Raw genomic sequence first — 115,343 nt, 5'->3', positions numbered from 1 at the left:
TGCTCAGCGACCAGACGCCCGCAATCGTCGTAGGCCTTGAGATATTCGCCACCGTTGGCCTCGACCTTGCGCACCAGTCGTGCACGGTCGTCGTGGACGTAAACCTCTTCGGTGCCGTCGACGTAATGCACTGTGACGCTGCCATCGTCATCCCAGACGTACCGCGTATTCATCTGCGAAAACGATGCCCAGTGGCGCACGCAACGGGCGGCCTTGCCGGCGCGTTCCCATTCCCAGAAGAAACTCGCGCCGCCGCTCAGTTGCCGCTGCAGGATCACGTGGGCGTCGTCGTAGTCGTAGCGCTCGCTGTCACCGACGGCGTTGGTCGCGGCTAACAGGCGTTGGCGGGCGTCGTAGCAGTAGCGGGCGAGGGTTTGTTCAGTGGCCCATTCAGACGCGTGGAAAACCTGGTAATCGACCGCGATCAATTGCGCCCGGTCATAGCGCAATCGCAGCGCCCGGCCAGCGCCATTGTCGAGACGATCAATACGATCCTGACGGTCCCGACTGATGCACAGTCGATTGCCATACGCATCACTGATCGCCGTCAGTCGCCCCGCGCGGAAGTGGTAAAAGCGCGGCACATCCCCGGCCAGTGCAAGGATCAGTTCCTGCGGTTCATCGCCAAGAAAGATCGCCGCCCGCGACAGACTGTTGTGAATCGCCTGCCGCTCGACGTCTGGTAACGGGAACCGAGTTCGGCGGTTCTCGTGGTCGATCCAGACCACACAATCGCCTTCGAACAGCAGGCGGTGCGCCAGCGAATGACTCCAGCCAAATCCCAGGCCGACATCGACCTCGACAGCGCTGGTGCGATACACCCGGGTGAACTCGAACGGCAGTCGCCCATCGAGCACACCATCGGTCAGGGTCAACAGTTCTTCGCCGGTGACCATCGACACCGGGCAGCCATTGGTGCAGGTCAGCGGTACGCAATCGGCGTTGTCGCCGTTAGGGTTTTTCGCCTGATCCGGTACATCGTCGTGTGGCTCATGGCGTTGCAGGGCCGCCATGTTGCGAGTCTTGTCGCGTGTAATGGGCGCCGGATTTGGCACCGTCAACACCAAAGAATCGGCTTGACGAATGTTCAGAGGAATGGCGGGCGTCGGATTCAGCACAACGTCGCGTGCATTGATCATCAGCGGTTTCAGCACGCTGGCATGTTTGTCCAGCGGCGGTGCAGTGCTCAGTTCCGCCAGTCGCAACGCTGAAGCCGCCAGCCACTCCCGTGCTCGCGGCGACTTGATCTTCGCCAGTACTTTGCTGCTCAGGCGTATTTGCACGCCGACACCGCCAGACAGCCGCATCAGCAGAAAAGCGATCAGCAGTTCGACGCGAACTTCAGCCACCACTTCAGCCACATACTGCGGCGGCAGCATTTTCAGCCAGCTGGTGAATGCCGCGAGATGAATGAACAGCAGCGGCTCATCGCTGAGGATCAACAAGCCGTCGGCAATGGACGCGCTGGACGCTTGCAGCAACGCTTCAAGCTCGGCTTCGCTGAGGTAATCGAGGAGCTTTTCGCTGTTGGCCTGCAAGCCGGCGAGGAGGGCGAACACCTGCTTGATGTCATCCCAGACGCCGTGCAGGGCACTCTCGAATCCGCGCCAGTCGGCCCGCTGTAATTGGCCGTAACGGTCAGCGAATCCGGCGCTGGAAAACTCTTTCCACAGGGGTTGGAACCCGCTCCACTCAGTCCGCAGCCAGCCTTCGAGACCGGCGAGGATGGCCTCATAGGAGGCGAACAGAGCACTGACGTGAGCGGCTGAAACATCGGGAAAGAAGGTGATGCGATAACGCTGGCCCCGATCGCAGTCGGTCACTTGCAGAATGCCGCTCGGGCCAATGGTGTGATGCAGCGGTGCGCCAAAGGTGAGAACCCCGTTGACGTCACTCAGCAGCGGTTCAAGTGTTAGCGGGGTATCGCCGATCGGCACAAACCGTGCGGCTTCGAACATGTGCACCAGCGTCAACGGCCCGCTGGCCGGGCACATCACCACCGATGAACTGATCGGCTTGGAGGATTTCAGCGGTGCACTGAGCTGGACGTCGTTGCCGACCTTGAACACCTGCTCGATATCCAGCGCCGTCCCGGTCCAGAACGCTTCGGCCCAGGCCTCGTAATCGTTCAGGCACAGACGGAACTCCTCGATCAGGGTCTCGAAATCCGGGTGTTCGGGATTCAGTGCGGCAACTACCAGCAGGCCAATGCTGTTGTTGAGGGCCAGTAGCCGATCGGTTTCGAGCATTCGCAGTTCTCGCGCACATCAAAAAGGTGCGAGGACTTTGCGGGGGATCAACGCGGAAAGAAGTCGGCCAAGTAGGTGATGCCTGTAGGACGTTTCGCTAAATGTTCGCGAGTAGTTCATCGCCGCCAGAGACATTGACCGTTGCTCTATGTCGGTCACGCTCGTTATGCTGCTGAACCCTTTAATCAGATCCGAGCAGCGACCTGCTTCAGGCGCCTGGGATGTTTTTGATAACGGATCCGATGATGAATGCACCGCTGAAGGCGTTCGGCCCGATCAAGGCCGTGATTTTCGATATGGACGGTTTGCTGCTGGACACCGAGGGCATTTACACCGAAGTCACCTCGCTGATTGCCGGGCGCTATGGGCGCACCTTCGACTGGAGCATCAAGCAGAACATCATTGGCCGTGGGGCAAACGATCTGGCGAATTATGTGGTGCAGGCCCTCGATCTGCCGATTACCGCCGAAGAGTTTCTGCTGATCCGCGAGCCGCTGATGCGTGAGCGTTTTCCCACCGCACAAGCGATGCCCGGCGCCGAGGAGCTGATCCGTCACCTCAAGGCGCACAACATCCCGATTGCCGTAGGCACCAGTTCATCGCGCCAATCGTTCGGCCAGAAAACCACGTTGCACCGCGACTGGTTTGCGTTGTTCGATTTCATTGTCACGGCTGACGATCCGGAAGTCGGCGCAGCCAAGCCGGCACCGGACATTTTCCTCACCGCTGCCCGGCGTCTGGGCGTGGCGCCTGAGGATTGCCTGGTGTTCGAAGATTCGCCGTTTGGCGTGACTGCTGCGAAAGCCGCCGGTATGACCGCCATCGCCATTCCCGACGCCGCCATGGCCGATGAAAAATACGCACACGCCGACGGGATTCTTCGTACGCTGAAAGCGTTCACCCCGAGTGCCTGTGGTTTGCCGGCGCTGGATTGGGCTTAAACCAGCGAGACAAAAAAACGCCGCCCCTCTGTCAAGGAGGGGCGGCGTTTTTCGTTCAGGCAATCTGGAACAATCAGGCGCCGAAACCACCGTCGATGGTCAGGCTGGCACCGGTGATGTATCCGGCTTCCGGGCCTGCCAGGTAGGCGACGAAACTGGCAATTTCTTCGGCTTTACCGTAACGGCCGACGGCCATCAGCGGGATCAGGCTTTCGGCGAAGTCACCGTGTGCCGGGTTCATGTCGGTATCAACCGGCCCCGGCTGCACGTTGTTGACGGTGATGCCGCGAGGGCCGAGGTCGCGGGCCAGGCCTTTGGTCAGGCCGACCAGCGCCGATTTGCTCATTGCATACACTCCGCCGCCGGCAAAGGGCATGCGGTCGGCGTTGGTGCTGCCGATGTTGATGATGCGTGCGCCTTCGCCCATGTGTTTAGCGGCTTCCTGGGAAGCGATGAATACGCTGCGAATGTTGATCGCCACGGTCTGGTCGAATTCTTCGAGTTTGAAGTCTTCCAGTGGGGCAACGGCCAGTACACCAGCGTTGTTGACCAGAATGTCGACGCGGCCAAAAGCTTCGACGGTAGCGTTGACGGCGTGGCGGATAGCAGCGGCATCGGCGCTGTCGGCCTTGATCGCCAGGGCTTGGCCGCCGTTGGCGGTGATGCTGTTCTGCAACTCTTCGGCTTTAGCGGTGGAGCTGACGTAGGTGAAGGCTACGGCAGCGCCTTCAGCGGCCAGGCGTTTGACGATGGCAGCGCCGATACCGCGGGAACCGCCTTGAATCAGAGCGACTTTACCGCTGAGGTGTTGAGTGGTCATGTTCGATCTCCAGAGTGTTCAAGGCGGGAATGCCTTGGTATTGGTGGCGAGTATCGGCGTGGTATCGACAACTGTGTAGACCATGATTGCTATAGTCTGTGTAAACCAGAAGTTTATAGTGGCGATCATGGAAACTTTCAGCAGCATCGAATGCTTCGTGCGCAGTGCCGAAGTCGGCAGCTTTGCCGAGGCCGCGCGACGTTTGAGTCTGACCCCGGCGGCCGTCGGCAAGAGTGTGGCGAAACTTGAGGTGCGGCTCGGCGTACGGCTGTTCCAGCGTAGTACACGCAGCTTGACGCTGACCGAGGCCGGGCAGCTTTTCCTCGATCAGGTCAGTGGCAGTTTGACGACGATTCAAAATGCCGTGGCCAATCTGTCCAGTGTCGAAGGGCTGCCGGCCGGGACGCTGAAAGTCAGCATGGGCGCCGCGTTTGGTTGCCTGCACATCGTGCCGATGCTCGGTGAGTTTCTGCGGCGATACCCTGCAATCAACCCGGACTGGCATTTCGATAATCGCCAGGTCGATCTGATCGGGCAGGGCTTCGACGCGGCCATCGGTGGCGGCTTCGAACTGCCGCAAGGGGTGATTGCACGCAAGCTGAGCCCGGCGCATCGGATATTGGTGACGTCTGCGGATTACTTGCAGGCCAACCCTCGGATCCTCGAACCGGACGACCTCAGCCATCACGACGGAATTTTGATCCGCTCGCCGCAAACCGGGCGTGTGCGTTCCTGGCAGTTGACCGGGCGCAATCCGCAGAATTGCCGGCCATTGGTGCTCAAGACGCGAATGACCATGAGCGATTCCGAAGCCGCGTGCAGGACGGCGGCGCAGGGCTTGGGGATTGCCTTGGTGAGCATGCCGTTTGCGGTGGGGTACCTGGAGGCGGGGACGTTACAGCGGGTGTTGCCGGATTGGTTCGTCGATGATGGCAATATTTCGATTTACTACGCCGAGCATAAATTGTTGCCGGGCAAGACGCGGGCGTTTGTGGATTTTCTGATTGAGCAGTTTGCGGAGCGGGGGTTGGCGCGGCGGTTCAGTGCGATTTGAGCAAGGCATCAGACCGAGGTGTGGCCATCGCGAGCAGGCTCACTCCTACATTGGAATGCGTCCCCTTTGTAGGAGTGAGCCTGCTCGCGATCAACGATAACGCGGTCTACCGGGCAAACCGCCCCGGCCAGCCAATAATGTTCTTCGGCCGCGGCGTCGCATAAGTCCGCACCTTGGACGTCGACAAGCGCAAGCGCACCAGCGATTCGGCAATCGTCACCGCCGCCGTCACGCCATCCACCACTGGCACACCCGTGCGTCGACGAATTTGCTCATCCAGCCCGGCCATGCCGCCGCAACCCAGGCAAATCACCTCGGCTTTATCCTGCGTCACCGCCAGTTCAGCCTGATGAACGATCGCTTCCAGCGCACGCTGCGGCTCGTGTTCCAATTCCAGCACCGCCAAGCCACTGGCCCGCACCGATGCGCAACGATCCCACAGGCCAGACAATTTCAACCGATCCTCAATCAGCGGCACGGTGCGATCCAGCGTGGTCACCACCGAATAGGCGTGGCCCAGAAACATCGCGGTACTCGCCGCCGCATCAGTGATGTCCACCACCGGCACGTTGAGCAATTCCTGCAAGCCTTCCCGGCCATGCTCGCCATAACCGGCCTGAATCACTGCGTCGAACGGCTGATCGTAGGACATCACCCGATCCATCACGGCGATGGCGGCCAAATAGCTTTCGAAGTTACCTTCAATCGAATCGGCACCGAAATACGGCGTCAGGCCAATGATTTCGGTACCGGGTGACGCAACAGCCTGCGCCGAGCGCGCGATGGCCTCGGTGATGGATTCGGTGGTGTTGACGTTGACCACGAGAATACGCATGGGGAAATCCTTATAGCGGGCAGTTCTGCGGCCCGAGGTCCGGGCCGCGAGGGAGTTAATGGCAGACGTTGTCGACCGCAATCGATTCGCCACTGATGTCGGCGTAGTGCGGCTGACGCTTGGCGATGATCAGGTAGAGCATTCCGGCGATCCCGGCGCCGATCAGCCAGGAGAACGGCGAAACGCTGTGGAAACCGGGAACGAGCGCGAGGACGATGGCGATCAACGCCGCAGGAATAAACGCCGCGACAGCGCGGAAATTGACCCCGTGGCTGTAGTAATAAGCGCCGTTGGGATCTTCACTGTAGAGCTGCGGGACGTTGACCCGGCCTTTGCGGATCAGCCAGTAGTCGACCATGATCACCCCGTACAACGGGCCGAGCAGGGCGCCGAGGCCGGACAGGAAATAGACGATCACCAGCGGGCTGTTGTAGAGATTCCACGGCAGGATCAACACCGCGATGGTGGCGCTGATCAATCCGGCGCGGCGGAAGGTCAGGTACTTCGGCGCGAGGTTGCTGAGGACGAAGGCCGGGGCGACGAAGTTGGCCATGATGTTCACCGCAACGGTGACGATCAGGAATGCCAGGCAACCAAGGACCAGGAAGAAGGTGTTGGGAATCGACGCAATGATCTCGGTCGGGCTTTCGATGATCCGGCCATTGATCTGAAATTGCGCACCGCAGAGCAGCACGGTAATCGCGGCAAACACCAGAATATTCACCGGCAAACCCCAGAAGTTTCCTACCTTGATGGTCTTGCGGCACGGCGAAGAGCGGGCGAAGTCGCAGAAGTTGAGGATCAATGTGCCGTAGATCGCCAGCCACAACGCACCGCCGGCAAAGATGTTGCGCCACATCTCGCCACCGGTCAGTGGATCGCGGGTCGACCAGGCGATGGTCGCGTTGGCCTGGAAGTACATCCACGCGGCGAGGGCGGCGACGGTCAGCAGAATCACCGGGCCGGCAAAGGCTTCGTAACGGCGGACCATTTCCATGCCGTAGGCGAGAATCGCCAGTTGCACGAACCAGATCGCCACGAAGCACACCCAGCCCAAGGTCGACAGGCCAAGAATCGAGTTGTGATCGTATTCAGCGAAGCCGGGATGCACCGCCGTCAGCAGCACGCGGAACACCACCGAGGCCAGATACGTCTGAATGCCGAACCAGGCGATGGCGATAACCGCCCTGATCAGTGCAGGAATTTGCGCGCCGTGAATGCCGAAACTGATCCGGCTGATCACCGGAAACGGCACACCGGTTTTCTGCCCCATGTAACCGGACAGGTTCATGAAGAAATACACCAGCGCCGCGCCGATCCCCAGCGACAGCAGAATCTGCCAGCCACCCAGCCCCAATGCGTACAAGCCAATGGCGAAGGAGTAGTTGGCGATGTTGTGCACGTCGTTGGTCCAAAGCGCGAAGATGCTGTATTTGCCCCAGCGTCGGCCTTCAGCCTTGGTGGGCGCCAGGTCGCTGTTGTGCAAACGGGGGCTGAGTTGTAACGGCTCGCTCAGACCGTCGTAGGGCAACGGTTGATCAAGGGCAGAGGCGGGCAGATTCAGCGCGATGTTATTCGAGAGACTTGTACGCATTCCGGCAGGCTCCTGATGTTCAGGGCCGCGATGACTGTGCATAAGCCGTCAGGCTCGACAAATCTTCGTCGCGGCAGTGAAAGCATCACTGGTTACGGGGCATCTGCAGCCTGTACGGTATAGGGCGCTTCAGGCTTGCGGATCGAAAGTGTTTATGTTTTGCAGTTTTGTATACAAAACATGTATGCACTTAAGCCAGTTTTGTGCCAGTTGGCGATCTATGCACAGCCGTGCTCATTTCGAAAAGTTATCGAAGCACGCCAAGTATCTGAAAATAAATGGTTATAAATTGACCGATTGAACAGGTATTTATTTTTTGTGGAGGATTTTTACGGCGGGCGGAAGCGGGGGTTTTTCAGGCGGGATGTAACTTTTCAGGGCGCGGAAACAAAAAAGTGCACACATAAATGGCACCGATGGTGACATTTATGTGTACACATTTTTTGAGGTCAAAAGATCGCAGCCTGCGGCAGCTCCTACATGGCAATGCGGTCACCTGTAGGAGCTGCCGCAGGCTGCGATCTTTTAGCTGTTGGATTTGCTGATGATGTTACCGGCATGCAGCCCGCACTCTTTCTGCGTGGCTTCTTCCCACCACCAACGGCCTTCGCGCTCGTGCTGGTTCGGCAGGACAGGGCGGGTGCACGGTTCGCAGCCGATGCTGATGAAACCGCGCTCATGCAGGCTGTTGTAAGGCAGTTCGAGCATGCGGATGTAACCCCAGATCTCTTCACTGGTCATCTGCGCCAACGGATTGAACTTGTACAACGTGCGCTCTGGGGTGGAGAACGCTGTATCGATTTCCATCACCGCCACGGCACTGCGAGTGCCCGGGCTCTGGTCGCGGCGCTGGCCGGTGGCCCAGGCTTTGACGCCTGACAATTTGCGCCGCAGCGGCTCGATCTTGCGGATGCCGCAGCATTCGCCGTGGCCGTCCTTGTAGAAACTGAACAGGCCTTTTTCCTTCACGAACGGTTCCAGTTTCGTGTAGTCCGGCGACACCAGTTCGATGTCGATCTTGTAGTGCTCGCGCACCTGATCGATGAAGCGATAGGTTTCCGGGTGCAGGCGGCCGGTGTCGAGGCTGAACACCTTGACGTTCTTGTTGAGCTTCCAGGCCATGTCCACCAGCACCACATCCTCGGCGCCGCTGAAAGATATCCACAAGTCATCGCCGAACTCGGCAAAGGCGAGTTTGAGAATGTCTTGCGCGGATTTGTTGGCATAGGTCGTGGCGAGTTCCACGACGTCGAACGTTGCACTCATCAGGGCGGCTTCCTACAGGTCGGTGGCGCTGGGCGCTCTATATGGGGCCGATGGTAACAAAAAGCTGCGTGGCTCGGGGCGTGCTGTGCGTTGCGCGAGTGGATTTGAGCCGCTAGAGTTCGGCCTCGCTCGACTCAAATAATCAATACAAACGGGAGTGTCTTGTGGAAATTGCTTGCCTGGATCTTGAAGGGGTGTTGGTGCCGGAAATCTGGATCGCCTTCGCCGAAAAAACCGGAATCGACTCCCTCAAGGCCACCACCCGGGACATTCCCGATTACGACGTGCTGATGAAGCAGCGTCTGCGCATCCTCGACGAGCACGGCCTGAAGCTCGCCGACATTCAGGAAGTGATCGCCACGCTGAAGCCGCTGGACGGCGCGGTGGAGTTCGTCAACTGGCTGCGCGAGCGCTTTCAGGTGGTGATTCTGTCGGATACGTTCTACGAGTTCTCACAGCCGCTGATGCGTCAGTTGGGCTTCCCGACGTTGCTGTGCCATCGTCTGATCACTGACGACACCGGGCGGGTGACCAGCTATCAGTTGCGCCAGAAAGATCCGAAGCGCCAGTCGGTGCTGGCGTTCAAAAGCCTGTATTACCGGGTGATTGCGGCGGGGGATTCGTATAACGACACGACGATGCTGGGCGAGGCCGATGCGGGGATTCTGTTCCATGCGCCGGAGAATGTGATTCGCGAGTTTCCGCAATTTCCGGCGGTGCACACCTTTGCCGACCTTAAGCAGGAATTCCTCAAAGCCTCCAACCGGGATTTGAGTTTGTAATGAATACCCCTGTAGGAGCTGCCGAAGGCTGCGATCTTTTGATCTGGTTTTCTTGGAGCAAGATCAAAAGATCGCAGCCTTCGGCAGCTCCTACAGGGTTGATGATCGTTCCCACGCGGAGCGTGGGAACGATCATTACTCAGAGGTTTTGCAGGGTTTCGAGGAGGATTCTGACTTTGGTAATCGACTCCTGATACTCAGCCTGCCAGTCCGAATCCGCAACAATCCCGCCACCACCCCAGCAGCACACCTGCCCATCCTTGACCAACAGACTGCGAATCGCGATGGAGCTGTCCATCTCGCCGCGCACGTCCAGGTACAGCAACGAGCCGCAATACAATCCGCGCCGGGTCGGCTCCAGTTCATCAATAATCTGCATCGCACGAATCTTCGGGGCGCCGGTGATCGAGCCGCCGGGGAAGCTGCCGGCAATCAAATCCAGTGCATCGCGGTCGTCCGCCAATTCGCCGGTCACGCTGCTGACCAGGTGATGCACGTTCGGATAGCTCTCCAGGCTAAACAACTCCGGCACCCGCACCGAACCAATGCGGCAGGTGCGGCCGAGGTCGTTGCGCAGCAGATCAACGATCATCAGGTTTTCCGCGCGATCCTTGGGGCTGGCCAGCAGTTCGGCGGCGTTGGCAGCGTCTTCGGCCGGCGTGAGACCTCGCGGGCGAGTGCCTTTGATGGGGCGGGTTTCGACCTGACGCTGGCTGACTTTGACAAAGCGCTCCGGCGACAGGCTCAACACCGCGCCGCCGTCGGGCAAGCTCTGGAAACCGGAGAACGGGGTCGGGCAGGCTTCGCGCAATTTGCAGTAGGCCAGCCACGGATCGCCCTGGCACGACGCGCGAAAGCGCTGGGCGAAGTTGACCTGATAGCAATCGCCGGCCTGAATGTAATGCTGAATGCGTTCGAAGGCCTGACGGTAATCGTCGGCCGAAAGGTCCGCGGCCATCGGGTTGTTGAGCTTGAACGGGGTTAAAGCACGAACGACTGGCTGCGTGAACAACAAAATCAGCCGCTGTTTCTCGCTGTCGATCACGGACGGGTGAAAGACCAATTGACTGGTCGCCGTCTGGTGATCGCTGATCAGCGCCCAGTCGTACAACCCGAAACGCGCGTCCGGCAATTGCAGGTCATCGCCGGCGTGACTCGGCAGGTGTTCCAGATGCCGACCGAAGTCGTAGCTCAGGTAGCCAATCAAACCGCCAGCAAACGGCAGCTCGAAACCCGCAGGCAAATCTGCCTCACCGAGGCGACTTAAGTTGTCGCGCAATCGTTGCAGGAAACGGCTGCCGCTCTCGTCCGGCAGCACCGACAGTTGTTCCAGCGGCCAGGCGCTGAGCAAGTCATAACGGCCACGGTCGGCACTTGGCCGGCCGCTGTCGAGCAGCACGGCGCCGGGGGCGTTGCGGATGGCCGCGAAGTAGTCGGCGGGATTGGCGCGGTAGGGCAGCGGGTGTACGGAACAGGTCAGCATGGGCGGGGCAGATCGGCCGTTGAGGCGGGGTGGGGATTGTAGTCCTCCGGGCGATTTGCTCCTAGAGGGGATGTCGGGGATTGGCAGATTGGCGGCAGGGTTGAATTATGTGGTGACTGTGAATGAGCCATCGCGAGCAGGCTCACTCCTACATTTGGAATCCATTCCCCTGTAGGAGTGAGCCTGCTCGCGATGGCCTCGACTCGGTTTCGGATCAGCCCTCGACCGCAGGAATATGCCCAAACATTTCCTGGGTAAACGCCACGCGCTCTTCAGCCGTCTCCGTCACGCCACGCGCCTTCAACTCCTCCAGGCGCGCTTCAACCGCATGCGTACGCAACGTCAGCCCACAGTCGTTAGCAATCTGAATATTCAACCCCGGCCGCGCATTCAGCTCGAGAATCAGCGGGCCTTTCTCCTGATCGAGCACCATGTCCACACCGATGTAACCCAGTCCGCACAGCTCATAACAGCCGGCCGCGAGTTTCATGAAACCGTCCCAGTAGGGCAGTTGCACGCCATCCACCGCGTTGGTGGTGTCGGGGTGTTTGGTGATGATGTTGTTCAGCCAGGTGCCGCGCAAGGTCAGACCGGTGGCCAGATCGACACCAACGCCGATGGCGCCCTGGTGCAGGTTGGCCTTGCCGCCGGACTGCCGGGTCGGCAGGCGCAGCATCGCCATCACCGGATAGCCCATCAAGACGATGATGCGGATGTCCGGCACGCCTTCGTAGCTGATGCTTTTGAAGATCTGATCCGGGGTCACCCGGTATTCGATCAGCGCCCGGTCGCGGTGGCCGCCCAGTGAATACAGGCCAGTGAGGATGCTCGAGATGTGATGCTCCAGCTCTTCGTGGGCAATGATCTTGCCCGACACCGTGCGATAGCGGCCTTCGAAACGGTCGGCGACGACGATAATGCCGTCACCGCCAGCACCCTGCGCAGGCTTGATCACGAAGTCGCTGCGCCCGCCGATGATCTCGCCGAGCTTGTCGATTTCCTTCTCGGTGGAGATCACGCCATACAATTCCGGCACGTGGATGCCGGCCTCGATCGCGCGTTCCTTGGTGATGATCTTGTCATCGACGATCGGGTACAGGCTGCGCTTGTTGTACTTGAGCACGTAGTCGGCGTTTCGCCGATTGATGCCCATGATCCCCCGCGCTTCCAGCGCCTTCCAGGTCTTCCAGAAACCGAACATCAGGCGTCAGCCTTCTTCAGGAAAGCCTTGAAGCGCACCAGTTCGGTCAGGCGGTAGCCGCGATAACGACCCATCGCCAGCATGAAGCCGACCAGAATCAGCAGGATCGCCGGGAAGGTGAACACGAAGTAAACCAGCTCAGGCACGGTCATGATCAGGTGCGCCAGGGACGCCGCGAACAGCGTGCCGATCGCCACTTTCATCGCATGGCTGGCGCCGCGTTCTTCCCAGGTGATCGACAGGCGTTCGATGGTCATGGTCAGAATCACCATCGGGAACAGCGCCACGGACAAGCCGCGCTCCAGACCGAGTTTATGACTGAACAGGCTGATCGCCGCGATCAGCACCACGACAAAGGTCAACACCACCGACAGTCGCGGCAGCATTTGCAGCTTCAGGTGTTCCAGGTAAGAACGTAATGACAGCCCCAGCGCCGTGATCACGGTAAACAGCAATATACCGAAGCCCAGTTGCGTTTCGCGGAAGGCGAGGGCGATCAGCACCGGGGTGAACGTACCGAGGGTTTGCAGGCCGATCAGGTTGCGCAGGATCAAAATCACCAGCACGCCGATCGGGATCATCACCATGATCATGAAAGTCTGCTGGGTCTGCAGCGGTAAGCCGTACAGCGAGTATTCAAGGAAGTTGGCGTCGGTGTTTTCGTCCGTGAGCTTGGCCAGACGAATCGCGTTCATCTCGCTGTTGTTCAGGCTGAAGGTCACGTTGGCTTTCTTGCCGCCGTCGACGGTGATCAGGTTTTCATCGCCAGTCCACCACAGCAGGCGATCGGTCGGCAGGCCTTGCTCGCCGGTTTCCGGGTTGAAGTACAGCCAGTCGTTGCCGTTGAAGCTGCGTAGCCACAGTTCGGGCATTTGCGGCTGGTCGGCGACGAGGCGGATGGTGTGGACTTTTTCCACCGGGACGTGGGCGATCGACAGCAGCAGTTCGACGATTTTGGCTTTGTGCGCGGTCGACGGATCGCCGGCCAGCAGCAGTTTCACGTTGTCATCGTTGAGGTTGTTGACGCGTTTGATCGCTTCGCCGATGAAAGTTTCAACGTCGGCGGAGTGTTGGCGGATCGGCGCGAGCAGAGCTTCAGCGGCGATTTTTTCCGGGCCTTCGATGGCGATGCTGTCGCGGAAGGTCGGGCCTTTGATCTTGGTTTTTTCCGCGGTATATCGCTTGGTCAGCACCAGACGGTAATAAAGGGTCTGGTTGCCCTTGGCCCGGCGCGCCGACCAGGTCACCTTGCGGTTGCCGTCGACACGGTTCACGGCGACACCGTAGTTATTGGAGATAAAACTCTCGTTGAGGCTGACGTAGTCGCGGCTCAACGGCGGCACAAACATCTGGATCTTTACCGGGTCTTTGGTGCTGGCGACGAACTCGACCTTGGCGTCGATGTTCCACAAGTCGTCGGTCGCGTCTTCGGTCACCGGGATGCCGAGCACGAAAATCTGATAGGCCGTAACCGAAACGCCCAGCAGCACCAGAATGGTGATCAGGATTTTCAGGTGGAAGGTTAGAGAACGCATGGAAATTACTCGGCGGTATGAGCGGCGATGGTGCAGGCGGGTTTGCCGGCAGCGTATTTAAGACTGGGGTCGACCAGCGCGTCGAAGCGTTTCAGCGCCTCGGAGCCAATCAAAAGCGGATATTGGAACGCACTTCGGTCGGTCAGGTTCACTTCGATGCTGCGCAGCGCCGTGCCCATGCAGATATCCAGCTCGATCACCGGACGGGCGGTGTACTTCTTGCCTTCTTCCGGGTCGTAGTCGCCGGCGCGGCGCTTGATCTTGCTGACCCGGGCCAGCGGCCGTTCGATCGGGTGCGAATGCGCGGCGTCGATGGCCAAGTAGAAACGTACCCAGGACTCACCGTTGCGTTTAAAACGTTTGATATCGCGGGCACTCAGCGAGGCGGTTTTCGCGCCGGTGTCGAGTTTGGCCGCGACTTCGAGATTGATGCCGTCAAGCGAAGCGTATTCGTTGAGGCCATACACGGTTTTTTCCCCCGCGGCGGCAAGGCCGGGCAGGCAAAACAGGGCAAAGAATGTGGGGAAGGGCTTGAGTCTCATAAATCCTGGTGCGCAGCGTTCCGTTGTCGGTTCAGGTCCCTGGCAAAACTTGCGCAAGGCCCTTCGTGTGCCTATCAGCTTTTTATGACAAGCCGTACAAATGGCCAGCAAATGCGGGCGGCATTCTAGCACGGTGGTTTTATGGCGCCAGCGCTGGGGGCGGTCTATGGAAGATCAAAAGATCGCAGCCTGCGGCAGCTCCTACGCTGATCCCTGTAGGAGCTGCCGCAGGCTGCGATCTTTTAAGGTTATTAGACAATTGTCGACAATACCCATTTATCCTTTGACTGATTCGGCTGAATTAGCTAGTTTTTGCCGCATTGGATTTAAAGGTGTCGACAATCATGCTGGATCAACTCGATCCCCCGGTCATCAGCGGCGACGATTCCGAGACGCTCTCGGAAAACGTCTTCCGGCGTATTCAGGCGGCCATCGTCAAAGGCGAGATCGCCCCGGGCAGCAAGATCTCCGAGCCGGAGCTGGCGCGCACTTACGGCATCAGCCGTGGGCCGCTACGTGAGGCAATTCATCGGCTGGAAGGCCAGCGCCTGCTGGTGCGTGTACCGCACGTCGGCGCACGGGTTGTCTCACTCAGCCACGCCGAATTGCTCGAACTCTATGAAATCCGCGAATCCCTCGAAGGCATGGCCTGCCGCCTGGCGGCCGAACGCATGAGCGTCGAAGAAATCGACGAACTGCGTCGCGTACTGGAAACCCACGAACGCGACGCGGCGTTTCAGGCCGGCGTTGGCTACTACCAGCAGGAAGGCGATTTCGACTTTCACTACCGGATCATCCAGGGCAGCGGCAACCGCACGCTGACGCAGATGCTCTGCGGCGAGCTGTATCAACTGGTGCGCATGTACCGCATACAGTTCTCGACCACGCCGAACCGCCCACGCCAGGCCTTTGCCGAACACCACCGGATTCTCGATGCCATCGCCGACCGTGACGGCGAACTCGCGGAATTGCTGATGCGCCGTCACATCGGCGCCTCGAAACGCAACATCGCCCGTCACTACCAGGACGGCGCCCACAATAAGACAGCCACTGAACGAGGTGAGTCATGAGTTCCAAGCACAGCACTCCAGGCCAGCGTTTCCGCGATGCGGTCGCCAGCGAGCATCCATTGCAGGTGGTCGGCGCGATCAACGCCAACCACGCGTTGCTGGCCAAGCGCGCCGGTTTCAAGGCGATCTACCTGTCCGGTGGCGGGGTGGCTGCAGGCTCGCTCGGCGTGCCGGATCTGGGCATCACCGGTCTGGATGATGTGCTGACCGACGTGCGCCGCATCACCGATGTTTGCGATCTGCCACTGCTGGTCGACGTCGACACCGGGTTCGGCTCGTCGGCGTTCAACGTGGCGCGCACGGTCAAGTCGATGATGAAGTTCGGCGCGGCGGCGATTCATATCGAAGATCAGGTTGGCGCCAAGCGCTGTGGCCACCGTCCGAACAAAGAGATCGTCAGCCAGCAGGAAATGGTCGACCGCATCAAAGCCGCCGTGGATGCGCGCACCGATGACAGCTTTGTGATCATGGCGCGCACCGATGCGCTGGCGGTGGAGGGGCTGGAATCGGCACTCGATCGCGCTGCGGCGTGCATCGAGGCCGGCGCCGACATGATTTTTCCGGAAGCCATCACTGAGCTGGAGATGTACAAGCTGTTCGCCAACCGCGTGAAAGCGCCGATTCTGGCCAACATCACCGAGTTCGGCGCGACGCCGCTGTACACCACCGAGCAACTGGCGGGTGCCGATGTTTCGCTGGTGCTGTATCCGCTGTCGGCGTTCCGTGCGATGAACAAGGCTGCGGAAAACGTTTACACGGCGATCCGTCGCGACGGTACGCAGCAGAATGTCATCGACACCATGCAGACTCGCATGGAGCTTTACGATCGCATCGATTACCACACGTTCGAGCAGAAGCTCGATGCGTTGTTTGCTGCGAAGAAATAAAGATCAAAAGATCGCAGCCTGCGGCAGCTCCTACAGTGCAAGGGGCTGCGATCTTTTCGCCACACTCCCTAACAAATTCAAGATTGGAGAACACAATGGCCGAAGCAAAAGTACTCAGTGGCGCCGGGCTCCGTGGCCAGGTTGCCGGGCAAACCGCACTGTCCACGGTGGGCCAGGCCGGTGCCGGGCTGACCTATCGCGGCTACGACGTGCGCGAACTGGCAGCCGATGCGCAATTTGAAGAAGTCGCCTACCTGCTGCTCTACGGCGAGCTGCCAAACCAGGCGCAACTCGACGAATACCAGGGCAAGCTGAGCAAGCTGCGCGATCTGCCGCAAGCGCTGAAAGAAGTGCTCGAACGCATCCCCGCCGACGCCCACCCGATGGACGTGATGCGCACCGGTTGCTCGTTCCTTGGCAATATCGAACCGGAGAAAGACTTCTCCGAACAGCGCGACAAGACCGACCGCTTGCTCGCCGCATTCCCGGCGATCATGTGCTACTGGTATCGCTTCAGCCACGACGGCAAGCGCATCAACTGCGTGAGCAGCGAGCCAACCATCGGCGGCCACTTCCTGCACCTGCTGCACGACAAGAAGCCGAGCGAACTGCACGTGAAAGTGATGAACGTGTCGCTGATCCTTTACGCCGAGCACGAATTCAACGCCTCGACCTTCACCGCGCGCGTTTGCGCCTCCACCCTGTCTGATCTGTATTCCTGCGTCACCGCCGCCATCGGTTCGCTGCGCGGCCCGTTGCATGGCGGCGCCAACGAAGCGGCAATGGAAATGATCGAGCGCTTCTCTTCGCCGGAAGAGGCGATCAAAGGCACCCTCGGCATGCTTGAGCGCAAAGACAAGATCATGGGCTTCGGCCACGCGATCTATAAGGACAGCGACCCGCGCAACGAAGTGATCAAAGGCTGGGCGAAACAGCTGGCTGATGAAGTCGGTGACAAGGTGTTGTTCCCGGTCTCGGAAGCCATCGACAAGACCATGTGGGAGCAGAAAAAACTCTTCCCCAACGCCGATTTCTACCATGCCTCGGCGTATCACTTCATGGGCATTCCGACCAAGCTGTTTACGCCGATCTTCGTCTGCTCGCGCCTGACCGGCTGGGCCGCGCACGTGTTCGAACAACGCGCCAACAATCGCATCATCCGCCCAAGCGCCGAATACATCGGCGTCGAACAGCGCAAGTTCGTGCCAATCGAACGTCGCTGAATGGTGAGTGCCAACCGCTGATCGCAATCCCTGTAGGAGCTGCCGAAGGCTGCGATCTTTTGATCTTTGTTTTCAAGATCAGGATCAACAGATCGCAGCCTTCGGCAGCTCCTACAAGGGGGATCGGCGAGAAGGCATCACCCTTTGCAACCACCGTGACCCGAGTCCTGACCCGATGAACACAGCATTCCGCAAAACCCTGCCCGGCAGCCCTCTGGATTATTTCGACGCCCGCGCGGCGGTCGAGGCGATTCAGCCCGGCAGTTACGACACCCTGCCGTACACCTCCCGCGTGCTGGCGGAAAACCTCGTGCGTCGCTGCGACCCGGCCGCGCTCACCGATTCGCTCAAGCAACTGATCGAGCGCAAACGCGACCTCGACTTCCCATGGTTCCCGGCGCGAGTGGTGTGCCACGACATTCTCGGCCAGACCGCTCTGGTCGACCTCGCTGGCCTGCGCGACGCGATCGCCTTGCAGGGCGGCGACCCGGCGCAAGTCAACCCGGTGGTGCCGACGCAACTGATCGTCGACCATTCGCTGGCCGTCGAGGCCGGTGGTTTCGATGCCCAGGCGTTCGAGAAAAACCGCGCCATCGAAGACCGTCGCAACGAAGACCGTTTCCACTTCATCAACTGGACCAAAAAGGCTTTCAAGAACGTTGATGTGATCCCGCCAGGCAACGGCATCATGCACCAGATCAACCTGGAGAAAATGTCTCCGGTGATTCAGGTACGTGAAGGCGTCGCGTTCCCTGACACCTGCGTCGGCACCGACAGTCACACCCCGCACGTCGATGCCTTGGGCGTGATCGCCATCGGCGTTGGCGGCCTCGAAGCCGAGAGCGTGATGCTTGGTCGCGCGTCGTGGATGCGTCTGCCGGAAAGCGTCGGCGTCGAACTGACCGGCAAGCTGCAACCGGGCATCACTGCCACTGACATGGTGCTGGCGCTGACCGAATACCTGCGTAAACAGAAAGTCGTCGGCGCCTGGCTGGAGTTCTTCGGCGAAGGCGCCGCTGCGCTGACCCTCGGCGACCGCGCAACCATCTCCAACATGGCCCCGGAATACGGCGCGACGGCGGCGATGTTCTACATCGACCAGCAGACCATCGACTACCTGAAACTCACCGGTCGTGAAGACCAGCAAGTGCAGCTCGTCGAGCAATACGCCAAGCTGACTGGCCTGTGGGCAGACAGCCTGAAAGGCGCGCAATACGAGCGCGGTCTGACTTTCGATTTGTCTTCGGTGGTGCGCAACATGGCCGGCCCGAGCAACCCGCACGCCCGCGTCGCGACCTCGGATCTGGCGGCCAAAGGCATCTCCGGTCAGTGGGAAGAAGTCCCCGGGCAAATGCCTGACGGCGCGGTGATCATCGCCGCCATCACCAGTTGCACCAACACCAGCAACCCGCGCAATGTCATCGCCGCTGGCCTGCTCGCGCGCAACGCCAACAAGCTCGGCCTGACCCGCAAACCGTGGGTGAAATCCTCGCTGGCGCCGGGCTCGAAAACCGTCGCGCTGTACCTTGACGAAGCGGGGCTGACCACTGAACTGGAGCAGCTCGGTTTCGGTGTTGTTGCCTTCGCCTGCACCACGTGCAATGGCATGTCCGGTGCGCTCGATCCAGTGATCCAGCAAGAGATCATCGACCGCGATCTGTATGCGACTGCGGTACTCTCGGGCAACCGCAACTTCGACGGCCGCATCCACCCGTACGCCAAGCAAGCGTTCCTCGCTTCGCCGCCGCTGGTGGTCGCTTACGCCATCGCCGGGACCATCCGTTTCGATATCGAGAAGGATGTCTTGGGCGTGGTCGACGGCAAGGAAATCCGCCTGAAAGACATCTGGCCGAGCGATGAAGAAATCGATGCGGTGGTGAAATCTTCGGTCAAGCCTGAGCAGTTCCGCCAGGTCTACATTCCGATGTTCGCCATCCACGAAGACACCGGCCCGAAAGTCACGCCGCTGTACGACTGGCGCGAGATGAGCACCTACATCCGCCGTCCGCCGTACTGGGAAGGCGCTCTGGCCGGCGCACGTCCGCTCAAAGGCATGCGCCCGCTGGCGGTGCTGCCCGACAACATCACCACCGATCACCTGTCGCCATCCAACGCAATCATGCTCGACAGCGCCGCCGGCGAATACCTGGCGAAAATGGGCTTGCCGGAAGAGGACTTCAACTCGTACGCCACCCACCGTGGCGACCACTTGACCGCGCAGCGCGCTACCTTCGCCAACCCGAAACTGTTCAACGAAATGGTCGTGGAAAACGGCAAGGTCAAACAGGGTTCGCTGGCGCGCGTCGAGCCGGAAGGCAAAGTGATGCGCATGTGGGAAGCCATCGAAACCTACATGGAGCGCAAGCAGCCGCTGATCATCATCGCCGGCGCCGATTACGGTCAGGGTTCGTCCCGTGACTGGGCGGCGAAAGGCGTGCGTCTGGCCGGTGTCGAAGCGATTGCCGCTGAGGGTTTCGAGCGCATTCACCGCACCAACCTGGTGGGCATGGGAGTGCTGCCGCTGGAGTTCAAGCCGGGCACCGACCGGCACACGCTGGCCATCGACGGCAGCGAAACCTACGACGTGATCGGCGAGCGCAAACCACGTGCAGATCTGACGCTGGTGATCCATCGCAAGAACGGCGAGCGCATTGATGTGCCGGTGACTTGCCGTCTGGATACCGCAGAAGAAGTGTCGATCTACGAAGCCGGCGGCGTGTTGCAACGTTTCGCTCAGGACTTCCTTGAAGAGTCGGCGGTTGCCGTTTAAATCTACTGATGCAGGCGTGAGATCTCGGTCTCACGCCTGTGGATAAGGAGCACCATGGCTCACTCACCACAAATAAAAATCCCCGCCACCTACATGCGCGGCGGCACCAGCAAAGGCGTGTTTTTCAGCCTCAAGGATTTGCCCGAAGCGGCGCAGATTCCCGGGCCGGTTCGCGACGCTCTGTTGCTGCGCGTGATCGGCAGCCCCGACCCGTACGACAAGCAGATCGACGGCATGGGCGGCGCCACTTCGAGCACCAGCAAAACCGTGATCCTGTCGAAAAGCCTCAAGGCTGATCACGACGTCGATTACCTGTTCGGACAGGTCTCCATCGACAAGCCCTTTGTGGATTGGAGCGGCAACTGCGGCAACCTCTCGGCTGCGGTCGGTTCGTTTGCCATCAGCAACGGTCTGGTCGATGCCAGCCGTATTCCGCACAACGGTGTTGCGGTGGTGCGCGTGTGGCAGGCCAACATCGGCAAAACCATCATCGCCCACGTGCCGATCACCAACGGCGAGGTGCAGGAAACCGGCGATTTCGAACTCGACGGCGTGACCTTTCCGGCCGCTGAAGTGCAAGTCGAATTCATGGACCCGGCGGCGGAAGAAGAGGGCGGCGGTGGCTCGATGTTCCCTACCGGTAACCTGGTCGATGAGCTGGAAGTGCCGGGTGTCGGCACGTTCAAAGCGACGATGATCAACGCCGGCATCCCGACGATTTTCGTCAACGCCGAAGACATTGGCTACACCGGCACCGAGCTGCAAGGCGCGATCAACAGCGATCCGCAAGCATTGCAGATGTTCGAGACCATTCGTGCTTACGGCGCGCTGAGCATGGGCCTGATTGCCAATCTCGACGAAGCGGCGAAACGGCAGCACACGCCGAAAGTCGCGTTCGTTGCCAAGCCTGCGGATTATGTGGCTTCCAGTGGTAAGGCGATTGGTGCCGGTGATGTGGATTTGCTGGTGCGCGCGTTGTCGATGGGCAAATTGCACCACGCGATGATGGGCACGGCGGCGGTGGCGATTGGTACGGCGGCGGCCATTTCCGGCACGCTGGTGAACCTTGCTGCAGGTGGCGTTGAACGCAATGCCGTGCGCTTTGGGCATCCGTCCGGGACGTTGCGGGTTGGCGCTGAAGCCAGCCTGGAAAACGGCGAGTGGATTGTGAAAAAAGCCATCATGAGCCGCAGTGCTCGGGTGCTGATGGAAGGTTACGTACGCGTCCCGGGCGATTCTTTCTGACCCAACACCTGACGCCACCCTGGATTGCTTCAACCTGTAGGAGCTGCCGAAGGCTGCGATCTTTTGATCTATGTTTTTTAGGTCAAGATCAAAAGATCGCAGCCTTCGGCAGCTCCTACAGGGTTTGCATTTCGATAATAAAAATCCAACACAGCCTGAACCGAGGTCCCATCAACGAACCACTTCAAGAGTGAATCGAACATGAGCGCCAACGTCGACCTGAACAACCGCCCCGACTACGACCGTGTCCTGCAGGACATCGCCGATTACGTCCTCACCTTCAAAGTCACCTCTGCCGAAGCCCTGGACACCGCCCGCAACTGCCTGATGGACACGCTCGGCTGCGGCCTGCTGGCCCTGCGCTTTCCCGAATGCACCAAACACCTCGGCTCGATCGTTGAAGGGACGGTGGTTCCTCACGGCGCGCGCGTCCCCGGCACTTCCTATCGCCTCGACCCGGTCAAAGCCGCGTGGGACATCGGCTGCATCGTCCGCTGGCTCGACTACAACGACACCTGGCTCGCCGCCGAATGGGGGCATCCGTCGGACAACCTCGGCGCGATTCTCGCGGTGGCCGATCATCTCTCGCAAAAACGCGTGGCCAACGCTGAAGCGCCGCTGACGATCCGCGATGTGCTGGAAGCGATGATCATGGCTCACGAGATTCAAGGCGTGATCGCCCTGGAAAACTCCTTCAACCGTGTAGGACTCGATCACGTCATCCTGGTGAAAGTCGCCTCCACTGCCGTCACCGCAAAATTGATGGGCGCCAATCGCAAGCAACTGTTATCAGCCTTGTCCCATGCATTCGCCGACGGCCAAGCGCTGCGCACTTATCGTCATGCCCCCAACGCCGGCTCGCGAAAATCCTGGGCGGCGGGGGATGCGTCGAGTCGTGGCGTGCGCCTGGCTGACATTGCCATGCGCGGCGAAATGGGTATTCCCGGGGTTCTGACTGCAAAGCAGTGGGGTTTTTATGACGTGCTGTTCAGTCACAACAACAGCGATCTGGCATTGAAACCCGAGGACAAACGCGCCTTCAGTTTCTCGCGACCGTTCGGCAGTTATGTGATGGAAAACGTCCTGTTCAAGATCAGTTTCCCCGCCGAATTCCATGCGCAAACCGCCTGCGAAGCGGCGGTGACCTTGCACCCGCAATTGCGCAATCGTCTGCATGAAATCGACCGCATCGTCATCACCACCCACGAATCGGTGATTCGCATCATTTCCAAAGTCGGGCCGCTGGCCAATGCCGCTGACCGTGACCACTGCATCCAGTACATGACCGCCGTGCCGCTGGCGTTTGGCAATCTGGTCGCCGAGCAATACGAAGACGATTTCCACAAGGCGCACCCGATCATCGATGTGCTGCGCGAGAAAATGGTCATCGTCGAAGAACCGCGTTTCACCCGCGAATACCTCGAGCCCGACAAGCGCTCGATTGCCAACGCCGTGCAGGTGTTTTTCAAGGACGGCAGCAGCACCGAGAACGTCGTGGTGGAATACCCGATCGGTCACCGTCGCCGCCGTGCCGAGGGCATTCCGTTGCTGGAGGACAAGTTCAAAGCCAATCTGGCCACGCGTTTCACCGGCCAGCGCAGCGGCGAGATTTTCGCGTTGTGCAAAGATCAAACCCGGCTGGAGTCCACCCCGGTCAACCGCTTCGTCGACCTGTTCGTCCTCTGAAGTTACAACCACGCTCCCTGTAGGAGCTGCCGCAGGCTGCGATCTTTTGATCTTGTTTTTTACAATCCAGATCAAAAGATCGCAGCCTTCGGCAGCTCCTACAGGGAAGGTTTGCGCCATTTTTCGATGGGCAATTTGGTGATGGCAAACCCGCTCAACAGGATCGCCGAATAGATCATCAGCTCCCGGGACAAGGTTTGCCCCTCGTACCAGGCGCCGATGATCACGGCGAACACCGGGAAAATGATAAACACGAACGACAGGATGATCGGGCTCAGGCGTTTGAGCAGCAAAAAGTAAACGATAAAGCCGCCCACCGAGGCCACCAGCCCGAGGTAAAACAGCGCGCCCCACGAGCGTGCGGTGATGTCCTGGAACACCGGTGTTTCGAAGCTCAGTCCGACAATAAATAACATCGCACCGGCGATACCGATCGGCAGTGTGTTGTAGGTGATCACGCTGATCGCACTCCCGTGTTTTTTCGTCACCACGTAACACAGCGCATGCATCACTGCGGCGCAGAGAATCGCCAGCACCCCCAGCCACTCCGCCTGATCCAGGTGCAGACCCTGACTGCGAATAATCATGAACAGACTGCCAAAACCAATGGCAATGCCGAGCATTTGCGACGGGTAGATTTTCTCGCGCAGAAATAGAGCAGAAAACAGCAGGATAAACACCGGCATGCAACTGAACAGCAGTGCCGTCAGACCAGACGAGACGTGCATCTCGCCGTAGTTGAGCAGGTAATACGGCAGGCTGAAATACGACAGCGTGACGAACACAAAAAACCAGCGGCTCTGCCGAGGGAACAGCAACGGTTCTTTGCGCAACAACGCGAAACTCAAAAACAGTGGAAATGCGATAAGAAAGCGCAGCCCGGCGGCCGTCAGCGGCGGCACGCTTTCCACGGCGATCTTGATCCCAAGCCAAGTGGTGCCCCAACTCAAGCAGACGATCAGAAACAGGGTGCTGGTGATCAATCCGGCGAGCCAGGGTTTGCTGATGTTCATCGGTGTGCTGACGGCGGTCGACATATTGGGTGCTCCGAGCGGTGGAATTGACCTGATCGATGAAACAGTCTATTTCTGATTGAACCTGTTTTAAGCACGCTATTCGGGGCGCGAATGACTGTCAAAGTAAGTATTGCCATGGTGTCAATCCTCCGCGACAGCCTCAGCAATGGCATCGGCGTGAAGTACAAACGCCTTGCCAATGGCGTGGCGCAGGCCATCGAGGAGGGTGTGATAGAGGCTGGCGGCAAGTTACCGCCGCATCGACTGTTGGCCGACAGCTTGGGCGTGACCATCGGCACGATCAGCCGTGCCTACGGTGAGCTGGAACGTGTGGGATTGGTCGTCGCCCGTGTAGGCGACGGCACTTACGTGCGTAAGAGGGGGATGGAGCGGCCGCAGGACAAAGGCTTTCGCAATGTCAGCGATGAGCCGTCCACGTGCCTGGACATGAGTCGGAATCAGCCGATGCCCGGGCAGGAAACCGAATTCATGCGGCAAAGCCTGCTGGATCTGGCCAATGAGCCGGGCGTCTTGCGGCAACTCAGCGGGTATACCGCCGAAGCCGGTATGGCGCGGCATCGCGTGGCGGGGGCCGTTTGGCTCAGCCACGGCGAATTCGTACCCCGCGCCGATCAGGTGCTGTGCGTCAACGGCGGCCAGCATGGTCTGTTGAGCGCGTTGATGGGGTTGCTCAAGGCCGGCGACACGGTTGTCACCGAGCATTTGTCCTACCCCGGATTGATCGGTGTTGCCCGTCAACTCGGGATAAAACTCATCGGCGCCGCGATGGATGACGAAGGGCTTTTACCTGCAGCGCTGGAGGAAATCTGCCGTCAACATCGCGTTTCGGCGCTGTATTGCACGCCGACGATCCAGAATCCTACGGCGGCGGTGATGTCCGTCCCACGGCGCGAGGCGATTGCCGAAGTCTGTCGCCAACACAATCTGCTGATCATCGAAGACGAAGCGCATGCGGTGCTGGATCGCCAGCGCCCGTTGCCGCTCAGTTATTTTGCGCCGGAGCGATCAATACTGATCGGTAGTTTGAGCAAGGCTGTTTCAGCGGGGTTGCGCGTCGGTTATCTGCACGCGCCGCAAGCGTTGATCGGCCGTATCAGTTCAGCCATTCGCAGCACGTGTTGGATGGCGAATCCTTTATCGATGGAAGTGGCGAGCCTGTGGATCGAAAACGGCATGGCTAAGCACTTGCTGGATGAGCAGATCATTGAGATTGGTCGGCGCAAAGCGCTGGTCGCGCCGGTGCTGGAGGGCTTGAGCTACAACACTCACGCCTTTAGTCCGCACTTCTGGGTGGAAGTCCCCGAGTTGTGGCGCGCCTCGCAGATTGCGGCGGAGTTGAAGGAGAACAATTATCTAGTGGCGACCGCTGAGGCGTTTGCGGTCGGGCATGCGGCGGTGCCGCAGTTCATTCGGGTGAGTGTGTGTAATTCGGTGGGGGATGATCGGTTGTTGCTTGGCGGGTTTGAGGCTCTGGCAAATGCCCTGACACAACACAATCCCCTGTAGGAGCTGCCGCAGGCTGCGATCTTTTGATTCTGTTTTTAAAAGACAAGATCAAAAGATCGCAGCCTGCGGCAGCTCCTACAGGAGGTTTGCAGGGTTATTTGAATCGTCGCTCCACGCCTTTCTCCACCAGAATTTTCGCCGAAATCTCTTCCACGGAAAAATGCGTGGAATTGATATTGGGGATGTTCTCGCGGCGGAACAGGTTCTCCACCTCACGCACTTCAAATTCGCACTGGGCGTAGCTCGAATAGCGGCTGTTGGGCTTGCGCTCATTGCGGATCGCGGTAAGGCGGTCCGGGTCGATGGTCAGGCCGAACAGTTTGTGCTGGTGCGCGCGCAGAGCGGCCGGCAGGGTCAGGCGCTCCATGTCGTCTTCAGTCAGCGGATAGTTGGCTGCGCGGATGCCGAACTGCATGGCCATGTACAGACACGTCGGTGTCTTACCGCAGCGCGACACGCCCACTAGTATCAGGTCGGCTTTGTCGTAATAGTGCGTGCGCGCACCGTCGTCGTTGTCGAGGGCGAAGTTCACCGCCTCGATGCGCTCCATGTAATTGGAGTTGTGCCCGATCGAATGGGACTTGCCGACGGTGTAGGAAGAATGCTCGGTCAGTTCCTGCTCCAGCGGGGCGAGGAAGGTCGAGAAAATGTCGATCATGAAACCATTGGACGTTGCGAGAATCTCACGGATGTCCTGATTGACGATGGTGTCAAAGATGATCGGGCGAAAGCCGTCGGTTTCGGCGGCTTTGTTGATTTGTTGTACCATGGCCCGCGCTTTTTCAACGCTGTCGATGTACGGTCGCGTGAATTTGCTGAAGGTAATGTTTTCGAACTGCGCCAGAAGGCTTTGACCCAGGGTTTCGGCTGTGATGCCGGTGCCATCGGAGATGAAGAAAGCAGATCGTTTCATTTGCACCTTGGGCCTTAAGCTAGTGACGATTCTTGGATATGATAGGCGCGATTTGTTGGCCGCCAATGGCCAGCATTCTCACTTATTTTCCAGGTCCAGGCCATACAACCGGCCGAGGCTCCCCCGGGCCGCCGGTTTCTGAGCTTTTCCAACACAGTTAGTGGAGAGATCACCTTGGTAGAGTACGTAGTTTCCCTCGATAAGCTCGGCAAACACGATGTTGAGCATGTGGGGGGCAAGAACGCATCCCTGGGCGAGATGATCAGCAACCTGGCAGGCGCCGGTGTGTCGGTCCCTGGCGGCTTTGCCACCACCGCCCAGGCCTATCGCGACTTCCTCGAACTGAGCGGCTTGAACGACCAGATCCACCAGGCCCTCGACGCGCTCGACGTCGACGACGTCAACGCCCTGGCCAAGACCGGCGCACAGATCCGTCAATGGATCATGGACGCCGAATTCCCGGAAAAACTCAATGCCGAGATCCGCACCGCGTTCGCCGCGCTGTCGGCCGGCAACCCTGATGTGGCCGTGGCTGTGCGTTCTTCCGCCACCGCCGAAGACTTGCCGGACGCCTCGTTCGCCGGTCAGCAGGAAACCTTCCTGAACATCCGTGGTGTGGAAAACGTTATCCGCGCCGCCAAAGAGGTGTTCGCGTCGCTGTTCAACGACCGTGCGATCTCCTACCGCGTGCACCAGGGCTTCGACCACAAACTGGTCGCCCTGTCGGCTGGCGTGCAGCGCATGGTGCGTTCGGAAACCGGCACTGCCGGCGTGATGTTCACCCTCGACACCGAATCCGGTTTCCGTGACGTGGTGTTCATCACCGGCGCCTACGGCCTGGGCGAAACCGTCGTACAAGGCGCGGTCAACCCGGACGAATTCTACGTACACAAGGGCACGCTGGAGGCCGGTCGTCCGGCGATCCTGCGTCGCAACCTGGGCAGCAAAGCGATCAAGATGATCTACGGCGACGAGGCCAAGGCCGGTCGTTCGGTCAAGACCATCGACGTCGACAAGGCTGAGCGCGCGCGTTTCTGTCTGTCCGACGCTGAAGTCAGCGAGCTGGCCAAACAAGCGATGATCATCGAGAAGCACTATGGCTGCCCGATGGACATCGAGTGGGCCAAGGACGGTGACGACGGCAAGCTGTACATCGTGCAGGCGCGTCCGGAAACCGTGAAAAGCCGCACCCAGGCCAACGTCATGGAACGTTACCTGCTGAAAGAAACCGGCACCGTGCTGGTTGAAGGTCGCGCGATTGGCCAGCGCATCGGCGCCGGCAAAGTGCGCATCATCAAAGACGTCTCCGAGATGGACAAAGTCCAGCCGGGCGACGTGCTGGTTTCCGACATGACCGACCCGGACTGGGAACCGGTGATGAAGCGCGCCAGCGCCATCGTCACCAACCGTGGCGGCCGTACCTGCCACGCAGCGATCATCGCTCGTGAGCTGGGCATCCCGGCAGTGGTTGGTTGCGGCAACGCCACCCAACTGCTGAAAGATGGCCAGGGCGTGACCGTTTCGTGCGCCGAGGGCGACACCGGTTACATCTTCGAAGGCGAACTGGGCTTCGACATCAAGAAGAACTCCGTCGACGCCATGCCGGAGCTGCCGTTCAAAATCATGATGAACGTCGGCAACCCGGACCGCGCCTTCGACTTCGCGCAACTGCCGAACGCCGGTGTGGGCCTGGCCCGTCTGGAATTCATCATCAACCGCATGATCGGCGTCCACCCGAAAGCGCTGTTGAACTACGACGGCCTGCCGCAGGAAATCAAGGACAGCGTCGACAAGCGTATCGCCGGTTACAACGACCCGGTCGACTTCTACGTCGACAAACTGGTGGAAGGCATCAGCACCCTCGCTGCAGCGTTCACGCCGAAAAAAGTCATCGTGCGTCTGTCGGACTTCAAGTCCAACGAATACGCCAACCTGATCGGCGGCAAGCTTTACGAGCCGGAAGAAGAAAACCCGATGCTGGGTTTCCGTGGCGCTTCGCGTTACATCAGCGAATCGTTCCGTGACTGCTTCGAACTCGAATGCCGCGCGCTGAAACGTGTGCGCAACGAGATGGGCCTGACCAACGTCGAAATCATGGTGCCGTTCGTCCGTACCCTCGGCGAAGCGAGCCAGGTGATCGATCTGCTGGCCGCAAACGGTCTGGCTCGTGGCGAGAATGGTCTGCGCATCATCATGATGTGCGAACTGCCGTCCAACGCGATCCTCGCTGAAGAATTCCTCGAATTCTTCGACGGTTTCTCGATCGGTTCCAACGACCTGACTCAGCTGACCCTGGGCCTGGACCGTGACTCCGGTATCATCGCGCACCTGTTCGATGAGCGTAATCCGGCGGTCAAGAAGCTGTTGGCCAACGCGATTGCCGCGTGCAACAAGGCCGGCAAGTACATCGGCATCTGCGGTCAGGGGCCTTCGGATCACCCGGATCTGGCCAAGTGGCTGATGGAGCAGGGCATCGAAAGCGTGTCGCTGAACCCGGATTCCGTGCTGGAAACCTGGTTCTTCCTCGCCGAAGGCCAGGCGCAGGCTTGATCCATACGTGAACGGCCCGTTCCCCTGTAGGAGCGAGCCTGCTCGCGAAGACGGCATAACATCCGCCATAAATGTCGGCTGATACACCGCAATCGCGAGCAGGCTCACTCCTACAAGGGGCGGGCTTTGAGATTGAAGTAGGGCGGGCTCCTGTGGATGCCGCCCTTTTTTGTGCAAGAGCATTATGCAAAGCAGCAGCAACCTATTTCCTGTCGCTCTGATCAGCGCCGAGCGGCGCGGCGATCTGAGCGAAGACGTTTATCGTTTGAAACCCGGCAACAGTCCCGACTGGTCGGTGGAAATCGCCGTCACCCGTTTGGGCATGGCCGACGACTCGGCGCCTCGCGGCGTGCCGGTGATTTTGCTGCACGGCAGTTTTTCCAATCGGCGTTTCTGGTTTTCACCCAAAGGCCTGGGGCTGGGCGCGTACCTGACACGTCTGGGCTTTGATGTATGGATTCCGGAGATGCGCGGCCATGGTTTGTCGCAGCGCAACGAGGAATACCGACGCAATCGTGTCGCCGACTACGCCCGTTACGACTTGCCGGCGATTGCCGCGTTCGTGCGTGAGCAGAGCGGGCAGATCCCGCACTGGATCGGCCATTCGCTGGGCGGCATCACTTTGGCGGCGGCGCTCGGTGGCGAATACCTTGGCGAGCCGGCCGTGGCCTCGGCGGCGTTTTTCGGCACGCAGGTCAGTCGCACCTACTGGCCGTTGAAAATCCCGCCGGTGGAGTGGAGCAGTCGCTTTATCCTCAAGCGTTTTGCCCAGTTGTCCGGTTCACGCCTCAAGCGCGGCCCTGAGGACGAGCCAATCGGTCTGGCCATCGAAAGCATGCGCTGGTACGGCTTGTTCGGCCGGTTTGGCGACAAGGACAAGGATTGGTGGGCGGGTCTGGCCGATGTTCAGGTGCCGGTATTGGCCGTGAGCGCGGCGGGTGATCATCAGGATCCGACTTGGGCCTGTCGCAAGTTGTTCGAACAGATTGGCGCCGAACACAAGCAGTTCATCAATCTGGGGCGTGATCAGGGCTTCAACGACAATTTCGGCCATGTTGAAATGCTGGTGAGCAAAGCGGCGCAGGTTGAAGTGTGGCCGTTGGTGGCGCGCTGGTTGAGCGATCAGCAGACACCGTTGCTGGGTGAGAAGCCGGATCTGGCCGCAGCAGTCTGAAGTCGCGCCGCTGAAAAGGGCGTTTCGTTCGGATTGGCTTGCGGCTAAGATATGACGCATTGTGCGGTTCTGGTCATTTTTGGTGGCTGTTTAGCGATTACGTTTCAGCGTTTGTTCAGGTTCGTTCAGCGACCATGGGATGGACTAAGGTAAACAGCGACCGCCGGATCTCGTCTCAACAGAATGCGTCATCCTTGATCGTCTTCCTTGTTACAGGAGTTTTTCGATGAACCATTACCTCACGCCTGACCTGTGCGACGCCTATCCGGAGCTGGTTCAGGTGCTGGAACCGATGTTCAGCAATTTCGGCGGCCGTGATTCGTTCGGCGGCGAAATCGTGACCATCAAATGTTTCGAAGACAACTCGCTGGTCAAGGAGCAGGCCGACCTCAAGGGCAACGGCAAGGTGTTGGTGGTGGATGGCGGCGGTTCTCTGCGCCGGGCCTTGTTGGGCGACATGATTGCCGAGAATGCCGCCAAAAACGGTTGGGAAGGGCTGGTGATCTACGGCTGCATCCGTGACGTCGACGTCATTGCGCAAACCGATCTGGGCGTGCAGGCACTGGCCAGCCACCCGATGAAAACTGAAAAACGCGGCCTCGGCGACCTGAATGTCCCGGTGACTTTCGCCGGTGTGACGTTCCACCCGGGCCACTACATTTATGCGGACAACAACGGCGTGATCATCTCGCCGAGCCCGCTGCAAATGCCTGAATAAGCTTTCGACAAAGGGATGCGGATGTTCGAGGAAGAAAACGCGCAATGGGGGCTGGTGCATGCCCTGGTGCTGGACGGTAGAGGCGGTGCGCGTTCGATAGCCCGGACTGAGCTCGACGATTTGCAACTGCAGGCGCATGAAAGCCTGTGGCTGCATTGGGATCGCAGCCATCCGCAAACCCAGACCTGGCTGCGCAAATCCAGCGGCCTCAATGAATTCACCTGCGACTTGCTGCTGGAAGAGAACACTCGACCGCGCCTGTTGCCGCTGCCCGATTCCGAGCTGCTGCTGTTCCTGCGCGGGGTCAATCTCAATCCCGGCGCCGAGCCGGAGGACATGGTCTCGGTGCGGATTTTTGCTTCCGCCCAGCGCGTGATTTCCCTGCGTTTGCGTCCGTTGCGCGCCACCGATGAATTGCTGGTGCAATTGGCGGACGGCAACGGCCCGAAAACGGCGTCTGAACTCATCCTTTATCTGGCGCAGTTTCTCACCAACAAGGTGCAGGATCTGGTCACTTGCCTCTCGGAAATCGCCGATGAGGAAGAAGAAAAGATGGATGCCGACGAACGGTATACCCCCGAGCACGGCGCCATTTTGCACATCCGTCGCCGGGCCGCCGGACTGAAGCGATTTCTTGCGCCGCAGCGGGATATTTTCGGCCAGCTGACGCGGATAAAACTGCCGTGGTTCGTCGACGACGATGCTGATTACTGGAACGAATTGAACAACAGCCTGACCCGCTATCTGGAAGAACTCGAATTGACCCGAGAGCGCGTGGGGCTTGTGCTGGAGGCCGAAGACCGGCGTTTGAGCGAGCGCATGAACCGCACGATGTACCGCTTCGGGATCATCACCTGCATCTTTTTGCCGATGAGTTTCATCACTGGTCTGTTGGGTATCAACGTTGGCGGAATTCCGTTCTCCAGCAGCCCTTACGGCTTCCTGATCGCCTGCTTGACGGTGCTCGTTCTGGCCTTCGGCCAGTGGTGGTTATTCCGTCGTTTGCGCTGGGTCTGAACATGGCGCATGTGACCCGACCAAATCTGCCCGCGTCTTTCACAGACATCACGAGAGGTGCGTATGCACGATCCGTTTGAACAGTCTTTGCGCGACATGCTCAACGCTTCGCCGTCCAGTCGCGACGACGATGCCTGCCTGGGTCGCGTGCTCAAAACCGCCAACCGCCAGGTAGGCGCCGGTGATCTGTTCAGCCTGCTGGGCCGCTGGCTGCCCGCGCTGATGATCGCCTTGAATAACGGATCGGCCCATGTCTCGCCGGTTTCCCGTCTACGTAAACCTACTGCTCGCACTGCTGATAAGGCTGATTGAATATGGAACTTGATCTCTGGACTCAGAGCCTCGTCACTGCAATGACTGCGTTGTGGACCAAAGTCGCCAACTTCATCCCGAACCTGTTCGGCGCACTGGTCGTGCTGCTGTTGGGTTTCGTCGTGGCCAAGCTGCTCGATACATTGCTGTCCAAACTGCTCGCCAAACTGGGCCTCGATCGCCTGATGGGCGGCACCGGGCTGACCAAGCTGATGTCGCGCGCAGGCCTGCAAGTACCGATCTCGACCCTCATCGGCAAGATCGTCTACTGGTTCGTTCTTCTGATTTTCCTGGTTTCTGCAGCAGAATCCCTTGGACTTGAGCGAGTTTCAGCTACGCTGGATATGTTGGCGCTCTATTTGCCGAAAGTATTCGGTGCGGCGCTGGTTTTGCTGGTGGGGGTGTTGCTCGCACAATTGGCCAACGGGCTGGTGCGCGGAGCGGCAGAAGGCGTAGGCCTGGACTACGCTTCGGGGCTGGGACGCATCGCCCAGGGGCTGGTGATCATCATCAGCATCTCGGTCGCGATCAGTCAGCTTGAGGTCAAGACCGACCTGCTGAACCATGTGATTGTCATTGTTTTGATTACCGTTGGTCTGGCCGTTGCGCTGGCCATGGGTTTGGGAAGCCGGGAAATTGCCGGTCAGATTCTTGCGGGAATCTATGTGCGTGAGTTGTATCAGGTTGGGCAACAAGTGCGTGTTGGCGAGGTCGAAGGCCAGATCGAAGAGATCGGCACGGTTAAAACCACATTGCTGACCGATGAGGGTGAGCTAGTCTCTCTTTCCAATCGGATCCTGCTGGAACAGCATGTGAGTAGCCGCTAATCCGGCAAACCCTGCTAATGTATGCCGCCGCAAAATGCCAGCTGATGCTGGTTGTGGCGGACATTGACCTGACTGTCGGCACGACTTGTTTTGAATAAAGCCCAAACGCTATCCACGCGCTACGACCCCCGCGAGCTCTCTGATGAGGAGTTGGTCGCGCGCTCGCATACCGAGCTGTTTCACGTGACGCGCGCCTATGAAGAACTGATGCGGCGTTACCAGCGAACATTATTTAACGTCTGTGCGAGATATCTTGGGAACGATCGCGACGCAGACGATGTCTGTCAGGAAGTCATGTTGAAGGTGCTGTATGGCCTGAAGAACTTCGAGGGGAAATCGAAGTTCAAGACATGGCTATACAGCATCACGTACAACGAATGTATTACGCAGTATCGGAAGGAACGGCGAAAGCGTCGCTTGATGGACGCATTGAGTCTTGACCCCCTTGAGGAAGCGTCTGAAGAAAAGACGCCCAACCCTGAGGAGAAGGGCGGACTTGATCGCTGGCTGGTGTATGTGAACCCGATCGACCGTGAAATTCTGGTGCTACGATTTGTCGCAGAGCTGGAATTTCAGGAGATCGCAGACATCATGCACATGGGTTTGAGTGCGACAAAAATGCGTTACAAACGTGCTCTAGATAAATTGCGTGAGAAATTTGCAGGCATTGCTGAAACTTAGTTCAGCGCAAATATCTCTTACGTGTAGGCAAGTTCTGATAGACTTGCCGCCGAGTTGTCCCCCGGTTTGCGGGACTGCTTCACAATCACCAGATGGGGATTTAACGGATGAAACTGAAAAACACCTTGGGCTTGGCCATTGGTTCTCTGATTGCCGCCACTTCGTTCGGCGCTCTGGCACAAGGCCAAGGCGCAGTTGAAATCGAAGGCTTCGCAAAGAAAGAACAATTCGACAGCGCTCGTAACTTCAAGAACAACGGCAACCTGTTCGGCGGTTCGATCGGTTACTTCCTGACCGACGACGTTGAACTGCGTCTGGGCTACGACGAAGTTCACAACGTACGTGCTGATGATGGCAAGAACGTAAAAGGCGCTAACACCGCTCTGGACGCTCTGTACCACTTCAACAACCCAGGCGACATGCTGCGTCCATACGTCTCGGCCGGTTTCTCCGACCAGAGCATCGACCAGAACGGTTCGAACGGTCGTAACCGTTCTACCTTCGCTAACCTGGGCGCTGGTGCCAAGCTGTACTTCACCGACAACTTCTACGCCCGTGCTGGCGTTGAAGCTCAATACAACATCGACCAGGGCGACACCGAGTGGGCTCCTAGCGTCGGTATCGGTGTGAACTTCGGTGGCGGCTCCAAGCCTGCTGCTGCTCCAGTTCCAGCACCAGCTGAAGTCTGCTCCGACAGCGACAACGATGGCGTTTGCGACAACGTTGACAAGTGCCCGGACACCCCAGCCAACGTAACTGTTGACGCTGACGGCTGCCCAGCAGTTGCTGAAGTTGTTCGTGTTGAGCTGGACGTTAAGTTCGATTTCGACAAGTCTGTTGTTAAAACCAACAGCTACGGCGACATCAAGAACCTGGCTGACTTCATGAAGCAGTACCCATCCACCACCACTACTGTTGAAGGTCACACTGACTCCGTCGGTCCTGACGCTTACAACCAGAAACTGTCTGAGCGTCGTGCAAACGCCGTTAAGCAAGTTCTGACCAACCAGTACGGTGTTGAATCGTCCCGCGTTCAGTCTGTTGGCTACGGCGAATCCCGCCCAGTTGCTGACAACAAAACTGACGCTGGCCGTGCTGTTAACCGTCGCGTAGAAGCGCAGGTTGAAGCTCAAGCTAAGTAATTAGCTGCCGCTCTGAGAAAAGCCCGGCTTAGGCCGGGCTTTTCTTTGCCTGCGATTTGGCTTTGCAGCTTTAAAAGATCGCAGCCTTCGGCAGCTCCTACATGAAATCTGCATACATCCCGCAGGCTGCGATCTTTTGATCTTCAACAACAGCCGCCACCGCACCAATCACCAGAATCGCCGGGCTTTTCAGTCCAAACGCACACGCATCCTCTCCCATGCCCCGCAGATCACTCCGACATTCCCGCTGCTCCGGCAGTGACGCATTCTCGATCATCGCCACCGGTGTATCCGCCGCCATCCCGCCCGCCAACAATTGATCGCGAATCTCGCCCAGTTTGGCCACGCCCATGTAGATCACCAGCGTCGTGCCGCCTTGCGCCAGGGCCTGCCAGTTCAGTTGACTGTCGTCCTGGGTGTGCGCCGTCACCAGCGTCACCCCGCGCGCGACACCGCGCAGCGTCAGCGGAATATCACACTGCGTCGCTCCGGCCAGCCCGGCGGTGATGCCGTTGACCAGTTCCACCGCAACCCCGCGTTCACGCAACCACTGCGCCTCTTCACCGCCACGGCCGAAAATGCACGGATCGCCGCCCTTTAGCCGCACCACGCACTTACCTTGGCGGGCATAACGCAGCATCAAGCGATGAATGAACGCCTGCGGCGTCGAGCGACAACCACCGCGCTTACCCACGGCAATGATGCGTGCGGCAGGGCAGTGTTCCAGAACCGCATCGTTGACCAGGTCATCGATCAGCACCACATCGGCCTCACGCAGGGCGCGCACTGCTTTGAGGGTCAACAGTTCCGGATCGCCGGGGCCAGCGCCCACCAGCCAGACTTTTGCACTCATGTTGTTTTCCTCATCAGATGACGGCGACCGGCTGCAGCTCGGCAGCCAGCAAGCGCTTTATTTCCGGGACGCACGAGCCGCATTGCGTGCCGCAGCCCAAATTGTTTTTCAAGCCCTGCAAATCCAGACCTTGGCGAATGCCGGCGCAGACCGCGTTGAGGCTGACGTTGTTGCAATTGCACAGGGTCTTGTCGGCAGCGACCTGGCCGCCGACGCTGCCCGGTGGTGCACTCATTGGCGCCAGCAGCCAGCGCCGCAGTTGCTCGTCGGCATGGCCCTCCAGCCAAAGGCTTTGCAGCCAATGCTGCGCGAGGGTTTCGCCGGCCAGTCGAATCGCCGTGATCCGGCCGTTTTCAATGCGCACGCGTTTACCGATGGCCCGACGCGGGTCGTCGTAGGCCAATACAGGGCCGTCGATCAGTGACAGGCATCGGTCGATTTCAGCCAGTAACTGTGGATCCGGTGCCTCGGCGTTGGCTGCGCGTATCAGCAATGCCGATCGTTCACGTCCGACAAGGCTGAGACTTACGTAGGAAAATGCCTCGCAGAGCGGTCGTAGCGCCTCGAAATGCCGTTGAACATCGCCCTCGATCAGTGCGAACAGTTGCCAAGGCAATTTCACCGGCTCCAGACGCACGCCGCTGTGTTTGAGTTCCGGCTGTTTCGACAGCGGGTCGAAAGCAGGCAGGGTCAGGCTGTTTACCCCACCTTTTAGAAACCGGTCACCCCAGTGCATCGGCAAAAAAGCCTGGCCTGGACGCACACTGTCATCGCTGCCGACCGCGACAATTACCGCGCCGCGACGACTTTTCAGGTTGACCAGATCGCCCGGCTGCAAGCGCTGCCGGCGCAATTCATCCGAGTGCAGACTCAGTACCGCTTCACTGACATGCCCGAATAACTGCGCCGCCGTGCCGGTACGGCTCATACCGTGCCACTGATCGCGCAAACGCCCGGTGATCAGCGTCAACGGGAAGCGCGCATCGCGCTGTTCCCTGGCGGCGCGATACGGGTCGGCGATGAACTGCGCGCGACCGCTGGCCGTAGGAAAAATACCGTCTTCATAGAGTCGCGTGGTTCCTTGCCGGGCACCGACGGGGAAGGGCCATTGCTGCGGCCCGATCTCGTCGATCAAGGCATGGCTGATCCCGGACAAATCCAGATCCCGCCCGCGTGTCAGCCCTTTGAATTCATCGAACAACTGCGAAGGTTGATCGAACCCGAACAGGCTCGACTCAGAGGGGCGCAGACGTTTCTCCAGCCGCTGTGCGAAATCCACCGTGATCGCCCAGTCTGGCCGCGCTTCACCCGGTGGGAGAATGGCGTTGCGCACGTGGGAAATGCGCCGCTCGGAGTTGGTTACAGAGCCTTCCTTCTCGCCCCAACTGGCGGCGGGCAGCAGCAGATCGGCAAACGCAGCCGTTTCGGTGGTGCGAAAGGCTTCTTGCAGAACCACAAACGGGCAAGCCTCCAGCGCTGCTCGCACCGAATGTTGATCCGGCATCGATTGCGCAGGGTTGGTGCAGGCTATCCACAACGCCTTGATCTTGCCGCCGCGCACCTCCTCGAACAGTTCGATGGCGCTGAGGCCGGTGTTTTCCGGCAGCCGATCAACCCCCCAATAAGCCGCCACTTGCGCGCGGTGCTCTGGGTTGGCCGCGTCACGATGGCCGGGCAACAGATTCGACAAACTGCCGGTTTCTCGCCCGCCCATGGCATTCGGCTGACCGGTGAGGGAGAAAGGTCCTGCACCCGGACGACCAATTTGCCCGGTGGCCAGGTGAAGGTTGATCAACGCACTGTTCTTCGCGCTGCCGGCGGTGGACTGGTTCAAACCCATGCACCACAGCGAGAGGAAGCTCGGCGACGTGCCAACCCATTCAGCGCACTGCTGCAATTGCTCGACGCTGATCCCGCACAGTTGCGAAACCATTTGCGGGGTGTAGTCGCGCACCAGGTTCTTCAGTTCGGCGAGGCCTTCGGTGTGCGCCTTGATAAAGTCGCGGTCGATCCAGTCTTCCCACAGCAACAGATGCAAAATCCCATGGAACAAAGCGACATCGGTGCCGGGCAGAATCGCCAGGTGCAGATCGGCGAGGTCGCAAGTGTCGGTGCGCCGTGGATCAATGACGATGACTTTCATCTGCGGGCGGTGGGACTTTGCCTCTTCCAGTCGACGGAAAAGTACCGGGTGGGCGTAGGCCATGTTGCTGCCGACGATCATCACGCAATCGCTGAGCTCCAGATCCTCATAGCTGCACGGCGGGGCGTCGGCACCGAGACTGCGCTTGTAGCCGACCACGGCTGACGACATGCACAGGCGTGAATTGCTGTCGATGTTGTTGGTGCCGACCAGCGCCCGCGCGAGTTTGTTGAAGGCGTAGTAGTCCTCGGTCAACAGTTGCCCGGAAATGTAGAACGCCACGCTGTCCGGGCCGTGCTCGCTGATGGTCTCGGCGAACACGTTAACGGCGTGCTCCAGCGCCGTGTCCCAATCGGTGCGGCTACGTGCCAGTCCTTTGCCCAGACGCAGTTCCGGGTACAGCGCCCGGGCCGCGAGGTCGCCGGTCAGGTGCAGGGTCGAGCCTTTGCTGCACAGTTTGCCGAAGTTGGCCGGATGCGCCGGATCGCCGCTGACGCCGAGGATGCGCTCGCCGTCATGCTCGATCAGCACGCCGCAGCCGACCCCGCAATAACAGCAGGTCGAGGCGGTCGTCTGGCGGTTCATCAGATGGCGTCCCGCAGAGCCAACTGCACCCGACCGTTTTCGACCCGCGCCGGATGGTGATGCGCGCAACCGATGTCCGGCGCCTGGGCTTCACCGGACTGCAGATCGATCTGCCAGTTGTGCAGCGGGCAAGCGACGCGTTTGCCGTAGATCAGGCCTTGCGATAACGGCCCGCCCTTGTGCGGGCAGCGGTCGTCGAGGGCGAAAACTTCATCGTCGCTCGTACGAAAAATCGCGATGTCACCTTTTGGCCCGGCAATGATCCGCGAGCCGAGGGCGTTGATCTCTTCGAGAGCACAGATATCGAGCCAGTTCATGCCGGCACCTCCAGATTTTTCACCGGGATCACGTCAAATTCTTTCTTCAGTTGCGGCTGGGCCAGGCGTTCTTTCCACGGATCCTGTTCGAATGACAGGGAGAATTGCAGGCGCTCGTTCAGGGCCTTGCGGCGCTCCGGGTCTTCCAGCACGGCTTTCTTGATGTGCTCCATGCCGACCCGTTGCAGGTAGTGCACGGTGCGTTCGAGGTAGAAGGCTTCTTCGCGATACAGCTGCAGGAAGGCACCGTTGTATTCGCGCACTTCCTCGGCGGTTTTCAGCTTGACGAAGAATTCGGCAACTTCGGTTTTGATCCCGCCGTTGCCACCGATGTACATCTCCCAACCGGAATCGACGCCGATAATTCCTACGTCCTTGATGCCCGCTTCCGAGCAGTTGCGTGGGCATCCGGAGACGGCGAGTTTCACTTTGTGCGGCGACCACATGTTGAACAGGTCGTGTTCCAGCTCGATGCCCAGTTGTGTCGAGTTTTGCGTGCCGAAGCGGCAGAACTCGCTGCCGACGCAGGTTTTCACCGTGCGGATGGATTTGCCGTAAGCGTGGCCGGACGGCATGTCGAGGTCTTTCCAGACGCCGGGCAAATCCTGCTTCTTGATGCCGAGCAAATCGATACGCTGGCCGCCGGTGACCTTGACCATGGGCACGTTGTACTTGTCGGCCACGTCGGCAATCCGCCGCAGTTCTGAAGGATTGGTCACGCCGCCCCACATGCGTGGTACCACCGAGTAAGTACCGTCCTTCTGAATGTTGGCGTGCGCACGTTCGTTGATCAGGCGCGATTGCGGGTCGTCCTTGGCTTCGCCGGGCCAGGTGGAAATCAGGTAATAGTTGAGGGCCGGGCGGCACGTTGCGCAGCCGTTCGGCGTGCGCCAATTGAGGTAGCTCAGGGTGCCAGCGATGGTCAACAGGTGTTGCTCGCGAATCGCCTGGCGAATCTGCCCGTGGTTGAGGTCGCTGCACCCGCAGATGGCTTTTTCGCTTTTCGGTTTGACGTCGGCTGCGCCACCCACGGTGTTGATCAGGATCTGCTCGACCAGCCCGGCGCACGAGCCGCAGGAGCTGGCAGCCTTGGTGTGTTTCTTCACCTCATCGACGCTGAACAGGCCGTGTTCCTGAATCGCTTTGACGATGGTGCCTTTGCACACGCCGTTGCAGCCGCAGACTTCGGCAGTGTCGGCCATGACCATGGCTTTGTCCTGGCCTTGATGTCCTACGTCGCCTAATGCGTTTTCTCCGAACATCAGGTGATCACGGATCTCGCCGATGGCGTGATTCTCACGAATCTGTCGGAAATACCAACCGCCATCTGCCGTATCGCCGTACAGACAGGCGCCGACCAGCACGTCATCCTTGATCACCAGTTTTTTGTACACACCGCCAATCGGATCGGAGAGGGTGATGGTCTCGGTGCCTTCGCCGCCCATGAAGTCGCCGGCGGAAAACAAATCAATGCCAGTGACTTTGAGTTTGGTTGAAGTCACCGAGCCCTGATAACGGGCGAAACCCAGTTGTGCGAGATGGTTGGCGCAGACCTTGGCCTGTTCGAACAGTGGCGCGACCAGACCGTAGGCAATGCCGCGATGGCTGGCGCACTCGCCGATGGCGTAGATGCGCGGATCGTAGGTTTGCAGGGTGTCATTGACCAGAATCCCGCGATTGCACGGGATGCCGGCCTTTTCCGCCAGTTCGGTGTTGGGGCGAATGCCGGCGGCCATCACCACCAGATCGGCAGGGATAATGTCACCGTTCTTGAATTGCACCGAGCCGACCCGGCCATTGCCGGCGTCGTGCAGCGCCTGGGTCTGTTCGCACAGGCGGAAGTGCAGGCCCCGCGATTCGAGGGCGCTTTGCAGCAGTTGACCGCTGGTTTTATCCAGTTGCCGCTCCAGCAACCACTCGCCGATGTGCACCACGGTGACGTGCATGCCGCGCAGCATCAGGCCGTTGGCGGCTTCGAGACCGAGCAGGCCACCGCCGATGACCACCGCGTGCTTGTGGGTTTTTGCGGTGTCGATCATCGCCTGGGTGTCGGCGATGTCGCGGTAACCGATCACGCCGTGCAGGGTATTGCCGGGGATCGGCAGAATAAACGGCGTCGAACCGGTGGCGATCAGCAGGCGATCGTATTCGGCTTCGGTGCCGTCCTCGGCGATCACCCGACGTTTGACCCGGTCGATCTCCACCACTTTGCGGTTGAGCAGCAACTTGATGTGGTTTTCCAGGTACCAGTCGAGGTCGTTGAGGACGATCTCTTCGAAGGTCTGCTCACCGGCCAGCACCGGCGAGAGCAGGATGCGGTTGTAGTTGGTGTGCGGTTCGGCGCCGAAGACGGTGATGTCGTACAGCTCGTTGCTCAGTTTGAGCAATTCTTCGAGGGTGCGGACCCCGGCCATGCCATTGCCGATCATCACCAGTTTGAGTTTTTTCATCAGGTTCTCCGGGGAGCGACGGCTGGCCTCTTGTGGGCATTCAGGCCTTGCTCGAGAAATTTTGCGCAAACAAAAAAAGGCGTCCCGCTAGTTGCCTAGCGAGGACGCCTTTGTCCTGGTCCCGTTCTCTCGGGAAGCGCAGCCTTCGTCGTTGAAGGTTGGGCTTTATGTGTGTGTTGAGTGGGGTAATGCAGTGGTTGTGCCAACTAGCTATGGCGCCGTAATTGCTGGGCTGGTGGCTCGATTGGAGATGTCCCGCTGCACTCTCTGGAGGCGTGTTGCGCTTTTTTGGAGCGCGGGATCAAAAGATCGCAGCCTTCGGCAGCTCCTACAGGTGTACGCAATCAACTGTAGGAGCTGCCGAAGGCTGCGATCTTTTCAGCGCTGATGAAACAACAACACCAGCAGCAGCAGATTCCCGAGCAAGGCCAGCAACGCCATCGTCCGCCACACCTTCAACGGTTCACGCTCCAATAATGGTCTGGGTCGGATGCTCAAACTCCGCCGCTCACCCTGTTCCAGCACCAGCAACCATTCTTCAGCCGTTTCAAAGCGCTGCTCGGGATCAGCCGCCACCCCACGCTCCAGACTCTGCGCCAGCCATTCCGGCAGATCAGGCCGATAGCGACTGGCGCTCACCGGCAGACCAAAGCGCGGCCGCTGAAACGCTTCGATCTCGCCATAGGGGAAATGCCCGGTAAGCAGGAAATACAGGGTCACACCGACCGCATACAAATCCTGCTGCGCACTCGGCGGATCACCGCGGAACGCTTCCGGGGCGATGTAGCTCGGAGTGCCCGGCAGTGTCGACGGCGCGTCTTCGGACAATCCCGGGCAATACGCCAGGCCGAAATCGAGCAAACGCAGTTCACCGTCGTCGCCTACGTGCAGATTCTCCGGTTTGATGTCCCGGTGCAGAATCTGCCGCCGATGCAGCAGGCCGACCGCACGCAGCAGGCGTTCGGCGATGTCCTGCCATTGCGCCAAGGGCAAAAGCTCGAGCTGTGCCAGAGTCTTTCCGGAATATTCCCGCATCACGTAGTACAAATGCTGACGCTGACTGCACGGGTGGACTTCAGGGAAATGCCGCCCGGCTACGCGTTTGAGAAACCATTCCTCGGACAGCAACGCTTGCCCGGCGCAGGCATCATCGCCGGAACGCGTGGGCAGGGTTTTCAGAAGCCACGTCTGACCTAGTTCATCGAGCACTCGATAGAGCAGCGATTGCTGGCTTTGGGCGACAATTCCCTGCACCTGCCAGCCTTCGAATGATTGACCGGGTTTCAGCGCTGGCGGCAGAGGCCATTGCTGCAAATGCATCAGCGCATCGCCGATGTTCGCCTCGCCGACCGCATCAACCCGCACCAGCAAAGCGCTGGCGTTGTCCTGGCTGCCGGCCAAATGTGCGGCGTTGACCAATGTTTTCGCCGCACTGTGCAGATCCGGCTGATCACGCAAAATCGCGGCAATCGCGGTATCACCCAGCATCGACCAGACGCCGTCACTGAGCAGCACAAAGCTTTCGCCATCACGCAGTTCACCGTCGAGAAAATCCAGCACCAGATGCTGATCCAGCCCCAGTGCACGCTTGAGCACATGCTGCATGCCCGGCTGATCCCAGACGTGGTCTTCGCTGATCCGTTGCAAGCGCTCGGCGTGCCAGCGATACACCCGGCAATCTCCTACGTGGGCGAGGGTAAAACGCCGACCACGCATGACCAAAGCGCTGACTGTGGTGAGCAGCGGTTGCCCACCACCATTGGCTTGCAACCAGCGATTCTGCGCGAGCAGCAGGCGATCCATCGCCTGCGCCACGCTCCAGGTTTCCGGGGTGGCGTAATAGTCGAGCGCCAACGCCTGCAAGGTCGAACGCGCGGCGAGCCCGCCATCGGCGCACTGGCTGACGCCGTCGGCGATGGCGAACAGATAACCTTTGCTCGCCGCCAGCGCTGGCGCCGGTGTCACCGAACGCAGGGCGTCCTGATTCTCCGCGCGCGGACCGGTGGCGCTGGCTTCGGCAAAGCTCAGTTGCAGGGCCATCGACGCCTCAGACCCGCGCCGCTGTCACTGCCGCCGAGCCCCAGGTGGTTCTCCAGCGACGCTTGACGCCGTGCAGGCCGAACCATGCCAGCACGCCAAGGCTGGCGAACAACCACAGGGCCAGTTGATAGCTGCCGGTGCTCTGTTTGATTGCGCCCATGCCGGCGGCCAAGGCAAAACCGCCGATGCCGCCGGCCATGCCGATCAGTCCGGTCATCACGCCGATCTCCAGACGAAAACGCTGTGGCACCAGTTGGAACACCGCGCCGTTGCCCGCGCCCAGGCCGAGCATGGTGCAGACGAAAAGGGCCAGTGCGGCGTAGGAACTTGGCAGGTTGAAACCGACGGCCGCGATGCAGATGGCCGCGACGGTGTACATCGCCAGCAAGGTGCGGATGCCACCGAAGCGATCCGCCAGCGCGCCGCCCAACGGCCGCATCAAACTGCCACCGAACACGCAGGCAGCGGTGTAGTAACCGGCGGTCACTGGGCTCAAACCGTATTGATCGTTGAAGTAGCCGGGCAGGGCGCTGGCCAGACCGATGAAACCGCCGAAAGTCACACTGTAGAAAAACATGAACCACCAACTGTCACGGTCGCCCAAAGCTTTGAAGTAGTCGGCCATGGCTTTGGCTTTCGGCCGCTCAGGCGCGTTTTTCGCCAGCCAGGCAAACAGCACCAACGTCAGGATCAACGGAATCAACGCGAAGCCGAAAACATTGCTCCAGCCGAACGCGGCGGCGAGCACAGGCGCCAGCAGCGCGGCGAACACGGTGCCGGAGTTGCCCGCGCCGGCGATGCCCATGGCTTTGCCCTGATGCTGCGGCGGATACCATTGCGAGGCCAGCGGCAGGGCCACAGCGAAAGACGCGCCGGCCATGCCGAGGAACAGACCGAGGATCAGCGCCTGTTCATAACTGTGGATGCCGATTTTCCAGGCACCGAACAAAGCGCAAATCACGATGACCTGGCCGATCAGCCCGGCGGTTTTTGGCGACAGTCGATCGGCGAGCATGCCCATGATGAAACGCAGTACCGCACCGGCGAGGATCGGCGTGGCGACGACGAGGCCACGCTGTTGCGTGGTCAGGTGCAGGTCGGCGGCGATCTGCACCGCCAGCGGGCCGAGCAGGTACCAGACCATGAAGCTCAGGTCGAAGTAGAGGAAGGCCGCGAACAATGTCGGGGTGTGGCCGGATTTCCAGAAGCTTGAATTCATCGCGCACCTCAGCTGAAAAGAGTCTCGAAAGGAGTCATGCAACAGCAAGTGGGGCGCCGCCACGGCCGCACCACCGGCCCCGGGCTGTGGGGCCAAAACGCAAAAACGCCGCTACCTGATGCGCCGGTTGGGGCGAACGGGTGAGCGACGTCTTTGTCGTGGGTGGGGCAACCGCCGTTGGTTACCTGTGGGGTTTACATAGCGAGATTTGTGCCAAGGATCAAAAGATCGCAGCCTTCGGCAGCTCCTACAGGGATATGCGTGCCTCTGTAGGAGCTGCCGAAGGCTGCGATCCTTTGATCTTGATTCAGCCGAGCAACTCACTCATCGCAATAATCTGCTCCGCCACTTGAATCAGCTTCTGCTGCCTGCTCATCGCCTGGCGCCGCATCAGGGTGTACGCCTCTTCCTCGTTGCAGTCCTTCATCTTCATCAGCAACCCCTTGGCCAGCTCGATGCGCTTGCGCTCAGCCAGTTGCTGATCCCGTGCCTGCAACTGCGCACGCAGCGCCTGATCACTCTCGAAGCGCGCCATCGCCACATCCAGAATCGGCTGCAGACGCTGTGCGTGAATGCCCTCGACAATGTAGGCACTGACCCCGGACTTGATCGCCTGACGCATCACCCCCGGATCATGTTCGTCGGTGAACATCACGATCGGCCGGGGCTGGTCGCGGCTGACCAGCACCACTTGCTCCATGACATCGCGACTCGGTGACTCGGTATCGATCAGGATGACGTCCGGGCGCACCGTTTCGACGCGCGCGGGCAGGTCGATGGTCAGGCCGGATTCGTCTATCACCTCAAAACCGGCTTCGGTGAGGGCCGCTTTCAGGCGTCCGACTTTTTTTGCCGTGTCGTTGATCAGCAGAATGCGCAACATGTTCGCGATCTCCTGTCAGCGGCGGGCGAGAAGGGCGACGTCGTCGCTCATCGCGTGCAGCTTGAAACTGCGCGCATAAGCGGCCGGGTCGTTGCCGTCCCAGATCTTGCCGTCGAGCAACTGGCTGCTGCGCATGTCCGTGCCCCACGCCGCCACGCCGACGGCGGTGGCTGCTTCGCGATAGAGCTCGAGTTGCTGAACCTGGCGGGCGACGGCGAGATAATTCGGGTCTTCGCGCAGCAAACCCCAGCGACGGAACTGAGTCATGAACCACATGCCGTCGGACAAGTACGGCAAATTGACTTCGCCTTTGCCGTGAAAGCGCAGGGCGTGCGGGTCTTGCCAGCGATTGCCCAGGCCATCGGCATAGTCGCCGAGAAAGCGCGGCTCGATGCACGACAGCGGCGCGTCGAGATATTCCGGCGCACTGAGCAGTTGCGCGGTGCTGCGACGGTTCTCCGGACTTTCCTCGATGAAGCGGCTGGCTTCAAGGATCGCCATCACCAGCGCCCGTGCGGTGTTCGGGTATTGCTCGACGAATTCGCGGGTGCAGCCGAGGACTTTTTCCGGATGATCGGGCCAGATGGTCTGGCTGGTGGCGAGGGTGAAACCCAGATCCTGTTGCACGGCGCTGGCTGCCCACGGCTCGCCGACACAAAAGCCGTCAATGCGCCCGGCTTGCAGATGCGCGACCATTTGCGGCGGTGGCACGACCACGCTGTCGACATCCTGCAATGGATGAATGCCCTGACTCGCCAGCCAGTAATACAGCCACATCGCGTGGGTGCCGGTGGGAAACGTCTGGGCGAAGGTGAGTTTTGCGCGGCTTTGGTGCACGTGGCGATCCAGCGCTTCAGGACTGCTCACGCCCAGACGTTGCAGGCCGTGTGACAGGTTGAGGCTTTGCCCGTTCTGGTTCAGGCCCATCAGCACTGCCATGTCGGTCGGGGCGACGCCGCCGATGCCCAAGTGCACGGCGTAAATCAGCCCGTAAAGGCTGTGGGCGGCGTCGAGTTCGCCGCTGACCAGTTTGTCGCGCAGATTGGCCCAGGAAGTCTGACGTTTGAGGTTCAGCGTCAGTCCGTACGGTTGGGCGAAGCCTTGCGTGGCAGCCACCACCACCGAGGCGCAATCACTCAGGGCCATGAAACCGAGGTTGATTGCGCTTTTTTCCGGGGCATCGCTGCCATTGACCCAGGCCAGCGGCCCTGCCGAAGGTTCGTTCATATAAAGCCACCTCGAAAAAAAACGCCGTCGCGGTCTTCGCAAAGGCAAAAACCGCGGACGACGCCATTGTCCTTGCCCACTTGCCGCCATTGGTTTGCGAGCTGATAGCAGGGAAGGGTGCAAGGCATATGCCAGTGACAGCGATTTGCGCGTGCGCCTCGCGCCGCAGGCCGATGCCCGGCTATAATCGCCGCCTCTTTTCGCCGCCCGAGTCATCGCCGCCCATGTACACCCTGGCCCGTCAGCTGTTGTTCAAACTTTCCCCGGAAACCTCCCACGATCTGTCGCTGGATCTGATCGGCGCGGGTGGGCGTTTGGGCCTCAACGGCTTGCTGTGCAAGGCGCCGGCGAACGTGCCGGTGACGGTCATGGGCCTCGAGTTTCCGAACCCGGTGGGTCTGGCGGCGGGTCTGGACAAGAATGGCGCGGCCATCGACGGCTTCGCGCAGTTGGGTTTCGGTTTTGTCGAAATCGGCACCGTGACCCCGCGTCCGCAACCGGGCAACCCGAAACCACGGATCTTTCGTCTGCCGGCAGCCGAGGCGATCATCAACCGCATGGGTTTCAACAACCTCGGTGTCGATAACCTGCTGGCGCGGGTCGCTGCGGCGAAATACACAGGCGTGCTGGGCATCAACATCGGCAAGAACTTCGACACGCCGGTCGAGCGTGCGGTCGACGACTACCTGATCTGCCTGGACAAGGTGTATGCCCACGCCAGCTACGTGACGGTCAACGTCAGCTCGCCGAACACCCCGGGCCTGCGCAGCCTGCAGTTCGGTGATTCGCTCAAGCAATTGTTGGCCGATCTGGCCACGCGCCGCGCCGAACTGGCGTTGCGTCATGGCAAACATGTGCCGCTGGCGATCAAGATCGCCCCGGACATGACCGATGAAGAAACCGCGCAGGTCGCGCAGGCGCTGATCGAAACCGGCATGGACGCGGTGATCGCGACCAACACCACCCTGAGCCGTGTCGGCGTTGAAGGCATGGAGCATGGCGACGAGGCGGGCGGCTTGTCCGGCGCGCCGGTGCGTGAGAAGAGCACCAATACCGTGAAGGTGCTGGCGGGTGAACTGGCCGGGCGTTTGCCAATCATTGCTGCGGGTGGCATCACTGAAGGCAAGCATGCGGCCGAGAAGATTCTCGCTGGTGCGAGCCTGGTGCAGATCTACTCCGGCTTCATCTATAAGGGCCCGGCGCTGATCCGCGAATCGGTAGACGCCATCGCCGCCCTGCGCAAATAACCCGGTCAATGTAGGAGCTGCCGAAGGCTGCGATCTTTTGATCTTGATTTTGATTTTAAAAAACAGGATCAAAAGATCGCAGCCTGCGGCAGCTCCTACATGAGATGTGCATCAGTTTTCGGGCATAAAAAAGGGCTCCTCGAAGGAGCCCCTGGGCCGTAGCCCGCCGTCCGGGAAGGACGTGCATGGTAAGTCGTTACAAATTCAGATTGTCGTGTCGGAATTAATGCCCTGTGTCAGCCGACGGCGTGAAGTTCGTTGAGTCTGTGGATTCCCGCAGTGCCGGTCATACCGTCCCAGTTGTCGCCGCGTCCTTCTCGCCAGCCGTTAATCCAGGCTTGACGTACCGACGGTAGAGTAAATGGGCAAAGCTCACGGGATTTGCCACCAACGCCATATTGATATCCGCGCAAAAATGCTCTTTCCAACGGATCACGCTTAAGTCTTCTCATAGGGTGTTTCCCTCACTTGTTGACTGTTTGTGTCGCGTTGACCTCAATCGAGGTCTGGCAGAAAAAACCTGCCGTGGTGCGGCTCGCTGCCGGCGTGGCGAGCCAAGGTGTTGACGCCGTTGCGACGTCAACCTGTGGTCAGTTCTAACCAATGAGTCACAGCGATGGAATGACCGTTTTGTCATAAGCACGTAACAAAAAGGGTGCTATAGCGATAAGTAACCGCGTATTTATTCAATGTTTATTAGCCAAACCCCGGTATGATCGGCCCCGCGCTGGATGATGGGCTTAATTCTTTAGTGAGAATGACCCACGTTTGCGCTGGGGTACTATTCGACGAAGGGTCGCTTTAAGACTTTTTGTTACTCCAACTTTTTTATCTGTCCCGGCATCTAAGCTCTTTTAACCCGAGCAGCGGGGATGGAACGGCACACCTTCGTGCCACGCGGGCGTTCTTTTAGAAAAGCGCCTGATTGAAAACCGGATCGGCAATGCGTTGCCGATTCACTAGCCAAAGGCTCTGGAAATACCATGTCCGACCGTTTCGAACTCTTCCTCACTTGCCCAAAAGGCCTTGAAGGCCTGCTCATCGAGGAAGCCGTCGGGCTTGGCCTTGAAGAAGCGCGCGAGCACACTTCCGCCGTGCGTGGCATGGCGACCATGGAAACCGCTTATCGCCTGTGCCTCTGGTCGCGTCTGGCCAACCGGGTGCTGCTTGTGCTCAAGCGTTTCCCGATGAAAGACGCTGAAGATCTCTACCACGGTGTCCTCGACATCGAATGGCAGGATCACATGCTCAACGACGGCACCCTCGCCGTTGAATTCAGCGGCCACGGCTCGGGCATCGACAACACCCACTTCGGCGCCTTGAAAGTCAAAGACGCCATCGTCGACAAACTGCGCACCCCGCAGGGCGACCGTCCGTCGATCGACAAGCTCAACCCGGACCTGCGCATTCACCTGCGCCTGGATCGCGGCGAAGCGATTCTCTCCCTCGACCTCTCCGGGCACAGCCTGCACCAGCGTGGCTATCGCTTGCAGCAGGGCGCGGCGCCGCTGAAGGAAAACCTCGCGGCCGCTATCCTGATCCGTTCCGGCTGGCCGCGCATTGCTGCCGAAGGCGGCGCGCTGGCTGACCCGATGTGCGGTGTCGGTACGTTCCTCGTCGAAGCTGCAATGATCGCCGCCGATATGGCGCCGAACCTGCGTCGTGAGCAGTGGGGCTTCACCGCGTGGCTGGGTCACGTCCCGGCGCTGTGGAAAAAACTCCACGAAGAAGCCGTTGAGCGTGCCGCTGCCGGCCTGGCCAAGCCACCGCTGTGGATTCGCGGTTACGAAGCTGATCCACGCCTGATTCAACCGGGCCGCAACAACGTTGAGCGCGCCGGCCTGAGCGAGTGGATCAAGATCTACCAGGGCGAAGTCGCGACCTTCGAGCCGCGTCCGGACCAGAACCAGAAAGGCCTGGTGATCTGCAACCCACCGTATGGCGAGCGTCTCGGTGACGAAGCCAGCCTGTTGTACCTCTACCAGAACCTCGGCGAGCGTCTGCGCCAGGCCTGCCTGAACTGGGAAGCAGCGGTGTTCACCGGCGCGCCAGACCTGGGCAAGCGCATGGGCATTCGCAGCCACAAACAGTATTCGTTCTGGAACGGCGCGTTGCCGTGCAAGCTGCTGTTGATCAAAGTGCTGCCGGATCAGTTCGTCACCGGCGAGCGCCGTACCCCGGAACAGCGTCAGGCCGAGCGCGAGCAAGCGGCTTACGACCAGACCCCGGACGAGCCGCAAGAACGCAAATTCAACAAGAACGGCAACCCGATCAAGCCGACGCCAGCCCCGGCACCGGTGATCGAGCAGCCGCGCTTGAGCGAAGGCGGGCAGATGTTTGCCAACCGTCTGCAAAAGAATCTCAAGGCGATGGGCAAGTGGGTCAAGCGCGAAGGCATCGATTGCTACCGGGTCTACGATGCCGACATGCCTGAGTACGCGATGGCCATCGATTTGTACCACGATTGGGTGCACGTGCAGGAATACGCCGCGCCGAAGTCGATCGACCCGGAAAAAGCCTCGGCACGCATGTTCGACGCGCTGGCAGCCATTCCGCAGGCGCTGAATGTCGACAAGAGCCGCGTGGTGGTCAAACGCCGCGAGCGCCAGAGCGGTACCAAGCAGTACGAGCGTCAGAGCGCGCAGGGCAAGTTCAACGAAGTCAGCGAGGGCGGCGTGAAGTTGCTGGTCAACCTCACCGACTACCTCGACACCGGCCTGTTCCTCGATCACCGGCCGATGCGCATGCGCATTCAGAAAGAGGCCGAGGGCAAGCGCTTCCTCAATCTGTATTGCTACACCGCGACCGCCAGCGTGCACGCGGCCAAGGGCGGCGCGCGCAGCACCACCAGCGTCGATTTGTCGAAAACCTACCTCGACTGGGCGCGCCGCAACTTGTCGCTGAATGGCTTTTCGGACAAGAACCGTCTGGAGCAGGGCGACGTGATGGTGTGGCTGGAAAGCTGCCGTGAAGAGTACGACCTGATCTTCATCGATCCGCCGACCTTCTCCAACTCCAAGCGCATGGAAGGCATTTTCGACGTGCAGCGTGACCAGGTGCAGTTGATCGACCTGGCCATGGCCCGTCTGGCGCCGGGCGGCGTGCTGTACTTCTCCAACAACTTCCGCAAGTTCCAGTTGGAGGACAACCTCGCCGAGCGTTACGCGGTCGAGGAAATCAGCGCGCAGACCATTGATCCGGATTTTGCCCGCAATACCAAGATCCACCGCGCCTGGAAAATCACGGCTCGTTGACACTCTGCTGCACTGGATCCACAGAGCCTTGATTTTTAACGGCTCTTGGATCCGTTCAGTGCTAGCCAAATTAATGGCTAATAGCTATAACTCACTCATGGCCAATGGGACTTCCCCGGAACACTGGCGTAGTGAGTTGTCCTTATGTCGTTGCACCCCGTGCGCCCGAAGATCCTGGGTTTTATCAGCGAAGACGTCTCGGCCTGGCTGGTCGCGCTGCTGGTATTGCTCGCCGGCGGGATTCTCACGGGGCTGCTCGCCTGGGGCGCGCTCAGTCAGTATCAGCAACAATTGCGTCAGCGCTTTCAACTGCTGGCCAACGAGCGTTACAGCCGCATCGAAGAACGTTTTCAGGATCAGGAGCAACGCCTCGACGGCCTGCGCCGCTTCTTCGCCAACTCCGAATCGGTGTCCCGCGCCGAATTCGACGGTTACACCCATCCTTTATTGCTGCGTACCCAGGCTTATTCGTTTGCCTTGCGGGTCAGTGCTGCCGAACGCGCGGCGTTTGAGCAGCGTGTGCGGGATGAGGGCCTGAGCACCTTCACCATTCGCGAGCTCAATGCACAGGGCGAACTGCAGTTGGCTGCGACCCGCGACGAATATGTGCCGGTGTTGTACAGCCAGACTCAGAGCCGTCTCGGCTCGCCGCTGGGTTATGACTTGCTGGCGCAACCCTTGCGCCGCGACACCCTGCAACGCGCCGACAAGCTCCGCAGCCTGGCGGTGTCGCAACCGATGCACCTGGTCAGCATTGAGCCATCGTACGCGCGCGGTGTGCTGCTGGTCGCGCCGGTCAATCGCGACGCGCAGCCACAACCGTTCGGCTATGTGATGGCGGTAATCAGCATGCGCCAGTTGCTCGCTGATGGTTTGCCGGACGCGTTCCACGATTATCTGTCGGTGCGCATTCTCGATATGTCGACCAATGATCAGCACGAGGTGTTGTTCGAGTCGACCAATGAGCCCGCCGCCAGTGAGCTGACGGCTACCCGCTTGCTGCGCATGGCCGATCACGATTATCAGGTCGATATCCTGCCGAGTGAGGCGTTCATTCAGGCCAACCATTCGTCGATCGTCAGCGTGGTGATTCTCGGCGGCTTGCTCAGCCTGCTGCTCAGCGCGTTGCTGTACGTGCTGGTCAGCCAGCGCCAGCGCGCGCTGCGCCTGGTCGAGCAGCGCACGCAGGAATTGCATGAGCGCGAACAGGAACTGCGCGGCACCCACGGTCAATTGCGCGGCGTATTGAACGCGGCGACTCAAGTGGCAATCATCGCCACTGATTTACGCGGGGTGATCAACACGTTCAATCCCGGCGCCGAACAGATGCTCGGTTATAGCAGTGCCGATGTGGTCGGGCACATGACTCTGGAAAACCTCCATCTGCCCCGCGAGCTGAGCGCACGCGCTGCCGAACTGAGTGCGCGTTATGGCAAAAGCATCCCGACGTGCCACGCGATGCTGGTCGAGGGCGGTGAAGTGGGTGGTCACGAGGCGCGGGAATGGACGCTGGTGCGCAGCGATGGCAGCCATATTCCGGTGAACATGCTGGCCACCCCGGTGCTCGATGAGCAGGGCTTGTGGGTCGGGCATCTGGCGATCTGCATCGATATCACCGAGCGCAAGCGTGTGCACGAAGTGCTGGCCGCGCGCGACGTCTTGCTGAAGAAGCTCAGCGCCCATGTGCCCGGCGGTATCTATCAATTCAAAATGGAGTTCGATGGGCGCTTCAGTGTGATCTACGCCAGTGACGGCATCCGTGAGATCTACGAACTGGAACCGGACGTATTGCTGCTCAACGCCGAGGCGATCTTCACGCGCATTCATCCGCAGGACGTCATCCGCGTGCGCTCCTCGGTCCGTGAGTCGGCGGACAACCTCAGCCCGTGGCGCGAGGAATACCGAGTGCAACTGCCCGAGCGCGGCCTGCGCTGGGTGCGTGGCGAGGCAACGCCTGAAGAACTGCCGGGCGGCGGGGTGCTGTGGCACGGCTACATCTCGGACATTTCCGACCTTAAACGCGTCGAGGAAGAGTTGCGTGCGCTGTCGGTGACCGACTCGCTGACGGGCATTCATAACCGCCGCTATTTCCAGGAGCGCCTGACCACCGAAATGGCCCGGGTCGAACGCGGCGGTGGCGAGTTGTCGGTGATCATGCTCGACATCGATCACTTCAAACGCATCAACGACCAATACGGCCATGCCGTCGGCGATCGGGTGCTGCAAGCGGTGTGCGAGCGTATCGGCCATCGTTTGCGCCGCACCGATGTGTTCTGCCGCTTGGGCGGCGAGGAATTCATGGTGTTGTGCCCGGACATCGATGGCGAGCACGCATACATGCTGGCGGTCGAACTCTGGCAGGGTTTGCGCAGTTCACCGGTGGATGTGGTCGGGGTGGTCACGGCGAGTTTCGGTATCGCCAGCTGGCGACCGGGGGAAGGCGCGGATGCGCTGTTGTTGCGCGCGGACTCGGGCGTCTACGCGGCGAAGCAGGGCGGCCGCGATCGCGTCGAACAGATGAGCTGATCCTCGATACACCACAAACCTGTGGGAGCTGGCTTGCCAGCGATAGGGTCATTCCAGTCAGCCTATTCGTTGACTGACACTCCGCTATCGCTGGCAAGCCAGCTCCCACAGGGTTTGGTGATGTTGCTTGGCTTGCGTTACAGCACCGAAGCAGTCTGCGGCAATCTCGGCTGTTTGTAGAGGTCCAGCAGCACTTGGTCCAGCACCGACGACGCGCCAAACGGTGCCTTGTCGTTGAGGATCGCCACCACCGCCCAGGTGTTGCCATTCACATCACGGCTGAAGCCGGCAATCGCCCGCACAGTGTTCAGGGTGCCGGTCTTGACGTGTGCCTCACCGCGCATCGCCGTGGTTTTCAGGCGCTTGCGCATAGTGCCGTCAGTGCCGGCGATTGGCAGCGAGCTGATGTATTCAGCGGCATACGGGCTGTGCCACGCCGCTTGCAGCATTCCAGCCATTTCCCGGGCGCTGACGCGTTCGGCGCGGGACAGGCCGGAGCCGTTTTCCATCACCAGGTGCGGCGCAGTGATGCCTTTCTTCGCCAGCCATTGACGCACGACGCGCTGCGCAGCTTTGGCATCATCACCATCGGCATCGTTGCGGAAGCGCTGGCCAAGGCTGAGGAACAACTGCTGGGCCATGGTGTTGTTACTGTATTTGTTGATGTCGCGGATGATTTCCGCCAGATCCGGCGAGTAGGCCCGTGCGAGCAGTTTGGCGTTGCTCGGGGTCGAGGCCAGACGGTCCTTGCCCTGGATGCTGCCACCCAGTTCTTTCCAGATCGCCCGTACGGCGCCGGCGGTGTAGGTCGCGTGGTCGAGCAGCGACAGGTAGGTCTGCGAGCTGCAACCTTCGCCCAACTGGCCGGCCACGGTCACGGTCACGCTGCCATCAGCCTCTGGCACCGGGTTGTAGCGCACGCCGCCGGTGCATTGCTTGGACGGCAGGGCTTTGACGGTATTTTCGATGCGCACGCTGGCGATCGGCGGCTCAACCGAGATCAGCACCCGGCCGTTGTCGTTACGGGCGACAAAGCGCAGGGCCTTGAGGTTGACCAGCAGCGAGTCGGGTTTGACCAGGAACGGCTTGTTCTCGTCGTTGCCGTCATCGTTGAATTCCGGCAGCACCGGCTGCACGAAGAAGTTGCGGTCGAGGATCAGGTCACCGGTGATCTGGGTCACGCCGTTGGCGCGCAGGTCGCGCATCAGCAGCCAGAGTTTTTCCATGTTCAGCTTCGGATCGCCGCCACCCTTGAGGTAGAGGTTACCGTTGAGGATGCCGCCGTTCAGGTCGCCATCGGTGTAGAACTCGGTCTTCCACTGATGATTGGGGCCGAGCATTTCCAGCGCCGCGTAAGTGGTCACCAGTTTCATGGTAGAAGCCGGGTTGACCGACACGTCGGCGTTGAACACGGTCGGCGTCCCCGGGCCGTCCAGCGGAACCATCACCAGCGACAGGGCGCTAGGCTGCAATTTGCTCGCCTTGAGGGCTTTTTCGACGTTCGGGGTGAGGGAAGTATTGATGGTGGCAGCAGAAACAGGCAGGGCCAGAGGCAGAAGAAGGCCGGCGAGAAACAGTGGACGCAACGATTTGATCATATGAAATAAAACCCTACAGCCGAGGGGAAAAAGACGAGGACATGGATGAAAAGGTCCTCAGTGGTCACGAAAGTGTCGGCATTATGCCCCAAGGTGTAACCGATTGTGGCTTCCTCGGGGTGGCGATTCGTTGATTTTTTTACAGGCGGTCGGCCTCTGTGTCCAGAGAGGCGGGCAATCGATTGCTTAAACTGGTAAAGTGCCCGCCGTATTTACTTAAGAGGATTGTTCCAATGGCGACTAACCGTTCCCAGCGTCTGCGCAAAAAACTGTGCGTTGATGAATTTCAAGAGCTGGGTTTCGAACTGAACCTGGACTTCAAAGAAGACTTGTCCGAAGAAGCCATTGACGCTTTCCTCGAAGCATTCATCAAAGAAGCCATGGAAGCCAACGGTCTGGGTTATGTTGGCGGCGACGACTTCGGTCTGGTTTGCCTGCAGAAGCGTGGCTCGGTCAACGAAGAGCAGCGTGCTGCCGTTGAAGCCTGGCTGAAAACCCGCTCCGAGCTGACCAAGTATGAAGTCAGCCCGTTGCTGGACGTTTGGTATCCGGAAAAGCCGATCAACGCGGCTAAGTGATACTGAAAAAAACGGCGACCTGAGGGTCGCCGTTTTTTTTCGTCGATCAAAAGATCGCAGCCTCGTTTCACTCGACAGCTCCTACAGGGGAGCGCGATCTCCTGTAGGAGCTGCCGAAGGCTGCGATCTTTTCAGGCTTTGCGCCAGTTCAGGATCACCAACGTCAAAACCCCCGCAACAATCCCCCAAAACGCCGACCCGATAGAAAACAGCGTCAACCCCGACGCCGTGACCATAAAGGTAATCAGCGCCGCCTCACGTTCCTTCACCTCAGTCATGGCAATGCTCAAACCATTGATGATCGAACCGAACAGCGCCAACGCCGCGATCGACAGCACCAACTCCTTCGGCAAGGCCGCAAACAATGCCGCCAATGTCGCGCCAAACACCCCGGCAATGCCGTAGAAAATCCCGCACCAGACTGCCGCCGTGTAGCGCTTGTTGCGATCTTCATGGGCGTGCGGCCCGGTACAGATCGCCGCGCTGATGGCGGCGAGGTTGATACCGTGCGAGCCGAACGGCGCCAGCAACAGCGAGGCGATGCCGGTGGTGGTGATCAGCGGCGAGGCCGGGACGGTGTAGCCATCGGCGCGCAGCACGGCAATGCCGGGCATGTTCTGTGAGGTCATGGCCACGACAAACAGCGGAATGCCGATGCTGATGGTCGCCGCCAGCGAGAAGTGCGGTGTTGTCCAAACGGGTGTCGCCACTTCCAGATGAAAACCGCTGAAGTCCAGCAACCCCATGAAGCCCGACAGCGCAGTGCCGATCAGCAGCGCGGCCAGCACGGCATAACGCGGCGACAGGCGCTTGACCACTAAATAAGTGAAGAACATCCCCAGCACCAGCCCGGTACGGTGCTGCGCGGCGACGAAGATTTCGCTGCCGATCTTGAACAGAATCCCCGCCAGCAATGCCGCCGCCAGTGACGCCGGGATCTTTTTCACCAGCCGCTCGAAGCTGCCGGTCAGGCCGCAAATCGTCACCAGCACGGCGCAAGTGATGTAGGCGCCGATGGCCTCGCCATAACTGACACCGCCCAGACTGGTGATCAGCAAAGCCGCGCCGGGTGTCGACCAGGCGATGGTGATTGGCGTGCGATAGCGCAGCGACAGGCCGATCGAACACACCGCCATGCCGATCGAAATCGCCCAGATCCACGAAGAAATCTGCCCGCTGGTCAGGCCCGCCGCTTGCCCGGCCTGGAACATCAGCACCAGCGAGCTGGTGTAGCCGGTCATCATTGCGATGAAACCGGCGACGATCGCCGACGGCGACGTGTCGGCCAGCGGGCGCAGTTGAGTGTGCGTGGCGTCGTTCATGACAACGGTGTTCCTTCTACAGATGATATTCCCCTGTAGGAGCTGCCGCAGGCTGCGATCTTTTGATTTTGTTTTTTTATAAGCAAGATCAAAAGATCGCAGCCTTCGGCAGCTCCTACATGAGGCGGGCGGCGGATTCTGTGATCAAGCCTAAACTCAATCGTAACGGATCGTTGCAATACAGCCGAAGTCACAAACAGCCGTACAGTCGTGTTGCCACCTTTCATTGTGTACAATCGCGCTGTTTTTTACGCGATACTTGCCAGCGACCTACTGTGCCGTATTACAGTCACGGTCTATTCGCCGCAGTTCTCCCGACTCGAGTGCCCATGAACGAACAGTTGCAACCCCTCAAGAAACAACCGCGAGCAGGCAAAGCCGGCCGCAGCGGAACCCAGGACGATATTGTCTACGCGCATATCTTCGAGGCCATCCTCGAACAGCGTCTGGCGCCCGGCACAAAATTGAGCGAAGAAGCGCTGGGGGAAATCTTTGGGGTCAGCCGCACCATCATTCGCCGCGCGCTGTCGCGTCTGGCCCATGAAGGCGTCGTGCTGTTGCGGCCGAACCGTGGCGCCGTCGTCGCCAGCCCGAGTGTTGAAGAAGCGCGTCAGGTGTTTCTCGCCCGCCGTCTGGTTGAGCGCGCGATCACTGAGCTGGCGGTGCAACACGCCACCGCCGAGCAGATCGCCGAATTGCGCCAGATGGTCAACGACGAGCGCGACAGCTTCTCGCGTGGCGATCGCGGTGCCGGTATTCGTCTGTCGGGCGAGTTTCACCTGAAACTGGCGGAAGCGGCGATGAACGCGCCGTTGATCAGCTTCCAGCGCAGTCTGGTTTCGCAGACGTCGCTGATCATTGCCCAGTACGAAAGCGGCAATCGCTCGCATTGTTCGTACGACGAACACACGCAGTTGATCGACGCGATCGAGAAACGCGACGGTGAGCTGGCGGTGAACCTGATGATGCACCACATGGATCACATCGACAGCAAGCTCAACCTCGACGAGGAAGGCGCGTCGGATGACCTGCATGCAGTGTTCTCGCATTTGTTGCAGACCAAAAAACCAGGGCGCCCTGCGGCCAAGCTATAAGTCAGACCGAGTCGCCCCAATCGCTGGCAAGCCAGCTCCCACAGGTTTCTCGGTTTATCGCAGATTTGGTAAACACCACAAATCCCTGTGGGAGCTGGCTTGCCAGCGATAGCAATCTGACAGGCAATAAAAATCCCCCGGACTGAAAAGTACCGGGGGATTTTTTTGCCTTGGGAAAAGCTTAGCGCTGATGCACCAAAGCACCCGCCGCATACGTCTGCTGCACCGTGCGGTCATCACCCAGCGTCATCAACACAAACAACGACTCGGCAATGTTGTTGGCCTGCTTCAAGCGGTAGCTCAGCAGCGGCGTCGCGTTGTAGTCCAGCACCAGGAAGTCAGCGTCGGAACCCGGTTGCAGGTTGCCGATCTTGTCTTCCAGACGCAGCGCCCGCGCGCCACCCAGCGTCGCCAAGTACAACGACTTGAACGGACTCAGTCGCGCGCCTTGCAGTTGCATCACTTTGTACGCTTCGTTCAGCGTTTGCAGCAGCGAGAAACTGGTGCCGCCACCCACGTCAGTGCCCAGGCCGACATTGAGTTTGTGCTTTTCGGCCATCGGCAAGTTGAACAAACCGCTGCCGAGGAAGAAGTTCGACGTCGGACAGAACGAGATCGCCGAGCCGGTTTCCGCCAGACGCGCGCATTCGTCGTCGCACAGGTGTACGCCGTGGGCGAACACCGAGCGCTCACCGAGCAATTTGTAGTGGTCGTAAACGTCGAGGTAGCCCTTGCGCTCCGGGAACAGCTCCTTGACCCACTCGATTTCCTTGAGGTTTTCGCTGATGTGGGTCTGCATGTACAGATCCGGGTATTCAGTCAGCAATTGGCCGGCGAGGGTCAGTTGCTCCGGGGTGCTGGTCGGTGCGAAGCGCGGGGTGACCGCGTAGTGCAAACGGCCCTTGCCGTGCCAGCGCTCGATCAGCGCCTTGCTTTCGACGTAGCTGGATTCGGCGGTATCGGTCAGATAGTCCGGCGCGTTGCGGTCCATCATCACCTTGCCGGCGATCATGCGCAGGTCGAGCTTCTCGGCGGCTTCGAACAACGAGTTCACCGACTGCGGGTGCACGCTGCCGAACACCAGCGCGGTGGTGGTGCCGTTGCGCAGCAACTCCTTGACGAAAATGTCAGCGACTTCGTCGGCGTGAGCCTTGTCGCCGAACTGGCTTTCGCACGGGAAGGTGTAGGTGTTGAGCCAGTCGAGCAGTTGCTCGCCGTAGGCGCCGACCATGCCGGTTTGCGGAAAGTGAATGTGCGTGTCGATGAAGCCCGGGGTGATCAGCGCGTCTTTGTAGTGCTCGATTTCGATGTCTGCCGGCAGCGTCGGCAGCAAATCACTGGCGTGGCCGAGGGCGCTGATCTTGCCGCCATCGACCACCAGCAGGCCATCCTCGAAATATTCGTAGGAGGCTTCGATCCCGACTTCGGCGGGGTCGGCGATGCTGTGCAGGATGGCGGCGCGGTAGGCTTTGCGAGTCAGAGGCATGAGGGTTCTCTAATCAGTTTGAGGCTTTGAGTTTGGCGGCCTGACTGCGCCGTGAAACCGGCAGCAGTTTGGCAATCGGTTCGGCGCTGGCAGTCTGCTGGCCGAAGTTGGCGTTATAGGTGGCGATGATTTCGCCGGCGATGGAGATGGCGATTTCCACAGGCAGTTTGCCTTTGACTTCGCCGATGCCCATCGGGCAGCGCATGCGTTGCACGACGCCGCTGTCGAAACCGCGATCACGCAGACGGTGTTCGAACTTCACGCGTTTGGTCTTCGAACCGATCAGGCCGAAGTAGGCGAAGTCGTTGCGCTTGAGAATCGCGGCAGTGAGTTCAAGGTCGAGCTGATGGTTGTGGGTCATGACGATGCAATAACTGCCGGCGGGCAGGTCATCTATTTCATCCACAGGCTCTTCGGCGACGATTTTACGCACGCCGTGCGGGATGTGTTCGGGGAATTCGGCATCGCGCGAATCGATCCAGCGCACCCGGCAGGGCAGGCTGGCGAGCAGTGGCACCAAGGCGCGGCCGACGTGGCCGGCACCGAACACGGCGATTTGCGCCTGCACCTGGCCCATCGGTTCGAACAGCAACACGGTGGCGCCGCCGCAGCACTGGCCAAGGCTGGCGCCGAGGCTGAAGCGCTCCAGATGGGTGTCCTGCTTACCGCTGGCGAGCATCTCGCGGGCGATCTGCATGGCTTTGTATTCCAGATGCCCGCCACCGATGGTGTCGAAGCTCTGGTTGGCGCTGATGACCATTTTCGAGCCGGCGTTGCGTGGCGTCGAGCCGAGTTCTTCGATGATCGTCACCAGCACACAGGGTTCGCCCTGGTTCTGCAGGTCGGCGAGGGCGTCGATCCAGTTGTACATGTTCACCTCGACATCTTCGTTGTCTGTTCGGGCCTCATCGCTGGCAAGCCAGCTCCCACAGGATTTGCGGTGTAACGCCTATCGGTTAACCACCACAAAACCCTGTGGGAGCTGGCTTGCCAGCGATTGGCCGCGCCTCGGTTCTAGAGCGGAGCCAACTCGGTTTCAGCCGCGACGGCTTTCACCGCCTTCAACTGACGCATCTGCTCACACCCCCACAACACCCGCTCCGGCGTCGCCGGCGCATCAATCTGCGGCTGGTGCTTGTAGTCACCGAGGCTCGCCACCGCATCCTTGATGGCACACCACGAAGCAATCCCGAGCATGAACGGTGGTTCACCGACAGCCTTGGAATGGAACACCGTGTCTTCCGGGTTCTTGCGGTTTTCCACCAGCTTCACGCGCAGGTCGAGCGGCATGTCCGCCACCGCCGGAATCTTGTAGCTGGCCGGGCCGTTGGTCATCAGCTTGCCTTTGTTGTTCCAGACCAGCTCTTCCATGGTCAGCCAGCCCATCCCCTGGATGAAGCCACCCTCGACCTGACCGATGTCGATGGACGGGTTCAACGAGGCGCCGACGTCGTGAAGAATGTCGGTGCGCAGCATCTTGTACTCGCCGGTCAGGGTGTCGACGATCACTTCGCAGCACGCCGCGCCGAAGGCGAAGTAGTAGAACGGACGGCCACGCGCCTGGCTGCGGTCGTAGTAGATTTTCGGGGTCTTGTAGAAGCCGGTGCTCGACAGCGAGACCTGATTGAAATACGCCTGCTGGATCAGCGCTTCAAAGGTCAGGATGTGGTCGCGAACCCGCACGTGGCCGTTGTGGAATTCGACGTCTTCTTCAGTGACTTTGAAGTGACGCGCAGCGAATTCGACCAGACGTTTCTTGATGATTTCCGCCGCGTTCTGCGCCGCTTTACCGTTCAGGTCAGCGCCGCTGGACGCCGCGGTCGGCGAGGTGTTCGGCACCTTGTCGGTGTTGGTCGCGGTGATCTGCACGCGATCGATTTCCACCTGGAATACTTCAGCCACGACTTGCGCGACTTTGGTGTTCAGGCCCTGACCCATTTCCGTGCCGCCATGGTTCAGATGGATGCTGCCATCGGTGTAGATGTGGATCAGCGCGCCGGCCTGGTTCAAGAAGCTCGCGGTGAAGGAAATACCGAATTTCACCGGGGTCAGCGCCAGGCCTTTTTTCAGGATCGGGCTGTTGGCGTTGTAGCGACGAATCGCTTCGCGACGCTCATGATACTGGCTGCTTTCTTCCAGTTCGGCGGTCATTTCCTCGAGCATGTTGTGCTCGACGGTCTGGTAGTAATGGGTGACGTTGCGCTCGGTCTTGCCGTAGTAGTTGGCCTTGCGCACAGCCAGCGGATCGAGGTGCAGGTGACGGGCTATCGCGTCCATCACTTCTTCGATCGCGACCATGCCTTGCGGGCCACCGAAACCACGGTAAGCGGTGTTCGACGCGGTGTTGGTCTTGCAGCGGTGACCGTTGATGGTCGCGTCGCCCAGGTAGTACGAGTTGTCCGAGTGGAACATCGCGCGGTCAACGATCGAGGCGGACAAGTCCGGCGAGCAACCGCAGTTGCCAGCCAGATCCATATTGATCCCGTGCAGGCGCCCGGTGCTGTCGAAGCCGACGTCGTATTCGACGTAGAACGGGTGGCGCTTGCCGGTCATCAGCATGTCTTCAACGCGCGGCAGGCGCATCTTGGTCGGCTGACCGGTGAGGTGCGCAACCACCGCGCACAGGCATGCCGGGCTGGCGGCCTGAGTTTCCTTGCCACCGAAACCGCCGCCCATGCGGCGCATGTCGACAACGATTTTGTTCATCGACACGTCGAGCACTTCGGCGACCAGTTTTTGCACTTCGGTCGGGTTCTGCGTCGAGCAGTAAACGATCATGCCGCCGTCTTCGGTGGGCATTACCGAGGAGATTTGCGTCTCCAGGTAGAAGTGCTCCTGACCACCAATGTGCAGCGTGCCTTGAATGCGGTGTTCAGCGGTCGCCAGTGCAGAGACCGAATCGCCGCGCTGGTGGGTGTGGCTGTCGAGGACGAAGTGGCGTTTGCGCAAGGCTTCGACCACGTCGAGCACCGGTTCGAGATCTTCGTATTCGATGATCGCGGCCATCGCCGCTTTGCGCGCGGTTTCCAGATCTTTCGCCGCGACGGCGAGCACCGGTTGACCGACGAACTGCACGTCATCGATGGCCAGCAGCGGGTCGCCCGGCATCAGCGGGCCGATGTCTTTCAGGCCCGGCACGTCTTCGTGGGTGATGGCGATACGCACGCCTTCGAAGGCGTAGCACGGCGAGGTATCGATGCTGATGATTTTCGCGTGGGCGCGGTCCGACATGCGTGCATACAGGTGCAACTGGTTGGGGAATTCCAGACGGTCATCGATGTACTGCGCTTCACCGGACACGTGTTTGGCGGCGCTGTCGTGCTTGACGCTGCGGCCGACACCGGAGGTCAGATCCTTGGCGAACAATTCAGCCAGTTCAGCTTGGGTTTTTTCTACGCCGTGATGGTTAGACATAAGCGGTCACCCGAGTCTCGATGTGCGGTGTTTGCAGTTCGATGAAATATTTGCGCAGCAGGTTCTGCGCGCTGAGCAGGCGATATTCCTTGCTGGCGCGGAAGTCCGAGAGCGGGGTGAAATCTTCCGCCAGTGCGGCGCAGGCACGTTCGACCACGGCATTGTTGAACGGCGCACCTATCAGCGCAGCTTCACAGTTAGCTGCGCGTTTCGGGATCGCGGCCATGCCGCCGAAGGCCATGCGTGCATCGGTGATCACGCCGTTTTCCACGCGCAGGTTGAACGCGGCGCAGACGGCGGAGATGTCATCGTCCAGACGCTTGGAGACTTTGTAGGCGCGGAACAACTGTTCAGCCGTGGCGCGCGGCACGATGATCTTCTCGATGAATTCACTTTCCTGACGGGCCGTGACTTTGTAATCGATGAAGTAATCGTCGAGGTTCAGGGTGCGGCGGGTTTCGCCTTTGCACAGCACCACTTGCGCGCCGAGGGCGATCAGCAGCGGTGGCGAGTCACCGATCGGCGAGGCGTTGCCGATGTTGCCGCCGAGGGTGCCCTGGTTGCGGATTTGCAGCGAGGCGAAGCGGTGCAGCAGTTCGCCGAAGTCCGGGTACTCGGCGTTCAACGCTTCGTAGCAGTCGGAGAGGGCGGTGGCGGCGCCGATTTCGATGCGGTCATCGAAGGTTTCGATGCGCTTCATTTCCGCGACGTTGCCGACGTAGATCATCACCGGCAGGGTGCGGTGGAACTGGGTGACTTCCAGCGCCAGATCGGTACCGCCAGCGAGCAGGCGTGCTTGTGGGTAAGCGTCGTAGAGGTCAGCCAGATCGGCAACGGTCAGCGGCACCAGGCAGCGCTTGTCGCCGCTGTTGAGTTCGCCGATATCGGTCGGAGCGATGGCTTTCAGGCGGGCGATAGTGTCCGCTTCGCGGGCATCGAACTGATCCGGTTGCTTGCCGCAGCAGGATTGCTCAGCAGCGGCCAGAATCGGGCGGTAGCCAGTGCAGCGGCAGAGGTTGCCGGCCAGCGCTTCGTGGGCCTTGGCGTGATCCGGTGCATCGCTGTTCTTTTGCAGGGCGAACAGCGACATGACGAAACCGGGGGTGCAGAAACCGCACTGCGAACCGTGGCACTCGACCATGGCTTTCTGCACGCTGTGCAGTTCGCCTTTGTGCTTGAGGTCTTCGACGCTGATCAATTGTTTGCCGTGCAGCGACGAAACAAAGGTCAGGCACGAGTTGAGGCTGCGATAGCGAATGTGTTCGCGGCCATCGTCATCCGTTTGCAACTCACCGACCACCACGGTGCAGGCGCCGCAGTCACCGCTGGCGCAACCTTCTTTGGTGCCGGATTTACCAACGTGTTCACGCAGGTAATTGAGCACAGTCAGATTCGGGTCCAGGGCGTGCTCGCTACGGAGTTCCTGGTTAAGTAAAAACTGGATCACGGAAGGCCTCGCAGACTCATTATTGTTGTTAACCGACGTGAACCGAATTTAGCAGGTCTGACTTTTCGGTCAATGGTTTTCTGACTTAAAGGTCAGGAAAATCCATTTCGTCGATCAACAACGTGTCTATTCAGTATTGACCTTCATTGGTCAGCCTGGTTTTTTGTTTGGTTTTCTAAATTTTTTGTTTGGTTTTCTAAAGAAAACTGCGGGATTCGTGCCAAAAACCGCCGAGTGGGCACTCCGCCATGACCGTGCATTTGCGCTACACTGCGCCGCTTGTGCAGATCGATAGAGTTTGAAGGACAACCATGACGTTCAAGGCGCCGGACAGCCTCGCCGAGCAAATTGCTCACCACCTCGCCGAACGCATCATTCGTGGCGAAATGAAGCCGGGAGAGCGCATCCAGGAACAGAAGGTCACGCTGGCACTGAATGTCAGCCGCGGTTCGGTCCGCGAAGCCTTGCTGATCCTCGAACGCCGGCACCTGATCGCGATCCTGCCGCGCCGTGGCGCGCACGTCACCGAGCTGACGCCGCACAAGGTGCAGAGCCTGTGCACGCTGATGAGCGAGCTGTACATCCTGCTCGGCAACTCGGTGGCCAACGGCTGGCAAGTGCAGTCGGACATGGCGCCGTTCGTGCAGATTCAGCAGCGCCTGACCGCCAGTTTCGAGCGTCAGGACATCCGCAGCTTCGTCGACGACAGCTTCAGCGTGATGCGCGCCGCCTATCCGTTCGCCAATAACCCTTACCTGCAAGAAACGGTCGAGAACCTGCAACCGGCGATGAGCCGCGCCTACTTCCTCGCCCTCGAACAGCGCAAGGCTTCAATGAGCGAGTTCCTCGAACTGTTCGAACGCCTGCTGGCCGCCGTGCTTGCCCGTGATTTGCCGCAGATCCGCATCGTGCTGACGGCTTACGCCCAGCGCAGCTGCGATCTGGTGGTTTCCGCGCTGACGGTTGCCTAAGCGTGCGGCTCAAGTGCATCAAGCTGGCGGGATTCAAATCCTTCGTCGACCCGACCACGGTGAACTTCCCCAGTAACATGGCGGCGGTCGTCGGGCCGAACGGTTGCGGCAAGTCGAACATCATCGACGCCGTCCGCTGGGTGATGGGCGAGAGTTCGGCGAAGAACCTGCGTGGCGAGTCGATGACCGACGTCATCTTCAACGGTTCGACCAGCCGCAAACCGGTGAGTCAGGCGAGCATCGAGCTGGTCTTCGACAACTCCGACGGCACCTTGCTCGGCGAGTACGCGGCCTACGCGGAAATCTCGATTCGCCGCAAAGTCACCCGCGACAGCCAGACCACCTATTACCTCAACGGCACCAAATGCCGTCGTCGCGACATCACCGATATTTTCCTCGGCACCGGCCTCGGCCCGCGCAGCTATTCGATCATCGAGCAGGGGATGATCTCCAAGCTGATCGAATCCAAGCCGGAAGACCTGCGCAACTTCATCGAAGAAGCCGCCGGTATCTCGAAATATAAAGAGCGCCGCCGCGAGACCGAAAATCGTATCCGCCGCACCCACGAAAACCTTGCGCGTCTGACCGACCTGCGCGATGAGCTGGAACGACAACTCGAGCGTCTGCACCGTCAGGCCGAAGCCGCTAAGAAGTATCAGGAATTCAAAGCCGAGGAGCGTCAGCTCAAGGCGCAACTGTCGGCGCTGCGCTGGCAGGATCTCAACGATCAGGTCGGCCAGCGCGAGTCGATCATCGGCACGCAGGAAATCAGTTTTGAAGCCTTGGTCGCCGAGCAGCGCAATGCCGACGCGGCCATCGAACGCTTGCGTGACGGGCACCATGACCTGTCCGAACGCTTCAATCTGGTGCAGGGGCGCTTTTATTCGGTCGGCGGCGACATCGCCCGGGTCGAGCAGAGCATCCAGCACGGCCAGCAACGTCTGCGTCAGTTGCAGGACGATCTGAAAGAAGCCGAGCGCGCACGTCTGGAAACCGAATCGCACCTGGGCCACGACCGCACGTTGCTGCTGACCCTCGGCGAAGAGCTGGACATGCTCACCCCCGAGCAAGAAGTCACCAGCGCCGCCGCCGAAGAAGCCGCAGCCGCGCTGGAAGATTCCGAAAGCGTCATGCACGGCTGGCAGGAGCAGTGGGACGCCTTCAACCTGACCGCCGCCGAACCGCGCCGCCAGGCCGAAGTGCAGCAGTCGCGCATTCAGCAGCTGGAAACCAGTATGGAGCGTCTGGCTGATCGGCAAAAGCGTCTTGGCGAAGAGCGCGCGTTACTCTCGGCTGACCCCGAAGACGCGGCGATCATGGAACTCAACGAGCAGCTCGCCGAGTCCGAAGCGACCCTCGAAGATTTGCAGACCAGTGAAGAAGCGCAGGTCGAAAAACTTGAACAACTGCGCCAGGAATTGCAGCAAGCACTGACCGCGCAGCAACAGGCGCAAGGTGATTTGCAGCGCCTCAATGGTCGTCTCGCGTCCCTCGAAGCGTTGCAGCAAGCCGCGCTTGATCCGGGCACCGGCACCGCCGAGTGGCTGAAGGAACATAACCTCGCCGAGCGTCCGCGTCTGGCCGAAGGACTGAAGGTCGAAGCCGGATGGGAACTGGCGGTGGAAACCGTGCTCGGCGCCGATCTGCAAGCGGTGTTGGTCGACGATTTCAGCGGCTTCGATTTGTCCGGTTTTACTCAGGGCGATCTGCGCCTGCTCAGCCCGGCCAGCGATGGCGTGCGGGTGGCGGGCAGCTTGCTGGACAAAGTTGATGCGCAGATCGATCTGTCGCCGTGGCTGGGTCAGGTCAAACCGGTCGACAGCCTTGAGCAAGCCTTGGCTTTGCGCGGGCAATTGAGCGCTGGTGAGAGCCTGATCAGTCGTGACGGTTACTGGGTCGGTCGGCACTTTTTACGCGTACGACGTGCCAGCGAAGCAGAAAGCGGCATGCTCGCCCGTGGCCAGGAAATCGAAGCGCTGCACCTCGAACGCGAAGAGAAAGAAGCCACGGTCGAGGCCATGGAAACCCGTCTGCAAACTCTCCGTGCGCAACAGCGCCAGCAGGAAAACGGTCGCGAACATTTGCGCCGATTGCTGCAAGACGAAGCGCGTCAGCAAGGTGAATTGAAAGCCCAGTTGTCGGCCGGCAAAGCCAAGGCCGAGCAACTGACTCTGCGTCGTACCCGTCTCGATGAAGAGTTGATCGAACTCGGCGAACAGCGCGAGCTTGAGCACGAACAAGTCGGCGAAGCGCGCATGCAATTGCAGGACGCGCTGGATGCCATGGCGCTGGACACCGAGCAGCGCGAGTTGCTGCTGGCCCAGCGCGACAGCCTGCGCGAACGCCTCGACCGCGTGCGTCAGGAAGCGCGCCAGCACAAGGATCATGCGCATCAACTGGCCGTGCGTCTTGGCTCGTTGCGCGCGCAACACGACTCCACGCGCCAGGCGCTCGAGCGTCTGGAAATGCAGGCCGAGCGCCTGACTGAAAAGCGCGAACAGTTGAGTCTGAACCTGGAGGAGGGCGAGGCACCGCTGGAAGAGCTGCGTCTGAAACTCGAAGAGCTGCTCGACAAGCGCATGACTGTCGACGAAGAACTCAAGACCGCGCAGATCGCCCTCGAAGACGCCGACCGCGAACTGCGCGATGCAGAAAAACGCCGGACCCAGGCCGAGCAGCAATCACAATTGATTCGCGGCCAACTCGAACAGCAGCGCATGGAATGGCAAGCCCTGACGGTGCGGCGCAAGGCTTTGCAGGATCAATTGCTCGAAGACGGCTACGATCTGAATGGCGTGCTCGCGACATTAACCGCGCAAGCCAGTGAACGCGAAGCTGAAGAAGAACTCGAACGCATCAGCGCGCGGATTCAGCGCCTGGGTGCGATCAACCTCGCGGCCATCGATGAATACACGCAACAGTCCGAGCGTAAACGTTATCTGGACGCGCAGAATGCCGATCTGGTCGAAGCGCTGGAGACCCTCGAGAACGTAATCCGCAAGATCGACAAGGAGACCCGCAACCGCTTCAAAGATACCTTTGATCAGATCAATGGCGGTTTACAGGCACTTTTTCCAAAAGTTTTCGGTGGTGGACGGGCGTATTTGGAACTGACGGGCGAAGATCTACTCGATACAGGGGTAACGATCATGGCGCAGCCGCCAGGGAAGAAGAACAGCACCATCCATTTGCTCTCCGGCGGGGAGAAAGCCCTCACCGCGCTGGCACTGGTTTTTGCCATCTTCAAGTTGAACCCGGCGCCGTTCTGCATGCTCGATGAGGTTGACGCACCGCTGGATGACGCTAACGTTGGACGCTACGCACGCTTGGTCAAAGAGATGTCGCAGACCGTGCAGTTCATCTATATCACCCACAACAAGATCGCCATGGAAATGGCCGAGCAGTTGATGGGCGTAACGATGCATGAACCGGGTTGTTCGCGACTGGTAGCCGTGGATGTCGAGGAGGCGATGGCGATGGTGGACGCCTGAGCCAGCGTGGTGTCGGAAAGGTAATTAAGAGCTGTAGGACTTTTTTACCGCGTTCGACTTGCTGGCCAATCGACATATTCGCGCAAGCCAATGAGACAGACGGTGTAAAGTTGTCTTTGGTCGTGCTAGTTTAATGTCAATTTTTCGTATACGTGGGCAAAACGCCTGTCAGAACATAGAGTTGGCGCCACGTTTTAAAGCGGTTTGCACAATGTAAACCCCTTATTTTTCAGCATTTTTTATAGAGGCACGGGATTACATGGAAATCGGTCTGCGCGAGTGGCTGATCGTCATCGGCATCATTGTGATAGCCGGTATTCTTTTCGATGGCTGGCGCCGTATGCGCGGCGGCAAGGGAAAACTGAAATTCCGTCTTGACCGAAGTCTGTCCAACCTGCCGGACGAGGACACCAGCGCTGAGCTGTTGGGCCCGGCCCGCGTGCTGGACACGCATAAAGAGCCACAACTGGACGAACACGATCTGCCATCGGTGAGCATGCCGGCCCGCGAAGCACGCGAGCCTCGCGAATCCGGCTCGAAACGTGGCAAGCGTGGCGGCAAGGGTTCGGCGCAGGGCGACTTGAACCTGGATCTGGATCTGGACGACGGCCCGAGCTTCAGTAGCCGTGACGACGACTTCGTTGAAGACACCAAGCCTGCGCCTGCCGTGGTCGACAAAGACCAGCCGCAAGCCGAAGAAGTGCTGGTGATCAGCGTGATCTGCCGTGACGCTGCCGGCTTCAAAGGCCCGGCGCTGTTGCAGAACATTCTCGAAAGCGGTCTGCGTTTTGGCGAGATGGATATTTTCCACCGTCACGAAAGCATGGCTGGCAACGGCGAAGTGCTGTTCTCCATGGCCAACGCGGTCAAACCGGGCATCTTCGATCTGGACGACATAGACCATTTCAGCACCCCGGCGGTGAGCTTCTTCCTCGGTCTGCCAGGCCCGCGTCATCCGAAGCAGGCTTTCGACGTGATGGTCGCTGCAGCGCGCAAGCTGTCGCAGGAACTGAACGGCGAGCTGAAAGATGATCAGCGCAGCGTGCTGACCGCGCAAACGATCGAGCACTATCGTCAGCGTATCGTCGAATTCGAACGTCGCGCTTTGACCCAGAAGCGCTAAGGCCAGATCAAAAGATCGCAGCCTGCGGCAGCTCCTACAGAGGATCGCGATCCTGTAGGAGCTGTCGAGTGCAACGAGGCTGCGATCTTTTTAAGGATGAAACTGGAGCAGCCTCGGCTGCTCTTTTGCTTTATGAGAGAACACCCATGACCGCCGCCAAAAACCGCATCCTAGAACTGCGCGCTGAACTCGATCAGCACAACTACCGTTACCACGTCCTCGACGAGCCGAGCATTCCGGACGCCGAGTACGACCGGTTGTTCCACGAGCTCAAGGCGCTGGAAGCGGCCAACCCGGAACTGATCACCAGCGACTCGCCAACCCAGCGCGTCGGCAGCGTGGCGCTCACCGCGTTCACCCAGGTGCGTCACGAAGTGCCGATGCTCAGCCTCGGCAACGCATTTGAAGAAAGCGACATGCGCGAGTTTGATCGCCGCGTCACCGACGGTCTGGATCTGCCGGTCGGCGATCTGTTTGGCGGCAGTGCGGCGGTGGAATACAGCTGCGAGCCGAAGCTCGATGGCCTGGCGGTCAGCCTGCTGTATCAGGACGGCGTATTGGTACGCGGCGCCACGCGCGGCGACGGCACCACCGGCGAAGACATCAGCGTCAACGTACGTACCGTGCGCAATATCCCGCTGAAGCTGCACGGCGAAGGCTGGCCGGCAACGCTGGAAGTGCGCGGTGAAGTGTTTATGTCCAAGGCCGGTTTCGAGCGCCTCAACGCCTCGCAACTGGAAGTCGGCGGCAAGACCTTCGCCAACCCGCGCAACGCAGCGGCCGGCAGCTTGCGTCAGCTCGATTCGAAGATTACCGCCAACCGGCCACTGGAATTCTGCTGCTACGGCATCGGTCAGGTCTCCCACGATATTTCCGACACCCACATCGGCAACCTCAAGCAGTTGCAGAAGTGGGGCATGCCGATCAGCCATGAGCTGAAACTGGCAAAAGGCATCGACGAGTGCCTGGATTACTACCGCGACATCGGCGCGCGCCGTAACGCGCTGACCTATGAAATCGACGGCGTGGTGTTCAAGGTCAACAGCATTGCCGATCAGCGCGAACTGGGCTTCCGCGCCCGCGAACCGCGTTGGGCGATCGCGCATAAATTCCCGGCGATGGAAGAACTCACCGAGCTGCTCGACGTGGAATTTCAAGTCGGTCGTACCGGCGCTGTCACGCCGGTCGCGCGTCTGAAGCCGGTCAAAGTCGCTGGCGTCACCGTGGCCAACGCCACGTTGCACAACATGGACGAAGTCGCGCGTCTGGGCCTGATGATCGGCGACACCGTGATCATTCGCCGTGCCGGTGATGTGATTCCGCAAGTGGTGCAAGTGGTCATGGATCGCCGCCCGGAAAACGCACGCGCGGTGCAGATCCCGGAGAGCTGCCCGGTGTGCGGCTCGCACGTTGAGCGCACGCAACTGATCAAGCGCAGCAAGGGCAAGGAAACCATCAGCGAAGGCGCTGTGTATCGCTGCGTCGGGCGTCTGGCCTGTGGTGCGCAGTTAAAGCAGGCGATCATTCACTTCGTCTCGCGCCGGGCAATGGACATCGAAGGCCTTGGCGACAAGAGCGTCGAGCAACTGGTCGATGAGGGTCTGGTCAGTTCGCCGGCCGATCTGTATGCGCTGAAGTTCGACGACATCGTCGATCTCGAAGGTTTTGCCGAGGTGTCCAGTAACAAGCTGCTGGCGGCCATCGAGGACAGCAAGAAGCCGAGCCTCGCGCGCTTCATCTATGCGCTGGGCATTCCTGATGTCGGCGAAGAGACCGCCAAGGTGCTGGCGCGCTCGCTGGGTTCGCTGGAGCGGGTGCAGCAGGCGTTGCCACAAGTGCTGACGTATCTGCCGGATGTCGGTCTGGAAGTGGCGCACGAGATTCACAGCTTCTTTGAAGATGCGCATAACCAGCAGGTGATTACCGAGTTGCTCGGCCATGGTTTGCAGATTCAGGATCAGGGTGAGTTGGGAGCGGAATTCGCGGCCAGTACCACGCTGGGTGGTTTCCTCGACAAATTGCACATTCCTTCGGTCGGCCCTGGTGGCGCGCAGAAACTGGCGGACAAATTTGGCTCGCTGGAGGCGGTGATGAACGCTGACTGGCTGGACATGCGTCAGGCGTTGCCGGAGAAACAGGCGAATTCGGTTCGCGAGTTTTTTGCCTTGCCTGAGAACCGGCAACTGGCCGAGGCCTCCGAGAAGCAGCTGCGTGATTTCGGCATGCATTGGCAGAGCGAGAAGAAAGTCGTCGAAGGCTTGCCGCTGTCCGGTGAGACTTGGGTGCTGACGGGCAAGGTCGAGTTGATGAGCCGTGATGTCGCCAAGGATCACCTGGAAAGCCTGGGCGCGAAGGTTGCCGGTTCGGTCTCGGCGAAGACTCATTGTGTGGTTGCAGGCCCTGGTGCCGGTTCCAAACTGACCAAGGCCAATGAGCTGGGCGTGAAAGTGATGGACGAAGAAACCTTCATCGCCTTCCTCAAAACCCATGGCCTTCAGGTCTGACACAAAACCCACGGCCTTCAGGTCTGACACAAAGCCCATGGCCTTCAGGTCTGACACAAAACCCTGGCCTTCAGGTCTGACACAAAACCCTGTGGCGAGGGGATTTATCCCCGTTCGGCGACGCAGTCGTCGCAAAACCGTACAACGCGGTACATCTGACTAACCGCGTTGTATGGATTTGGGGTCGCTTCGCAACCCAACGGGGATAAATCCCCTCGCCACAATGGTGCAATCACCTGGTTGCACCGTTATGGGTGGGAACGATGTTGTCATGGGAATGATCTAGTCTTGGCTAGCCCCAGGGAGAGATCGCCATGCACCGCTTTTTCGAGCAGCTCAGTTCTCGCATCATCGCGCCGTTCATGGCCGAATCCTCACGCAACAGCAAAGTCTGGCCGTGCCGCTGCGGCCAGTCGTTGTTCTTTCGCAACAGCCAGTGCCTGGCCTGCAATGCGTTGCTTGGCTACCAACCGGAAGAAAGCCGCATCACCTCGCTGTCGCCCGGCGCGGAGAACGGCACCTGGACACTGGATGCCGGTCCCGACGCAGGGCTCTATCGCCGCTGCGCCAACCTCGACACCCCGGCCGCGTGTAACTGGCTGCTGCCGGCCAGCGTTGACGACGCTTTGTGCGTCGCCTGCAGCCTCAACCGCACCATCCCCGACCTGTCCGACCCGGAAAACCCCGAGCGCTGGCGCAAAGTCGAAATCGCCAAGCGTCGCCTCGTCGCGCAACTGATCACCCTCGGCCTGCCCGTCATTCCGAAAACCGTGGATGAAGACACCGGCCTGGCGTTCGATTTCATCGGTGTCGACCTCCAGGGCAACGCACCGATGACCGGCCATGCCAACGGGTTGATCACCCTCGACATCAAAGAAGCCGACGATGCCCATCGCGAGCAGGTGAGGGCGCAGATGCACGAACCCTATCGCACGCTGCTCGGGCATTTTCGTCATGAGGTCGGCCACTATTACTGGGATCGATTGATCGCCAACGGCCCATGGCTGGGATCGTTTCGTAGTCTGTTCGGCGACGAGCGCGCCAGTTACGCCGAAGCACTGGATCGTCATTACCAGCAGGGCGCGCCACTCGACTGGCCGCAGCACTACGTCAGCGCCTACGCAACCATGCACCCGTGGGAAGACTGGGCGGAAACCTGGGCGCATTACCTGCACATGATGGACGCGGTGGACACCGCGCTGGGCTTCGGCATGAGCGCGCGGGAAATGGATTTCGACTACCAGCCGTTTCCGACCAGCACGCTGTACGACCCGGAACATCCCGGCGGCGAGGCGTTTCTGTCGTTCGTCAACGCATGGATCGAGCTGGCCGGGATGCTCAATGAACTGTCACGCAGCATGGGGCAGCCAGATTTCTACCCGTTCGTGCTGCCGGCGCCGGCGATTGCCAAGTTGCACTTTATTCATCTGGTGATTCAGCAGGCGGGCGGTAGGGCGGACGAGGTGTTGGCGCTATAAGGTCAAAAGATCGCAGCCTGCGGCAGCTCCTACAGGTGAACGCGCATCCATGTAGGAGCTGCCGCAGGCTCGGGCCGCGATCGGACGATCTTTATGTCCTTGAAGCGATTCATATTTTTAATCTGCAACCAACGGTTGTAACTTCGTCTCAGATAGGTACAATGGCGCGGCTCGCCGACAGGCAAGCGTCGTTATGGTGACCCCATCGGTCCCCCCGCAACGATTACCCGTGAACCTGGTCAGAGCCGGAAGGCAGCAGCCACAGCGGGAACATTGTGTGCCGGGGTGTGGCTGGTGGGGTTACCACCTTAACGAACAATCGAACGCTTCAACCAGAACTGCATGGGTTTCGCCCACTGCGGTTTTTTTGTGTCTGCGATTTGCCGTCCCGACACAAATCCCACTGCTGATGAGGATACTGTGGGAGCTGGCTTGCCAGCGATAGCGGTGGGTCAAGTTCATCTATTTCACTGAAAATCCGCAATCGCTGGCAAGCCAGCTCCCACAAGGTTACGGGGTGTTGTCGGAGTGGCCGGTGTAGAGCCGGATAATCTCATCAATCTCCCCCGACATTTGCATCCGCAGCAACGTGCGCAATATCCGCTGCACCGGCACTTTCGGATCATTCCTCACGTAACAACCGACTTTCTGTTCCTGCAACACGGCGACACCTTGCAGTTGTTGTGCGGGCATCAGGCGCTGATTGAACCAGTCAAGCGTCCACTGATTGCTCACCGCATAGCGATAACGCCCGGCCAGCAGCTTCTCCAGCACCTGCTCCTGATTGCGCGCATCTTCACGTTGCAGGCGATCGGCATCGAACAGCGGTTGCAGAGTCGGGTAGGTGTAGCCAAGGACGGTGCCGATGGATTGGCGGGGCAGGTGAGCGGGATCGGCACTGGCCGGCTGATCCTTGCGGCTGATCAGCAGATCGCGCTGAAACAACAGCGGCAGACTCCAGATGTAATCCCCCGACTGATTCGGCAGCCACGACTGCGCGGCATAGCAGCGCACGTCAATCTCGCCATGCTCCATCGCCGTCTGCACGCGGGCGCGCGGCAGCACGTGAAACTCGGCCGGTACGCCGACCTGCGTGGCCAGGCTGAGCATCAGGTCGTAAAGAATGCCCTGCGTCGGGCGGCCGCGCTCGAACTGCACCATCGGCATCGCCCAACTGTCGGGCATGGCGAAGCGCAACGGCGGTTCCGCTGCCGTCACGCTCAGGCTGATTGCCAGCAGTGCCCCCAAGGCCCAACGCATAAACGCTCCGGTAATTCCCGCTCCTGAGCCGATAAAAGCCTCTGCTGATGCAGCTTAGCCACATTAGACGAGGACACCGGATGCAATTTTGCCCTTGCTCCGCTAGCATTAGCCGCTTCTGCTTCCTTCGCTGCGACGGTTTTCGATGAGTTATCAGGTTCTTGCACGTAAATGGCGTCCGCGCTCGTTCCGCGAAATGGTCGGCCAGACCCATGTGCTCAAGGCTCTGATCAATGCCTTGGACAGCCAGCGGCTGCACCACGCGTACCTGTTTACCGGTACGCGCGGGGTGGGTAAAACCACGATTGCGCGGATCATTGCCAAATGCCTGAACTGTGAAACAGGTATCACTTCCAGCCCGTGCGGCGAGTGCTCGGTGTGCCGTGAAATCGACGAGGGCCGTTTCGTCGACCTGATCGAGATCGACGCCGCGAGCCGCACCAAGGTCGAAGACACCCGCGAGCTGCTCGACAACGTGCAGTACGCGCCAAGCCGTGGGCGCTTCAAGGTCTACCTGATCGACGAAGTGCACATGCTTTCCAGCCATTCTTTCAATGCGCTGTTGAAAACCCTCGAAGAGCCGCCGCCGTACGTCAAGTTCATCCTCGCGACCACTGACCCGCAGAAACTTCCAGCAACGATTTTGTCGCGCTGCCTGCAGTTCTCCCTCAAGAACATGACGCCGGAGCGTGTGGTCGAACATTTGACCCACGTCCTGACCGCCGAAAACGTGCCGTTCGAAGACGATGCACTGTGGCTGCTCGGTCGCGCCGCTGACGGTTCGATGCGTGACGCCATGAGCCTGACCGATCAGGCCATCGCCTTCGGTGAAGGCAAGGTGCTTGCCACCGACGTGCGGGCGATGCTCGGCACGCTGGATCACGGTCAGGTCTATGACGTCCTGCATTCGTTGATCGAAGGCGACGCCAAGGCGCTGCTTGAAGCGGTGCGTCACCTGGCCGAGCAGGGCCCGGACTGGAATGGCGTGCTCTCGGAAATTCTCAACGTGTTGCACCGCGTGGCCATCGCTCAGGCGCTGCCGGAAGGCGTCGACAACGGCCATGGCGATCGCGATCGCGTGTTGGCACTGGCACAAGCCTTGCCGGCTGAAGATGTGCAGTTCTATTACCAGATGGGCCTGATCGGCCGCCGCGATTTGCCGTTGGCGCCGGACCCGCGCGGCGGGTTTGAAATGGTCCTGCTGCGGATGCTCGCCTTCCGGCCCGCTGATACGGCGGACGCCCCGAGGCAACCGCTAAAGCCAGTGGGGATCAGCCAGGCCACAGTTGATTCCGCAAATTCAGTGGCTGCCGCGCCCAAGCCTGCGCCGGTAGTTGCTGCGGCTGTTGCACCGACACCGATGCCTGCGCAAGTTCCTGAGCCAGTGGCTGCACCGGCACCCGAGCCCGCGCCTGCGCCGGTTGCTCCTGTTGCAGAGCCTGAGCCGGCGCCCGTTATCGCCGAAGCGGTCGCCGAAGCCGTCGTCGATCTGCCGTGGAACGATCCCGTAGAGGCCGAGCCAGAGGCTGAGCCAGAACAGCAGCCAGCCGTCGAGCCCATGCTGGAAACCGCCGCCGAGCAGCCCGAATTGCCGCCGATGCCGTTGCCGACCCCGGACAGCGTCGTCCCAGACGCGCCGGAGTGGGCCGCTGCGCCTATCCCTGAGCCATCAGTCGCCGACGTCGACGCCGCCACACCGGGCATGGACGGGGACGACGAGCCGCCGCTGGACGAGGATTACATCGAGCCGGACCTCGATTCGGCCTACAGCTACCTTGACGAACTGGCCAGTGAACACGCTGCCGAACCCGCCCCGGAACCTGAGCCAGAGCCTGCTGCCGCGCCAGCGACCGGTCTGGCGTTGCAATGGCTGGAGCTGTTCCCGAAACTGCCGATCTCCGGCATGACCGGGAGTATCGCCGCCAACTGCACGTTGATCGCCGTCGATGGCGATCACTGGCTGCTGCACCTGGACCCGGCGCACAGCGCACTGTTCAACGCCACTCAACAGCGTCGTCTCAACGATGCATTGAATCAGTACCACGGCCGCACGCTGACGCTGACCATGGAGCTGATCAAGCCCGAACAGGAAACCCCGGCCCAGGCGGCGTCCCGTAAACGCGTGAACCGTCAGCGTGAAGCGGAGGAGTCGATCCACGGCGATCCGTTCATCCAGCAGATGGTTCAGCAGTTTGGCGCGGTGGTGCGACACGATACTATTGAACCTGTCGATGCCTTGGTCGCCCAAGGCTAATATCTGAAGGCGCTCGGCCGCGATGGCCGGGCGCTGTTTTGATCCAAGTACTTTTGAGGTGATTCCCATGATGAAAGGTGGCATGGCCGGCCTGATGAAGCAGGCGCAGCAGATGCAGGAAAAAATGGCCAAGATGCAGGAAGAACTGGCCAACGCTGAAGTCACCGGCAAGGCCGGCGGCGACATGGTCACCGTGGTGATGACCGGTCGTCACGACGTCAAAAGCGTGAGCATCGACCCAAGCCTGGTTGAAGGCCTGAGCGAAGACGACAAAGAAATGCTCGAAGCCGTTGTGGCTGCCGCCGTCAACGACGCCGTGCGCAAGATCGAAGCCAGCAGCCAGGAAAAAATGGGCGGCATGACTGCCGGCATGAACCTGCCTGCGGGTATGAAACTGCCATTCTGATTCGCCAAGCGGCGGCAGATGAGCTACACAAAATGCCAGGCCTCGCGCCTGGCATTTTTGTTTCCGGCCCATCACCAGAGCACCCTGTAGGAGCTGTCGAGTGCAACGAGGCTGCGATCTTTTGATCCTGATCTTTAAACCAAAAAATCAAGATCAAAAGATCGCAGCGTGCCGCAGCTCCTACATGAATGTCGTGCGAAACATCGAACGCGCAAAAGCCGCAACGGTCTGCTCCCTATACCCGCTGAATTCATCATTCACAGGAGACGCTGACATGTCCGATCCTCTTACCCTCAATCAACGCTTCGTCCTCGCCTCGCGCCCGGTTGGCGCGCCGACACCGGAAAACTTCCGCCTCGAACGCGAAGCGCTGCCGGATCTGCAGGACGGCCAGGTATTGCTGAAAACCCTCTACCTGTCCCTCGACCCCTACATGCGCGGGCGCATGAGCGATGCACCGTCCTACGCCGCCCCGGTACAAATCGGCGAGGTGATGACCGGTGGCGCTGTCAGCCGTGTCGAGGATTCGCGTCATCCGAAGTTTCATAAAGGCGATCTGGTGGTCGGTGCCACAGGCTGGCAAAGCCACAGCATCAGTGACGGCCGCAACATCATCCCGATCCCGTCGGGGTTGCCGAGCCCGTCGATGGCCCTCGGCGTCCTGGGCATGCCCGGCACGACCGCGTACATGGGCCTGATGGACATCGGCCAGCCGAAAGAAGGCGAGACCCTTGTGGTCGCCGCGGCTTCCGGTGCGGTGGGCTCGGTGGTCGGCCAAGTGGCGAAAATCAAAGGTTTGCGTGCGGTTGGCGTGGCCGGCGGCGCCGAGAAGTGCAAATACGTTGTCGAAGAGCTGGGATTTGACGCCTGCATCGACCACAAGGCTCCTGACTTCGCCGAAAAACTGGCCGAGGCCTGCCCCGACGGTATCGACATCTATTACGAAAACGTCGGTGGCCATGTATTCGACGCGGTCGTGCCGTTGCTCAACGCGAAGGCACGCATTCCGCTGTGCGGCCTTATCGCCGGTTACAACGCCTCTGAAGCCCCTGAAGGCCCGGATCGCCTGCCGATGCTGCAACGTACGCTGTTGACCAAGCGCGTGCGCATCCAGGGCTTTATCGTGTTTGACGATTACGGTGATCGTCAGCCGGAGTTCGTCAGCCACATGGTGCCGTGGGTGCGCGACGGCAAGGTCAAATTCCGCGAGGACGTGGTCGAAGGCCTGGAGCAGGCGCCTGAAGCGTTTATCGGTCTGCTGGAAGGGCGCAACTTCGGCAAACTGGTGGTGAAGGTCGCCCAGGACTGAGTATTTGACGCTGGCCAGAGGCGCGGGTATAAACCGCGTCTCGTTGTTTTGTCGGACTTTTTACCCATGAGCTTCAGCCCTTTGATTCGCCAACTGATCGACGCCCTGCGCACTTTGCCGGGCGTCGGTCAGAAAACCGCCCAGCGCATGGCGTTGCAGATGCTCGAGCGTGACCGCAGCGGCGGCTTGCGTCTGGCGCAGGCACTCAGCCAGGCCATGGAAGGCGTCGGGCACTGCCGCCAGTGCCGCACGCTGACCGAAGACGATTTGTGCCCGCAATGCGCCGACACCCGCCGCGACGACACGTTGCTGTGCGTGGTGGAAGGGCCGATGGACGTTTACGCGGTCGAGCAGACCGGTTTCCGTGGGCGCTACTTTGTGCTCAAAGGGCATTTGTCGCCGCTCGATGGCCTGGGGCCTGAGGCGATCGGCATTCCGCAATTGATGGCGCGGATCGAAGAGGCGGGGACGTTTGCTGAAGTCATCCTCGCGACCAACCCGACGGTGGAGGGCGAGGCCACGGCGCACTACATCGCGCAGTTGTTGCAGAGCAAAGGCCTGATCGCCTCGCGGATTGCCCATGGGGTGCCGTTGGGCGGCGAGCTGGAGCTGGTCGATGGCGGCACGCTGGCGCATTCGTTTGCCGGGCGTAAACCGATTTCCCTCTGATAAAAATCAAAAGATCGCAGCCTGCGGCAGCTCCTGCATTGGAATGCATTTCCCTGTAGGAGCTGCCGCAGGCTGCGATCTTTTGATCTTCTGTATCTTGTAAACCAAGCAAGCGCTCGGTTAACGTCGGCGAACCCTTCCGTGGAGCTCGCCCATGCCTGCCTTTCAGGAATACTTCGACCCCAGCCACCAAATGGTCCGCGACAGCGTCAGACGTTTCGTCGAACGCGAGATCCTGCCGGACATTGATCAGTGGGAAGAGGCCGAAAGTTTCCCCCGTGAGCTGTACCTGAAGGCGGGCGCCGCCGGAATACTCGGTATCGGTTACCCAGAGGCGCTCGGTGGCAGCCATGAAGGCGACCTGTTCGCCAAGGTCGCCGCCAGTGAAGAACTGATGCGCTGCGGCTCTGGCGGCCTGGTGGCGGGGCTGGGGTCACTGGATATCGGTCTGCCACCGATCGTCAAATGGGCGCGCCCCGAAGTACGCGATCGCGTCGTCCCGCAAGTGCTCAGCGGCGAAAAGATCAGCGCCCTGGCCGTGACCGAACCGGGCGGTGGATCGGACGTCGCCAACCTGCAGACCCGCGCCGTGCGTGAAGGTGACGTCTATCGCGTCAGCGGCAGCAAGACCTTTATCACCAGCGGCGTACGCGCCGACTTCTACACCGTTGCGGTGCGCACCGGTGCGCCGGGTTTTGCCGGCATCAGTCTGTTGCTGATCGAGAAGGGTACGCCGGGCTTCACCGTCGGCCGCCAGCTGAAGAAAATGGGCTGGTGGGCGTCGGACACCGCTGAATTGTTCTTCGCCGATTGCCGTGTGCCTGTAGGAAACCTGATCGGTGCCGAGAACATGGGCTTCGCCTGCATCATGGGCAACTTTCAGAGTGAACGCCTGGCGCTGGCGCTGATGGCCAACATGACTTCCCAGCTTGCACTGGAGCAGAGCCTGAAATGGGCGCGTGAGCGCGAAGCGTTTGGCAAGCCCATTGGCAAGTTTCAGGTGATCAAGCATCGCCTCGCCGAGATGGCCACGGCGTTGGAGGTGTCGCGTGAGTTCACTTACCGGCAGGCGGCGAAAATGGCGGCGGGGCAGAGTGTGATCAAGGAGATTTGCATGGCGAAGAACTTTGCCACGGACACTTCGGACCGGATCACCACGGAAGCGGTGCAGATTCTCGGTGGACTCGGTTACATGCGCGAGAGTCTGGTGGAGCGGTTGTATCGGGATAACCGCATTCTGTCGATTGGCGGCGGTACGCGAGAGGTGATGAACGAGATCATCAGCAAGCAGATGGGGCTTTGAATAATTGGTGAAGCAACTGGCGTCATCGCTGGCAAGCCAGCTCCCACAGGTGTCTTTGGCGTACACAAAATTTGTGAACGACCGAAATCACTGTGGGAGCTGGCTTGCCAGCGATGGCGTCAGTGAAATCGCCGCTTACTTATCAGTCAACGCAAACTGCGTCAGGCAAAACGTTGGGATACCCATGTCTTCCAGGCGCTGCGAACCCTGCAACTCCGGCAAATCAATAATCGCCGCCGCCTCATGCACCCGCGCGCCCATCCGGCGAATCAGGTTGGCCGCCGCAATCAGCGTGCCGCCCGTGGCGATCAAGTCATCGAACATCACCACCGAGTCGCCTTCGCACAGGCTGTCGGCGTGTACTTCGAGGAACGCTTCGCCGTACTCGGTCGCGTAACCTTCAGCCAGCACGTCGGCCGGCAGTTTGCCTTGCTTGCGGAACAGCACCAGCGGCTTGTTCAACTGATACGCCAGCACCGAGCCGATCAGGAAACCACGGGCATCCATCGCGCCGATGTGGGTGAAGTCGGCTTCCACATAGCGGTGGGCGAAGCTGTCCATCACCAGGCGCAGGGCCGTCGGCGACTGGAACAGCGGGGTGATGTCGCGAAAGATCACGCCCGGTTTCGGGAAGTCGATCACGGGGCGGATAAGCGATTTGATGTCGAAGGAGTCGAAGACCATCGTCGAGGTGTCCTGGCAGGGCTGCAAACGGCGCAGTATACCCGCGGCTGAAACGCTTCGCTCAACCGCGGATCGAGATCAGCCTTCGAGCGAGCCACCGGCCAGCGCGCAGAGCTGGATCGGGTCGAGGATATGAATCTCCTTGCCCTCGGCGGCGATCAGCTGGTTTTGCTGGAAGCGGGTGAACACGCGAGACACGGTTTCCACGGCCAGACCGAGGTAGTTGCCGATTTCGTTACGCGACATTGCAAGGCGGAATTGGTTGGCCGAAAAGCCGCGAGCGCGGAAGCGTGCCGACAGGTTGACCAGAAACGTGGCGATGCGCTCGTCGGCGGTTTTTTTCGACAGCAGCAACATCATTTGCTGGTCGTCGCGGATTTCACGGCTCATTACGCGCATCAACTGGCGGCGCAGCTGCGGCAGTTGCAGGGCCAGTTCGTCGAGACGTTCGAAGGGGATTTCGCAGACCGAGGTGGTTTCCAGCGCCTGGGCCGACACCGGGTGTTTCTCGGTGTCCATGCCGGACAGGCCGACCAGTTCACTCGGCAGGTGGAAACCGGTCAGTTGTTCTTCGCCGCTGTCGCTCAGGCTGAAGGTCTTCAGGGCGCCGGAGCGTACTGCATAAACGGAATCGAACGTGTCGCCCTGACGGAACAGGAACTCACCCTTTTTCAGCGGGCGGCCGCGTTTAACGATTTCGTCCAGCGCATCCATGTCTTCCAGATTCAGAGAAAGTGGCAGGCAGAGAGGGGCCAGGCTGCAATCCTTGCAATGGGCCTGGTTGTGAGCGCGCAGTTTAACTGGCTCGGACATTTCTTAAATCCTTGTGGGAAAACACACATAAGCCGTAAGGGTAACCCACAGGAGGACATTCAGGCCAGTCTGCGGCGACTTTGTCCTACGGCTATAAAGCCGCAGGACATGCCGCCGATAAACAGGTATCAGAACGCATACAAGGAACGCTTCGATGGCCGCTATCGGTACGCTAAGCCCCGCTAACAGCGGCGTTGCATCGTTGCTGGAAACCAGCCGAAACACGGTTGATCACGAGCAGGACGGTGAATCGTCGCTGCTGACAAGCCCGACCTTGGTCGAGGGCGTCAAAGTGTCGCTGTCCGGTGCCGCCATCCACAAGTCCGCCGGCTCAGGCGGCGACAACCGCGACATCGAAGAAAGCGGCTTGCCGGAAAACATCCAGCAACTGCTGAAAATGATCCGCCAACTGCAACAACAGATTGCCGAGAAGAACGCCCGTATCAAAGCGGTCATGGCCGACAAGACCCTGTCCACCGAAGAGAAGATCGCCAAACTCGCCGCGCTCAAAGGCGCCATTGCTGCACTGAACAATGGCTTGATCACCGCCAACCTGTCCTTGTCCAAAGTCATGAATCAGTCGAACCTGACCCCGGAACAAACCATGAAAACAGCCTCGCTGCTGATGAAGAACTAAATCACCCGCGAGAAGCGCTGACGGTTCTGCTGTTCCAGATATGCGTCGAAGACCATGCACACCGCGCGCACCAGCAGGCGTCCGGCCGGCAACACCTCGATGCGTTCGCGATCGAGAGTAATCAGGCCATCGTTGGCCATGCCCTGCAATTGCGGCCACAGCGCGCCGAAATAGCCCTGGAAATCGACGTTGAACTGCTGTTCGATCTCGGCGAAGTCGAGGCTGAAGTTGCAGATCAATTGCTGGATCACCGCTCGGCGCAGGCGATCATCGGCGTTGCACACCAGGCCACGGCTGGTCGCCAGTTGTGCGGCGGCGAGGGTGTTCTGGTATTCGTTGAGGTCGCTGCTGTTCTGGCAGTACAGGTCGCCGATCTGGCTGATCGCGGAAACCCCCAGACCAATCAAATCGCAATGACCGTGGGTGGTGTAGCCCTGGAAGTTGCGTTGCAGGGTTTCCTCTTCCTGAGCGATGGCCAGTTCGTCGTCCGGCAGGGCGAAGTGGTCCATGCCGATGTAGCGGTACCCGGCGGCGGTCAGTTGCTCGATGGTGCGCTGGAGCATTTCCAGCTTCTGAGCCGGGCTTGGCAGTTCGTTACCGTTGATTCGCCGCTGCGGCATGAAGCGCTCGGGCAAGTGCGCATAGTTGAACACCGAGAGCCGGTCCGGTTGCAGGCTGATGACTTCCTCGACGGTACGGGCGAAGTTGTCCGGCGTCTGCTTGGGCAAACCGTAGATCAGGTCGACGTTGATCGAGCGAAATTGCAGGGTGCGCGCGGCATCGATGACGGCACGGGTTTCTTCCAGACTTTGCAGGCGATTGACTGCGCGTTGTACGGCCGGATCGAGGTCTTGCAGTCCGATGCTGACGCGATTGAAACCGAGTTCACGCAGCAGCCCCATGGTCGACCAGTCGGCTTCACGCGGGTCGATCTCGATGCCGTAATCGCCGGAGTCGTCCTCCAGCAGGTTGAAGTGCTTGCGCAGGTGCGCCATCAACTGGCGCAGTTCATCGTGGCTGAGAAAGGTCGGGGTGCCGCCGCCAAAGTGCAGTTGCTCGACTTTTTGCGCAGGGTCGAGGTGGCAGGCGATCAGCTGGATTTCCTGTTCGAGCCGTTGCAGGTACGGCATCGCACGGCCGCGATCCTTGGTGATGACCTTGTTGCAGGCGCAGTAGTAGCAAATGTTCGCGCAGAACGGCACATGCACGTACAGCGACAACGGGCGCAGGGCTTTGCGGCTGTCGCGCAGGGCATGGAACAGGTCGAAGGTGCCGACCTGACTGTTGAATTGCACGGCCGTCGGATACGAGGTGTAGCGCGGCCCCGCCAGGTCGTAGCGGCGGATCAGATCAGTGTCCCAACGAATGGCGTCGAGCATGCGGGCATTCCCCCGGATAGGCTGGCAGTGTGGCGAGTCTATCGGGGTGCGGCGGTGGGGCTGTTGATTTGCATCAACAGCACAAGAGCAAAAGATCGCAGCCTGCGGCAGCTCCTACAGGGGGACACATTCCAATGTAGGGGCTGCCACAGGCTGCGATCTTTTGATTTTAATGCCCCATCAGCCAATGCTGGTGCGGGCCGGGCAATGTCCAGATGCCGAACAGGATGACCAGCAAACCACCGGCCATGCGCACGCTGCGCTTGCGCAATAGCGCCGTCACCCGCTCGGCCGCAAGCCCGGTGGCGAGCAACACCGGCCAGGTGCCGAGGCCAAAAGCGAGCATCAATAACGCACTGTCCAGCGCATTACCCTGACTCGCCGACCACAGCAACGTGCTGTAAACCAGCCCGCAGGGCAGCCAGCCCCACAACGCACCAAGCAGCAACGCACGTGGCAGGCTCGACACCGGCAGCAAACGGTTGGCCACCGGCTGAATGTAACGCCACAGCCCACGCCCGAGGCTTTCAATGCGCGTCAGCCCGCTCCACCAGCCGGCCAGATACAAACCCATGGCGATCAGCAGCAACCCGGCCAGCACGCGCATGAACAGCGCGGCGGGGCTGTTGGCCACCGCCCATCCGGCCAGGCCGATCAGCAGTCCGGCTGTGGCGTAGCTGAGGATTCGCCCAAGGTTATACGCCAGCAACAAGCGAAAACGCCGACTGCGCTGCTCCTTGGGAATCGCCAGGGTCAGTGCGCCCATCAAGCCGCCGCACATGCCCAGGCAATGGCCGCCACCGAGCAAACCGAGAATCAGTGCCGAGACCAGCAGTGGCGCCAGTTCAAGCATGGGGAGGGGCCTTGTCGTCCGGTTTGCTGGCGTTCACTTCGTCGACGGCAGCGGTGTGTTTCGGGTCCTGATCGTCGAACAGGATGCTGTGCGCCGGGCCGTCGAGGTCGTCGTACTGACCGCTGTCCACCGCCCAGAAGAAGATGTACACGGCGATGGCGACGATCAGCAACGCGGCCGGAATCATCACGTAGAGAGCTGGCATCTGTACTCCAGGCCCGCGCGGCTCAGGCCGGCAGCGGGCGGGTTGGCGATCGGGTGCTGGCGTGCGGCGAACCCGGCAGGCGAGTCAGGCGCAAAGCGTTGAGCACCACGGTCAACGAACTGATCGACATGCCAACCGCCGCCCACACCGGAGTGATCCAGCCGAGGGCGGCGAACGGCAACATGAGGCCATTGTACAGCGCGGCCCACAGCAGGTTCTCGATGATTACCCGGCGGGTGCGTCGCGCCAACGTAAAGGCTTGCACCAGGGCATCGAGGCGATTGGACAGCAACACCGCATCGGCGCTGGTTTTCGCAAGGTCAGTGGCCGAGCCCATGGCCACGCTGATGTCGGCCGCCGCCAGCACCGGCACGTCATTCACGCCGTCGCCGAGCATCAACACCTTGCGACCTTCCTTGTGCAGCTGTTGCAGGACTTGCAGCTTGTCATCGGGGCGCAAGCCGCCTCGCGCCTCGTCGATACCGAGTTCGGCGGCGACGCTGGCGACCATCGGCGAGCTGTCGCCGGACAACAGCAACGTGCGCCAGCCCCGCGCCTTGCACGCGGCAAGTAGAGCAGGGGCGTCGTCACGCAAGCGGTCATCGAGAACGAACCAGGCCAGCGGCCCGTGAGCGTCGCCCAACAGCAAGCATTGTCCCGCCTCGTCCGGCATCGGCGGTGCCGCAACGCCACTGAGGGCGCAGACAAAATCCGCCTGACCAATACGCAGCCGCTGCTCGCCCACCAGCCCTTCGAGGCCGAGTCCCGGCGTGCTGTGGACTTCTTCGGCGGCCAGCGGTGCACGGCCGAACGCGCGGGCAATCGGGTGTTCCGAGCGGTTTTCCAGAGCGGCGGCGAGGCTCAGGCATTGATCGCTGTCGAGTGCGCCGAGCGGGCGAATCGAACGCAACACCAAGCGGCCTTCGGTGAGGGTGCCGGTCTTGTCGAAAATCACTGTGTCGATCTGGTTCAGACCTTCCAGCACATGCCCGCGCGTCAGCAGCAGACCGAGTTTGTGCAGGGTGCCGGTGGCCGCTGTCAACGCCGTCGGCGTCGCCAGCGACAGCGCGCAAGGGCAGGTCGCGACCAGCATCGCGAGGACGATCCAGAACGCTCGCGACGAGTCCAGTTCCCACCACAACAGACCGATGGCCGCCGCCGCGATCAACGACAAAAGCAGGAACCATTGCGCGGCGCGGTCGGCGATTTCCGCCAGTCGCGGTTTCTCCGCCTGGGCGCGGTCGAGTAAACGAACGATGGCGGACAATCGAGTGTCCTGCCCCAACGCCTGCACTTCAACGGTCAAGGCGCCTTCGACATTGAGGGTGCCGGCAGTGACTGCATCGCCGAGCGTGCGTGGTTGCGGCAGATATTCACCAGTCAGCAGCGATTCATCGACGCTCGACTGGCCGTCGATGATCTTGCCGTCTGCCGGCAGGATCGAACCCGGTTGCACCAGAATTCGATCACCCAGGCGTAATTCGCTGAGCAGGATGCGTTCGCTCTGACCGGTGCTGTCCAGCCGCAGGCATGAGGCGGGTAGCAGGTTCACCAGTTGGGCGGTGGCGGCGGCGGTTCGTTCACGCGCGCGACGTTCCAGATAGCGCCCAGCGAGCAGGAATAGGGCAAACATGCCGACCGCGTCGAAATACAACTCGCCGACGCCGCTGATCGATGTCCATATCCCGGCGATGTAGGCGCTGCCGATGGCCAACGACACCGAGACGTCCATGGTCAGATGCCGTGTGCGCAGATCGCGCATCGCCCCTTTGAAGAACGGTGCGCAGCTATAGAACACGATCGGTGTGGTCAGGAACAGCGCTACCCAACGCAGAATCGTGTGCAGCTCAGGGCTGAGGTCGATGTTGAATTCGGGCCAGGTGGCCATGGTCGCCATCATCGCCTGGAACCACAGCAGCCCGGCCACGCCGAGTTGGCGAAGGGCGAGACGATTTTCACTGGCCAGTTGCTCGCTGGCGCGGTCGGCCTGATACGGGTGGGCGGCGTAACCGATGTGGCGCAGTTCGGCGAGGATCTGGCTCAGCGGCAATTGTGCGTCGGCCCAGCTCACGTGCAGGCGATGGTTGGACAGGTTCAGGCGCGCCTCGGCGACGGCGGGCAGCGTGCGCAGGTGTTTCTCGATCAGCCAGCCGCAGGCCGCGCAACTGATGCCTTCCATCAGCAGGGTGGTTTCGGCCAGATCGCCTTCATGGCGAACGAACGGTTTTTGCACGTCGGCGCGGTCGTACAGCGCCAACTCATCGACCAGTTGCACCGGCAGCGCTTCAGGGTTGGCCGAGGCTTCGCTGCGGTGCTGGTAATAGTGTTCGAGGCCACCGGCCACAATGGCTTCGGCCACCGCCTGGCAGCCCGGGCAGCAGAACTCGCGGGACTCGCCGAGCACGACAGCGGTGAAGCGACTGCCGGAGGGGACGGGCAAGGCGCAGTGGTAGCAGGGGAGTGGGGTGGTCATGGCACGTGTTCCGATGATCGTTCCCACGCTCCGCGTGGGAATGCCTCCCCGGACGCTCTGCGTCCGCTTCGGCTGGGACGCGGAGCGTCCCTGGCTGCGTGCCCACGCAGAGCGTGGGAACGATCAGAGTCAGGGTTACTTCTTGAGGTCTTCGGCGCCTTGCAGCGGTTCGTCGCCGAGCAGCAGGTCCTTGTCGTGGCTGACCAGCTCTTCTTCAAACATACGCCAGACGTGGTCATCCTGACTGCCGAGCAGTTCGACAAAGCGACGACCTTCGACCTTGTCGCCGAGTTGGCCGATGTAGCGACCCGCTTCGGTTTCGCTGCGGGTCAGGACGATTTTGCGATCCTTCTCCGGCTGGGTCGGCGAGATCAGGTTCAGCTCAAGGGTTTTCGGCTGGCTGTCGCCGCTCAAACGCAGGTCGACTTCACCGGTGAGATCATCCAGATGCACATTGGCGCGCATCTTCAGGTTCTGCGCGAGCAGTTCACGGTCCAGCGAACGGTTGATGCCTTTGCCGGCCTCGTAGTAGTTGTCGTTGACCAGGTTGTCCGGGTTGTTCACCGCGATGGTCACCATCGACAGGGTCAGGGTCACCGAACAGGCCAGAATCCCGATGATGATCCATGGCCAAAGATGCTTGTACCAGGGACTTGCGGCGTTTGCTGCGGGCATGTTCAGTTCTCTCAACGGATTTGTGGGCCGATGAATCGGCTCTTGGCTTCAACGTGGACGCTGGCGTCATCGGCATCCTTGAGGATGAATTTCACCTCGTTGGTGCTCGATGGCAGTTGTTCCGGTGCGCTCGACAACTCGACCGGCATGCTGAATATGTCACCGGCCGCGACCTTGATCTCGCGTTTGCCTTGCAGGCGCAGATCCGGCAGGCCGCTGGCGTCCAGCAGGTAGGTGTGGTCGCGCTGGTCCTTGTTCATGATTTTCAGGCTGTAGACGTTTTCGATCCGCCCTTCAGCGTTTTCGCGGTACAGCACGCGGTCCTTGCTGACATCGAAACCAACCAGCGAGCGCATGAAGAACGCGGTGACCAACAGGCTGATCATCGCCAGCAGCACGATGGCGTAGCCGATCAGACGTGGTCGCAGTTTATGGGTTTTCTGCCCGGACAGGTTGTGCTCGGTGGTGTAGCTGATCAGCCCGCGCGGGTAGTCCATTTTGTCCATGATGCTGTCGCAGGCATCGATGCATGCGGCGCAGCCGATGCACTCGATCTGCAGGCCGTCGCGGATGTCGATGCCGGTCGGGCAGACCTGCACGCACATCGTGCAATCGATGCAATCGCCCAGGCCCAGTGCCTTGTAGTCGACGCCTTTCTTGCGCGGGCCACGGCTTTCACCGCGCCGCGGATCGTAGGAAACGATCAGTGTGTCCTTGTCGAACATCACGCTCTGAAAACGCGCATACGGGCACATGTAAATGCACACCTGCTCGCGCAACCAGCCGGCGTTGCCATAGGTGGCGAGGGTGAAGAAACCGACCCAGAAATACGACCAGCCATCGGCCTGGCCGGTGAAGAATTCGAAAACCAGTTCGCGGATCGGCGAGAAATAGCCGACGAAGGTCATGCCGGTGACGAACCCGATCAACAGCCACATCAAGTGCTTGGCGGCTTTGCGCAGGAATTTGTTGGCGCTCATTGGCGCCTTGTCGAGTTTGATGCGCTGGTTGCGGTCGCCTTCGGTGACCTTTTCGCACCACATGAAAATCCACGTCCACACGCTTTGCGGACAGGTGTAACCGCACCAGACCCGACCGGCATACACCGTGATGAAGAACAGGCCGAAGGCGGCAATGATCAAAAGGCCGGACAGCAGAATGAAATCCTGTGGCCAGAAGGTCGCGCCGAAAATGAAGAACTTGCGCTCCGGCAGGTTCCACCACACGGCCTGATGGCCGCCCCAGTTCAGCCACACCGTGCCGAAATACAGCAGGAACAATGCGGCGCCGCCCATCATCCGCAGATTGCGGAACAGGCCGGTGAACGCGCGGGTGTAGATTTTTTCTCGAGAGGCGTAAAGGTCAACGCTGTTGTTCGCGTTTTTGCTCGGTGGTGTGACGTCGTGTACCGGAATCTGGTTGCTCATCATTGCATCCCACGGCAGTGGAAAAATGCCTCGGTCGATACGTGCCAACCGCGGTCAAAAAGGGGTGTTGCAGTGGCGCAATGATACGCCTGTCGCTCTAGCTCAAGGGTGCGACCTTTGGTCGCGTTGGGGAAAAAACCTGAATGGTGTAGCGAATGTAACAAAGCATGATGCAGGTCAATTGACTTGTGAAGTATGGACGGTTTTCACAAAACCGGCGGAGGTGATTCGGCATGGCACGATCTGTCGCTGTTTTTGTGCCCTCACACGAACGTGATATCGTCGGGCGAGCGATCGGGTTTTGTGTTTGTGAGGGCATAACAAATGATTAATAAGTTGTTTTCGCCACTATGGGGTGGGGCGCAAATATTAATGTTTGTTGATCTGTTGAAGAGGGTAAGTGCTGCTAAATCTTATAAGTGCTAAGGGCGGTATATTCTTTTGAAATAACTTTCATTTAATGTTCGGTATTTTTAGTTTGAGGTGTTTCGGTGTTTTCCGTTAGCTTTGGCTGGCACGCCGCTTTGCGCGGCGGCTAATGTTATTTAACTAATGGAGGTTTTAACGCAGCGACTATCAAGGAAGTAGTAAAAATAATGGCCAGTGTCGGTATACTGTTATGGATGCCGCTGGCCCAATCCAATGAAGCAATGCCTCAGCACATGGTTTTTGCATCGGACCCTCAGTATCCCTGGACAGACAAGACTGACAGTGGCGAGCATGAGTCGGATGTCGATTTTGATCAGCGCTCCAAATGGCTGGTGGACACGCAGTTTGCGAGCATCGCCGATTTCCGGCGGCAGATGGGCGGGCAGGCGCAGGTGCCACTGATGATTAATGGCGACATCACAGCCTTCGGCCATCCGTACCAGATATCCTTTATGAAAAGTGCGTTGAATAAACATTTCGGTCGCGACTATTTATACGGTCTGGGTAATCACGACTACGAAAATAATATAGATGACTGCTTTGGTAATCGCTGCGCCGCCAACAGTGTTGTTGCGTACGAAGAACACCACAGAGGCAAAGTCGATGAGTTTGACCTGCGCGTGACTGGCGGTGGATTAGGTAAACAGTACAAAGGCAGTCTCGCATACTCGAAAGATGTCGGGGAGGTGCGCTTGATTCAGCTGAATAATGAGCCGACCTATGCCGTAGATATAGTCCATCCCTACCATGAGTTTAAGATCACCCAATCGCTGGATTGGCTTGAAACCAACTTGAGGCTTGCGCGGGTTCAAGGCTATGCAATCATCATTAACATGCACAAACCTTATGATTGGAATGGGAACTGGGATCAGGAAAAGCGCTTCAGGAATATGATCGAACAGTATCAAGTGACGGCGATATTTGCCGGCCATCTTCACAGGAATGGCGGACGAGTGAGCCAGATCGGCACCGTTCCGATGTTTCTCAGCGGTGCGGCTTCCCAGCAGACCTATCTGATCGCAAGCTTCTCCAAGGATCGCAAGCAACTGGAAGTGAGTCTGGTTGAGCGTAATGAATGGCGTAAGCGCGAGCCAGTCGCCACGGTGCCAGTGAAATCGATCTGGGCCGAACGGCCATAAAAAAGCCCCGCCAGCGATCTGGCGGGGTTTTTTATGATCAGTTATTGGCAGCGATCCATGGGTTGATCAGGTGAACGCCGCTGGTTTGAAAGTCCGTAACGTTACGGGTGACCAACGTCAGGCCATGTACAAGGGCGGTGGCGGCAATCAAGGCGTCGCATTCATTGCTGCGATCAGGCACGTGCAGTTGTGCGCATCGGGTGGCAACGGCGCTATCGACCGAGAGTATTCTTCCGCTGAAGGCTGGTTTGACGTGCCGCTCAAGCCAGTTACGCAACATCACTCCTTGCAGCGGGTCGCGGCGTTCGATCCGCAGAATGCCGGTTTCCAACTCCAATACCGTGATTGCCGATAAGTACAGGCTCGCCGGTGCGACGCTGCTTGCCCATGTCAGCACCTGCTTGTCGGCTTGGGGTTTTCGCAATTCGGACACTACATTTGTATCAAGTAGAAACATCAAGACAGGTCCACGCTACGAGGGGTGATGAGGGCGCGCTCTGGTTCGAATTCGATTTCAGGCGTATTCGGCATGACCAGCAGCTCGACGATGCTGGTCTGGCTACCGGTCAGTCTCTGATACTCCTCAATGCTCAGCAGTACGTGGGCAGGCTTGCCACGATCAGTGATGATGACCGGGCCCAGATGCGTGGCCTTTTTGGCAGCGCTGGTGTCCTGGTTGAATTCGCGGCTGGAAATGGTTTTGATGGCCATAATGTTCGGCCTCCTGAAATGCTGATGTAGAAACGTTACTACTTTTACGTTGAGCCAGCAATCGGGCAGGTGGGTTGCGGACGATCGGAGGGTTACTGTCATATCGGCACCGGCGAAAGCGTTTCTGCCTAAGGGCAAAAACCTACGGGGCAGCGCTGCTCAGGTCTATTGAGCAAATGTCGCAAGGCATGAATGCCAGCACAAAAAAGGCCCCGCCAATTTAAATCGGCGGGGCCTTTTTGGTGTTACAGGCGTTGGCCTTATTCGGCGTTCGCTTCCGGTGCTTTTTCACCGTGAGACAGGCTGTAAACGTAAGCCGCCAGCAGGTGAACCTTGTCGTTGCCTTGCAGTTGTTCCTGCGCAGGCATCTGGCCCTGACGGCCGTAACGGATGGTCTGCTGCAGTTGCGCGAAGCTCGAGCCGTAGATGAACGCGCCCGGGTGGGTCAGATCCGGCGCGCCCATGGCGGGAGTGCCTTTGCCGGCCGGACCGTGGCAGGCCACGCAGTTGGCGGCGAACAGTTTGCCGCCGTTTTCCGGGTCAGCCTTGGTGTCTTCCGGCAGTTTGCGGCCATCGAGTTTGGTCACGACGAATGCCGCGACGTCGGCCACGCCTTGTTCGCCAATCACTTCAGCCCAGGCCGGCATCACGGCGTGACGACCGCCCATGATGGTGGTCTTGATGGTTTCCGGCTCGCCGCCCCAGCGCCAGTCGGCGTCGGTCAGGTTAGGGAAACCGTAAGCGCCCTTGGCGTCGGAACCGTGGCACACCGAGCAGTTGGAGGCGAACAGACGGCCACCCATTTTCAGTGCTTGCGGATCCTTGGCGACTTCTTCGATTGGCATCGCGGCGAACTTGGCGAAGATCGGACCGAACTTGGCGTCCGAGCGGGCCATTTCCTTTTCCCACTCGTGCACGCCGGTCCAGCCGGTCTGGCCGTTGGCGAACGCGGTCTGCTTGTCGTTATCGAGGTAGTTGTACCCCGGCAGCAGGCCTTTCCAGTTGCCCAGACCCGGGTACAACACCAGGTAACCCAAGGCAAAAACGATGGTGCCGACAAACAGCATGAACCACCATTTCGGCAGTGGGTTGTCGTACTCCTCGATCCCGTCGAAGGAGTGCCCGACCGTCTCGTCCGTCTGTTCGCTGCGCTGGCCCTTGCGGGTCGACAGCAGCAGCCAGGTCAGGGAAAAGATCGTACCGAGACTGAGGACTGTGACGTACAGACTCCAGAATGTAGTCATTCTTTGTTACTCCTAGAAGCTTGCTCGACGTGCTTGATGGCTTCGGGATCATCCGCAAAAGGCAACAAGGTCGCGTCTTCAAACTCCGACTTGCGCTTGGGGCTGAACACCCACAGCGCCAGACCGATGAAGGCCACCATCACAACAACGGTGCCCAGGCCACGAATCATCCCGATATCCATCTAATTCACCGTTTGCTTTTGATGATGGTGCCCAGGCCTTGCAGATAGGCCACCAGCGCGTCCATTTCGGTTTTGCCCTTCACGGCATCCTGTGCACCGGCGATGTCTTCGTCGGTGTAAGGGACGCCGAGGGTGCGCAAAACCTCCATTTTCTTGGCGGTTTCCTTGCCGTCGAGCTTGTTTTCCACGAGGAACGGGTAAGCCGGCATTTTCGACTCAGGCACCACGTTGCGCGGGTTGTACAAGTGCGCACGTTGCCAGTCATCGGAGTAACGACCGCCGACCCGGGCCAGGTCCGGACCAGTACGCTTGGAACCCCACAGGAACGGGTGATCCCAGACGCTTTCACCGGCAACCGAATAGTGGCCGTAGCGTTCGGTTTCGGCGCGGAACGGACGGATCATCTGCGAGTGGCAGCCGACACAACCGTTGGCGATGTAAACGTCGCGGCCTTCCAGTTCCAGCGCCGAACGAGGCTTCATGCCTTCGACCGGCTTGTTGGTGACGTCCTGGAAAAACAGCGGAACGATTTGGGTCAGGCCGCCAACGCTGACGGCGATGACCATGAAGAAGGCCAGCAGGCCAATATTCTTCTCGACAGCTTCATGCTTCATCAGTGAGCTCCAACGACAGCGATCTGGGCGGCGGCTTCAGCTTCAACAGCGTTCGAGGCGCGCACAGTGCGCCAGACGTTGTAAGCCATCAGGAACATGCCGCTGGCGAAGAAAGCACCGCCCAGGGCACGGACGATGTAGCCCGGGTGGCTGGCTTGCAGCGCTTCAACAAACGAGTAGGTGAGGGTGCCGTCGTCGTTGATTGCACGCCACATCAGGCCCTGAGTGATGCCGTTGACCCACATCGAAGCGATGTACAGCACGGTACCGATGGTCGCGAGCCAGAAGTGCGCGTTGATCAGACCGACACTGTGCATCTGCGCACGGCCGAACAGACGCGGGATCATGTGGTAGATCGCGCCGATCGAGATCATTGCCACCCAGCCGAGAGCGCCGGCGTGTACGTGGCCGATGGTCCAGTCGGTGTAGTGCGAGAGCGAGTTGACGGTCTTGATCGCCATCATCGGCCCTTCGAAGGTCGACATGCCGTAGAACGCCAGGGAGACCACGAGGAAGCGCAAGATCGGGTCGGTGCGCAGCTTATGCCAGGCGCCAGAGAGGGTCATCATGCCGTTGATCATGCCGCCCCAGCTTGGCGCCAGCAGGATGATCGACATCGCCATGCCCAGCGATTGTGCCCAATCCGGCAGTGCGGTGTAGTGCAGGTGGTGCGGGCCGGCCCAGATGTACAGGGTGATCAGGGCCCAAAAGTGCACGATCGACAGGCGATAGGAGTAGATCGGACGCTCGGCCTGTTTCGGCACGAAGTAGTACATCATCCCGAGGAAACCGGTGGTCAGGAAGAAGCCCACCGCGTTGTGGCCGTACCACCACTGGATCATCGCATCGGTCGCGCCCGAGTAGGCGGAGTAGGACTTGAACAGGTTCACCGGCAGGGAGGCGTGGTTGACGATGTGCAGCATCGCCGTGACGACGATGAACGCACCGTAGAACCAGTTACCCACATAGATGTGCTTGGTTTTGCGCTTGGTAATGGTGCCGAAGAACACCAGACCGTAGGTGACCCAGACAATGGCCAGCAAAATGGCGATCGGCCATTCCAGTTCCGCGTATTCCTTGGTGGTGGTGTAACCCAGCGGCAAGGTAATGATCGCGCCGACAATCACCGCTTGCCAGCCCCAGAAGGTGAAGGCGGCGAGGCTGTCGGAAATCAGTCGCGTCTGGCAGGTTCGCTGCACGACATAGTAGGAAGTGGCAAATAGTGCACAACCACCGAAGGCGAAAATCACCAGGTTTGTGTGCAACGGGCGCAGGCGTCCAAAGCTCGTCCACGGCAGACCGAAGTTCAACTCCGGCCAAACCAGTTGCGAGGCGATGAAGACACCGAGCCCCATGCCAAGGATCCCCCAGACCACCGTCATGATGGCGAACTGGCGGACTACCTTATAGTTATAAGCAGTCGGACTGATTGCTGTGCTCATTCTAAGGTTCCACGGTTTGGGTGTTTTATTAGGATTAAAATCGGCCGCAAGTATGCAGAGAGCAGGGGGTCATTGCAACGCGCCATGACCTGGGTCAATGCTTTCCAAGGCTGATTCTGCGGCCTTTCCATGCGCCGCGTAAGGACAAAATCGGCCTCGGACAAAATGTCGCAGCGGACGAAAAAAGCGAGGGGTTCAGGTCACTTGTAACGAGGTATGTTCGAACGGCCAGTTCGGCTGATGAATGGCAATCGGCGCGACAGCCGGTATCTACCGGCCTTTGCGGCGAGTCTGTCAGCCAATTCATCGAACATATCGCTCGGGGTCGACCTGCAACCGGCATGAGCCAGTCCGCATCGAGCAAGCTTAGACCCGAATTCGGGGAACCGAAAGGCGAGGCTGTTAAGGGGTGCGACAATGCGTCGCAAAGGGGTGGGAAACTGCCGCACGGAGAATCGTGCGGCAGAGGTGTGCGCAATGCTTACTTCTGGTTGTCTTCAGTAATCAGTTTTTCTGTATTCAATCCGTGGCTGAGGCTGTACACATAAGCCGCAAGCAATTGCACTTTATCGTTGCCCAGCAGCTCGTTTTGCGCCGGCATGTGACCCTGACGGCCATGGCGAATGGTCTGCTCGAGTTGGGTCAGGCTGGTGCCATAGATAAACCCGCCCGGGTGCGTCAGATTCGGCGCGCCCATGGCTTCAGTGCCGTGGCCGGTTGCCCCATGACAGGCTACACACGTGGTGCTGAACGCTTGTTGTCCCGCTTGCAGGTCAGCCTTGTTGTCGGCTGGCAATGGCAGGCCGGCCAGTTCGTGACGCACATAAGCGGCAACGTTCTTCACCCCGGCCTCGCCCAACACTTCACCCCAGGCCGGCATCGCCGCCATCCGGCCACCCATGATGGTGGTCTTGATGGTGTCGGCGTCGCCGCCCCAGCGCCAGTCGCTGTCGGCGAGGTTAGGGAAACCGAACGCGCCTTTGGCGTCGGAGCCGTGGCACACCGAGCAATTGGAGGCGAACAGGCGGCCACCCATTTTCAGCGCCTGCGGGTCCTTCGCTACTTCTTCCACCGGCATGGCGGCGAACTTGGCGAAGATCGGCCCGAATTTGGCGTCGGCCTTGTTCATTTCCTTTTCCCACTCGTGCACACCGGTCCAGCCATCCTCGTAACCCGGGAGAATGCCTTTCCAGTTGCCCAGGCCCGGATACAGAATCAGATAGCCCACGGAAAACACCAGCGTGCCGGCGAACAGCATGAACCACCACTGCGGCAGCGGGTTGTCGTACTCCTCGATGCCATCGAAGCTGTGGCCCATGGTCTGGTCGACGCTGCCCTTGGTTTCGCCCCGGCGGGTGCCGATCAGCAGCCACGTCAGGCCGATCAGGCTGCCGATGGTCAGTACGCAGATCCACGTACTCCAGAAGGTGGTCATGGCCGGGTACTCCTTGTCTCATTTGCTTGGGTTGTTTCGGCTTGCGGTTCGTCGGCGAACGGCAGCAGACGTGCTTCAGCGAACTCCGGGGTGCGCTTGCGGTTGAACACCCACAAGGTCAGGCCGACGAAGGCGACGAACACCACGACCGTGCCGAGGCCGCGAATCAGGCCTGCACTCATTTCAATGACCATGGCTCACCTCTTGCTCTTGATCGCAGTGCCGAGCACTTGCAGGTAAGAGACGAGAGCGTCCATTTCGGTCTTGCCCTTGAGGCTGGCCACCGCGCCGCTGATGTCATCGTCGGTGTACGGCACGCCGAGGGTGCGCATGACTTTGATCTTGGTTTCGGTGTGGCTGCTGTCGACCGCCTGCGTGACCAGCCATGGGTAGGCCGGCATTTTCGATTCCGGTACGACGTTGCGCGGGTTGTACAAGTGCGCACGGTGCCAGTCATCCGAGTAGCGCGCGCCGACCCGGGCCAGATCCGGCCCGGTACGTTTCGAGCCCCACAGGAACGGGTGATCCCAGACGCTTTCACCGGCCACCGAGTAATGTCCGTAACGTTCGGTTTCGGCGCGGAACGGGCGGATCATCTGCGAGTGGCAGCCGACGCAACCTTCACGGATATAGATGTCGCGGCCTTCCAGTTGCAGCGCGGTGTAAGGCTTCATGCCTTCGACCGGTTTGTTGGTGACGTCCTGGAAGAACAGCGGGACGATCTGGGTCAGGCCGCCGATGCTCACGGCAAGCACCATGAGCAACATCAGCAGGCCGACGTTCTTTTCAATCGTTTCGTGTTTCATGGCGGACTCCTCAGGCCATCTGCGCGGCAGCGACGACGTCAGCAGGCTGCGAGGCCCGCACGGTGCGCCAGGTGTTGTAAGCCATCAGGAACATGCCGCTGAGGAAGATCGCCCCGCCAATCAGCCGCACGATGAAGCCAGGGTGGCTGGCCACCAGGGTTTCGACGAAGGAGTAGGTCAGCGTGCCGTCCTCATTGATGGCGCGCCACATCAGGCCCTGGGCGATGCCGTTGACCCACATCGAAGCGATGTAGAGCACGGTGCCGATGGTCGCGAGCCAGAAGTGCGCGTTGATCAGGCCGATGCTGTGCATCTGCGCTTTGCCGAAGATTTTCGGGATCATGTGGTACAGCGCGCCGATCGAGATCATCGCTACCCAACCGAGCGCGCCGGCGTGGACGTGGCCGATGGTCCAGTCGGTGTAGTGGGAGAGGGCGTTGACCGTTTTGATCGCCATCATCGGACCTTCGAAGGTCGACATGCCGTAGAACGCCAGCGAGACCACGAGGAAGCGCAGGATCGGATCGCTGCGCAACTTATGCCAGGCGCCCGAGAGGGTCATCATGCCGTTGATCATGCCGCCCCAGCTCGGTGCCAGCAGAATCAGCGACATCACCATGCCCAGCGACTGTGCCCAGTCCGGCAGCGCGGTGTAGTGCAAGTGGTGCGGGCCGGCCCAGATGTACAGGGTGATCAGTGCCCAGAAGTGCACGATCGACAAACGATACGAGTACACCGGGCGCTCGGCCTGTTTCGGCACGAAGTAGTACATCATCCCGAGGAAACCGGCGGTGAGGAAAAAGCCTACGGCGTTGTGGCCGTACCACCATTGCACCATCGCGTCGGTTGCACCGGCGTACACCGAGTAGGACTTGGTGAAACTCACCGGCAACTCAAGGTTGTTGACGATGTGCAGAATCGCCACGGTGATGATGAACGCGCCGAAGAACCAGTTGCCCACGTAGATGTGTTTGGTTTTGCGCTGCATGATCGTGCCGAAGAACACGATGGCGTAGGCGACCCAGACAATGGTGATCAGAATGTCGATCGGCCATTCCAGCTCGGCGTATTCCTTGGAGCTGGTGTAACCCAGTGGCAGGCTGATTGCCGCCAACAAGATCACCAATTGCCAGCCCCAGAAGCAGAACGCGGCGATTTTTGGCGCAAACAATTGGGTCTGGCAGGTGCGTTGCACCGAGTAGAACGAACTGGCGAACAGCGCACAGCCACCGAACGCGAAGATCACCGCGTTGGTGTGCAGCGGGCGCAGACGGCCGAAACTGGTCCAGGGCAAATTGAAGTTGAGTTCGGGCCAGACCAATTGGGCCGCGAGAAAAACCCCGAGCCCCATGCCGACGATGCCCCATACCACCGTCATAATGGCGAATTGGCGGACCACCTTGTAGTTGTAGGCGGTACTGATAGAAGTGTTCATGGTTCCCCATCCACGGTTCAGCCGAAGTGAGCGCGCGCAAAAGACGCGGCGAATCCTTCGTCTGGAGTTATAGGCAGACTAAAAGCGAGGCAAGCATGGACAAACAGCACAAGGCCAGTATTGACGGGGATCAATGGGCGCAGTGCGTGCGTGATCATGGGTGGCTTTGGGATGCCGCGTCGGGTGAGGCTGCGGCGACGTTGATCCTTGCGCATGGTGCTGGTGCGCCGATGGATAGCGAGTGGATGAACGATATGGCTCGGCGCCTTGCCGGGCTTGGGGTGAATGTGTTGCGGTTTGAGTTTCCTTATATGGCGCAGCGGCGGGTTGATGGGGTGAAGCGGCCGCCGAATCCTGCTGCGAAACTGCAGGAATGTTGGCTTGAGGTGTATGCCGAGGTGCGGCGTCATGTCGCTGGGGTTTTGGCCATTGGCGGGAAGTCGATGGGGGGGCGGATGGCCAGTCTTTTGGCTGACGAATTGGGCGTTGATGCGTTGGTGTGTTTGGGGTATCCGTTTTATGCGGTGGGCAAGCCGGAGAAGCCTCGGGTTGAACATTTGGCCGCTTTGAAGACGCGGACGTTGATTGTGCAGGGGGAGCGGGATGCGTTAGGCAATGTTGCGGCGGTTGAGGGCTATGCGTTAGCGCCGGGGATTGAGGTGTTTTGGTTGGCGGCGGGGGATCATGATTTGAAGCCGTTGAAGGTTTCGGGGTTTACCCATGAACAGCATTTGGCCAGCGCTGCGCAGAAGGTGGTTTCGTTTCTTCGGTGATTTGGGTGTATATCCGTTGCTGCGGTAACGGCTTCTTAGGGTTTCGCCCTTACGGCGACTCACTTTTTTGACAAACGCCTCAAAAAAGTAAGCAAAAAAAGGCTTGCTCCTACGTTCGGCCCGCTCGCTGGGGCTCGGGGTTCCTTCGCTCCGGGATCGATCCTGGCGCAGCGCCTACGGTTTGCTTCGCTGCACCTCCTCTCGCTGTGTTTGGCTGCGCCAAACGGTCGCTGCGCTCTCACGCCCGGATCAATCCCTCCACTCAGCCTTCCGACGTCGCCCGTGGATCAAGATCAAAAGCGGTACTCGAGCTTGCGCTCATTGTTGAGTGGTGCGGCTGCGCCGCGAGTTTCAGGTAGGAGCTGCCGCAGGCTGCGATCTTTTGATCTCGCTTTTCGTAGGAGCAGAGCCTGCTCGCGAAGGCGGCCTGCCAGCCGACCAATGTCTTACAGACTGCATGCAATCCCTTTGGGAGCTGGCTTGCCAGCGATGAGACCAGCACATACAACATCAATATCGACTGCCCCACCGCCATCGCTGGCAAGCCAGCTCCCACACTTTCTTGTGCCCGAACCACCATCCCCTGTAGGAGTGAGCCTGCTCGCGATAGCGTCCGTCCCGGCAACATAATATTGACTGTCCCACCGCCATCGCGAGCAGGCTCACTCCTACAGGATTTTGCGCCAAGCACAGGTTTTTGAGTACATCGCCGAAACTGTGGGAGCTGGCTTGCCAGCGATGGCGGCCTGACGAACAACACCAAAATATCAGGGCAACTTCCCGCTTTTTCTGTCAGTAAACGCAATCCTGCGAGCGCGTTTAAATTACACAACCCGTTACGCCACAAGCCCTACAACGCCTTGCGCCGTTACCTACGCGTACGCCAGAATCCGCCGGCATACGCGACCATGGCTCGGGCTATATCGTTTCCCTGTCACTGAAAATCAGTGATCGGGTTTGGTAGCCCGTCTGTAATAGTTGTATGGCGACACCTTCTGCAGCCTCTTTTTTGCGGCTTGCTTTATATGGTGGTCATGCGGGGGGCTCTTTCGAGAGCGCCGGGTTTCCTATTGCAGCCGGTCTACCAACCCGCGTATGGCCGCCACCCTCGTTTGGTAGCGAGAAGTGACGGCTCCTGAAACTGCGATAGGAGCTTCACTCATGTTCAAAGCCACGCCAAATCCCCCGGATACCGATCCGATCCCGTACGACCCAACCCTCGAACCTCAAAAGTTAAGAGAAGCGACCGACCGCGCCATCAACTTCTATCTCAACCCCGGCTCACTGAAGCTTTCAATCCCTTCCCGCAAGACCAGCAAGATCTTCCTCGTCGACCCCGCCGTGGACGAAGAAACACTGCTCGTAGAAGCCTGCGAATCGTTAGCAGCCGCCAGCGACATGGCCCGTGATATCGGCGACGTCATCGACAACACACAACGCCGGACCATGCTGATGCTGCATCAGGTGATCATGCTGAGTGAGCTGATGGTCAATCGAGTCCTGGATAGCCGCCGCTTGCCGCACTAGCAAACCCGCCGCAGTCCCCTGTAGGAGCTGCCGCAGGCTGCGATCTTTTGATCTGTTTTTTAACAATCAAAAGCAAGATCAAAAGATCGCAGCCTGCGGCAGCTCCTACAGGGGGGGCATTCTTTCGCAGTGCCTTGAGGAGTTTCAGTTGATGTCCGAAACCAACAAACCGTTGGTCACAGACCCGGTATCGCCCTACGAATCATTCAATTCCAGAAAACTCCACGAAGCCGCCGAACGCGCCCTTGATCATTACCTCGCGCCCGCGCAGATCATGGCCACGCCTTACAGTCCAAGCAGCATGTTTAGGGTCAACCCTCAAACCGATACTGAATCGTTGCTGGCAAATGCTTGCGAATCTCTGGCCTCGGCGACGGTCATGCTCGGTGATTTCGCCGGGGCGCTGGAAGGCCCCAGCCGCAATACTTTGCTAGGGATTGCGCAAGTGGTGATGTTGGGGGAGTTGGCGGTGAATCAGGCGTTGGATAACGTTATGCCTAAAGGATAGACGCCAACCGTTCTGGCCCCATCGTCGGATCGCCGCCCGGAGCAGGCTCACTCCTACATGGTGCAGCGGTGATCACAGGTTATGTGTTCGACGATTATCCCTTGTAGGAGTGAGCCTGCTCGCGATGGCGGTCTGCAGGACACCATCTATTCCAGGCAACAAAAAAGCCCGGACAGCTTTCGCCGTCCGGGCTTTCAAGATCAAAAGATCGCAGCCTTCGGCAGCTCCTACAGGGATCGATGTAGGAGCTGCCGCAGGCTGCGATCTTTTGCTTTTAGCGGTTAAACCGTTCCACCAACGAGTATTGCGTGTTGGCAGTCTTGGTCAGCTCTTCACTCAGCAACGCCGAGTTATGCGCCTGTTCCGAGGTCTGATCCGCCAACTCCGAAATGTTGCTGATGTTGCGGCTGATCTCTTCAGCCACCGCACTTTGCTCTTCCGTCGCAGCAGCGATCTGCGTGGTCATGTCGGTGATGTTGGCCACCGCTTCACTGATGCCGACCAACGCCTGATCCGCTTCCAGCACCCGCGCGACACCTTCTTCCGCCTGGCGATGCCCGGCTTCCATGGTCTGCACGGCACTCGAAGCCGTCTGCTGCAACTTGGCGATCAAGGCGTGAATCTGCCCGGTCGATTCGCTGGTGCGCTGCGCCAGTTGGCGAACTTCGTCTGCTACCACAGCAAAACCACGGCCCATCTCGCCGGCACGCGCGGCTTCGATCGCAGCGTTCAGTGCTAGCAGGTTGGTCTGGTCGGCGATGCCTTTGATCACATCCACCACGCCGCCGATTTCGTCGCTGTCCTTGGCCAGTTGAGTCACAGTCAGGCCGGTTTCACCGACAACCACGGACAGGCGCTGAATGGCTTCGCGGGTTTCCCCGGCGATGTCACGACCACGACCGGTCAGGCGATTGGCTTCCTGGGTGGCGTCGGCAGTGCGCTGCACGTGGCTTGCCACTTCCTGAGTGGTCGCGGCCATCTGGTTGACGGCGGTGGCGACCTGTTCGGTTTCCACGCGCTGACGTTCCAGGCCGCTGGAGCTGTTGTGCGCCAGGGCGTCGGACTGTTTGGCCTGATCAGTCAGGTGTTCGGCGGTGTCCTGCAGACGGGTCAGGCAGGTTTTCAGGCGGGCTTCCTGGCTGAGGATCGACATTTCCAGACGCGCCTGGGCGCCACGGCTGTCGGTGTACATCTGTGCGATCAACGGGTCGGAGGTGGTTTGCTCGGCCAAACGCAACAGGCGCTTGAGCCCGCGTTGCTGCCATTGCAGGCCCATCAGGCCCAGTGGCACCGACAGACCGGCGGCGAGGGCAAAGCCCCACTGCGAGTTCAGGGTGGCGCCGATCACGAAGCCCAGTTGGCTGACCAGAATGAACGGCAGCCAGTCCTGCAGCACCGGCAGCCATTTGTCGCTGGAAGGGATCGCCGACTTGCCTTGGTTGATGCGTTGGTAGAGCGCTTCGGCACGGCGGATCTGTTCGGCGGTGGGTTTGATCCGCACCGACTCGTAACCGACCACCTGATTGCCGTCGAACACCGGTGTTACATAGGCGTTAACCCAGTAATGGTCACCGGTCTTGCAGCGATTCTTGACAATGCCCATCCATGGCAAGCCTTGTTTCAATGTGCCCCACATGTGCGAAAACACCGCAGCCGGGACGTCAGGGTGACGGACCAGGTTGTGCGGCGCACGGATCAGTTCTTCTCGCGAAAACCCGCTGATTTCAACGAACGCATCGTTGCAGTAGGTGATCACGCCCTTGGCGTCGGTTGTGGAGATCAACCGCTGCTGAGCCGGGAAAGTCCGTTCGCGTTGTGTAATGGGCTGGTTATTACGCATGGTTTTTCAATCCGCAAGGCTTTGAAAGGTTGTCGGCGGTGACAGCTTTTTATTGAAATTTTTTTTCAATAATCGGCACAGCGTCGCAAAACGGCGCTTGCTTCAGCCAGCGAGCATCGGATAGGTGAACAGGCCGAAATGCATCAGATTCAGCCCGAAATGCGTGGCGATGGCCGCGCCGAGCCCGCCAAAACGGTAGGCCAGACCATAGCCGACACCCGCCAGCCCTGCCAGCAACACCCAGGTCCAGCCAGCGCCGGCATGCGCCAGCGCAAAGACCAGTGACGCCAGCAGCAGTGCGAGGTTTTCACCGTAAGGCAGATGCTTGAAGCGCCGGCTGAGGCCGCCCTGGATATAGCCGCGAAACAAGGCTTCCTCGACCAGCGTTACCAGCAGCAGGTTATTCAGCACCCACAACCACGATTGATCCGGCCACTTCGGCGTCCAGGCAATCACTCCGAGCAACATGGCGCCGCCGAGCGCGAGGATCACGCTCAGCGTCAGGGCGAGGGCGCTGGCGTACACCGTCAGGCGCAACGAACGCTGCGCGACGATCCACGGGCAGACCAGCAACAGCCAGAAGCCAATCAGCGGTTTGTCGAGATTCATGTACATCGCGAACGGCACGGCGTCGTCGGTGAAACGCTGCGGGTCGATTGCCCGGCCATTGGAAAAACCCGGCAGCCAATGCAGCGCCAGCGCCACAGCGAGAACGACAAACAGGCCATGACCGAGAAACCGTGCGACCGGTACTTTTTGCAGATTCACGGCGAAACCGGCGAACACCAGCAGCCCAATGGAGATCAGTGCCAGCCAGCCGAGTTGGCCGTAGCTCAGCGCCAGGCCGTAGCCGAGGCTGAGAAGTGCCAGATAGAGCCATGGCAACGCCTTCATCGAAAGTCCCTGTGGAAAATTGTGGAAGGGCTTTCTACACGGGTGAAGGCGTGGGGACAAGTAATGCTGCGGCGGCAAACCGGGACAGGTGCCCATGACGCACCACCTGTAGGAGCTGCCGAAGGCTGCGATCTTTTGACGTTGGTTTTTCAAGATCAAAAGATCGCAGCATTCGGCAGCTCCTACAGGGTTTTGTGCAGGGATGAAGATCTAGTGCAGGTTGAGTCTGGCGGCGGCGCGTTCGGTGATTTCCGTGCGCAGCTTCAGCGACGGCGCAGCACGCAGGCGGGCCTCAGCGACAATCGCGCTCGGCGCAACGTCCGGGCTGCCCGCGTTGAACGGCGGCGCTGGGGCGTATTCCAGTTGCAGCTGGATCAGTTGCGCCGCGTCGGCACCCACCAACTCTTCAGCCAGCACCAAGGCAAAATCAATCCCCGCCGTGATCCCGCCGCCGGTAAACAGGTTGCCGTCACGCACGACCCGATCCTTCACCGCAATCGCGCCGAGCGTTGGCAGCAAATCGTGATAAGCCCAGTGCGTCGTCGCGCGTTTACCTTGCAGCAGACCCGCCGCGCCCAGCACCAGCGAACCAGTGCACACCGACGTCACATAACGCGCCTGGGCCGCCTGGCGTTTGATGAACGCCAGCGTCTGCTCATCCTCCATCAACGGCCCGACGCCGCCCCCGCCCGGCACGCAGATCACATCAAGATCCGGGCAATCCTCAAACGTCGTGGTCGGTTTCAGCAGCAGGCCGGTGCTGGCAGTGACCGGCATCAGATCCTTCCAGATCAAATGCACCTGCACGTCCGGTAACGACGCGAGCACGTCATAGGGCCCGGTCAGGTCGAGTTGCTGAACCTGCGGAAACAACAGAAAACCGATCTGCAGCGTCATTGTTCTTGCTCCATGAAAAGGGGTGGACGGCTTCACTGTAGGCGCGTAGGTTCTGGCGTATACGCCAATAACCCCACGAATTACGCCAAATGCCCAAAGCCATTCACGTACTCGCGTTCGCCAACATGCAGATCCTCGACGTCACCGGGCCGTTGCAGGTGTTCGCCTCGGCCAACGACCTTGCCCGTCAGCGCGGCTTGCCCATCCCTTATGCGCCGAGCGTGATTGCCAGCGGCGGCGGGGCGGTGATGTCCTCGGCAGGCTTGGCGGTGTTGGCCGAACCCTTGCCGCAGGAACCCAGCGACACATTGATCATCGCCGGTGGCTGGGGCATTTATCCCGCTGCTGAAGATGTGCCGCTGGTGGATTGGGTGCGTGAACACGCGGCGAAATGCCGGCGCGTGGCCTCGGTGTGTACCGGCGCGTTTCTGTTGGCAGCGAGTGGCTGGCTCGATGGCCGGCGCGTCGTTACGCACTGGACGCGTTGCGAGCAATTGGCGCAGCAGCATCCCAATCTTCAGGTCGAGGCCAATCCGATCTTCATCAACGACGGGCCGGTGTGGACGTCGGCCGGGGTCACCGCCGGTATCGATCTGGCATTAGCGATGGTCGAGGAAGATCTCGGCAGCGACATCGCGCTGGACGTTGCCCGGCATCTGGTGGTGTTCCTCAAACGCCCGGGCGGGCAATCGCAGTTCAGCGTGACCTTATCGCTGCAAAACCAAGGCAACCGTTTTGATGAACTGCACGCGTGGATCGCCGAAAATTTGACCTGCGATCTTGGCGTGCCGACCCTCGCCGAACAGGCCGGCATGAGCGAACGCAGCTTCGTCCGCCACTACCGCGCCGACACCGGCCAGACTCCGGCGCGGGCGATTGAATTGATCCGGGTCGAGACGGCGCGGCGGCTGTTAAGCGACACCGGGCTGCCGGTTAAACGCATTGCGGCCAATTGCGGATTTGGCAGTGAAGAGACGTTGCGCCGTAGCTTTCTACGGGCGATCGGGGTGACGCCGCAGGCGTATCGGGAGCGGTTTTCGGTCAGTGCTGCAACAGAACCAGTATTACCTTGAGGGTTTCCTGCGGTGCTTCCTTCGGGTTCAGATAGACTGCGCAGCTTATTCTGCCGACCGACTTCAAGGACGATGCATGTCACGCAAATCGCTGCTTGCTCTGCTGGTACTCTTCGGGATGCTGGCCGGTTGCGCTTCGCCGCCACCGTCATTGCCGGACACCCCGCAACGCCGTGAGTTGATGGAGCGCATGTTTGCCAAGTCGACGATCATGCTGTCGCTCAAGGAACTCGACGCACACGCTGCCGCCGAGCCGGGTGGAGCAAAGCGCCAAGTCTCTGCAGATGAGGCAGTGGCCAGCCATAAGAAACAAATGAATGTCGACCTGCCCGCCGCCTACTGGGCGCAGCGACGTACAAACCTTGCGCAACTGATCGATGCCAGGGCCAAGGGCGAGGCCATTGGTCTGGCGGCTTATAAAGAGAAGTACTTCGAGCAATTGTCCCAGGCGACGACGCCTGTGCTCACGGCTCTGGCCAATGCGCCGAGGATGGACGCGCTGCCGGAGTTTGCGCTGGTGCTGCCCAACGATCATCAGCTCAGTTACTTCTACCTGATGACCGTCGCGGATGAGACGTTCTGGGAAATTGAGCAGTTTTACCAGCACATGGCGGATCTGGATGCCCAGTACGGCGTGTGCGCGCTGTACCCGGATTGCTACCGACCGGACTTCCGCACGGCTAAGCCTCGGCTTCCGCCACCTGATTGAAATACTTGCTCCGATCCGGCGTGAACGTCACCCGCATCTTCGTCCGCGAGCACGTCAGCGAGCGCTCTTCACGCAAATCGATATCCAGATTCTCCCCACGCAAACCTTGCCACTGGGCGAGGTATTTCAGCGAGCCGTACTTTTCATTCTTTTTCAGGCTGCGACTGACGCCACCTTTCCAGCCGAGCACCGGCAGTTCGTCGGCGAGGCAGCGTTGGGCGAGGTCGGGGAAACGGGTGGCGCGCTGGCGGCCGATTTCCCAGCATTTGATCAGGCCTTGGTCGGCGGCTTCCCAGAGTTGGCTGCGAGTGAGGCCGCTGCGCAGGGGCAAGTCGATGGCGCGCTGGACGTGGTGGGTCATTCCGGTTCCTTGAATTCGGGTTTTATTGGACAGCTCCGCTGTGCCCGTTGCGGTGGATGGTAGGGGGCGATGTAACAGCTGGCAACAGGGTATTTCCGGGTGTGACCGCGAGGTGCGGGGGAGGGTGGACGCGGCGGATGTTGAACTCCTGTAGTCCATTGCCATGCGAATTTGTGGCGAGGGGATTTATCCCCGATGGGCTGCGCAGCGGCCCCAAAGTCAGAAAATTCGGTACTTCCGGGGGAATTGGTTGGAGGATTTTGGGGCTGCTTTGCAGCCCATCGGGGATAAATCCCCTCGCCACAGGGGGGGGGTGACACATCATTTTTTGGTGCGTAAGTCCTACAAACGCGGGTGTTTATGGGCAATTTCCTACAACCCCTGGCGAACTTTACGGCTGCCACTCACTCTTTTCCCCACTCAACTTGCGATCCAGAAAACTCGCCGCGCTGATCAACGCCAGATGCGTCAGCGCTTGCGGCGTATTGCCCAGATGCCGGCCATGGCTGTCGAACTCCTCGGCGTATAAACCCAGCGGGTTGGCGTACCTCAGCAATTGCTCAAACTCCAGATGCGCCTTTTCCACCTGCCCGGCCCGGGCCAGGCATTCGACGTACCAGAACGAACACGCGGCAAACGCGCCTTCGGTGCCGGACAGCCCGTCAATGTTCGCGTCATCGTTGCGATAGCGGTAAACCATGCCGTCGCGCACCAGATGCTTTTCAATCGCCGCAAGCGTCGACAACCAGCGCGGATCCTTGGCGCTGACAAAGCGCACCAGCGGCATCAGCAGCATCGAACCATCGAGCGCGGTGCCGCCCTTGTACTGGACGAAATGTCCGCGCTCTTCATCCCAGAAGTTGTCCCAGATGTCGGCATAGATCGCCTGTCGTGTCTGATCCCATTGCGCAAACGGCGCCGGCAGCGAGCGTTTTGAAGCCAGACGGATTGCCCGGTCCAGCGCCACCCAGCACATCAATCGTGAATGCAGAAAGTGATGCTGTTCGCCGCGCATTTCCCAGATGCCGACATCAGTCGTCTGCCACGTTTCACAGACTTGATCGACGACTTCGCGCACATGCTTCCAGCCCTCATGGGAAATCGCGTCGCCGTATTTGTTGACCAGATACACCGCGTCCATCAGCTCGCCAAAGATGTCGAGCTGGATCTGATCGTAAGCGCCATTGCCGATGCGCACCGGTTTCGCGCCGCCGTGCCCCGACAGGTGATCCAGTTCGGTTTCCGGCAACTCCTGTTGACCGTCGATGGCGTACAAGATGTTGAGCTTCATCGGTTGCCCGTGACAATCGCTGACCCGCCCGCGCAGCCAGCCCATGTAGGCGTTGGCTTCGCCGACAAACCCCAGGCGCATGAACGCATAAACGGTAAATGAGGCGTCGCGAATCCACGTGTAGCGGTAGTCCCAGTTGCGTTCGCCGCCGGGGGTTTCTGGCAGGCCGAAGGTGGCAGCGGCGAGTATCGCGCCGTGTTTGCGTGAGGTCAGTAGCTTGAGGGCGAGGGCCGAGCGATTGACCATTTCTCGCCAGCGTCCGCGATAGATCGACTGGCCGAGCCAGTCACGCCAGAACTTCAGCGTACGTTCCATGCACAGTTGCGCGGCGCCTTCTCCGAAGCGTGGATCGTCCTCGCCACCGAGCAGAAACGCGGCGGTTTGATCCTGCTTCAACGTGAAGGAAGCGACCGCCGCCCCGGTATCAATCTGCAGCGCCTGATCCGAGGCCAGGCGCAATGACGGCTGACCCTCTGCGCTGAAAATCACTGTTTGTTCGTCCATCCGCGCGCGCGTGTCAGCTCGGGCGTAATCGTGGCGCACCGCGCAGCGCACGTGAAACGTCGCCTCGCCGCTGACCACCCGCACCCGGCGCATCAGCAGTGGCAAATCATCCTCGCTGTCGCCCACCGGCAGCAGGTCGGTGACTTCAACCACCGCGCGCTCACTCAGCCAACGGGTTTGCAACACATTGGTGTCGGGCAGGTAAATCTGTTCGCGACGGGCGTCGGGCAAGTCCGGTGTGATCTGAAAAATCCCCGCGTCGGGCGTGTCCAGCAACGAACAGAAAATCGACGGACTGTCGAACTCCGGCCAACAGAAAAAATCCACGCTGCCGCGATCGTTGACCAGCGCTGCACTGCGCATGTCACCGATGATGCCGTGGGCGTCGATGGGGCTTTGTCGTTCCAGGTGATGCTCAGCCATTGCCGCGAAACTCCGGATAGAGGCTCATGCCGCCGTCGATGAACAGGGTGGTGCCGACGATATAATCGGAGGCGTCGGAAGCCAGAAAAACCACCGCGTTGGCGACGTCTTCGGCATCGCCGATGCGGCCGTAGGGAATGAGTTTAAGCAGCTCTTCTTCAGCATCGCCAGTGGTCGCCGAGACATTGATCGGCGTGCGAATCGCCCCTGGTGCGATGCCATTGATGCGAATGCGTTGATGGCTGACTTCCTGCGCGAGGGTCTGCATCAACTGATCGACGCCACCCTTGGACGCGGCGTAATTGACATGCCCGGCCCACGGAATGCGCTGGTGCACCGAGCTCATGTGAATGATCTTGCCCGCCGCGCGGGACACGCCTTCACGCACACCCTGGCGATTGAAAATCCGCAGCGCGGCGCGGGCGCAGAGGAACTGGCCGGTGAGGTTGACGCCGATCACCGCATTCCAGTCATCGAGCGACATGTCCACAGCGGCGGCGTCTTTTTGCAGGCCGGAGTTGGCCACCAGAATGTCCAGCGAGCTGAACGCATCGAGGGTCTCGGCGAACAGCCGTTCGACCTGATCTTCCTTCGACACATCGGCGCCGATGGCCAGCGCTTGCCCACCGTCGGCGATGATCTGGCGGGCCAGTGCTTCGGCGGGTTCTGCCTGACGGTTGTAGTTGATGACCACGGCGGCGCCGGCAGCGGCGAGGGCTTTGGCGGCGGCGTGGCCGATGCCGGAACTGGCGCCGGTGATCAGGGCAACCTGGCCGGTGAGGGAGATGTGCATGCAGGGTCGCGCCTTGAGTGAGGGCTTATTAAGCTGACCGGCGGCCTGCCAATAGAGTTCATTCCAGTGGGTTTTGTGGTGAGCGCTCGGGTCTCATCGCGGGCAAGCCCGCTCCCACAATGATCGATGTTATGCCCGAATTTTATGTCCACCCTATTCCCTGTGGGAGCGGGCTTGCCCGCGATGGGGCCTTCACATTCCACCAACAATTGCGCGCTTCCACGCCTCCCGACGCTATGGCAACGTGGCGGCCCCTGATGAGGCTGCAGTCCATGGCAAACCCTTACCGCGAATTATTCACCGCCCCCGGCGCGCGCAATTTTGTTCTGGCCGGGATGATCGCGCGCATGCCGATTTCGATGACCGGCATTGGCGTGATCACCATGCTCTCGCAACTCAAGGGCGGCTATGCGTTGGCCGGTGCTGTGGCGGCGACGTTTGCCCTGGCCACGGCATTCTGCGCGCCACAGGTGTCGCGCCTGGTCGACCGCTTCGGGCAGGGAAAAATTCTTCCGGTGTCGGCGTTGATCGGCGGTGGCGCGCTGCTGCTGTTGCTGCTGTGTACGCGGTTGCAGGCGCCGACCTGGACGCTGTTTGTTTTTGCCGCGCTGGCCGGTTGCATGCCGAGCATGTCGGCGATGGTGCGCGCACGCTGGACCGAGATCTATCGAGGCCAGCCGCAATTGCAGACCGCCTATGCGCTGGAATCGGTGCTCGATGAAGTCTGTTTCATCGTCGGTCCGCCGTTGTCGGTGGGGTTGTGCGTGGCGGTGTTCCCCGAGGCCGGGCCGTTGGCGGCGTTGTTGGCGCTGGCGATCGGCGTGACGGCGTTTGTCGCCCAGCGCAGCACCGAGCCCCCCGTGCATCCGTACGCCAGCGAGCACCAAGGCTCGATCATTGGGTCAACGGACGTTCAGTTGCTGCTGGCGCTGATGATCGCCATGGGCATCATCGTTGGCGTGATCGATGTGGTCAGCGTTGCGTTTGCCCAGCAACAGGGGCAACCGGCGGCGGCGAGTATCGTGTTGTCGGTGTACGCGATCGGTTCATGCCTGGCCGGCATCGCCTTCGGTGCGATGCGCTCGAAACTGCCGTTGCCGCAGCTGTTTCTCTACGGCGGCGTGGCGACGGCGGTGACCACGTTACCGCTATTATTGGCGAGCAATATTGTCGGGCTGTCGGTGGCGGTGTTCATCGCCGGGCTGTTTTTTTCGCCGACGTTGATCGTGGCGATGGCATTGATTGAACGTATTGTGCCGCCGGCCAAGTTGACCGAGGGCCTGACCTGGCTGGTGACCGGTTTGAGTATCGGCGTGGCGATTGGCGCTGCCGGCTCCGGCTGGCTGGTAGATGCCTTCGGTGCTCGTAGTGGGTTCTGGCTGGCGATCGCGGCGGGCGCAGTCGTCCTCGGCTCCGCCGTACAAAGCTTCCGCCACCTCAAATAATGCTATCCCTGTAGGAGCTGTCGAGTGAAACGAGGCTGCGATCTTTGATCTTGATCGTTATAAATCAAAAGATCGCAGCCTCGTTTCACTCGACAGCTCCTACAAAGCGGAGGTGGTAGCTGTTTACCAGCCGCGTCCCGAGTTGACCCAGAAGTTTACTGACAGTGAGGTTGAGACCGATTCCACCTGATGGAACCAGCCCTCCGGCAGGAACAACAAATCTCCAGCCTCGAGGGTCACGCGCAAAAACGTCACGTTGCGTGCCGTCGGGAAACGCTGATAGTCCGGCGCATCCGGGTTGAAATCGCAGCCATCCAGACCACCCTGCGGCGCGGTGGACCAGGTGCCCAGCGCCTGGCGGTGATGCGGCGCGGCGAGGGTGAATTTCTTTTGTCCCCAGACCTGCGCGAACAGGTTGTCGGTGTCATCGCGGTGCAGCGGCGTCAGCGTGCCTTTCGGGCCGATCCAGATACGTGGCGGGATGAACAGCGAGGCGTCGAAATAGGGTGGGTACTTGATCTGCTCCAGCAATTGCGCCGGCAGGATGTTGTTGCCCATGTATGCCGGCGGTTCGCCGTTGGCACCTTTGACCGCTGGCTGGTCGAGCGAAGCAATGAAGTCGGCCATCGACGTCGAACGGAAATCGCGCTCGGTGGAGAAGGTTTTCTTCACGTAGTCGCCATGGCGGGTGATGCCTTGCAGTTCGGCAAAATGCACCAGTGATTCTTCGCGGCTGAGTTTGAACAGCGGCCAGTCCTGCAGGGCGTCGCGGATGACCACCGGAACGCCGTTGGGCAGGTAGCGACTTTTGAATTCTTCAATCGACAGCTCGCTGCGCGGCCGCCGTTCGACAACAGTCTGCACTGGCAGGCGCGCGGTCAGGCGTTCGCTGACTCGCGGTGGCGTCGGATAGCGTTTGTTCATGTCGACTTTTTCTGCGGCGCTGGCCCCGCTGCGCGCATGGTCGATGATCTGCGGCAGCATCGTCGCCAGGCCCATGTTGCCGCCGATCTTCAGGCGCCCGCTGGCGAACAGCTCCTCGACATTGGCGCTGCCGGCCATGATGCCCATGAAGTCCGCTTGCGCCACTTCGATGGTAACGTCCGGGCTGGCATGGCGGCCGGCTTCGGTGCGGCTGCTGCCGCTGATCTCCGACCAATAGGCCTGATGCGGGCCGAAGACAAACTGAAAGACCCCTTCAATACCCACTGCGCCAGCATTGGCGAACAGCTTCCCCAGAATCGTTTGCAGGTCCACGGCGGTGCCTCTTTATCAGGTTTTGGCGTGAACAGGAGACGTGCCGCCCGATTGGAAATTTACCATCGGCGCTAATTTTCAGGTGCGCCCGCGCGTTCTTTTAGCATCATGACTTTTTGAGGTGAGTGCAGTGACTCAATTGACACTGCTGTGCCTGCCGTATTCGGGGGCGAGCGCGATGGTTTACAGCCGCTGGCGGCGCAAGCTGCCGGAGTGGCTGAAATTGCAGCCGGTAGAATTGCCGGGGCGCGGCATGCGTTTCGATGAAGACTTGCAAACCGACATGCCGGCGCTGGTGCAGCAATTGGCCCGGGAGCTGCGCGGTTCGCTGAAGGCGCCGTATGCGCTGTTCGGGCACAGCCTCGGCGCGTTGCTCGCCAGTGAGCTGGCCCACGCCTTGCGGGCCATGGGTTGCCCGCCGCCGGTGGCGCTATTTGCCTCGGGTACGGCGGCGCCGAGCTTGCGCGACGAATACGATCGCGACCTGGCCCGGCCCAAGAGCGATGCCGAACTGCTGGAGCAACTGCGCAGCCTGCAAGGCACCAGCAGCGAGGCGTTGGAAAATGAAGAGTTGATGAGCCTGACCCTGCCGATCCTGCGCGCCGACTTCCTGTTGTGTGGCAGCCATCGCGCGGTGGAACGGCCACAGCTCGATTGCCCGGTGCACGTGCTCGGTGGCACCACCGACCGCGCCACCACCGAGCAACTGATCGGCTGGAGCCGGGAAACCCGTGGCAGCTTTTCCGTCGACATGTTTGCCGGCGGGCACTTCTTCATTCATGAGCACGAAGCGAAAGTGCTGCGCCTGATCAAGGACCACCTCGACGTCCACCATCGCCGCCACACCATGGCCGCCACAGCCTGACCGCACTGTAGTAGCTGCGGCACGCTGCGATCTTTTGCCTGTGATCTTGAAGATCAAAAGATCGCAGCCTCGTTGCACTCGACAGCTCC

Annotated in this window: 94 protein-coding genes and 1 other RNA gene (1 of these 95 running past the window's edge); 43 read left to right on the top strand and 52 right to left on the bottom strand. The window is 59.9% G+C overall.

Translation table 11 applies throughout. The annotated features are described in order from the left end of the window. Positions 1-2,249 carry the 5' end (the start) of an RHS repeat-associated core domain-containing protein gene (locus tag ACQ4MY_RS14875; protein ID WP_440095664.1) on the bottom strand. It extends 2,536 nt beyond the left edge of the window, so 2,249 of the gene's 4,785 nt are visible here — the first part of the coding sequence; the start codon lies at positions 2,247-2,249; the stop codon falls past the left edge of the window. A gap of 245 nt (positions 2,250-2,494) precedes the next feature. Between ACQ4MY_RS14875 and ACQ4MY_RS14870 the strand changes: the two genes are divergently transcribed. Continuing rightward, entirely contained in the window at positions 2,495-3,190 is a 696-nt protein-coding gene (locus ACQ4MY_RS14870) for an HAD-IA family hydrolase (protein ID WP_158830581.1), read from the top strand. Positions 3,191-3,263: 73 nt separating this feature from the next. Here ACQ4MY_RS14870 and ACQ4MY_RS14865 read toward each other — a convergent pair whose 3' ends face one another. Next, positions 3,264-4,010, bottom strand: coding sequence for a 3-oxoacyl-ACP reductase family protein (locus ACQ4MY_RS14865; RefSeq protein ID WP_440095663.1), 747 nt, complete (start codon positions 4,008-4,010; stop codon positions 3,264-3,266). A gap of 127 nt (positions 4,011-4,137) precedes the next feature. Between ACQ4MY_RS14865 and ACQ4MY_RS14860 the strand changes: the two genes are divergently transcribed. Continuing rightward, on the top strand, positions 4,138-5,064 hold the full coding sequence (locus ACQ4MY_RS14860) for a LysR family transcriptional regulator (protein ID WP_440095662.1): 927 nt from the start codon (positions 4,138-4,140) through the stop codon (positions 5,062-5,064). 106 nt (positions 5,065-5,170) lie between these two features. On the opposite strand, the gene ACQ4MY_RS14855 is transcribed toward ACQ4MY_RS14860, so the two are convergent. The 3 genes from ACQ4MY_RS14855 to ACQ4MY_RS14845 form a co-directional block, all read right to left on the bottom strand. After that, positions 5,171-5,899, bottom strand: a complete 729-nt coding sequence (locus tag ACQ4MY_RS14855) for an aspartate/glutamate racemase family protein (RefSeq protein WP_008080992.1) — start codon at positions 5,897-5,899, stop codon at positions 5,171-5,173. A 55-nt stretch (positions 5,900-5,954) separates the two neighbouring features. Further along, positions 5,955-7,493: an NCS1 family nucleobase:cation symporter-1 gene (locus ACQ4MY_RS14850; RefSeq protein ID WP_008080993.1), complete on the bottom strand. Its 1,539-nt coding sequence runs from the start codon at positions 7,491-7,493 to the stop codon at positions 5,955-5,957. Positions 7,494-8,018: 525 nt separating this feature from the next. Continuing rightward, the gene (locus ACQ4MY_RS14845; RefSeq protein WP_440095661.1) at positions 8,019-8,759 is read right to left on the bottom strand and encodes a phosphoadenylyl-sulfate reductase; all 741 of its coding nucleotides are present in this window, start codon (positions 8,757-8,759) and stop codon (positions 8,019-8,021) included. A 164-nt stretch (positions 8,760-8,923) separates the two neighbouring features. Here ACQ4MY_RS14845 and thrH point away from each other — a divergent pair, with 164 nt between their 5' ends. Further along, positions 8,924-9,541 carry a bifunctional phosphoserine phosphatase/homoserine phosphotransferase ThrH gene (gene thrH / locus ACQ4MY_RS14840; RefSeq protein ID WP_440095660.1) on the top strand — a complete coding sequence of 206 codons (618 nt, stop codon included), beginning with the start codon at positions 8,924-8,926 and terminating at the stop codon, positions 9,539-9,541. Positions 9,542-9,680: 139 nt separating this feature from the next. Here the strand turns inward: thrH and pabB are convergent, their stop codons facing one another. The 4 genes from pabB to rloA form a co-directional block, all read right to left on the bottom strand. Further along, a complete protein-coding gene (gene pabB, locus ACQ4MY_RS14835; protein ID WP_440095658.1) occupies positions 9,681-11,024 on the bottom strand; it encodes an aminodeoxychorismate synthase component I in 1,344 nt (447 codons plus the stop codon). Positions 11,025-11,238: 214 nt separating this feature from the next. Beyond that, complete coding sequence (locus ACQ4MY_RS14830; protein WP_440095657.1) at positions 11,239-12,225, bottom strand: alpha-L-glutamate ligase-like protein; 987 nt, start codon at positions 12,223-12,225, stop codon at positions 11,239-11,241. Further along, positions 12,225-13,760, bottom strand: coding sequence for an osmotic stress tolerance membrane protein RloB (gene rloB, locus ACQ4MY_RS14825; RefSeq protein ID WP_008080999.1), 1,536 nt, complete (start codon positions 13,758-13,760; stop codon positions 12,225-12,227). The genes ACQ4MY_RS14830 and rloB overlap by 1 nt, the downstream gene beginning before the upstream one ends. A gap of 5 nt (positions 13,761-13,765) precedes the next feature. After that, complete coding sequence (rloA, locus tag ACQ4MY_RS14820; RefSeq protein ID WP_008081000.1) at positions 13,766-14,302, bottom strand: retropepsin-like aspartic peptidase RloA; 537 nt, start codon at positions 14,300-14,302, stop codon at positions 13,766-13,768. A gap of 347 nt (positions 14,303-14,649) precedes the next feature. On the opposite strand from rloA, the gene ACQ4MY_RS14815 reads away from it, so the two are divergent. From ACQ4MY_RS14815 to prpD, 6 genes are all read left to right on the top strand, one after another. Then, on the top strand, positions 14,650-15,372 hold the full coding sequence (locus ACQ4MY_RS14815) for a GntR family transcriptional regulator (protein WP_172828118.1): 723 nt from the start codon (positions 14,650-14,652) through the stop codon (positions 15,370-15,372). Then, positions 15,369-16,259 carry a methylisocitrate lyase gene (gene prpB / locus ACQ4MY_RS14810; protein ID WP_440095656.1) on the top strand — a complete coding sequence of 297 codons (891 nt, stop codon included), beginning with the start codon at positions 15,369-15,371 and terminating at the stop codon, positions 16,257-16,259. Before ACQ4MY_RS14815 ends, prpB begins: the two co-directional genes overlap by 4 nt. A 95-nt stretch (positions 16,260-16,354) precedes the next feature. Further along, positions 16,355-17,482, top strand: a complete 1,128-nt coding sequence (gene prpC, locus ACQ4MY_RS14805) for a bifunctional 2-methylcitrate synthase/citrate synthase (protein WP_440095655.1) — start codon at positions 16,355-16,357, stop codon at positions 17,480-17,482. Positions 17,483-17,657: 175 nt separating this feature from the next. Next, positions 17,658-20,252 (top strand): Fe/S-dependent 2-methylisocitrate dehydratase AcnD, encoded by a 2,595-nt coding sequence (gene acnD / locus ACQ4MY_RS14800; protein ID WP_440095653.1) that lies wholly within the window; start codon positions 17,658-17,660, stop codon positions 20,250-20,252. Between the two features lie 54 nt (positions 20,253-20,306). Next, positions 20,307-21,497: a 2-methylaconitate cis-trans isomerase PrpF gene (gene prpF / locus ACQ4MY_RS14795; RefSeq protein ID WP_440095652.1), complete on the top strand. Its 1,191-nt coding sequence runs from the start codon at positions 20,307-20,309 to the stop codon at positions 21,495-21,497. A 201-nt stretch (positions 21,498-21,698) separates the two neighbouring features. Beyond that, positions 21,699-23,183 carry a 2-methylcitrate dehydratase gene (prpD, locus tag ACQ4MY_RS14790; RefSeq protein WP_440095651.1) on the top strand — a complete coding sequence of 495 codons (1,485 nt, stop codon included), beginning with the start codon at positions 21,699-21,701 and terminating at the stop codon, positions 23,181-23,183. A 98-nt stretch (positions 23,184-23,281) separates the two neighbouring features. Here prpD and ACQ4MY_RS14785 read toward each other — a convergent pair whose 3' ends face one another. Further along, positions 23,282-24,196, bottom strand: a complete 915-nt coding sequence (locus ACQ4MY_RS14785) for a DMT family transporter (protein WP_440095796.1) — start codon at positions 24,194-24,196, stop codon at positions 23,282-23,284. 114 nt (positions 24,197-24,310) lie between these two features. Between ACQ4MY_RS14785 and ACQ4MY_RS14780 the strand changes: the two genes are divergently transcribed. Continuing rightward, on the top strand, positions 24,311-25,726 hold the full coding sequence (locus ACQ4MY_RS14780; protein WP_440095649.1) for a PLP-dependent aminotransferase family protein: 1,416 nt from the start codon (positions 24,311-24,313) through the stop codon (positions 25,724-25,726). Between the two features lie 94 nt (positions 25,727-25,820). Here the strand turns inward: ACQ4MY_RS14780 and ppsR are convergent, their stop codons facing one another. Further along, on the bottom strand, positions 25,821-26,639 hold the full coding sequence (ppsR, locus tag ACQ4MY_RS14775; protein WP_008076822.1) for a posphoenolpyruvate synthetase regulatory kinase/phosphorylase PpsR: 819 nt from the start codon (positions 26,637-26,639) through the stop codon (positions 25,821-25,823). 174 nt (positions 26,640-26,813) lie between these two features. Between ppsR and ppsA the strand changes: the two genes are divergently transcribed. From ppsA to ACQ4MY_RS14735, 8 genes are all read left to right on the top strand, one after another. Then, positions 26,814-29,189 (top strand): phosphoenolpyruvate synthase, encoded by a 2,376-nt coding sequence (gene ppsA / locus ACQ4MY_RS14770; protein ID WP_440095648.1) that lies wholly within the window; start codon positions 26,814-26,816, stop codon positions 29,187-29,189. A 184-nt stretch (positions 29,190-29,373) separates the two neighbouring features. Beyond that, a complete protein-coding gene (locus tag ACQ4MY_RS14765; RefSeq protein WP_008076824.1) occupies positions 29,374-30,363 on the top strand; it encodes an alpha/beta fold hydrolase in 990 nt (329 codons plus the stop codon). 226 nt (positions 30,364-30,589) lie between these two features. Next, the gene (gene rraA, locus ACQ4MY_RS14760; protein ID WP_440095647.1) at positions 30,590-31,081 is read left to right on the top strand and encodes a ribonuclease E activity regulator RraA; all 492 of its coding nucleotides are present in this window, start codon (positions 30,590-30,592) and stop codon (positions 31,079-31,081) included. A 21-nt stretch (positions 31,082-31,102) separates the two neighbouring features. Then, a complete protein-coding gene (locus ACQ4MY_RS14755; RefSeq protein ID WP_440095646.1) occupies positions 31,103-32,098 on the top strand; it encodes a zinc transporter ZntB in 996 nt (331 codons plus the stop codon). Positions 32,099-32,161: 63 nt separating this feature from the next. Then, on the top strand, positions 32,162-32,410 hold the full coding sequence (locus ACQ4MY_RS14750; protein WP_008076827.1) for a hypothetical protein: 249 nt from the start codon (positions 32,162-32,164) through the stop codon (positions 32,408-32,410). A 2-nt stretch (positions 32,411-32,412) separates the two neighbouring features. Beyond that, complete coding sequence (locus tag ACQ4MY_RS14745) at positions 32,413-33,237, top strand: mechanosensitive ion channel family protein (protein ID WP_007916401.1); 825 nt, start codon at positions 32,413-32,415, stop codon at positions 33,235-33,237. Between the two features lie 90 nt (positions 33,238-33,327). Then, the gene (gene sigX / locus ACQ4MY_RS14740; RefSeq protein ID WP_045122877.1) at positions 33,328-33,918 is read left to right on the top strand and encodes an RNA polymerase sigma factor SigX; all 591 of its coding nucleotides are present in this window, start codon (positions 33,328-33,330) and stop codon (positions 33,916-33,918) included. A gap of 107 nt (positions 33,919-34,025) precedes the next feature. Further along, positions 34,026-35,060, top strand: coding sequence for an OmpA family protein (locus tag ACQ4MY_RS14735; RefSeq protein WP_440095645.1), 1,035 nt, complete (start codon positions 34,026-34,028; stop codon positions 35,058-35,060). A gap of 97 nt (positions 35,061-35,157) precedes the next feature. Here ACQ4MY_RS14735 and cobA read toward each other — a convergent pair whose 3' ends face one another. The 8 genes from cobA to ACQ4MY_RS14695 all read right to left on the bottom strand — a co-directional run bounded on the left by cobA (position 35,158) and on the right by ACQ4MY_RS14695 (position 46,777). Beyond that, positions 35,158-35,913: a uroporphyrinogen-III C-methyltransferase gene (cobA, locus tag ACQ4MY_RS14730; protein WP_440095644.1), complete on the bottom strand. Its 756-nt coding sequence runs from the start codon at positions 35,911-35,913 to the stop codon at positions 35,158-35,160. 13 nt (positions 35,914-35,926) lie between these two features. Next, the gene (locus ACQ4MY_RS14725) at positions 35,927-38,641 is read right to left on the bottom strand and encodes a nitrate reductase (protein WP_440095643.1); all 2,715 of its coding nucleotides are present in this window, start codon (positions 38,639-38,641) and stop codon (positions 35,927-35,929) included. Continuing rightward, entirely contained in the window at positions 38,641-38,958 is a 318-nt protein-coding gene (gene nirD, locus ACQ4MY_RS14720) for a nitrite reductase small subunit NirD (RefSeq protein WP_008076837.1), read from the bottom strand. Before nirD ends, ACQ4MY_RS14725 begins: the two co-directional genes overlap by 1 nt. After that, positions 38,955-41,408, bottom strand: a complete 2,454-nt coding sequence (gene nirB / locus ACQ4MY_RS14715) for a nitrite reductase large subunit NirB (RefSeq protein ID WP_440095641.1) — start codon at positions 41,406-41,408, stop codon at positions 38,955-38,957. The genes nirD and nirB overlap by 4 nt, the downstream gene beginning before the upstream one ends. Before the next feature lie 378 nt (positions 41,409-41,786). Next, a complete protein-coding gene (locus tag ACQ4MY_RS14710; protein WP_440095640.1) occupies positions 41,787-43,448 on the bottom strand; it encodes a protein kinase domain-containing protein in 1,662 nt (553 codons plus the stop codon). Between the two features lie 7 nt (positions 43,449-43,455). Further along, on the bottom strand, positions 43,456-44,667 hold the full coding sequence (locus ACQ4MY_RS14705; RefSeq protein ID WP_008076843.1) for a nitrate/nitrite transporter: 1,212 nt from the start codon (positions 44,665-44,667) through the stop codon (positions 43,456-43,458). Positions 44,668-44,974: 307 nt separating this feature from the next. Beyond that, positions 44,975-45,550, bottom strand: a complete 576-nt coding sequence (locus ACQ4MY_RS14700; RefSeq protein ID WP_007916390.1) for an ANTAR domain-containing response regulator — start codon at positions 45,548-45,550, stop codon at positions 44,975-44,977. Between the two features lie 15 nt (positions 45,551-45,565). Continuing rightward, positions 45,566-46,777 carry a CmpA/NrtA family ABC transporter substrate-binding protein gene (locus ACQ4MY_RS14695; RefSeq protein WP_440095638.1) on the bottom strand — a complete coding sequence of 404 codons (1,212 nt, stop codon included), beginning with the start codon at positions 46,775-46,777 and terminating at the stop codon, positions 45,566-45,568. 224 nt (positions 46,778-47,001) lie between these two features. Between ACQ4MY_RS14695 and ACQ4MY_RS14690 the strand changes: the two genes are divergently transcribed. Next, positions 47,002-48,024: a quinone-dependent dihydroorotate dehydrogenase gene (locus ACQ4MY_RS14690; protein ID WP_008076847.1), complete on the top strand. Its 1,023-nt coding sequence runs from the start codon at positions 47,002-47,004 to the stop codon at positions 48,022-48,024. A gap of 236 nt (positions 48,025-48,260) precedes the next feature. Here the strand turns inward: ACQ4MY_RS14690 and rmf are convergent, their stop codons facing one another. After that, positions 48,261-48,476 (bottom strand): ribosome modulation factor, encoded by a 216-nt coding sequence (gene rmf, locus ACQ4MY_RS14685; protein ID WP_003223300.1) that lies wholly within the window; start codon positions 48,474-48,476, stop codon positions 48,261-48,263. 531 nt (positions 48,477-49,007) lie between these two features. On the opposite strand from rmf, the gene rlmKL reads away from it, so the two are divergent. Together rlmKL and ACQ4MY_RS14675 are read left to right on the top strand one after the other, a co-directional pair. Continuing rightward, positions 49,008-51,278 (top strand): bifunctional 23S rRNA (guanine(2069)-N(7))-methyltransferase RlmK/23S rRNA (guanine(2445)-N(2))-methyltransferase RlmL, encoded by a 2,271-nt coding sequence (rlmKL, locus tag ACQ4MY_RS14680; RefSeq protein ID WP_158831665.1) that lies wholly within the window; start codon positions 49,008-49,010, stop codon positions 51,276-51,278. 144 nt (positions 51,279-51,422) lie between these two features. Continuing rightward, positions 51,423-53,804, top strand: coding sequence for a sensor domain-containing diguanylate cyclase (locus ACQ4MY_RS14675; RefSeq protein ID WP_440095636.1), 2,382 nt, complete (start codon positions 51,423-51,425; stop codon positions 53,802-53,804). A gap of 137 nt (positions 53,805-53,941) precedes the next feature. Here the strand turns inward: ACQ4MY_RS14675 and dacB are convergent, their stop codons facing one another. Beyond that, a complete protein-coding gene (gene dacB / locus ACQ4MY_RS14670) occupies positions 53,942-55,402 on the bottom strand; it encodes a D-alanyl-D-alanine carboxypeptidase/D-alanyl-D-alanine endopeptidase (protein WP_008076853.1) in 1,461 nt (486 codons plus the stop codon). A gap of 233 nt (positions 55,403-55,635) precedes the next feature. Between dacB and ACQ4MY_RS14665 the strand changes: the two genes are divergently transcribed. Further along, a complete protein-coding gene (locus ACQ4MY_RS14665) occupies positions 55,636-55,980 on the top strand; it encodes a YggL family protein (protein WP_007916365.1) in 345 nt (114 codons plus the stop codon). A 131-nt stretch (positions 55,981-56,111) separates the two neighbouring features. Here the strand turns inward: ACQ4MY_RS14665 and ACQ4MY_RS14660 are convergent, their stop codons facing one another. Next, positions 56,112-57,302, bottom strand: coding sequence for a benzoate/H(+) symporter BenE family transporter (locus tag ACQ4MY_RS14660; protein ID WP_008082304.1), 1,191 nt, complete (start codon positions 57,300-57,302; stop codon positions 56,112-56,114). Positions 57,303-57,631: 329 nt separating this feature from the next. On the opposite strand from ACQ4MY_RS14660, the gene ACQ4MY_RS14655 reads away from it, so the two are divergent. Then, positions 57,632-58,396: a GntR family transcriptional regulator gene (locus ACQ4MY_RS14655; RefSeq protein WP_007918375.1), complete on the top strand. Its 765-nt coding sequence runs from the start codon at positions 57,632-57,634 to the stop codon at positions 58,394-58,396. Between the two features lie 181 nt (positions 58,397-58,577). Here the strand turns inward: ACQ4MY_RS14655 and guaD are convergent, their stop codons facing one another. The 4 genes from guaD to xdhA all read right to left on the bottom strand — a co-directional run bounded on the left by guaD (position 58,578) and on the right by xdhA (position 64,743). Next, a complete protein-coding gene (gene guaD, locus ACQ4MY_RS14650; RefSeq protein WP_158834553.1) occupies positions 58,578-59,882 on the bottom strand; it encodes a guanine deaminase in 1,305 nt (434 codons plus the stop codon). Positions 59,883-59,895: 13 nt separating this feature from the next. Beyond that, entirely contained in the window at positions 59,896-60,753 is an 858-nt protein-coding gene (xdhC, locus tag ACQ4MY_RS14645) for a xanthine dehydrogenase accessory protein XdhC (protein WP_440095634.1), read from the bottom strand. A gap of 143 nt (positions 60,754-60,896) precedes the next feature. After that, positions 60,897-63,296 (bottom strand): xanthine dehydrogenase molybdopterin binding subunit, encoded by a 2,400-nt coding sequence (gene xdhB / locus ACQ4MY_RS14640; RefSeq protein WP_008082299.1) that lies wholly within the window; start codon positions 63,294-63,296, stop codon positions 60,897-60,899. Then, positions 63,289-64,743, bottom strand: a complete 1,455-nt coding sequence (xdhA, locus tag ACQ4MY_RS14635) for a xanthine dehydrogenase small subunit (protein ID WP_440095633.1) — start codon at positions 64,741-64,743, stop codon at positions 63,289-63,291. The genes xdhB and xdhA overlap by 8 nt, the downstream gene beginning before the upstream one ends. A gap of 311 nt (positions 64,744-65,054) precedes the next feature. Between xdhA and ACQ4MY_RS14630 the strand changes: the two genes are divergently transcribed. The 6 genes from ACQ4MY_RS14630 to ffs all read left to right on the top strand — a co-directional run bounded on the left by ACQ4MY_RS14630 (position 65,055) and on the right by ffs (position 74,610). After that, entirely contained in the window at positions 65,055-65,714 is a 660-nt protein-coding gene (locus tag ACQ4MY_RS14630; protein WP_008082296.1) for a GntR family transcriptional regulator, read from the top strand. Positions 65,715-65,716: 2 nt separating this feature from the next. After that, positions 65,717-69,205, top strand: a complete 3,489-nt coding sequence (gene smc, locus ACQ4MY_RS14625; protein WP_440095632.1) for a chromosome segregation protein SMC — start codon at positions 65,717-65,719, stop codon at positions 69,203-69,205. 259 nt (positions 69,206-69,464) lie between these two features. Next, positions 69,465-70,328 (top strand): cell division protein ZipA, encoded by an 864-nt coding sequence (gene zipA / locus ACQ4MY_RS14620; RefSeq protein ID WP_440095630.1) that lies wholly within the window; start codon positions 69,465-69,467, stop codon positions 70,326-70,328. A gap of 146 nt (positions 70,329-70,474) precedes the next feature. Further along, positions 70,475-72,832, top strand: coding sequence for an NAD-dependent DNA ligase LigA (gene ligA, locus ACQ4MY_RS14615; protein ID WP_440095629.1), 2,358 nt, complete (start codon positions 70,475-70,477; stop codon positions 72,830-72,832). A 314-nt stretch (positions 72,833-73,146) separates the two neighbouring features. Then, the gene (locus ACQ4MY_RS14610) at positions 73,147-74,310 is read left to right on the top strand and encodes a zinc-binding metallopeptidase family protein (protein WP_440095628.1); all 1,164 of its coding nucleotides are present in this window, start codon (positions 73,147-73,149) and stop codon (positions 74,308-74,310) included. 203 nt (positions 74,311-74,513) lie between these two features. Next, positions 74,514-74,610, top strand: an RNA gene (gene ffs / locus ACQ4MY_RS14605) — signal recognition particle sRNA small type. A gap of 210 nt (positions 74,611-74,820) precedes the next feature. Here ffs and ACQ4MY_RS14600 read toward each other — a convergent pair. Beyond that, the gene (locus ACQ4MY_RS14600) at positions 74,821-75,570 is read right to left on the bottom strand and encodes a substrate-binding periplasmic protein (RefSeq protein ID WP_440095627.1); all 750 of its coding nucleotides are present in this window, start codon (positions 75,568-75,570) and stop codon (positions 74,821-74,823) included. 145 nt (positions 75,571-75,715) lie between these two features. Here ACQ4MY_RS14600 and dnaX point away from each other — a divergent pair, with 145 nt between their 5' ends. The 5 genes from dnaX (at position 75,716) to ACQ4MY_RS14575 (ending at position 81,511) form a co-directional block, all read left to right on the top strand. After that, positions 75,716-77,824 carry a DNA polymerase III subunit gamma/tau gene (dnaX, locus tag ACQ4MY_RS14595; protein WP_440095626.1) on the top strand — a complete coding sequence of 703 codons (2,109 nt, stop codon included), beginning with the start codon at positions 75,716-75,718 and terminating at the stop codon, positions 77,822-77,824. 67 nt (positions 77,825-77,891) lie between these two features. Beyond that, positions 77,892-78,230 carry a YbaB/EbfC family nucleoid-associated protein gene (locus ACQ4MY_RS14590; RefSeq protein ID WP_008088817.1) on the top strand — a complete coding sequence of 113 codons (339 nt, stop codon included), beginning with the start codon at positions 77,892-77,894 and terminating at the stop codon, positions 78,228-78,230. A 274-nt stretch (positions 78,231-78,504) separates the two neighbouring features. After that, positions 78,505-79,539 carry an NADP-dependent oxidoreductase gene (locus tag ACQ4MY_RS14585; protein WP_440095625.1) on the top strand — a complete coding sequence of 345 codons (1,035 nt, stop codon included), beginning with the start codon at positions 78,505-78,507 and terminating at the stop codon, positions 79,537-79,539. Between the two features lie 66 nt (positions 79,540-79,605). Beyond that, positions 79,606-80,208 (top strand): recombination mediator RecR, encoded by a 603-nt coding sequence (gene recR / locus ACQ4MY_RS14580; RefSeq protein ID WP_440095624.1) that lies wholly within the window; start codon positions 79,606-79,608, stop codon positions 80,206-80,208. Positions 80,209-80,362: 154 nt separating this feature from the next. Beyond that, positions 80,363-81,511, top strand: a complete 1,149-nt coding sequence (locus tag ACQ4MY_RS14575; RefSeq protein ID WP_440095623.1) for an acyl-CoA dehydrogenase family protein — start codon at positions 80,363-80,365, stop codon at positions 81,509-81,511. Positions 81,512-81,646: 135 nt separating this feature from the next. On the opposite strand, the gene ACQ4MY_RS14570 is transcribed toward ACQ4MY_RS14575, so the two are convergent. Together ACQ4MY_RS14570 and fnr are read right to left on the bottom strand one after the other, a co-directional pair. Next, positions 81,647-82,195, bottom strand: coding sequence for an adenine phosphoribosyltransferase (locus ACQ4MY_RS14570; protein ID WP_007918333.1), 549 nt, complete (start codon positions 82,193-82,195; stop codon positions 81,647-81,649). A gap of 78 nt (positions 82,196-82,273) precedes the next feature. After that, complete coding sequence (gene fnr / locus ACQ4MY_RS14565) at positions 82,274-83,008, bottom strand: fumarate/nitrate reduction transcriptional regulator Fnr (protein WP_008088813.1); 735 nt, start codon at positions 83,006-83,008, stop codon at positions 82,274-82,276. Between the two features lie 154 nt (positions 83,009-83,162). On the opposite strand from fnr, the gene ACQ4MY_RS14560 reads away from it, so the two are divergent. Continuing rightward, positions 83,163-83,645: a hypothetical protein gene (locus ACQ4MY_RS14560; protein WP_158834583.1), complete on the top strand. Its 483-nt coding sequence runs from the start codon at positions 83,163-83,165 to the stop codon at positions 83,643-83,645. On the opposite strand, the gene hemN is transcribed toward ACQ4MY_RS14560, so the two are convergent. From hemN to ccoG, 6 genes are all read right to left on the bottom strand, one after another. After that, the gene (gene hemN / locus ACQ4MY_RS14555) at positions 83,642-85,024 is read right to left on the bottom strand and encodes an oxygen-independent coproporphyrinogen III oxidase (protein WP_440095622.1); all 1,383 of its coding nucleotides are present in this window, start codon (positions 85,022-85,024) and stop codon (positions 83,642-83,644) included. The genes ACQ4MY_RS14560 and hemN overlap by 4 nt on opposite strands. A 169-nt stretch (positions 85,025-85,193) precedes the next feature. Then, a complete protein-coding gene (locus ACQ4MY_RS14550) occupies positions 85,194-85,877 on the bottom strand; it encodes a sulfite exporter TauE/SafE family protein (RefSeq protein WP_039770036.1) in 684 nt (227 codons plus the stop codon). Next, positions 85,870-86,082: a cbb3-type cytochrome oxidase assembly protein CcoS gene (gene ccoS / locus ACQ4MY_RS14545; RefSeq protein ID WP_008088809.1), complete on the bottom strand. Its 213-nt coding sequence runs from the start codon at positions 86,080-86,082 to the stop codon at positions 85,870-85,872. The genes ACQ4MY_RS14550 and ccoS overlap by 8 nt, the downstream gene beginning before the upstream one ends. 22 nt (positions 86,083-86,104) lie before the next feature. Continuing rightward, entirely contained in the window at positions 86,105-88,555 is a 2,451-nt protein-coding gene (locus tag ACQ4MY_RS14540; protein WP_440095620.1) for a heavy metal translocating P-type ATPase, read from the bottom strand. A 135-nt stretch (positions 88,556-88,690) separates the two neighbouring features. Then, entirely contained in the window at positions 88,691-89,230 is a 540-nt protein-coding gene (locus ACQ4MY_RS14535) for a FixH family protein (RefSeq protein WP_158834595.1), read from the bottom strand. An 11-nt stretch (positions 89,231-89,241) separates the two neighbouring features. Then, the gene (gene ccoG, locus ACQ4MY_RS14530; protein ID WP_440095619.1) at positions 89,242-90,657 is read right to left on the bottom strand and encodes a cytochrome c oxidase accessory protein CcoG; all 1,416 of its coding nucleotides are present in this window, start codon (positions 90,655-90,657) and stop codon (positions 89,242-89,244) included. 596 nt (positions 90,658-91,253) lie between these two features. On the opposite strand from ccoG, the gene ACQ4MY_RS14525 reads away from it, so the two are divergent. Next, the gene (locus ACQ4MY_RS14525) at positions 91,254-92,225 is read left to right on the top strand and encodes a metallophosphoesterase family protein (RefSeq protein WP_440095618.1); all 972 of its coding nucleotides are present in this window, start codon (positions 91,254-91,256) and stop codon (positions 92,223-92,225) included. A gap of 37 nt (positions 92,226-92,262) precedes the next feature. On the opposite strand, the gene ACQ4MY_RS14520 is transcribed toward ACQ4MY_RS14525, so the two are convergent. The 10 genes from ACQ4MY_RS14520 to ccoN (ACQ4MY_RS14475) form a co-directional block, all read right to left on the bottom strand. After that, complete coding sequence (locus tag ACQ4MY_RS14520) at positions 92,263-92,682, bottom strand: type II toxin-antitoxin system VapC family toxin (protein ID WP_440095617.1); 420 nt, start codon at positions 92,680-92,682, stop codon at positions 92,263-92,265. After that, complete coding sequence (locus ACQ4MY_RS14515) at positions 92,682-92,936, bottom strand: type II toxin-antitoxin system Phd/YefM family antitoxin (RefSeq protein WP_045123357.1); 255 nt, start codon at positions 92,934-92,936, stop codon at positions 92,682-92,684. Before ACQ4MY_RS14515 ends, ACQ4MY_RS14520 begins: the two co-directional genes overlap by 1 nt. 260 nt (positions 92,937-93,196) lie before the next feature. Next, a complete protein-coding gene (ccoP, locus tag ACQ4MY_RS14510) occupies positions 93,197-94,180 on the bottom strand; it encodes a cytochrome-c oxidase, cbb3-type subunit III (protein ID WP_008088799.1) in 984 nt (327 codons plus the stop codon). Continuing rightward, a complete protein-coding gene (locus ACQ4MY_RS14505) occupies positions 94,177-94,362 on the bottom strand; it encodes a CcoQ/FixQ family Cbb3-type cytochrome c oxidase assembly chaperone (RefSeq protein ID WP_003175465.1) in 186 nt (61 codons plus the stop codon). The genes ccoP (ACQ4MY_RS14510) and ACQ4MY_RS14505 overlap by 4 nt, the downstream gene beginning before the upstream one ends. Positions 94,363-94,367: 5 nt before the next feature. Next, positions 94,368-94,976, bottom strand: a complete 609-nt coding sequence (gene ccoO / locus ACQ4MY_RS14500) for a cytochrome-c oxidase, cbb3-type subunit II (RefSeq protein WP_007917161.1) — start codon at positions 94,974-94,976, stop codon at positions 94,368-94,370. Next, positions 94,976-96,418 carry a cytochrome-c oxidase, cbb3-type subunit I gene (ccoN, locus tag ACQ4MY_RS14495; RefSeq protein WP_008082037.1) on the bottom strand — a complete coding sequence of 481 codons (1,443 nt, stop codon included), beginning with the start codon at positions 96,416-96,418 and terminating at the stop codon, positions 94,976-94,978. Before ccoN (ACQ4MY_RS14495) ends, ccoO (ACQ4MY_RS14500) begins: the two co-directional genes overlap by 1 nt. A gap of 481 nt (positions 96,419-96,899) precedes the next feature. Continuing rightward, positions 96,900-97,853: a cytochrome-c oxidase, cbb3-type subunit III gene (ccoP, locus tag ACQ4MY_RS14490; RefSeq protein WP_440095615.1), complete on the bottom strand. Its 954-nt coding sequence runs from the start codon at positions 97,851-97,853 to the stop codon at positions 96,900-96,902. Next, complete coding sequence (locus ACQ4MY_RS14485; RefSeq protein WP_008082033.1) at positions 97,850-98,047, bottom strand: cbb3-type cytochrome oxidase subunit 3; 198 nt, start codon at positions 98,045-98,047, stop codon at positions 97,850-97,852. The genes ccoP (ACQ4MY_RS14490) and ACQ4MY_RS14485 overlap by 4 nt, the downstream gene beginning before the upstream one ends. Positions 98,048-98,050: 3 nt before the next feature. Then, positions 98,051-98,659: a cytochrome-c oxidase, cbb3-type subunit II gene (ccoO, locus tag ACQ4MY_RS14480; RefSeq protein ID WP_440095613.1), complete on the bottom strand. Its 609-nt coding sequence runs from the start codon at positions 98,657-98,659 to the stop codon at positions 98,051-98,053. A 10-nt stretch (positions 98,660-98,669) separates the two neighbouring features. Continuing rightward, on the bottom strand, positions 98,670-100,094 hold the full coding sequence (ccoN, locus tag ACQ4MY_RS14475; protein WP_053118803.1) for a cytochrome-c oxidase, cbb3-type subunit I: 1,425 nt from the start codon (positions 100,092-100,094) through the stop codon (positions 98,670-98,672). 95 nt (positions 100,095-100,189) lie between these two features. Here ccoN (ACQ4MY_RS14475) and ACQ4MY_RS14470 point away from each other — a divergent pair, with 95 nt between their 5' ends. The 3 genes from ACQ4MY_RS14470 to ACQ4MY_RS14460 all read left to right on the top strand — a co-directional run bounded on the left by ACQ4MY_RS14470 (position 100,190) and on the right by ACQ4MY_RS14460 (position 102,902). Next, positions 100,190-100,867: an alpha/beta family hydrolase gene (locus ACQ4MY_RS14470; protein WP_440095611.1), complete on the top strand. Its 678-nt coding sequence runs from the start codon at positions 100,190-100,192 to the stop codon at positions 100,865-100,867. Positions 100,868-102,028: 1,161 nt separating this feature from the next. Further along, on the top strand, positions 102,029-102,394 hold the full coding sequence (locus ACQ4MY_RS14465; RefSeq protein ID WP_440095610.1) for a DUF6124 family protein: 366 nt from the start codon (positions 102,029-102,031) through the stop codon (positions 102,392-102,394). 151 nt (positions 102,395-102,545) lie between these two features. Further along, positions 102,546-102,902: a DUF6124 family protein gene (locus ACQ4MY_RS14460; RefSeq protein ID WP_008081761.1), complete on the top strand. Its 357-nt coding sequence runs from the start codon at positions 102,546-102,548 to the stop codon at positions 102,900-102,902. Positions 102,903-103,176: 274 nt separating this feature from the next. Here ACQ4MY_RS14460 and ACQ4MY_RS14455 read toward each other — a convergent pair whose 3' ends face one another. From ACQ4MY_RS14455 to inhA, 3 genes are all read right to left on the bottom strand, one after another. After that, positions 103,177-104,742 carry a methyl-accepting chemotaxis protein gene (locus tag ACQ4MY_RS14455; protein ID WP_158834619.1) on the bottom strand — a complete coding sequence of 522 codons (1,566 nt, stop codon included), beginning with the start codon at positions 104,740-104,742 and terminating at the stop codon, positions 103,177-103,179. A 102-nt stretch (positions 104,743-104,844) separates the two neighbouring features. After that, complete coding sequence (locus tag ACQ4MY_RS14450) at positions 104,845-105,636, bottom strand: lysostaphin resistance A-like protein (protein WP_440095608.1); 792 nt, start codon at positions 105,634-105,636, stop codon at positions 104,845-104,847. Between the two features lie 210 nt (positions 105,637-105,846). Then, a complete protein-coding gene (gene inhA, locus ACQ4MY_RS14445) occupies positions 105,847-106,533 on the bottom strand; it encodes an isonitrile hydratase (RefSeq protein ID WP_158834625.1) in 687 nt (228 codons plus the stop codon). 89 nt (positions 106,534-106,622) lie between these two features. Between inhA and ACQ4MY_RS14440 the strand changes: the two genes are divergently transcribed. Both ACQ4MY_RS14440 and ACQ4MY_RS14435 read left to right on the top strand, forming a co-directional pair. Continuing rightward, positions 106,623-107,606 carry a GlxA family transcriptional regulator gene (locus tag ACQ4MY_RS14440; RefSeq protein WP_440095607.1) on the top strand — a complete coding sequence of 328 codons (984 nt, stop codon included), beginning with the start codon at positions 106,623-106,625 and terminating at the stop codon, positions 107,604-107,606. Positions 107,607-107,682: 76 nt separating this feature from the next. Further along, positions 107,683-108,315 (top strand): hypothetical protein, encoded by a 633-nt coding sequence (locus tag ACQ4MY_RS14435; RefSeq protein WP_440095606.1) that lies wholly within the window; start codon positions 107,683-107,685, stop codon positions 108,313-108,315. Here ACQ4MY_RS14435 and ACQ4MY_RS14430 read toward each other — a convergent pair. The 3 genes from ACQ4MY_RS14430 to ACQ4MY_RS14420 all read right to left on the bottom strand — a co-directional run bounded on the left by ACQ4MY_RS14430 (position 108,287) and on the right by ACQ4MY_RS14420 (position 111,687). After that, positions 108,287-108,676, bottom strand: a complete 390-nt coding sequence (locus tag ACQ4MY_RS14430; protein ID WP_008081752.1) for a hypothetical protein — start codon at positions 108,674-108,676, stop codon at positions 108,287-108,289. The two genes, ACQ4MY_RS14435 and ACQ4MY_RS14430, sit on opposite strands and share 29 nt — an antisense overlap. A 391-nt stretch (positions 108,677-109,067) precedes the next feature. After that, positions 109,068-110,894 carry a glycoside hydrolase family 15 protein gene (locus ACQ4MY_RS14425; RefSeq protein ID WP_440095604.1) on the bottom strand — a complete coding sequence of 609 codons (1,827 nt, stop codon included), beginning with the start codon at positions 110,892-110,894 and terminating at the stop codon, positions 109,068-109,070. Then, complete coding sequence (locus ACQ4MY_RS14420; RefSeq protein WP_440095602.1) at positions 110,887-111,687, bottom strand: glucose 1-dehydrogenase; 801 nt, start codon at positions 111,685-111,687, stop codon at positions 110,887-110,889. Before ACQ4MY_RS14420 ends, ACQ4MY_RS14425 begins: the two co-directional genes overlap by 8 nt. Positions 111,688-111,959: 272 nt before the next feature. On the opposite strand from ACQ4MY_RS14420, the gene ACQ4MY_RS14415 reads away from it, so the two are divergent. Next, positions 111,960-113,132, top strand: coding sequence for an MFS transporter (locus ACQ4MY_RS14415; protein ID WP_440095601.1), 1,173 nt, complete (start codon positions 111,960-111,962; stop codon positions 113,130-113,132). A 123-nt stretch (positions 113,133-113,255) separates the two neighbouring features. Here the strand turns inward: ACQ4MY_RS14415 and ACQ4MY_RS14410 are convergent, their stop codons facing one another. Continuing rightward, positions 113,256-114,389 carry a cupin-like domain-containing protein gene (locus ACQ4MY_RS14410; RefSeq protein ID WP_440095600.1) on the bottom strand — a complete coding sequence of 378 codons (1,134 nt, stop codon included), beginning with the start codon at positions 114,387-114,389 and terminating at the stop codon, positions 113,256-113,258. Between the two features lie 130 nt (positions 114,390-114,519). Here ACQ4MY_RS14410 and ACQ4MY_RS14405 point away from each other — a divergent pair, with 130 nt between their 5' ends. After that, the gene (locus ACQ4MY_RS14405; RefSeq protein WP_440095598.1) at positions 114,520-115,254 is read left to right on the top strand and encodes a thioesterase II family protein; all 735 of its coding nucleotides are present in this window, start codon (positions 114,520-114,522) and stop codon (positions 115,252-115,254) included. The last annotated feature ends 89 nt before the right edge of the window (positions 115,255-115,343 follow it).

It is taken from the genome of Pseudomonas sp. SM4 (assembly GCF_051913165.1).
Taxonomy (GTDB): Bacteria; Pseudomonadota; Gammaproteobacteria; order Pseudomonadales; family Pseudomonadaceae; genus Aquipseudomonas.
The sequence above is the reverse complement of the archived record's forward strand: the minus strand, read 5'-3'. Positions and strand labels throughout refer to the sequence as shown.

Bases quoted from the DNA above. Each gene is read 5' to 3' on its own strand.
- ppsR (WP_008076822.1), bottom strand. From the start codon at position 26,639: ATGAAACGATCTGCTTTCTTCATCTCCGATGGCACCGGCATCACAGCC.
- ACQ4MY_RS14865 (WP_440095663.1), bottom strand. From the start codon at position 4,010: ATGACCACTCAACACCTCAGCGGTAAAGTCGCTCTGATTCAAGGCGGT.
- ACQ4MY_RS14525 (WP_440095618.1), top strand. From the start codon at position 91,254: ATGGCCAGTGTCGGTATACTGTTATGGATGCCGCTGGCCCAATCCAAT.
- ACQ4MY_RS14470 (WP_440095611.1), top strand. From the start codon at position 100,190: ATGGACAAACAGCACAAGGCCAGTATTGACGGGGATCAATGGGCGCAG.
- ACQ4MY_RS14465 (WP_440095610.1), top strand. From the start codon at position 102,029: ATGTTCAAAGCCACGCCAAATCCCCCGGATACCGATCCGATCCCGTAC.
- inhA (WP_158834625.1), bottom strand. From the start codon at position 106,533: ATGACGCTGCAGATCGGTTTTCTGTTGTTTCCGCAGGTTCAGCAACTC.
- ACQ4MY_RS14855 (WP_008080992.1), bottom strand. From the start codon at position 5,899: ATGCGTATTCTCGTGGTCAACGTCAACACCACCGAATCCATCACCGAG.
- ACQ4MY_RS14420 (WP_440095602.1), bottom strand. From the start codon at position 111,687: ATGCACATCTCCCTCACCGGCCAGGTTGCCCTGATCACCGGCGCCAGT.
- rloA (WP_008081000.1), bottom strand. From the start codon at position 14,302: ATGAGACTCAAGCCCTTCCCCACATTCTTTGCCCTGTTTTGCCTGCCC.
- hemN (WP_440095622.1), bottom strand. From the start codon at position 85,024: ATGCTCGACGCCATTCGTTGGGACACTGATCTGATCCGCCGCTACGAC.
- ACQ4MY_RS14705 (WP_008076843.1), bottom strand. From the start codon at position 44,667: ATGAATTCAAGCTTCTGGAAATCCGGCCACACCCCGACATTGTTCGCG.
- ACQ4MY_RS14765 (WP_008076824.1), top strand. From the start codon at position 29,374: ATGCAAAGCAGCAGCAACCTATTTCCTGTCGCTCTGATCAGCGCCGAG.
- ACQ4MY_RS14780 (WP_440095649.1), top strand. From the start codon at position 24,311: ATGACTGTCAAAGTAAGTATTGCCATGGTGTCAATCCTCCGCGACAGC.
- ACQ4MY_RS14585 (WP_440095625.1), top strand. From the start codon at position 78,505: ATGTCCGATCCTCTTACCCTCAATCAACGCTTCGTCCTCGCCTCGCGC.
- ACQ4MY_RS14735 (WP_440095645.1), top strand. From the start codon at position 34,026: ATGAAACTGAAAAACACCTTGGGCTTGGCCATTGGTTCTCTGATTGCC.
- ccoS (WP_008088809.1), bottom strand. From the start codon at position 86,082: ATGCCAGCTCTCTACGTGATGATTCCGGCCGCGTTGCTGATCGTCGCC.
- ACQ4MY_RS14675 (WP_440095636.1), top strand. From the start codon at position 51,423: ATGTCGTTGCACCCCGTGCGCCCGAAGATCCTGGGTTTTATCAGCGAA.
- zipA (WP_440095630.1), top strand. From the start codon at position 69,465: ATGGAAATCGGTCTGCGCGAGTGGCTGATCGTCATCGGCATCATTGTG.
- rmf (WP_003223300.1), bottom strand. From the start codon at position 48,476: ATGAGAAGACTTAAGCGTGATCCGTTGGAAAGAGCATTTTTGCGCGGA.
- ACQ4MY_RS14630 (WP_008082296.1), top strand. From the start codon at position 65,055: ATGACGTTCAAGGCGCCGGACAGCCTCGCCGAGCAAATTGCTCACCAC.
- ACQ4MY_RS14425 (WP_440095604.1), bottom strand. From the start codon at position 110,894: ATGGCTGAGCATCACCTGGAACGACAAAGCCCCATCGACGCCCACGGC.
- cobA (WP_440095644.1), bottom strand. From the start codon at position 35,913: ATGAGTGCAAAAGTCTGGCTGGTGGGCGCTGGCCCCGGCGATCCGGAA.
- ACQ4MY_RS14575 (WP_440095623.1), top strand. From the start codon at position 80,363: ATGCCTGCCTTTCAGGAATACTTCGACCCCAGCCACCAAATGGTCCGC.
- ACQ4MY_RS14870 (WP_158830581.1), top strand. From the start codon at position 2,495: ATGAATGCACCGCTGAAGGCGTTCGGCCCGATCAAGGCCGTGATTTTC.
- ACQ4MY_RS14505 (WP_003175465.1), bottom strand. From the start codon at position 94,362: ATGGATATCGGGATGATTCGTGGCCTGGGCACCGTTGTTGTGATGGTG.
- rraA (WP_440095647.1), top strand. From the start codon at position 30,590: ATGAACCATTACCTCACGCCTGACCTGTGCGACGCCTATCCGGAGCTG.
- ACQ4MY_RS14700 (WP_007916390.1), bottom strand. From the start codon at position 45,550: ATGTTGCGCATTCTGCTGATCAACGACACGGCAAAAAAAGTCGGACGC.
- ACQ4MY_RS14610 (WP_440095628.1), top strand. From the start codon at position 73,147: ATGCACCGCTTTTTCGAGCAGCTCAGTTCTCGCATCATCGCGCCGTTC.
- prpC (WP_440095655.1), top strand. From the start codon at position 16,355: ATGGCCGAAGCAAAAGTACTCAGTGGCGCCGGGCTCCGTGGCCAGGTT.
- fnr (WP_008088813.1), bottom strand. From the start codon at position 83,008: ATGTCCGAGCCAGTTAAACTGCGCGCTCACAACCAGGCCCATTGCAAG.
- guaD (WP_158834553.1), bottom strand. From the start codon at position 59,882: ATGCCTCTGACTCGCAAAGCCTACCGCGCCGCCATCCTGCACAGCATC.
- ACQ4MY_RS14540 (WP_440095620.1), bottom strand. From the start codon at position 88,555: ATGACCACCCCACTCCCCTGCTACCACTGCGCCTTGCCCGTCCCCTCC.
- ccoO (WP_007917161.1), bottom strand. From the start codon at position 94,976: ATGAAGCATGAAGCTGTCGAGAAGAATATTGGCCTGCTGGCCTTCTTC.
- prpD (WP_440095651.1), top strand. From the start codon at position 21,699: ATGAGCGCCAACGTCGACCTGAACAACCGCCCCGACTACGACCGTGTC.
- ccoN (WP_008082037.1), bottom strand. From the start codon at position 96,418: ATGAGCACAGCAATCAGTCCGACTGCTTATAACTATAAGGTAGTCCGC.
- ACQ4MY_RS14750 (WP_008076827.1), top strand. From the start codon at position 32,162: ATGCACGATCCGTTTGAACAGTCTTTGCGCGACATGCTCAACGCTTCG.
- ACQ4MY_RS14570 (WP_007918333.1), bottom strand. From the start codon at position 82,195: ATGGTCTTCGACTCCTTCGACATCAAATCGCTTATCCGCCCCGTGATC.
- pabB (WP_440095658.1), bottom strand. From the start codon at position 11,024: ATGCTGACCTGTTCCGTACACCCGCTGCCCTACCGCGCCAATCCCGCC.
- ACQ4MY_RS14850 (WP_008080993.1), bottom strand. From the start codon at position 7,493: ATGCGTACAAGTCTCTCGAATAACATCGCGCTGAATCTGCCCGCCTCT.
- acnD (WP_440095653.1), top strand. From the start codon at position 17,658: ATGAACACAGCATTCCGCAAAACCCTGCCCGGCAGCCCTCTGGATTAT.
- ACQ4MY_RS14460 (WP_008081761.1), top strand. From the start codon at position 102,546: ATGTCCGAAACCAACAAACCGTTGGTCACAGACCCGGTATCGCCCTAC.
- dacB (WP_008076853.1), bottom strand. From the start codon at position 55,402: ATGATCAAATCGTTGCGTCCACTGTTTCTCGCCGGCCTTCTTCTGCCT.
- ACQ4MY_RS14845 (WP_440095661.1), bottom strand. From the start codon at position 8,759: ATGAGTGCAACGTTCGACGTCGTGGAACTCGCCACGACCTATGCCAAC.
- ccoG (WP_440095619.1), bottom strand. From the start codon at position 90,657: ATGAGCAACCAGATTCCGGTACACGACGTCACACCACCGAGCAAAAAC.
- dnaX (WP_440095626.1), top strand. From the start codon at position 75,716: ATGAGTTATCAGGTTCTTGCACGTAAATGGCGTCCGCGCTCGTTCCGC.
- ACQ4MY_RS14455 (WP_158834619.1), bottom strand. From the start codon at position 104,742: ATGCGTAATAACCAGCCCATTACACAACGCGAACGGACTTTCCCGGCT.
- ACQ4MY_RS14725 (WP_440095643.1), bottom strand. From the start codon at position 38,641: ATGAACCGCCAGACGACCGCCTCGACCTGCTGTTATTGCGGGGTCGGC.
- rloB (WP_008080999.1), bottom strand. From the start codon at position 13,760: ATGCGTTCTCTAACCTTCCACCTGAAAATCCTGATCACCATTCTGGTG.
- ACQ4MY_RS14655 (WP_007918375.1), top strand. From the start codon at position 57,632: ATGAACGAACAGTTGCAACCCCTCAAGAAACAACCGCGAGCAGGCAAA.
- ccoN (WP_053118803.1), bottom strand. From the start codon at position 100,094: ATGAACACTTCTATCAGTACCGCCTACAACTACAAGGTGGTCCGCCAA.
- ACQ4MY_RS14860 (WP_440095662.1), top strand. From the start codon at position 4,138: ATGGAAACTTTCAGCAGCATCGAATGCTTCGTGCGCAGTGCCGAAGTC.
- ACQ4MY_RS14430 (WP_008081752.1), bottom strand. From the start codon at position 108,676: ATGACCCACCACGTCCAGCGCGCCATCGACTTGCCCCTGCGCAGCGGC.
- ACQ4MY_RS14600 (WP_440095627.1), bottom strand. From the start codon at position 75,570: ATGCGTTGGGCCTTGGGGGCACTGCTGGCAATCAGCCTGAGCGTGACG.
- ACQ4MY_RS14745 (WP_007916401.1), top strand. From the start codon at position 32,413: ATGGAACTTGATCTCTGGACTCAGAGCCTCGTCACTGCAATGACTGCG.
- ACQ4MY_RS14535 (WP_158834595.1), bottom strand. From the start codon at position 89,230: ATGCCCGCAGCAAACGCCGCAAGTCCCTGGTACAAGCATCTTTGGCCA.
- nirD (WP_008076837.1), bottom strand. From the start codon at position 38,958: ATGAACTGGCTCGATATCTGTGCTCTCGAAGAGATCAACGCCCTCGGC.
- xdhB (WP_008082299.1), bottom strand. From the start codon at position 63,296: ATGTCTAACCATCACGGCGTAGAAAAAACCCAAGCTGAACTGGCTGAA.
- ACQ4MY_RS14485 (WP_008082033.1), bottom strand. From the start codon at position 98,047: ATGGTCATTGAAATGAGTGCAGGCCTGATTCGCGGCCTCGGCACGGTC.
- ACQ4MY_RS14590 (WP_008088817.1), top strand. From the start codon at position 77,892: ATGATGAAAGGTGGCATGGCCGGCCTGATGAAGCAGGCGCAGCAGATG.
- xdhC (WP_440095634.1), bottom strand. From the start codon at position 60,753: ATGTACAACTGGATCGACGCCCTCGCCGACCTGCAGAACCAGGGCGAA.
- ACQ4MY_RS14695 (WP_440095638.1), bottom strand. From the start codon at position 46,777: ATGAACGAACCTTCGGCAGGGCCGCTGGCCTGGGTCAATGGCAGCGAT.
- ACQ4MY_RS14665 (WP_007916365.1), top strand. From the start codon at position 55,636: ATGGCGACTAACCGTTCCCAGCGTCTGCGCAAAAAACTGTGCGTTGAT.
- ACQ4MY_RS14755 (WP_440095646.1), top strand. From the start codon at position 31,103: ATGTTCGAGGAAGAAAACGCGCAATGGGGGCTGGTGCATGCCCTGGTG.
- ACQ4MY_RS14520 (WP_440095617.1), bottom strand. From the start codon at position 92,682: ATGTTTCTACTTGATACAAATGTAGTGTCCGAATTGCGAAAACCCCAA.
- ccoP (WP_440095615.1), bottom strand. From the start codon at position 97,853: ATGACCACCTTCTGGAGTACGTGGATCTGCGTACTGACCATCGGCAGC.
- ligA (WP_440095629.1), top strand. From the start codon at position 70,475: ATGACCGCCGCCAAAAACCGCATCCTAGAACTGCGCGCTGAACTCGAT.
- prpB (WP_440095656.1), top strand. From the start codon at position 15,369: ATGAGTTCCAAGCACAGCACTCCAGGCCAGCGTTTCCGCGATGCGGTC.
- prpF (WP_440095652.1), top strand. From the start codon at position 20,307: ATGGCTCACTCACCACAAATAAAAATCCCCGCCACCTACATGCGCGGC.
- ACQ4MY_RS14550 (WP_039770036.1), bottom strand. From the start codon at position 85,877: ATGCTTGAACTGGCGCCACTGCTGGTCTCGGCACTGATTCTCGGTTTG.
- ACQ4MY_RS14440 (WP_440095607.1), top strand. From the start codon at position 106,623: ATGCCCAAAGCCATTCACGTACTCGCGTTCGCCAACATGCAGATCCTC.
- recR (WP_440095624.1), top strand. From the start codon at position 79,606: ATGAGCTTCAGCCCTTTGATTCGCCAACTGATCGACGCCCTGCGCACT.
- ACQ4MY_RS14415 (WP_440095601.1), top strand. From the start codon at position 111,960: ATGGCAAACCCTTACCGCGAATTATTCACCGCCCCCGGCGCGCGCAAT.
- ACQ4MY_RS14830 (WP_440095657.1), bottom strand. From the start codon at position 12,225: ATGTTCGGTTTCTGGAAGACCTGGAAGGCGCTGGAAGCGCGGGGGATC.
- ACQ4MY_RS14785 (WP_440095796.1), bottom strand. From the start codon at position 24,196: ATGAACATCAGCAAACCCTGGCTCGCCGGATTGATCACCAGCACCCTG.
- ACQ4MY_RS14560 (WP_158834583.1), top strand. From the start codon at position 83,163: ATGGCCGCTATCGGTACGCTAAGCCCCGCTAACAGCGGCGTTGCATCG.
- nirB (WP_440095641.1), bottom strand. From the start codon at position 41,408: ATGAAAAAACTCAAACTGGTGATGATCGGCAATGGCATGGCCGGGGTC.
- ACQ4MY_RS14710 (WP_440095640.1), bottom strand. From the start codon at position 43,448: ATGGCCCTGCAACTGAGCTTTGCCGAAGCCAGCGCCACCGGTCCGCGC.
- rlmKL (WP_158831665.1), top strand. From the start codon at position 49,008: ATGTCCGACCGTTTCGAACTCTTCCTCACTTGCCCAAAAGGCCTTGAA.
- ACQ4MY_RS14450 (WP_440095608.1), bottom strand. From the start codon at position 105,636: ATGAAGGCGTTGCCATGGCTCTATCTGGCACTTCTCAGCCTCGGCTAC.
- ACQ4MY_RS14690 (WP_008076847.1), top strand. From the start codon at position 47,002: ATGTACACCCTGGCCCGTCAGCTGTTGTTCAAACTTTCCCCGGAAACC.
- ccoP (WP_008088799.1), bottom strand. From the start codon at position 94,180: ATGACTACATTCTGGAGTCTGTACGTCACAGTCCTCAGTCTCGGTACG.
- ACQ4MY_RS14660 (WP_008082304.1), bottom strand. From the start codon at position 57,302: ATGAACGACGCCACGCACACTCAACTGCGCCCGCTGGCCGACACGTCG.
- ACQ4MY_RS14435 (WP_440095606.1), top strand. From the start codon at position 107,683: ATGTCACGCAAATCGCTGCTTGCTCTGCTGGTACTCTTCGGGATGCTG.
- ccoO (WP_440095613.1), bottom strand. From the start codon at position 98,659: ATGAAACACGAAACGATTGAAAAGAACGTCGGCCTGCTGATGTTGCTC.
- ACQ4MY_RS14515 (WP_045123357.1), bottom strand. From the start codon at position 92,936: ATGGCCATCAAAACCATTTCCAGCCGCGAATTCAACCAGGACACCAGC.